The sequence below is a fragment of the Pseudomonas sp. R1-1 genome (assembly GCF_051132135.1).
GTDB lineage: Bacteria > Pseudomonadota > Gammaproteobacteria > Pseudomonadales > Pseudomonadaceae > Aquipseudomonas.
Genome location: NZ_CP071663.1, coordinates 5736029 through 5851371, shown reverse-complemented (window position 1 = coordinate 5851371; position 115343 = coordinate 5736029). Strand labels below are relative to the sequence as shown.

At 60.7% G+C, this 115343-nt stretch carries 97 protein-coding genes and 3 pseudogenes (2 of these 100 running past the window's edge); 56 read left to right on the top strand and 44 right to left on the bottom strand.

Translation table 11 applies throughout. The features are described 5' to 3' along the window. The 6 genes from J3P75_RS26115 to hisF form a co-directional block, all read left to right on the top strand. A protein-coding gene (locus J3P75_RS26115; protein ID WP_434708695.1) for an OFA family MFS transporter crosses the window boundary here: on the top strand, nt 1–986 show its 3' portion. Its footprint begins 679 nt before the window's first position; 986 of the gene's 1665 nt are visible here — the last part of the coding sequence; its start codon lies beyond the left edge, outside the window; its stop codon occupies nt 984–986. Nucleotides 987–1248: 262 nt separating this feature from the next. Next, complete coding sequence (gene hisB, locus J3P75_RS26110) at nt 1249–1842, top strand: imidazoleglycerol-phosphate dehydratase HisB (RefSeq protein ID WP_007909204.1); 594 nt, start codon at nt 1249–1251, stop codon at nt 1840–1842. Next, entirely contained in the window at nt 1842–2480 is a 639-nt protein-coding gene (gene hisH, locus J3P75_RS26105; protein ID WP_203420360.1) for an imidazole glycerol phosphate synthase subunit HisH, read from the top strand. Before hisB ends, hisH begins: the two co-directional genes overlap by 1 nt. Next, nucleotides 2481–2741, top strand: coding sequence for a DUF2164 domain-containing protein (locus J3P75_RS26100; RefSeq protein ID WP_115985281.1), 261 nt, complete (start codon nt 2481–2483; stop codon nt 2739–2741). It abuts the gene before it with no gap. 102 nt (nt 2742–2843) lie between these two features. Continuing rightward, nucleotides 2844–3581, top strand: a complete 738-nt coding sequence (gene hisA / locus J3P75_RS26095; RefSeq protein ID WP_095137961.1) for a 1-(5-phosphoribosyl)-5-[(5-phosphoribosylamino)methylideneamino]imidazole-4-carboxamide isomerase — start codon at nt 2844–2846, stop codon at nt 3579–3581. A 9-nt stretch (nt 3582–3590) separates the two neighbouring features. Next, a complete protein-coding gene (gene hisF, locus J3P75_RS26090) occupies nt 3591–4361 on the top strand; it encodes an imidazole glycerol phosphate synthase subunit HisF (protein WP_007909211.1) in 771 nt (256 codons plus the stop codon). Between the two features lie 71 nt (nt 4362–4432). Here hisF and J3P75_RS26085 read toward each other — a convergent pair whose 3' ends face one another. Continuing rightward, entirely contained in the window at nt 4433–5920 is a 1488-nt protein-coding gene (locus J3P75_RS26085; protein WP_434708694.1) for a trypsin-like serine peptidase, read from the bottom strand. 282 nt (nt 5921–6202) lie between these two features. On the opposite strand from J3P75_RS26085, the gene J3P75_RS26080 reads away from it, so the two are divergent. After that, on the top strand, nt 6203–6958 hold the full coding sequence (locus tag J3P75_RS26080; RefSeq protein ID WP_090280216.1) for a substrate-binding periplasmic protein: 756 nt from the start codon (nt 6203–6205) through the stop codon (nt 6956–6958). Nucleotides 6959–6964: 6 nt separating this feature from the next. Here the strand turns inward: J3P75_RS26080 and J3P75_RS26075 are convergent, their stop codons facing one another. From J3P75_RS26075 to gpmI, 5 genes are all read right to left on the bottom strand, one after another. Further along, nucleotides 6965–8293, bottom strand: a complete 1329-nt coding sequence (locus J3P75_RS26075; protein ID WP_434708693.1) for a Vps62-related protein — start codon at nt 8291–8293, stop codon at nt 6965–6967. A 119-nt stretch (nt 8294–8412) separates the two neighbouring features. Next, nucleotides 8413–9189 (bottom strand): divergent polysaccharide deacetylase family protein, encoded by a 777-nt coding sequence (locus tag J3P75_RS26070; RefSeq protein ID WP_434708692.1) that lies wholly within the window; start codon nt 9187–9189, stop codon nt 8413–8415. Nucleotides 9190–9191: 2 nt separating this feature from the next. Continuing rightward, nucleotides 9192–10511, bottom strand: coding sequence for a S41 family peptidase (locus J3P75_RS26065; protein WP_434708691.1), 1320 nt, complete (start codon nt 10509–10511; stop codon nt 9192–9194). A 31-nt stretch (nt 10512–10542) separates the two neighbouring features. Next, complete coding sequence (locus J3P75_RS26060; RefSeq protein ID WP_434708690.1) at nt 10543–11829, bottom strand: murein hydrolase activator EnvC family protein; 1287 nt, start codon at nt 11827–11829, stop codon at nt 10543–10545. A 231-nt stretch (nt 11830–12060) separates the two neighbouring features. Further along, nucleotides 12061–13590, bottom strand: a complete 1530-nt coding sequence (gene gpmI / locus J3P75_RS26055) for a 2,3-bisphosphoglycerate-independent phosphoglycerate mutase (protein WP_434708689.1) — start codon at nt 13588–13590, stop codon at nt 12061–12063. 153 nt (nt 13591–13743) lie between these two features. Between gpmI and J3P75_RS26050 the strand changes: the two genes are divergently transcribed. Genes J3P75_RS26050 through secB form a run of 3 tightly spaced genes read left to right on the top strand, consistent with a single transcriptional unit; the run spans nt 13744 to nt 14956 of the window. Then, nucleotides 13744–14157 carry a rhodanese-like domain-containing protein gene (locus J3P75_RS26050; protein WP_332765559.1) on the top strand — a complete coding sequence of 138 codons (414 nt, stop codon included), beginning with the start codon at nt 13744–13746 and terminating at the stop codon, nt 14155–14157. 1 nt (nt 14158) lies between these two features. Continuing rightward, on the top strand, nt 14159–14413 hold the full coding sequence (grxC, locus tag J3P75_RS26045) for a glutaredoxin 3 (protein ID WP_434708688.1): 255 nt from the start codon (nt 14159–14161) through the stop codon (nt 14411–14413). 57 nt (nt 14414–14470) lie between these two features. After that, nucleotides 14471–14956 (top strand): protein-export chaperone SecB, encoded by a 486-nt coding sequence (secB, locus tag J3P75_RS26040; RefSeq protein ID WP_064117041.1) that lies wholly within the window; start codon nt 14471–14473, stop codon nt 14954–14956. A gap of 95 nt (nt 14957–15051) precedes the next feature. On the opposite strand, the gene trmL is transcribed toward secB, so the two are convergent. Beyond that, nucleotides 15052–15507, bottom strand: a complete 456-nt coding sequence (trmL, locus tag J3P75_RS26035) for a tRNA (uridine(34)/cytosine(34)/5-carboxymethylaminomethyluridine(34)-2'-O)-methyltransferase TrmL (protein ID WP_027611265.1) — start codon at nt 15505–15507, stop codon at nt 15052–15054. Between trmL and J3P75_RS26030 the strand changes: the two genes are divergently transcribed. Both J3P75_RS26030 and J3P75_RS26025 read left to right on the top strand, forming a co-directional pair. Further along, entirely contained in the window at nt 15506–15946 is a 441-nt protein-coding gene (locus J3P75_RS26030; protein ID WP_434708686.1) for a hypothetical protein, read from the top strand. The genes trmL and J3P75_RS26030 overlap by 2 nt on opposite strands. Nucleotides 15947–16128: 182 nt before the next feature. After that, nucleotides 16129–18117 carry a leucine-rich repeat domain-containing protein gene (locus J3P75_RS26025; protein WP_434708685.1) on the top strand — a complete coding sequence of 663 codons (1989 nt, stop codon included), beginning with the start codon at nt 16129–16131 and terminating at the stop codon, nt 18115–18117. A gap of 624 nt (nt 18118–18741) precedes the next feature. On the opposite strand, the gene ntrC is transcribed toward J3P75_RS26025, so the two are convergent. From ntrC to glnA, 5 genes are all read right to left on the bottom strand, one after another. After that, nucleotides 18742–20178, bottom strand: a complete 1437-nt coding sequence (gene ntrC / locus J3P75_RS26020) for a nitrogen regulation protein NR(I) (protein WP_090280245.1) — start codon at nt 20176–20178, stop codon at nt 18742–18744. Beyond that, the gene (glnL, locus tag J3P75_RS26015; protein WP_090280248.1) at nt 20175–21260 is read right to left on the bottom strand and encodes a nitrogen regulation protein NR(II); all 1086 of its coding nucleotides are present in this window, start codon (nt 21258–21260) and stop codon (nt 20175–20177) included. The genes ntrC and glnL overlap by 4 nt, the downstream gene beginning before the upstream one ends. 230 nt (nt 21261–21490) lie before the next feature. After that, nucleotides 21491–22123 carry a DUF4124 domain-containing protein gene (locus J3P75_RS26010; RefSeq protein WP_434708684.1) on the bottom strand — a complete coding sequence of 211 codons (633 nt, stop codon included), beginning with the start codon at nt 22121–22123 and terminating at the stop codon, nt 21491–21493. Further along, on the bottom strand, nt 22120–22632 hold the full coding sequence (locus tag J3P75_RS26005) for a DUF4124 domain-containing protein (protein ID WP_434708683.1): 513 nt from the start codon (nt 22630–22632) through the stop codon (nt 22120–22122). Before J3P75_RS26005 ends, J3P75_RS26010 begins: the two co-directional genes overlap by 4 nt. 284 nt (nt 22633–22916) lie before the next feature. Next, nucleotides 22917–24323 carry a type I glutamate--ammonia ligase gene (gene glnA / locus J3P75_RS26000; protein ID WP_090280253.1) on the bottom strand — a complete coding sequence of 469 codons (1407 nt, stop codon included), beginning with the start codon at nt 24321–24323 and terminating at the stop codon, nt 22917–22919. 328 nt (nt 24324–24651) lie between these two features. Here glnA and thiI point away from each other — a divergent pair, with 328 nt between their 5' ends. Then, entirely contained in the window at nt 24652–26106 is a 1455-nt protein-coding gene (gene thiI, locus J3P75_RS25995; protein WP_090280257.1) for a tRNA uracil 4-sulfurtransferase ThiI, read from the top strand. A gap of 139 nt (nt 26107–26245) precedes the next feature. Next, nucleotides 26246–28066, top strand: coding sequence for a translational GTPase TypA (gene typA, locus J3P75_RS25990; protein WP_434708681.1), 1821 nt, complete (start codon nt 26246–26248; stop codon nt 28064–28066). Between the two features lie 214 nt (nt 28067–28280). On the opposite strand, the gene J3P75_RS25985 is transcribed toward typA, so the two are convergent. After that, the gene (locus J3P75_RS25985; protein WP_025110918.1) at nt 28281–28718 is read right to left on the bottom strand and encodes a YkgJ family cysteine cluster protein; all 438 of its coding nucleotides are present in this window, start codon (nt 28716–28718) and stop codon (nt 28281–28283) included. Between the two features lie 257 nt (nt 28719–28975). Between J3P75_RS25985 and J3P75_RS25980 the strand changes: the two genes are divergently transcribed. The 5 genes from J3P75_RS25980 (at nt 28976) to J3P75_RS25960 (ending at nt 38574) form a co-directional block, all read left to right on the top strand. Then, nucleotides 28976–31426 carry a glycogen/starch/alpha-glucan phosphorylase gene (locus J3P75_RS25980; RefSeq protein WP_090280262.1) on the top strand — a complete coding sequence of 817 codons (2451 nt, stop codon included), beginning with the start codon at nt 28976–28978 and terminating at the stop codon, nt 31424–31426. A gap of 254 nt (nt 31427–31680) precedes the next feature. Further along, a complete protein-coding gene (locus J3P75_RS25975; RefSeq protein WP_434708680.1) occupies nt 31681–35265 on the top strand; it encodes a DUF2339 domain-containing protein in 3585 nt (1194 codons plus the stop codon). Further along, nucleotides 35262–36626 carry a DUF3999 domain-containing protein gene (locus J3P75_RS25970; protein ID WP_434708679.1) on the top strand — a complete coding sequence of 455 codons (1365 nt, stop codon included), beginning with the start codon at nt 35262–35264 and terminating at the stop codon, nt 36624–36626. Before J3P75_RS25975 ends, J3P75_RS25970 begins: the two co-directional genes overlap by 4 nt. Before the next feature lie 332 nt (nt 36627–36958). After that, nucleotides 36959–37969 (top strand): class 1 fructose-bisphosphatase, encoded by a 1011-nt coding sequence (locus J3P75_RS25965; protein ID WP_039756611.1) that lies wholly within the window; start codon nt 36959–36961, stop codon nt 37967–37969. A gap of 2 nt (nt 37970–37971) precedes the next feature. Beyond that, entirely contained in the window at nt 37972–38574 is a 603-nt protein-coding gene (locus tag J3P75_RS25960; RefSeq protein ID WP_434708678.1) for a DUF924 family protein, read from the top strand. A 116-nt stretch (nt 38575–38690) separates the two neighbouring features. On the opposite strand, the gene J3P75_RS25955 is transcribed toward J3P75_RS25960, so the two are convergent. Both J3P75_RS25955 and J3P75_RS25950 read right to left on the bottom strand, forming a co-directional pair. Then, the gene (locus J3P75_RS25955; RefSeq protein WP_425516432.1) at nt 38691–39455 is read right to left on the bottom strand and encodes a methyl-accepting chemotaxis protein; all 765 of its coding nucleotides are present in this window, start codon (nt 39453–39455) and stop codon (nt 38691–38693) included. 141 nt (nt 39456–39596) lie between these two features. Next, nucleotides 39597–40448: pseudogene (locus tag J3P75_RS25950) on the bottom strand (cache domain-containing protein); the annotation flags it as partial. Between the two features lie 418 nt (nt 40449–40866). Here J3P75_RS25950 and J3P75_RS25945 point away from each other — a divergent pair. Together J3P75_RS25945 and J3P75_RS25940 are read left to right on the top strand one after the other, a co-directional pair. Beyond that, nucleotides 40867–41121: a lipoprotein gene (locus J3P75_RS25945; RefSeq protein ID WP_034152995.1), complete on the top strand. Its 255-nt coding sequence runs from the start codon at nt 40867–40869 to the stop codon at nt 41119–41121. 29 nt (nt 41122–41150) lie between these two features. Further along, complete coding sequence (locus J3P75_RS25940; protein ID WP_090280288.1) at nt 41151–41720, top strand: lipocalin family protein; 570 nt, start codon at nt 41151–41153, stop codon at nt 41718–41720. A gap of 118 nt (nt 41721–41838) precedes the next feature. On the opposite strand, the gene J3P75_RS25935 is transcribed toward J3P75_RS25940, so the two are convergent. Continuing rightward, complete coding sequence (locus J3P75_RS25935) at nt 41839–43203, bottom strand: formimidoylglutamate deiminase (protein WP_434708677.1); 1365 nt, start codon at nt 43201–43203, stop codon at nt 41839–41841. Nucleotides 43204–43348: 145 nt separating this feature from the next. On the opposite strand from J3P75_RS25935, the gene hutC reads away from it, so the two are divergent. The 15 genes from hutC (at nt 43349) to mdoH (ending at nt 63016) form a co-directional block, all read left to right on the top strand. Continuing rightward, nucleotides 43349–44059 (top strand): histidine utilization repressor, encoded by a 711-nt coding sequence (gene hutC / locus J3P75_RS25930; RefSeq protein WP_162803449.1) that lies wholly within the window; start codon nt 43349–43351, stop codon nt 44057–44059. Continuing rightward, nucleotides 44056–44628: a HutD/Ves family protein gene (locus tag J3P75_RS25925; protein WP_434708676.1), complete on the top strand. Its 573-nt coding sequence runs from the start codon at nt 44056–44058 to the stop codon at nt 44626–44628. The genes hutC and J3P75_RS25925 overlap by 4 nt, the downstream gene beginning before the upstream one ends. A gap of 472 nt (nt 44629–45100) precedes the next feature. Further along, complete coding sequence (gene hutU, locus J3P75_RS25920) at nt 45101–46783, top strand: urocanate hydratase (RefSeq protein WP_434708675.1); 1683 nt, start codon at nt 45101–45103, stop codon at nt 46781–46783. Nucleotides 46784–46929: 146 nt separating this feature from the next. Next, nucleotides 46930–48402: a purine-cytosine permease family protein gene (locus J3P75_RS25915; protein WP_434708674.1), complete on the top strand. Its 1473-nt coding sequence runs from the start codon at nt 46930–46932 to the stop codon at nt 48400–48402. Between the two features lie 71 nt (nt 48403–48473). Continuing rightward, nucleotides 48474–49442 carry an ABC transporter substrate-binding protein gene (locus tag J3P75_RS25910; protein WP_434593271.1) on the top strand — a complete coding sequence of 323 codons (969 nt, stop codon included), beginning with the start codon at nt 48474–48476 and terminating at the stop codon, nt 49440–49442. Between the two features lie 83 nt (nt 49443–49525). Continuing rightward, nucleotides 49526–50377 (top strand): ABC transporter permease, encoded by an 852-nt coding sequence (locus J3P75_RS25905; protein WP_007949591.1) that lies wholly within the window; start codon nt 49526–49528, stop codon nt 50375–50377. Beyond that, complete coding sequence (locus J3P75_RS25900) at nt 50374–51204, top strand: quaternary amine ABC transporter ATP-binding protein (protein WP_090280309.1); 831 nt, start codon at nt 50374–50376, stop codon at nt 51202–51204. The genes J3P75_RS25905 and J3P75_RS25900 overlap by 4 nt, the downstream gene beginning before the upstream one ends. Nucleotides 51205–51349: 145 nt before the next feature. After that, on the top strand, nt 51350–52873 hold the full coding sequence (gene hutH / locus J3P75_RS25895) for a histidine ammonia-lyase (protein WP_434708673.1): 1524 nt from the start codon (nt 51350–51352) through the stop codon (nt 52871–52873). Nucleotides 52874–52989: 116 nt separating this feature from the next. Continuing rightward, on the top strand, nt 52990–54522 hold the full coding sequence (gene hutH, locus J3P75_RS25890; protein WP_434708672.1) for a histidine ammonia-lyase: 1533 nt from the start codon (nt 52990–52992) through the stop codon (nt 54520–54522). A gap of 134 nt (nt 54523–54656) precedes the next feature. Next, nucleotides 54657–55862 carry an imidazolonepropionase gene (gene hutI / locus J3P75_RS25885; protein ID WP_434708671.1) on the top strand — a complete coding sequence of 402 codons (1206 nt, stop codon included), beginning with the start codon at nt 54657–54659 and terminating at the stop codon, nt 55860–55862. A gap of 11 nt (nt 55863–55873) precedes the next feature. After that, entirely contained in the window at nt 55874–56677 is an 804-nt protein-coding gene (hutG, locus tag J3P75_RS25880; RefSeq protein ID WP_434708670.1) for an N-formylglutamate deformylase, read from the top strand. Between the two features lie 234 nt (nt 56678–56911). Next, nucleotides 56912–57883, top strand: coding sequence for a prolyl aminopeptidase (gene pip, locus J3P75_RS25875; RefSeq protein WP_203420390.1), 972 nt, complete (start codon nt 56912–56914; stop codon nt 57881–57883). Next, entirely contained in the window at nt 57880–58317 is a 438-nt protein-coding gene (dtd, locus tag J3P75_RS25870; RefSeq protein ID WP_434708669.1) for a D-aminoacyl-tRNA deacylase, read from the top strand. Before pip ends, dtd begins: the two co-directional genes overlap by 4 nt. Nucleotides 58318–58668: 351 nt before the next feature. After that, nucleotides 58669–60453, top strand: coding sequence for a glucan biosynthesis protein G (locus J3P75_RS25865; RefSeq protein WP_434708668.1), 1785 nt, complete (start codon nt 58669–58671; stop codon nt 60451–60453). Then, nucleotides 60446–63016: a glucans biosynthesis glucosyltransferase MdoH gene (gene mdoH, locus J3P75_RS25860; RefSeq protein ID WP_203420393.1), complete on the top strand. Its 2571-nt coding sequence runs from the start codon at nt 60446–60448 to the stop codon at nt 63014–63016. Before J3P75_RS25865 ends, mdoH begins: the two co-directional genes overlap by 8 nt. A 388-nt stretch (nt 63017–63404) precedes the next feature. Here the strand turns inward: mdoH and J3P75_RS25855 are convergent, their stop codons facing one another. From J3P75_RS25855 to ubiE, 11 genes and pseudogenes are all read right to left on the bottom strand, one after another. Continuing rightward, a complete protein-coding gene (locus tag J3P75_RS25855) occupies nt 63405–64109 on the bottom strand; it encodes a methyl-accepting chemotaxis protein (RefSeq protein WP_434711377.1) in 705 nt (234 codons plus the stop codon). Nucleotides 64110–64307: 198 nt separating this feature from the next. After that, nucleotides 64308–65204, bottom strand: a pseudogene (locus J3P75_RS25850) (methyl-accepting chemotaxis protein); the annotation flags it as partial. Nucleotides 65205–65415: 211 nt separating this feature from the next. Beyond that, on the bottom strand, nt 65416–66123 hold the full coding sequence (locus J3P75_RS25845) for a 16S rRNA (uracil(1498)-N(3))-methyltransferase (RefSeq protein ID WP_434708667.1): 708 nt from the start codon (nt 66121–66123) through the stop codon (nt 65416–65418). After that, complete coding sequence (gene tatC / locus J3P75_RS25840) at nt 66120–66911, bottom strand: twin-arginine translocase subunit TatC (protein ID WP_203420396.1); 792 nt, start codon at nt 66909–66911, stop codon at nt 66120–66122. Before tatC ends, J3P75_RS25845 begins: the two co-directional genes overlap by 4 nt. Continuing rightward, on the bottom strand, nt 66908–67369 hold the full coding sequence (gene tatB, locus J3P75_RS25835) for a Sec-independent protein translocase protein TatB (protein WP_434708666.1): 462 nt from the start codon (nt 67367–67369) through the stop codon (nt 66908–66910). Before tatB ends, tatC begins: the two co-directional genes overlap by 4 nt. A 10-nt stretch (nt 67370–67379) precedes the next feature. Next, nucleotides 67380–67661 carry a twin-arginine translocase TatA/TatE family subunit gene (locus J3P75_RS25830; RefSeq protein WP_090280346.1) on the bottom strand — a complete coding sequence of 94 codons (282 nt, stop codon included), beginning with the start codon at nt 67659–67661 and terminating at the stop codon, nt 67380–67382. A 25-nt stretch (nt 67662–67686) separates the two neighbouring features. Further along, nucleotides 67687–68019: a phosphoribosyl-ATP diphosphatase gene (locus J3P75_RS25825; protein ID WP_007909355.1), complete on the bottom strand. Its 333-nt coding sequence runs from the start codon at nt 68017–68019 to the stop codon at nt 67687–67689. Beyond that, nucleotides 68012–68413, bottom strand: a complete 402-nt coding sequence (hisI, locus tag J3P75_RS25820) for a phosphoribosyl-AMP cyclohydrolase (protein WP_007909357.1) — start codon at nt 68411–68413, stop codon at nt 68012–68014. The genes J3P75_RS25825 and hisI overlap by 8 nt, the downstream gene beginning before the upstream one ends. A gap of 119 nt (nt 68414–68532) precedes the next feature. Then, complete coding sequence (gene ubiB / locus J3P75_RS25815) at nt 68533–70137, bottom strand: ubiquinone biosynthesis regulatory protein kinase UbiB (RefSeq protein WP_093105832.1); 1605 nt, start codon at nt 70135–70137, stop codon at nt 68533–68535. Further along, nucleotides 70134–70757 (bottom strand): ubiquinone biosynthesis accessory factor UbiJ, encoded by a 624-nt coding sequence (locus J3P75_RS25810; protein WP_434708665.1) that lies wholly within the window; start codon nt 70755–70757, stop codon nt 70134–70136. The genes ubiB and J3P75_RS25810 overlap by 4 nt, the downstream gene beginning before the upstream one ends. Then, nucleotides 70757–71527 (bottom strand): bifunctional demethylmenaquinone methyltransferase/2-methoxy-6-polyprenyl-1,4-benzoquinol methylase UbiE, encoded by a 771-nt coding sequence (gene ubiE, locus J3P75_RS25805; RefSeq protein ID WP_434708664.1) that lies wholly within the window; start codon nt 71525–71527, stop codon nt 70757–70759. Before ubiE ends, J3P75_RS25810 begins: the two co-directional genes overlap by 1 nt. 154 nt (nt 71528–71681) lie before the next feature. Here ubiE and J3P75_RS25800 point away from each other — a divergent pair, with 154 nt between their 5' ends. The 3 genes from J3P75_RS25800 (at nt 71682) to J3P75_RS25790 (ending at nt 73526) form a co-directional block, all read left to right on the top strand. After that, nucleotides 71682–71957 carry a polyhydroxyalkanoic acid system family protein gene (locus tag J3P75_RS25800; protein WP_203420398.1) on the top strand — a complete coding sequence of 92 codons (276 nt, stop codon included), beginning with the start codon at nt 71682–71684 and terminating at the stop codon, nt 71955–71957. A 242-nt stretch (nt 71958–72199) separates the two neighbouring features. Continuing rightward, nucleotides 72200–72622 carry a phasin family protein gene (locus tag J3P75_RS25795; RefSeq protein ID WP_434593224.1) on the top strand — a complete coding sequence of 141 codons (423 nt, stop codon included), beginning with the start codon at nt 72200–72202 and terminating at the stop codon, nt 72620–72622. 10 nt (nt 72623–72632) lie between these two features. Next, complete coding sequence (locus tag J3P75_RS25790; RefSeq protein ID WP_434708663.1) at nt 72633–73526, top strand: phasin family protein; 894 nt, start codon at nt 72633–72635, stop codon at nt 73524–73526. Between the two features lie 205 nt (nt 73527–73731). On the opposite strand, the gene J3P75_RS25785 is transcribed toward J3P75_RS25790, so the two are convergent. The 9 genes from J3P75_RS25785 to argS form a co-directional block, all read right to left on the bottom strand. Beyond that, nucleotides 73732–74352 carry a TetR/AcrR family transcriptional regulator gene (locus tag J3P75_RS25785; protein ID WP_434708662.1) on the bottom strand — a complete coding sequence of 207 codons (621 nt, stop codon included), beginning with the start codon at nt 74350–74352 and terminating at the stop codon, nt 73732–73734. A 30-nt stretch (nt 74353–74382) separates the two neighbouring features. Then, the gene (phaC, locus tag J3P75_RS25780; RefSeq protein WP_434708661.1) at nt 74383–76065 is read right to left on the bottom strand and encodes a class II poly(R)-hydroxyalkanoic acid synthase; all 1683 of its coding nucleotides are present in this window, start codon (nt 76063–76065) and stop codon (nt 74383–74385) included. Nucleotides 76066–76204: 139 nt separating this feature from the next. After that, entirely contained in the window at nt 76205–77059 is an 855-nt protein-coding gene (gene phaZ, locus J3P75_RS25775) for a poly(3-hydroxyalkanoate) depolymerase (protein WP_090280374.1), read from the bottom strand. 148 nt (nt 77060–77207) lie between these two features. Next, nucleotides 77208–78887 (bottom strand): class II poly(R)-hydroxyalkanoic acid synthase, encoded by a 1680-nt coding sequence (phaC, locus tag J3P75_RS25770; protein ID WP_434708659.1) that lies wholly within the window; start codon nt 78885–78887, stop codon nt 77208–77210. Nucleotides 78888–79145: 258 nt separating this feature from the next. Further along, nucleotides 79146–79523 (bottom strand): gamma-butyrobetaine hydroxylase-like domain-containing protein, encoded by a 378-nt coding sequence (locus J3P75_RS25765; protein WP_434708658.1) that lies wholly within the window; start codon nt 79521–79523, stop codon nt 79146–79148. A 153-nt stretch (nt 79524–79676) separates the two neighbouring features. Continuing rightward, nucleotides 79677–81014 (bottom strand): ATP-dependent protease ATPase subunit HslU, encoded by a 1338-nt coding sequence (hslU, locus tag J3P75_RS25760; RefSeq protein WP_090280386.1) that lies wholly within the window; start codon nt 81012–81014, stop codon nt 79677–79679. A gap of 55 nt (nt 81015–81069) precedes the next feature. Continuing rightward, a complete protein-coding gene (gene hslV, locus J3P75_RS25755) occupies nt 81070–81600 on the bottom strand; it encodes an ATP-dependent protease subunit HslV (protein ID WP_090280391.1) in 531 nt (176 codons plus the stop codon). 243 nt (nt 81601–81843) lie between these two features. After that, nucleotides 81844–82560 carry an SPOR domain-containing protein gene (locus tag J3P75_RS25750; protein WP_203420403.1) on the bottom strand — a complete coding sequence of 239 codons (717 nt, stop codon included), beginning with the start codon at nt 82558–82560 and terminating at the stop codon, nt 81844–81846. Nucleotide 82561: 1 nt separating this feature from the next. Then, a complete protein-coding gene (gene argS, locus J3P75_RS25745; RefSeq protein ID WP_434708657.1) occupies nt 82562–84298 on the bottom strand; it encodes an arginine--tRNA ligase in 1737 nt (578 codons plus the stop codon). Between argS and J3P75_RS25740 the strand changes: the two genes are divergently transcribed. Next, a complete protein-coding gene (locus J3P75_RS25740) occupies nt 84297–84419 on the top strand; it encodes a hypothetical protein (RefSeq protein WP_269458769.1) in 123 nt (40 codons plus the stop codon). The genes argS and J3P75_RS25740 overlap by 2 nt on opposite strands. Before the next feature lie 113 nt (nt 84420–84532). Here the strand turns inward: J3P75_RS25740 and J3P75_RS25735 are convergent, their stop codons facing one another. Then, nucleotides 84533–86752, bottom strand: a complete 2220-nt coding sequence (locus tag J3P75_RS25735; RefSeq protein WP_434708656.1) for a primosomal protein N' — start codon at nt 86750–86752, stop codon at nt 84533–84535. Nucleotides 86753–87037: 285 nt separating this feature from the next. Between J3P75_RS25735 and rpmE the strand changes: the two genes are divergently transcribed. The 3 genes from rpmE (at nt 87038) to J3P75_RS25720 (ending at nt 89536) form a co-directional block, all read left to right on the top strand. Next, entirely contained in the window at nt 87038–87259 is a 222-nt protein-coding gene (gene rpmE / locus J3P75_RS25730) for a 50S ribosomal protein L31 (protein WP_016772055.1), read from the top strand. Between the two features lie 41 nt (nt 87260–87300). Beyond that, the gene (locus J3P75_RS25725) at nt 87301–88083 is read left to right on the top strand and encodes a thermonuclease family protein (RefSeq protein ID WP_434711375.1); all 783 of its coding nucleotides are present in this window, start codon (nt 87301–87303) and stop codon (nt 88081–88083) included. A 184-nt stretch (nt 88084–88267) separates the two neighbouring features. Beyond that, nucleotides 88268–89536, top strand: coding sequence for a malic enzyme-like NAD(P)-binding protein (locus tag J3P75_RS25720; RefSeq protein ID WP_090280412.1), 1269 nt, complete (start codon nt 88268–88270; stop codon nt 89534–89536). A 358-nt stretch (nt 89537–89894) separates the two neighbouring features. Here the strand turns inward: J3P75_RS25720 and J3P75_RS25715 are convergent, their stop codons facing one another. Then, the gene (locus J3P75_RS25715) at nt 89895–92339 is read right to left on the bottom strand and encodes a penicillin-binding protein 1A (protein WP_434711373.1); all 2445 of its coding nucleotides are present in this window, start codon (nt 92337–92339) and stop codon (nt 89895–89897) included. Nucleotides 92340–92558: 219 nt separating this feature from the next. On the opposite strand from J3P75_RS25715, the gene J3P75_RS25710 reads away from it, so the two are divergent. From J3P75_RS25710 to hemE, 11 genes and pseudogenes are all read left to right on the top strand, one after another. Further along, nucleotides 92559–93623 carry a pilus assembly protein PilM gene (locus tag J3P75_RS25710; protein WP_434593199.1) on the top strand — a complete coding sequence of 355 codons (1065 nt, stop codon included), beginning with the start codon at nt 92559–92561 and terminating at the stop codon, nt 93621–93623. Continuing rightward, nucleotides 93623–94189, top strand: coding sequence for a PilN domain-containing protein (locus tag J3P75_RS25705; protein WP_434593196.1), 567 nt, complete (start codon nt 93623–93625; stop codon nt 94187–94189). The genes J3P75_RS25710 and J3P75_RS25705 overlap by 1 nt, the downstream gene beginning before the upstream one ends. Continuing rightward, nucleotides 94186–94809, top strand: coding sequence for a type 4a pilus biogenesis protein PilO (gene pilO / locus J3P75_RS25700; RefSeq protein WP_434593193.1), 624 nt, complete (start codon nt 94186–94188; stop codon nt 94807–94809). Before J3P75_RS25705 ends, pilO begins: the two co-directional genes overlap by 4 nt. Beyond that, nucleotides 94806–95330 carry a pilus assembly protein PilP gene (locus tag J3P75_RS25695; RefSeq protein ID WP_434708655.1) on the top strand — a complete coding sequence of 175 codons (525 nt, stop codon included), beginning with the start codon at nt 94806–94808 and terminating at the stop codon, nt 95328–95330. Before pilO ends, J3P75_RS25695 begins: the two co-directional genes overlap by 4 nt. 13 nt (nt 95331–95343) lie before the next feature. Next, complete coding sequence (pilQ, locus tag J3P75_RS25690) at nt 95344–97422, top strand: type IV pilus secretin PilQ (RefSeq protein ID WP_434708654.1); 2079 nt, start codon at nt 95344–95346, stop codon at nt 97420–97422. Between the two features lie 4 nt (nt 97423–97426). Further along, a complete protein-coding gene (gene aroK / locus J3P75_RS25685; protein ID WP_090280433.1) occupies nt 97427–97945 on the top strand; it encodes a shikimate kinase AroK in 519 nt (172 codons plus the stop codon). Nucleotides 97946–98096: 151 nt separating this feature from the next. Continuing rightward, complete coding sequence (gene aroB, locus J3P75_RS25680) at nt 98097–99197, top strand: 3-dehydroquinate synthase (protein ID WP_434708653.1); 1101 nt, start codon at nt 98097–98099, stop codon at nt 99195–99197. Nucleotides 99198–99207: 10 nt separating this feature from the next. Further along, a pseudogene (locus J3P75_RS25675) lies at nt 99208–100790 on the top strand (AAA family ATPase). A gap of 351 nt (nt 100791–101141) precedes the next feature. After that, nucleotides 101142–105587: a glutamate synthase large subunit gene (gene gltB, locus J3P75_RS25670; RefSeq protein WP_434708652.1), complete on the top strand. Its 4446-nt coding sequence runs from the start codon at nt 101142–101144 to the stop codon at nt 105585–105587. Nucleotides 105588–105620: 33 nt separating this feature from the next. Beyond that, nucleotides 105621–107039, top strand: coding sequence for an FAD-dependent oxidoreductase (locus J3P75_RS25665; protein ID WP_008077243.1), 1419 nt, complete (start codon nt 105621–105623; stop codon nt 107037–107039). Nucleotides 107040–107291: 252 nt separating this feature from the next. Further along, complete coding sequence (gene hemE, locus J3P75_RS25660; RefSeq protein ID WP_434708651.1) at nt 107292–108359, top strand: uroporphyrinogen decarboxylase; 1068 nt, start codon at nt 107292–107294, stop codon at nt 108357–108359. Nucleotides 108360–108536: 177 nt separating this feature from the next. Here the strand turns inward: hemE and J3P75_RS25655 are convergent, their stop codons facing one another. After that, nucleotides 108537–109751: an MFS transporter gene (locus J3P75_RS25655; RefSeq protein ID WP_434711371.1), complete on the bottom strand. Its 1215-nt coding sequence runs from the start codon at nt 109749–109751 to the stop codon at nt 108537–108539. Nucleotides 109752–109931: 180 nt separating this feature from the next. Here J3P75_RS25655 and J3P75_RS25650 point away from each other — a divergent pair, with 180 nt between their 5' ends. Then, on the top strand, nt 109932–110834 hold the full coding sequence (locus tag J3P75_RS25650; RefSeq protein ID WP_434708649.1) for a LysR substrate-binding domain-containing protein: 903 nt from the start codon (nt 109932–109934) through the stop codon (nt 110832–110834). Between the two features lie 104 nt (nt 110835–110938). Here the strand turns inward: J3P75_RS25650 and J3P75_RS25645 are convergent, their stop codons facing one another. Next, nucleotides 110939–111376, bottom strand: coding sequence for an excinuclease (locus tag J3P75_RS25645; RefSeq protein ID WP_434708648.1), 438 nt, complete (start codon nt 111374–111376; stop codon nt 110939–110941). A 212-nt stretch (nt 111377–111588) separates the two neighbouring features. Between J3P75_RS25645 and J3P75_RS25640 the strand changes: the two genes are divergently transcribed. Then, nucleotides 111589–111972 (top strand): type II toxin-antitoxin system PemK/MazF family toxin, encoded by a 384-nt coding sequence (locus tag J3P75_RS25640; RefSeq protein WP_434708647.1) that lies wholly within the window; start codon nt 111589–111591, stop codon nt 111970–111972. Nucleotides 111973–112185: 213 nt separating this feature from the next. Here the strand turns inward: J3P75_RS25640 and J3P75_RS25635 are convergent, their stop codons facing one another. The 4 genes in view from J3P75_RS25635 to J3P75_RS25620 are tightly spaced (at most 25 nt apart) and all read right to left on the bottom strand, a layout consistent with a single transcriptional unit that may run on beyond the window. Further along, nucleotides 112186–112989, bottom strand: a complete 804-nt coding sequence (locus J3P75_RS25635) for a hypothetical protein (RefSeq protein WP_203420418.1) — start codon at nt 112987–112989, stop codon at nt 112186–112188. Between the two features lie 25 nt (nt 112990–113014). After that, nucleotides 113015–114241, bottom strand: a complete 1227-nt coding sequence (locus J3P75_RS25630) for a beta-ketoacyl-ACP synthase (RefSeq protein ID WP_434593165.1) — start codon at nt 114239–114241, stop codon at nt 113015–113017. After that, nucleotides 114241–114969, bottom strand: coding sequence for a 3-oxoacyl-ACP reductase FabG (gene fabG / locus J3P75_RS25625; protein WP_434708646.1), 729 nt, complete (start codon nt 114967–114969; stop codon nt 114241–114243). Before fabG ends, J3P75_RS25630 begins: the two co-directional genes overlap by 1 nt. Then, a protein-coding gene (locus J3P75_RS25620; RefSeq protein ID WP_090280456.1) for a hotdog family protein crosses the window boundary here: on the bottom strand, nt 114962–115343 show its 3' portion. 83 nt of this gene lie beyond the right edge of the window; only the last 382 of its 465 coding nucleotides appear in the window; the start codon falls outside the window, past its right edge; the stop codon is at nt 114962–114964. The genes fabG and J3P75_RS25620 overlap by 8 nt, the downstream gene beginning before the upstream one ends.

Below are 115343 nucleotides of genomic sequence, written 5' to 3'. Positions count from 1 at the left end.
TCTACTTCGTGTTCATGATCGGTGGCGCACTGTCCTACCGCGTGCCGCCAACCGGCTGGAAGCCTGAAAGCTGGACCGCGCCGGCGAAGAAAGCGTCGAACGCGATGATCACCAACCGTCACGTGCACGTGAACGTAGCGTGGAAAACCCCGCAATTCCGTCTGGTGTGGCTGGTGCTGTGCCTGAACGTATCTGCCGGTATCGGCATCCTCGGCATGGCTTCGCCGCTGCTGCAGGAAGTGTTCGGCGGCAAGCTGCTGGGCGTTGACGTGCCGTTCGGCCAACTCGACGCGGGTCAGCTGGCTTCGATCGCCGCGATCGCTGCCGGTTTTACCGGTCTGCTGAGTCTGTTCAACATCGGTGGCCGCTTCTTCTGGGCTTCGTTCTCGGACTACCTGGGCCGCAAAAACACTTACTTCGTGTTCTTCGCCCTGGGTTTTGCCCTGTACGCGCTGATTCCGAACATGGGGCATCTGGGTAACGTTGCGCTGTTCGTGGCGGCTTTCTGCATCATTCTGTCGATGTACGGCGGTGGTTTCGCCACGGTACCGGCCTATCTGGCGGACCTGTTCGGTACGCAGATGGTCGGCGCGATCCACGGTCGTCTGCTGACTGCCTGGGCTGCCGCTGGTGTGCTGGGTCCGGTGCTGGTGAACTACTTGCGTGAATATCAGTTGAGCATCGGCGTTGAACGCGCTGCCGCTTACGACATCACCCTGTACATCCTCGCCGGCCTGCTGGTGCTGGGCTTCCTGTGCAACCTGATGGTGCGCCCGGTGGCCGACAAGTACTTCATGACCGACGCTGAGCTGGCGGCCGAACAGGCGCTGGGCCACGACAAGGGGGCTGATGCCAGCACCGTCCTTGAGTGGAAAGCCGCACCGGGCAGCAAGCCACTGGCAATCGCTGCGTGGCTGGTGGTCGGTATTCCGTTGGCATGGGGTGTGTGGGTGACCCTGCAGAAGACGGCGGTACTGTTTCACTAAGTAAAAACGCTGTATCCCTGTAGGAGTGAGCCTGCTCGCGATAGCGGTCTGACAGTCACAAAAATGGTGACTGGGAGGCCCTCATCGCGAGCAGGCTCACTCCTACAGTTGTTTTGTGTGTCCGTAATGGCTTGTATGGACATGTCTACCCGCGACCGCCGGGCGTTCTATCCGTCAGCCATCTCACCTCTCGTGTTTCTGTTTGCTCCCCGCGTGCCTATAATGGCTGCCTTTTTCGCCCAATGATTTTGCGGAGCTGGTGATGGCCGAACGTAAGGCGTCTGTCGAGCGCGACACTCTGGAAACCCAGATCAAAGCCTCGATCAACCTTGATGGCACCGGAAAGGCCCGATTCGATATCGGTGTTCCTTTTCTTGAGCACATGCTGGATCAGATCGCCCGTCACGGGTTGATCGACCTGGATATCGAATGCAAGGGCGATCTGCATATCGACGACCATCACACGGTGGAAGACGTCGGTATCACCCTCGGCCAGGCGTTCGCCAAAGCCATCGGCGACAAGAAAGGCATCCGTCGCTACGGCCACGCCTACGTGCCGCTCGATGAAGCGCTGTCACGCGTGGTGATCGATTTCTCCGGTCGCCCGGGTCTGCAGATGCACGTGCCGTACACCCGCGCTACCGTGGGCGGCTTCGACGTTGACCTGTTCCAGGAATTCTTCCAGGGCTTCGTCAACCATGCACTGGTCAGCCTGCACATCGACAACCTGCGCGGCACCAACACTCACCACCAGATCGAAACCGTGTTCAAGGCTTTCGGCCGCGCGCTGCGCATGGCCGTCGAGCTGGACGAGCGCATGGCCGGGCAGATGCCTTCGACCAAAGGCGTGCTGTAATGCAGACGGTCGCAGTTATCGACTACGGCATGGGCAACCTGCACTCGGTGGCCAAGGCGCTGGAACACGTCGGCGCGGGCAAGGTGCTGATCACCAGCGATGCGGAAGTGATCCGCGAAGCCGACCGCGTGGTGTTTCCCGGTGTGGGCGCGATTCGCGATTGCATGGCGGAGATCCGTCGCCTCGGTTTCGACTCGCTGGTGCGTGAAGTCAGCCAGGATCGCCCGTTTCTCGGCATCTGTGTCGGCATGCAAGCCTTGCTCGATACCAGCGAAGAGAACGATGGCGTCGACTGCATCGGCCTGTTTCCCGGTGCGGTGAAATTCTTCGGCAAAGACCTGCATGAAGACGGCGAGCACCTGAAAGTCCCGCACATGGGCTGGAACGAAGTAAAGCAGAAGGTCAGCCACCCGCTGTGGCATGACATTCCGGACATGGCGCGTTTCTACTTCGTGCACAGCTACTACATCGCCGCCGCCAACGCGCGGCAGGTGGTCGGTGGCGGTCACTACGGTGTCGATTTTGCCGCAGCGCTGGCCGATGGCTCGCGTTTCGCCGTGCAGTTCCACCCGGAGAAAAGCCATACCCATGGCCTGCAGTTGCTGCAGAACTTCGCCGCGTGGGACGGTCGCTGGTAAATGGCCGCCAAGAAGTCCAAGCCGCCGATTCTGACCCTCACTCCCGAACAGGAGAGCGAGGCCAATCGCAAGATTCAGCGGTTCATGGAAGACCGTTTCGAACTGGACCTGGGTTCGTTCGAAGCGGCGGAAATTCTTGAGCTGTTTACCCGCGAAATTGCTCCGCACTATTACAACAGGGCGATTTTCGATGTGCAGACCCAACTCAAAGAGCGGTTTGAAAGCATCGAAAGCGACCTGTGGGCGCTCGAAAAAAATTAGGAGCAGCGGCGAGCTTCAAGCTACCAGCTGCAAGAAACAGTCACACATGCGTGCTTGCAGCTTATAGCTTGCAGCTTGCAGCTCTTTGACGAAGGAAAAAGCATGCTGATTATTCCCGCTATCGATCTCAAGGACGGTGCCTGCGTACGTCTGCGCCAGGGCCGCATGGAAGATTCCACGGTGTTCTCCGATGACCCGGTGAGCATGGCTGCCAAGTGGGTGGAGGGCGGTTGCCGCCGTCTGCATCTGGTCGATCTGAACGGTGCTTTCGAAGGCCAGCCGGTCAACGGCGAAGTGGTCACCGCAATCGCCAAGCGCTACCCGAACCTGCCGATCCAGATCGGCGGCGGCATCCGTTCGCTGGAAACCATCGAGCATTACGTCAAGGCCGGCGTCAGCTACGTGATCATCGGCACCAAAGCCGTGAAAGATCCGGCCTTCGTCGCCGAAGCCTGCCGCGCGTTTCCGGGCAAGATCATCGTCGGCCTCGACGCCAAGGACGGTTTCGTCGCCACCGATGGCTGGGCAGAAATCAGCACCGTGCAGGTCATTGACCTGGCCAAGCAGTTTGAAGCCGATGGCGTCTCGTCGATCGTTTATACCGACATCGCCAAAGACGGCATGATGCAGGGCTGCAACGTACCGTTCACCGCTGCGCTGGCTGCGGCGACGAAGATCCCGGTCATTGCGTCCGGCGGCATCCACAATCTGGGTGACATCAAGTCGCTGCTCGACGCCAAGGCACCGGGCATCATCGGCGCCATCACGGGTCGCGCGATCTACGAAGGCACTCTCGACGTCGCCGAAGCGCAAGCTTTCTGCGATTCGTACCAAGGCTGAGGACTGACCATGGCGCTGGCCAAACGCATCATCCCTTGCCTGGACGTGGACAACGGCCGGGTCGTCAAAGGTGTGAAGTTCGAGAACATCCGCGACGCCGGTGACCCGGTGGAAATCGCCCGTCGCTACGACGAGCAGGGTGCCGACGAGATTACCTTTCTCGACATCACTGCCAGCGTCGATGGCCGTGATACCACGCTGCATACCGTTGAGCGCATGGCCAGCCAGGTGTTCATCCCGCTGACCGTCGGCGGTGGCGTGCGCACCGTGCAGGACATCCGCAACCTGCTCAATGCCGGCGCGGACAAGGTGTCGATCAATACCGCCGCCGTGTTCAATCCGGAATTCGTCGGTGAAGCGGCGCAGCATTTCGGCTCGCAGTGCATCGTCGTTGCCATCGACGCGAAAAAGGTTTCCGGCCCCGGCGAAACCCCGCGCTGGGAGATTTTCACCCATGGCGGGCGCAAGCCAACCGGCCTCGACGCGGTCGAGTGGGCGAAGAAAATGGAAGGCCTCGGTGCCGGTGAAATTCTCCTGACCAGCATGGATCAGGACGGCATGAAAAACGGCTTCGACCTCGGCGTGACCCGCGCAATCAGTGACGCGCTGGGTATCCCGGTGATCGCTTCCGGCGGTGTCGGCAACCTGCAGCATCTGGCCGACGGCATCCTCGAAGGTCACGCCAGCGCCGTGCTGGCGGCGAGTATTTTCCATTTCGGCGAATACACCGTGCAGGAAGCCAAGGCGTATATGGCCAAACGCGGCATCGTGATGCGCTGATCGCGCTGCGTCTGCAATTGCCGGGCGGAACCCATGCGGGTTACTCACCGCCCGGCTTGCAGCCGACGGGGTCAAGGTTTTGGCAAGATCTCCGTGCGTACGGCAGAAGTATTGAAATCGCGATCCATGGTGTAGCTGCACAGCGTCAACGGCAGGGCTTCGTTGGGTACCAGAAAGCTGTCGCCTATCTTGGTGTAGCTTCTCGATTCGATGCCGGCGCAGTCTGTTGAACCGACGGCCCCAACGTAGATCTGAGTCCAGATATTGCGCCCCGTGTTCTGACGATATTCAACCAAAAGATCTTCAGTGCCGTGCTTCATCTCAGGTGCTGGTTCAGGCAATGAAATCCCGCCTGGCTTGACCAGGCGCGCCGGCAGGATCTGTGTGTTGCGTAATTTCCCCTCGCTGAGTTGATAATCAACTGAGTCGACACCCACCAGGCACAGATAGTACAAGCCTGCTTCACTGCCGATCGGTGCATCAACAAGACCAGTGCTTATATCGATCGGGTTGCTGTAGCGTTCTGGCAAGTAACAGGCGTGTGCGTCACGCACGGTTTTGAATCTGAAAAAGTTCGTGTTCATCGAAAACCTGACATCCCAGTCTGGCCTCTTTTCATATTCGTTCTCAGGCGCTTTATAAAGCGTAACGTCTGCGTTGGTTCTGGCTCTGAAATTGAAGTCGGGTTTTAGCGAGCAGGCGGGAGCATCGATATTGAAGTGTCCGTCAGAAAAACAGGGCATCAGATAGTCGATCGGAAAACTCTGGCTGGCCTGATCAGGCAAAACGGATTGACGACCAAGGGTTGCACAGAGCCCATGCCAGAAGCACAGGTCGCTCGCTGTGATGGCGTAGGTGGTTCCTGACATGACACCGGTGACTTTCCCTGTAGCGATGTCCATGACCGGGGAGCCGGATGAACCCGGTTCGATGCCTTTGCAGTCCTGTTTCTGGTAATCGGTATGAACGGTCAGGAATTTGATCAGCGTCGTGTCGGCAGGCTCTTGGGTGCAGGACGAAAGCCTCAGACCTGGCGCGCTTGAGGGCGCGCCGATGACCCTGACCTGGATGAGTTTGTCAGGCGCTTTTGGTGCTGCCTTGAGCGGGTTGATGCCGTCGGCAATCACCGCTTGCAGCGAGCTGTTCAGTTCCATGACGGCGATATCAGTGCCAGCCAGGCTGGCCCAGTTGACCTTTTGAATGTTGTAGCGCTTGGCGTCCAGCAGGGTGTCTTGAAAGTAATTGAACTGTATCTGGCCCTGATAGACCGTGTCCGCAACTGTTCCAATCCAGATTGACGCGCAATGTCCACTGGTCAGGATATACGCGGGGGCCGTTGCATCATTGTCAGAATCGCGGCTATCGATGAGAAAAGCGGTGCAGTAACGACGGTCCCCTTTGATGATCTGTCCGATGCCGTTCAAGTGATTATTCTGCTGATGAGAATTATGCAAAATAATGGGCTCTGCAGGTTCCGGGAAAGTATATGCACAGGACGCTAGAGCGAAGGTGGTTGTCAGAAAAGCGAGAGCTGCTGCCACTTTTGATTTGCAATTCATGACCGATCCTTAGCCGAAAGTTAAAAGACAGAAGTTGGTTTCACTAACTCTAAATGGATTCTCTGCAGTGATGTTTTTTGTGCTGTGGCGAGATGTAAAACGAATGCTATTTGAAAAGCCTTTCAACTTTTTAATAAGCAAGGGTGATTAGGCTCCCTCTGAACAAACACCTGCTGCTGGCGCTTCCGACAGTGCCGAAGTGCATTGATTTCGTGCCGGCCAGTGGACACCATGGCGCACCCAAGGCACTCTTGGGCACGCCATGGAATCCGGTAGCCCGACATGATCAAACGCCTGCTTCTCGTTCTCGCCAGCGCCTCGATGTTGCTCATCCACACCGCCCGCGCCGAAAACGCTCCCGATACCGATCTGGTGCTTCTCACCGAAAACTTCCCGCCGTACAACATGGCGAAAAACGGCAAGAACTTCGCCCAGGGCGAGAACATCAGCGGCATTGCTACCGATATCGTGCGCGAAATGTTCCAGCGTGCCGGCCTCACCTACAGCCTGACGCTGCGCTTCCCTTGGGAGCGGGTGTACAAACTTGCCTTGGAAAACCCCGGTTACGGCGCCTTCGTCATGGCGCGTCTGCGTGACCGGGAGAACCTGTTCAAGTGGGTCGGTCCGATCGGGCCGGACGATTGGATTCTGTTGGCCAAGGCTGACAGCAAGATCACCCTCGATACGCTGGAAGACGCGCGCAAATACAAAATCGGTGCCTACAAGGGCGACGCCATTGCCGAGACCCTGGCCAAGCAAGGTCTGAAGCCGATCGTGGTGCTGCGCGATCAGGACAATGCGAAGAAACTGGTCAACGGGCAGATCGATCTGTGGGCCACCGGCGATCCTGCCGGGCGCTATCTGGCCCGGCAGGAGGGTGTCAGTGGCCTGAAAACCGTGCTGCGTTTCAACAGCGCAGAACTTTATCTGGCGCTGAACAAGGATGTCCCCGATGAGGTCGTCGCCAGGCTGCAGGCAGCGCTGGATCAACTGCGTAAGGAAGGCGTGGTCGACGAGATCATGGGGCGGTATCTGTAGTGGCGGTCACTCCGCTACTGCCGGCACGCCTGTGGATTCGTTACTCGTCTCGTGAACAGGCGATGCCTCAGTGGGCACGACTGTTTCACTCAGCGGCGGCGTCGAGTATTGGCTCAAGTGCAGATTTTTCCCATCGGTGTAGCTGATCTTGCTACCGACCTGCGTGCCGTCCGTGCGCAGCAGCGTGTAATCACTCTGCGTCAGATAAACCGCCATTGAGCTGTTTCGGGGCACGATGGCTGCCACCTCGATGGGTGCCGGGTTAAGCCATTCGTTGGAGTAACTTTCGCACTGGGCAAAATCATTGTTCAGCCGCGCCGAGAACACAAAGGGGCGGGGCTGATTGCTTTGCCACTGCGCACCGAGCTCAATCGAAGTGGCGTTGGCAAACGTGCGCAGGCTCTCGATTTTCTGTAGACGTGGCGCGGTCCAGCGCACGGTCTTGTTAATGTTTTCCTCGTTGTGACAATGACCCACCAGTTGATGATGGTCCGTACGCTGCAGCAGGTATTCAGGTGACTGGCGAAATTGCTGAGGAGGCGTGAGCTGTGAATCTTTTATCGTGAACCATGGCAGTCGAGCGGTGAAAGTGGGTCGCCCTGGCAGCGGCATGACCGGCGCTGCTCCATTCTCCAGTACCGGCAAGGCAGGTCGTGGATTGGACTCCATCAGGACAGGAATACGCAACGCAGGGACAACAAAATTCGCCGGTCTGGTATAGCTGTTCACCCCGATGAAAGTACCGGGCGCCAAGTGAATCTCATCAGGTCGAGCCGCGGGCGTAATCGCGCTCCACAGGCTGATGCTTTGCCGAGCGCCGCTGCCCCTGTCAGACCATGCCGCTTCACTCAGGCCGGACGCGGTCAAAAGGTCGGCGCGCACGCAACGAACAGCGTTGAAAGAAGGTTTTTCGTGGCCGTCGGAGCAAACCCAACCCAGTGCCACGTACCCTTGCGGGGGAACAGGCTTCCAGATCGCGCCGTCCTTCTTCGACCGTGAGCCGGAGTCTCGCCAGACCAGCTCGTAGTTGTCCGGGCGCTGCAATGCTGTGCCTTTGGTGGGATCGATACCGAGCGTTTCAGCCTCGCGAACCACGGCCACCACATGTTTTCCGTTGATGTTCTGATTGCCGTCTATCACCACATCGCCCAACGGAAAATAACCCGGCAGCACATCGGCTGCCGGCACGGGGCGCCAGAAAGCGGCCGGTTTTGCCCGAGAACCGGAGGTGTCCCAGATACGCAGAAATTCAGTTGTAAAGCTGATCAGCAAGTTGTCGTTTCGGATGGGTTGCGGGTGCGCGGGGGGCAAAACGCTATTGTCATGAGTAGTCATTTGCAATTCCTGATAGTTGAAAAGCGACGCAAGGGCGTCGCGACCTGTTGCAGGTCGCACTATCGGAAACGGGGACGGTTATCGGGTGGTAACTATGTATGTGCCAACGTCACAGGGTTTTACCGGTAAACGCCGTCCTTGCCATGGCTGGCCATGGCGCGGTTGCTGCGTACGCTGATCATTTGCCGGATATCGATCCAGTCGATGCCCTGCGCCTTCAACTTCGGCAATTCGCGCTCGAGCACCGCGAGGGTCTGTGGATACGGATGACCGATCATTACCGCTGAGCCCTGTCGATGCGCCAGAGCGATCGCGGTTTGCAACTGCGTGGCGATCGCAGCTTCTGTGCGCTCGTCATCAAGGAATACGTCTCGCGAGACACTCGCCAGATCGATTTTCTGCGCTTGCTGCGCAGCGACCGTTTGCGCGCTGGTGCGGCTGTCGACGAAAAACTTGTGCCGCCGCTGCAATTCAGCCATCAACCACGCCATCGCCGCGGGTTGTGCGGTCATGCGGCTGCCCATGTGGTTGTTGATGCCGGCGGTGAACGGGACTTTTTCGAAAGCGGCGTTGAGGCGTTTTTCGAGTTCTTCGATCGGCAGTTCCGGGTGCCAGGCATAACGCCCGGTGGCCGGGTCCATTGGCATGTGCAGGATGACGATCTTGCCGGCGCGATGGGCCTCGCGGGCAAACTCGGTGGCGTGTGGGGTGTCCGGCATGATCGCCGCGGTCACTGGGCCGGGCAGGGCGAGTACACGACGATCCCGGGGCAGGTTTTGCCCCAGGTCATCGATGATCAGCGTCAGGTAGGCTTTGTGCGGTTTCGGGCTGGCGGGCTCTGCGTGAACAGCACCCGCCAGGCAGCACAACAGAACGAACAGAAAACGCAGTGACATCCTCAACGGCCGGACGTGATGCTCAGCCCTTTGAGCAGGCTCAGGGCCTGGGCCAACTGGTAATCGTCATCCTGTGGCATGGCTTTGGCCTTGCCGCCGGAGCCGGTCGGTTTGTCGGCGCCGCCGTTGCCGTTGCCCAGGTGGCCCTGCAGATCGGCTTCCTTGAAATATTCGCTGTCGGCTTCGTTGGTGATCTTCGCGCGGCGCACTTCGATGTCCGGGACGATGCCCTGCGCCTGGATCGAACGGCCATTGGGCGTAAAGTACAACGCCGTAGTGATTTTCAGTGCGCGGTCGTTGTTCAGCGGCAGCACGGTTTGCACCGAGCCTTTGCCGAAACTGGTGGTGCCCATGACCACAGCGCGTTTCTGATCCTGCAGGGCGCCGGCGACGATTTCCGACGCCGAAGCGCTGCCGCCGTTGATCAGCACGACCATCGGCACTGCTTCGCTTTCGTCCTTGCCGGTCGCCGAGAAGCGCAGTTCGGAGTTGGCGATGCGGCCCTTGGTGTAAACGATCAGGCCTTTGGTGATGAAGTGGTCGACCACTTCCACCGCCGATTGCAGCACGCCGCCCGGGTTGTTGCGCAGGTCGAGAATGATGCCGTTGAGCTTCTTGCCGTTGTCCTTGCGCATCTTGGCCAGCGCCTTGGAGACTTCGTCACCGGTCTTGACCTGGAACTGGGTAATGCGGATGTAGCCATAACCCGATTCGAGCAGCTGTGCCTTGACGCTCTTGACCTGAATCACCGCCCGCGCCAGGGTCACGTCGAACGGCGTACCGCCATCGCGGACCAGGGTGAGGGTGATTTTCTGACCGATCTTGCCGCGCATCTTGTCGACGGCTTCGGTCATGGTCTGGCCGCGTGTCGGCTGGCCGTTGATCTTGACGATGAAGTCGCCAGCCTGAATGCCGGCCTTCGACGCCGGAGTGTCATCGATCGGCGAGACGACCTTGATGAAGCCATCCTCGGCGCCGACTTCGATGCCCAGGCCGCCGAATTCACCGCTGGTGCTTTCCTGCAATTCGGTGAAATCTTCCGGGCCCAGGTAAGCCGAATGCGGATCAAGGTTGCTGAGCATGCCCTTGATCGCGTTTTCCAGCAGGGTCTTGTCGTCCACGGGTTCGACGTACGCGGCTTTGATCCGGTCCATGACCTCGGCGAAGGTGCGCAGCTCTTCCAGCGGCAGCGGTGCCTTGGCGGTCGCGGCAGTGCCTGCCGGAGCGACGGCCGGGGCCGGTTGCGCGGCGAACGCCAGAGGCGCGCCGATCACCAGGGCGATCGTCAGGGCCAGCGAGGTAAGGCGGGACAAATGCAGCATGTCGAACGAACTCCTGAATTAGATGCGGCGCTTATCCTTGCGCACGACACCATTGCGCCGGATCACTCGGGTGACCCTGCTGACGAATTGCGAAATACAGCGCTGGCGTGTCCTGACCGCCACTGTTACCGACAGTGGAGATCGACTCACCCGCTTTGACCACATCACCCGCCGACTTGAGCAGCGTCTGGTTGTGGCCGTACAGACTCAAAAAACCGTTGCCGTGATCGAGGATCACCAGCAGCCCGGCACCGCGCAGCCAGTCGGCGAACACCACGCGACCGCCGTGGACGGCATGCACCTGACTGCCAGCGGAGGCGCTGATCATCACGCCGTCCCACTTGGTTCGGGCATCGTCGCCGCGGCTTTCACCGAAGCGTGCGAGTAATCGACCATCAACCGGCCATGGAAGTTTTCCCCGGGTTGCAGCAAAAGGCCCGCCAAACGTCTCGCCGCTGCTGGACACCAGTGCGCCGGGGGTTGATCGGACGGGTTTTCGTGGGGCGTCGGTGTTGTCAGCCTGCGCCTCACGCAAGCGCTTTTTTTCCGCTTCCTGCTGGGCGATCAGCGCTTTCTGCCGCGCTTCTTCTGCCTCACGAGCCTGGCGGGCCAGGGTTTCTTCAATGGTTTTAAGGACTTTAGACAGGTCTGCCTGATCCTGCTCGCGGGCGGCGAGTTTCTGATCGCGTGCTTTTACGTCGTCATTAAGCTTGGCGAGAACCTGCTGGCGCTCCTTGCGGACTTTCTCGAGTGCTTCGCGCTGAGTGTCGAGGTCGCTTTTCTGTACCAGCAACTGCGCCTGCTGCAAGCCGATGTCCTGTTCGACATTGGCCAGTTGGCGCAGGGTTTCGTTGAAATTCTTCAGCTGTTCCAGGCGGGCCTGGCTCAGGTAGTCGTAATAGGTCAGGGTGCGGGCGAATTTCTCGGGGTTCTGCTGGTTGAGCAGCAGCTTGAGGTATTCCTGACGGCCGTTCTGATAGGCCGCTCGGGCCTGAATGGCGATCAGTCGCTGCTGTTCAGTGCGCGCGCTCTGGAGTTTTTTTTTCTCTGCATCGAGCCGCTGCAGCTCGGATTCGCTTTTCTGCAATTCTTTCTGCAGGGCGTCGACCTGCTTCTGCAGCTTGCCCATCTCGGTTTCGGTGCCCTTGAGCTCCTTCTGCACGCCGGACTTTTCTTCCTGCAGCTTGCCCAGGAGCTTTTTCAGCTCGGCGATATCCTGACGCGTGGCGTCCAACTGCTGTTGGGTTTGCGCGCGCTCGTCGGCGAAGGCCGGCTGGAGCAGACAGGTCAGAGCAAGGGCGATCAGGACGCGAAGCATAGGGGCGGGCGGCACCAGGGTAAGGGACGGCCTAGTATGCCCGCCCGAGGCTGCAAAAAAAACGCCCAATTGGGGCTGTGTGATAACTGGCCTGAAAAACACCACAAACCCGTGTAGGAGTGAGCCTGCTCGCGATGGCGTAGTCACATCCGACAGAGTAGTTGACTGTCGGATTGCTATCGCGAGCAGGCTCACTCCTACAAAGGTTTTGCAGTGTTCGTTGGATTCGGATCAGACCAGGATTGAGGTACCGGTCATCTCCGCCGGTTTTTCCAGGCCCAGCAGCATCAGCATGGTCGGCGCTACATCCGCCAGTACGCCACCCTCACGCACCTTGAGGTCGCGCTTGCCGACATAAATGAACGGCACCGGCTCGGTGGTGTGCGCGGTGTGCGCCTGGCCGGTGGATTCGTCGGCCATCTGCTCGACGTTGCCGTGGTCGGCGGTGATCAGCGCTTCGCCGCCGACTTTTTCCAGTGCTTCAACGATGCGCCCGACGCAGGTGTCCAGGCATTCGACCGCTTTGACCGCTGCGTCGAACACGCCGCTGTGGCCGACCATGTCGCCGTTGGCGTAGTTGACCACGATCACGTCGTAACGCTGGTTTTCGATGGCGTCGACGATGCGGTCGGTCACCTCGGGTGCGCTCATTTCCGGCTGTAAGTCGTAGGTGGCGACTTTCGGCGACGGAATCAGGATGCGCTCTTCGCCGGGGAACGGTTCTTCACGACCGCCGGAGAAAAAGAAGGTCACATGGGCGTATTTCTCGGTTTCAGCGATGCGCAGCTGGGTTTTGCCCTTTTTCGCCAGATAGTCGCCCAGCACGTTTTCCAGGCTGCCAGCGGCGAATGCCGACGGTGCCGGGATGCTCGCCGCGTATTGGGTGAGCATGACGAAACCGGCCAGTTTCGGCTGACGGGCGCGTTCGAATTCCTTGAAATCGTCCTCGACGAACACGCGGGTCAGCTCGCGGGCGCGGTCGGCACGGAAGTTCATGAACACCACGGCATCGCCGTCTTCGACTTTGACCGGTTCACCGATGGTCGTGGCTTTGACGAATTCATCGCTCTCGCCGCGCGCGTAGGCGGCTTCAAGACCTTCCTGAGCGGTGGCGGCGTGGAACTCGCTGTTACCGTCGACGATCAGGTTGTAGGCCTGGGCGACACGATCCCAGCGGTTGTCACGGTCCATGGCGAAATAACGGCCGATGATGCTGGCGATGCGGCCCTTGCCGAGTGCCTGGAAAGTCGCGTCGAGCAGTTCGATCGACGAGGCAGCACTTTTCGGCGGCGTATCGCGGCCATCGAGAAAAGCGTGCAGATAGATTTTTTCCGCGCCGCGCTTGAATGCCAGTTCAGCCATGGCGATCAGGTGATCCTGGTGGCTGTGCACGCCGCCATCCGACAGCAGGCCCATGAAGTGCACGGCCTTGCCGGCGTTAACCGCTTTGTCCACTGCGGCGCAGATGGTCGGGTTGTCGAAGAACTCGCCGTCGCGGATCGCTTTGGTCACGCGAGTGAAGTCCTGATACACCACACGCCCGGCGCCGAGGTTCATGTGGCCGACTTCGGAGTTGCCCATCTGCCCGTCCGGCAGGCCGACGTCCATGCCGCTGCCCGAGATCAAGCCGTTCGGCACCGTGGCCCAGAGGCGATCGAGAACCGGTTTTTTCGCCGCGAACACGGCGTTCGATTCGGGGCTGTCGCTGTGACCGAAGCCGTCGAGAATCATCAGGACCAAAGGTTTAGGCGTAGTCGTCATGGAATCCACTCGTGGCTAATAAAGAAGAGGGCGATGCAAAACGGAGTTGGAGTTTAAAGCGAAGTTCCAACCGCGTCACCGCCGGACGGGGTTTGGCCGACCATAGTGGCTGTGTATACTGGCCGACATTTTAACGCCCTGGAACCTCCTTCGATGGTTGCTCACCTGATTGAATTTGCCACTAACCACTACATTCTTGTCGGTATCTTCGTCGTACTGCTGGCTCTGTTGCTGGCGCACACGATGCAGGGCGGCGGTAAAAGCCTGAGCACCGGCGAACTGACCGCACTGGTCAACAAAGACGCAGGCGTAGTGGTAGACATCCGTCCGGCCAAGGATTACGCCGCTGGCCACATCGTCGGTGCGGTGAACATTCCGCAGGACAAACTGGCTGCCCGTACCGGCGAGCTGGAAAAACACAAGTCCAAGACCATCATTCTGGTCGACGCCCTCGGTCAGACTGCTGGTACTCATGCCCGCGAGCTGATGAAATCCGGCTTCACCGCCGCCAAGCTGTCCGGCGGGATTTCCAGCTGGAAAGGCGACAACCTGCCATTGGTGAAGTGATATGAGCCACGTCGTCGTCTACTCCAGCGATTACTGCCCTTACTGTTCGCGCGCCAAGCACCTGCTCGCCAGCAAAGGCGTGGCCTTCGAAGAGATCAAGGTCGATGGCAAGCCGCAGCTGCGCGCCGACATGACCAGCAAGGCCGGACGCACGTCCGTGCCTCAGATCTGGATCGGCGAAAAGCATATCGGCGGTTGTGATGATTTATATGCTCTGGAGCGCGCCGGCAAACTCGACGCGCTGCTCAAGGGCTGAACGGCTGCACCCACGTACAGCACTCCCTAAAAGACCCAAGATCGATAAGGATCTGAGATGACTGACCAACAGAACACTGCAGCCAGCGAAGAAGAAACCGCACCGCAATTCTCCTTGCAGCGCATCTACGTACGCGACCTGTCCTTCGAAGCCCCGAAAAGCCCGGCGATCTTCCGCCAACAGTGGGACCCGGCGGTCGCGCTGGATCTGAACACCCGCCAGAAAGCGCTGGAAGGTGACTTCTTTGAAGTCGTGCTGACCCTGTCCGTGACCGTGAAAAATGGTGAGGAAGTCGCCTTCATCGCTGAAGTGCAGCAGGCCGGTATCTTCCTGATCAAGAACCTCGACGCCGCTTCGATGAGCCACACCCTGGGTGCGTTCTGCCCGAACATTCTGTTCCCGTACGCGCGCGAAACCCTCGACAGCCTGGTCACCCGTGGTTCGTTCCCGGCACTGATGCTGGCTCCGGTGAACTTCGACGCCCTGTACGCGCAAGAACTGCAGCGCATGCAGGAAAGCGGCGAGACGCCAACCGTTCAATAACGGCGCGGATACGCATCGCGGGCAAGCCCGCTCCCACAGGTTTTGCACATCCTGTGGGAGCGGGCTTGCCCGCGATTGTTTTGGTCAGGCGAATACTATTTGAAGTCGTTCTGGCGCCAGGCTTCGTACACGGCGACCGCGACGGTGTTGGACAGGTTCAGGCTGCGGCAGCCTTCTCGCATCGGCAGGCGCAGGCGCTGTTCTGCGGGAAGCGCATCGAGCACCTCGGCGGGCAAGCCGCGGCTTTCCGGGCCGAAGATAAACGCATCACCCGGCACGAACGCCGCGTCGTGAAACGGCCGAGAGCCCTTGGTGGTAAAAGCGAACAAGCGCGGATTGCCGAGACTTTCCAGGCAACTGGCGAGGTCCGCATGGCGTTGCAGCGTGGCATATTCGTGGTAGTCGAGACCGGCGCGGCGCAGGCGCTTGTCGTCCATCTCGAAACCCAGCGGTTCGATCAAATGCAGGTGGCAGCCGCTGTTGGCGCACAGCCTGATAACGTTGCCGGTATTCGGCGGAATTTCTGGTTGAAAAAGGATGACGTGAAACATGCACGGCTCCGAAGGTAAAGATGAGCGGCATTCTACGCCGCCTGTGGACAACCGTTCGAAACTATTCCCGCGGGTGATCGGTTCACTGGCGATTGTCGGCCTGATGGTCGGCCTGATGATCGGTCGCCTGACCACGCCGGACCCCAGCGAGTTGCAGCAGGTCGAGGTGACCGATGGCGGTCTGGTGGTGTGGTTCAACAACGAACCGAAGCTGCATGGCGAGATCATCGACGGCAGCGTGGCGCTGCTGTTTCAGGCTGAAGGGCGCGCGCAAAAAGGTCAGCTGAAACTCAATGGCCGGGACGTCAACTGGCGCACACGCAAGAGCGATGGTGGCTTGCTGCTGACGGTGCTGGCGGCACGGCCGCTGAAAGGCGAGTGGGTCGGCAGCGAGGTTGACGACCGCTGGCGCCTGGAGATCCGCTTGAGCGAGCCCTAGCGGATAACCTTTTCTCGCTGTTCACTCCGACGCCTTATGGCGTCATTTCCCACTGCAAGCGTCTCTCTTTCCCGTCTCCAACGAACACCGGCTCACGCTATCGTTTCTCTCCTTCAAACGGCAGGATGCCGAAACCCTCGCCTCTCGCATGAACGCAGAGCGACTTTTCAAGGAAGAAAGATATGCCAGTCAAACCACCTCGTCGCGGCGGTAACCACGTTGACGTCCCCGCCAGCGCGAATCGGTCGGCGGACGCGGATCAGTCGCTGTCCGGTCAGTCGGGTCGCAGAAGCGCCGACTCAAGTAGCGCTCAGGATAATTTGCAGCCGCGGGCCGGATCATCCAGTGAGTCAGGCCGCGATGCAGTTGGCCCAGTCGCGGTCGTGGAGGTTCACGCCTCACCCACTGCAGTTCATCGTCCTCCGCCCCTGTTATCGCTGGACGATTACGCCACCAATGCCCGGGCGATCCTTCCACAGATCAATGAAGACGGTCTGCGGGTGATCAGCCGCCGCACGTATGCTGACCTGGCCAATGGCGATCTGGTTCTTGTCGCTGCGGACCCCGTCACCGGTTTATATCGCGCCCGGCGCCCAAACGAGTTGCTGCCATCGGGCCCGGTATTGCTACGCGACGTCGCCAGCGGTCATTGGTATCCGCGCCAGTTGGTTGAGCGACCCACGCGCGCACAGATCAAAAAGTATCTTTCGCAAGCAAGCGATCTCGATGCGGACGCTTTTATCGCCCGGTTCGATGACAAGGATGTGGCGGATGCCGAACTCCAGCGTATCCAGCGTGGTTCGCCTCAGCTGGACATCGAACACGTCAGCATCCCGTTCCACGAGCCTCGTATGACCTATGACGGGGAGATGCAGCAGGCGTTGGATATGTGGGGCAAGCTGCGGCACGTGTACGAGTGGCACGGCCAGCCTGATCAGCGAGTCTATAGCGATGGGCGACTGTCAGGTTACAAGCTGGATATCAATCTCACGTTATGGCCGGTCGACAAGCTGCTGTCGTTGAGATTCAGCGCAGTCGTTTCTCTCGCTTTGAAGGGACATGCTCCGCTGGATGCAGCGGTTTTTTTCAGGCAGTTTCCCAACATTGAAAGTCTGACGATATCAAGCCAGGCGATTACCAGAAGAAATGCCGCGAGCGGGTTGTTCATGTTCCAGGCAGCTCAATCAAGATTCAGTATGGATTCAAGCTTTGCAGGGCAGTTGACAGGGCTTACCCGGTTACGGGAGCTGAATCTGCAGAATTGCGACTTGCCGGCAGGTTTTTCGTTGAGGGGCCTGAGTAGGCTGCAGGTGTTGAGGTTGATTGATACACGGGTCAAAGTGTTGACCGAGCATGCCGGTCCGTGGCGCCCAGGGGAGCCTGTGCAACACGTGGCTGATTATTCGCCAGTTGAACCGGATTTGACCGGCATGACCGAGTTACGTGTGTTGGATCTGACGCGGACTGGAATAAGCCGTCTTCCTTCCGGGCTTGATGCTGGCAATGGTCCGTCGAAGCTGGAAGTTTTAAAACTGGGTGACAATCCGATATTTGCCGCACCCTCAGTCAAAGCTATGACAGCGCTGCAGGAACTGGATCTTTCCCACATGGGGCTAGACGGATTTCCCGAGGGCATTACCTCGATGATTCCAGAAAAAGTATTGAATCTGGCGAATAATCGAATCACAGCGATCCCGGCATCCGTTGAACTCAGAGCCGGTTTCAATCTCATCGGCAATCCAATCACTGATCCGGTCTCCCTCCGTCGGCTGCTATATGCACGTAACCAGACAGGTAACGACATTTGGCTCGGAAGCGAAAGTTTTGATTTGTCGGCCAATCTTTGGCTGCAACATGTCCCGGCAGAGCAATTGGCTCGAAAGCTACAACTCTGGGGCAGCGTTAGCCATCTTGCCAGAGGTCTGAAGAAGCTGAGCCGTACGCCGGAGTTTTACGTTGAGCGGCCGCTATTGCAGCGGCGCGTCTGGTCGTTTCTCGAGATATACGACAAGGCTGATGTAGACGAGCAGTTGCGACTGAATCAGATTTTGGCTGAAGAACCGAGCCCAGTAGGAATGCTGGAAAAGCTGGAAGAAGAAATACGCACATACGACAGTACACGGCAGAATCAGCCCCTGCATCATCTGCCCAAGCGCCCGAAGCTCGATTGAGCCTCGAACCGGGGGGAGGAGTAAAAGCGGGAATCCCTGACCTGCCTGTATCAGGGTTCCCAAAAGGGGCGGACTTCGCTGTGAGCGTCGGTCCGGTGTAAAGAGGGAACCCCCGGCCTGCCTGTACCAAGGATCCCAAAAGGGTGAGCTCGTCGCGTTGCGACATGGCCCGATGTAAAGAGGGGAATCCCCGGCCTGCCTGTACCAAGGTCCCCGAAACGGGTGGTGAAACGAATCACCTGTAAGAGATGTTGCAGGGGGCGTGCCAGGTTTTAATCTGCTGTAACAAAAAGCCTGTTCAGAAATACGAAAGCCCCGGATTTCGGGGCTTTCGCGTGTGCGGCTTGGGAGGATTTAGGCTTTTTAGATGGTAAGTGTGGCGATGTCGCTGTGCGCGATCACGGGTCATTGTGCATTGATGCGGTGCACGGCGGCCCTCACCCTAACCCTCTCCCGAGGGAGAGGGGACTGACCGTGGCGTTTTTTCGGATTACGCCGACCTGAGGTACCGAGCCGAACTCAAGCTTTGAAAGCGCTCGGGATCTGCTCCCTCTCCCATTGGGAGAGGGCTGGGGTGAGGGGATTGGATCTCGAATACACCGACGATCTCAAGCGAACGAAGCGTTAACCCTCATCCCCCTCGTCATCATCGCCACCATCAACCTTCATCCCCAATTCCTTGATCTTGCGCGTCAGGGTATTACGCCCCCAACCCAGTAACACCGCAGCGTCACGACGGCGACCGGCGGTGTGCTTGAGGGCCGTCTCGATCATGATCCGCTCAAACGCCGGTACCGCGCTGTCGAGCAGACTTGACTGACCACGCGCCAAGGCCTGATCGGCCCACTGACGCAGCGCCTGTTCCCAGTTGGTCACCGGCGCCGAATCCTGCGGCAGGTTCAGCAGTTCTGGCGGCAAGTCGCTGATGTGCACTTCGCGCCCGGAAGCCATCACCGTGATCCAGCGGCAGGTGTTCTCCAGCTGACGCACGTTGCCCGGCCATGGCAGGTTTTTCAGGTATTCCTCGGTCTCGCTTTTCAGCAGCTTGGGCTCGACCGCGAGTTCCTGGGCGGCGCGGCTGAGGAAGTGTTTGGCCAGGGTCGGGATGTCTTCGCGACGATCGGACAGGCGCGGGATGTGAATGCGGATCACGTTGAGGCGGTGGAACAAGTCCTCACGGAATTTGCCGGCATGCACCAGGGTTTCCAGGTTCTGGTGCGTTGCGGCGATGATGCGCACGTCGACCTTGACCGGCACATGCCCGCCCACCCGATAGAACTCACCGTCAGCCAGCACGCGCAACAGACGCGTCTGGGTGTCGGCCGGCATGTCGCCGATTTCATCGAGGAACAGTGTGCCGCCATCCGCCTGTTCAAAACGGCCGCGACGCAAGTTGGCCGCGCCGGTGAACGCGCCTTTCTCATGGCCGAACAGTTCCGACTCCATCAGATCCTTGGGGATCGCTGCCATGTTCAACGCAATGAACGGCGACGCCGCGCGTGGGCTGTGACGGTGCAGGGCGTGGGCGACCAGTTCTTTACCGGTACCCGACTCACCGTTGATCAGCACGGTGATGTTGGAATGGCTCAAGCGGCCGATGGCGCGAAACACTTCCTGCATCGCCGGCGCTTCGCCGATGATTTCCGGAGTGCGGGTCAATGCCGGTACGACTTCCAGTCCTTGCTGTTCCTGAGCGTGCTGATTGGCACGCTTGACCAGCGAAACGGCCTCGTCGACGTCGAACGGCTTCGGCAAGTATTCAAACGCGCCGCCCTGATACGAGGCGACCGCGCTGTCCAGATCGGAGTGAGCGGTCATGATGATGACCGGCAACCGCGGGTGCTGTTCGCGAATCCGCGCCAACAGGTCCAGACCGCTGGCGCCGGGCATGCGGATGTCGGAAATGATCACGTCCGGCTGCTGCCGCGCCAGACGACTCATCACGCCATCGGCGCTGTCGAAGCTCTGCGTGGTCATGCCTTCCTGTTGCAAGGCCTTTTCCAGAACCCAACGGATAGAACGGTCGTCATCGACGATCCACACGGTTTCACTACGGCTCATGTCGATGTGGCTCCTTGTTCCAGTGGCAGGAAGATCGAGAACGTGGTGTGGCCTGGATGGCTCTCACACTCGATCAGGCCCTGATGCTGACTGATGATGTTCTGGGTAATGGCCAGGCCCAGCCCGGTACCGTCCGGGCGCCCGCTGACCATCGGAAAGAAAATGGTTTCCTGCAGTTCCGCAGGGATGCCCGGGCCGTTGTCGATGATTTCGATCTTGGTCACCAGGCGATGACGGATATGGCCGATGGTGAACTGGCGCATGGCACGGGTGCGCAGGCTGATGCGGCCCAGACGCAGCTCGTTCTGGCTGCTGATCGCCTGCATCGCATTGCGCACGATGTTCAATACCGCCTGAATCATCTGCTCACGGTCGATCAATACGTCCGGAATGCTCGGGTCATAGTCGCGCACCAAGGTGATGCAGCCCTGGCTTTCGGCTTCGACCAGTTGGCAGACGCGTTCGAGCACTTCGTGGACGTTGCACATCGCCAGCGACGGCAGCTTGTTGGAACCGAGCATGCGGTCGACCAGATTGCGCAGGCGGTCGGCCTCTTCAATGATCACGTTGGTGTAATCGCGCAGGCTGTCTTCCGGCAGTTCGCGGGCCAGCAATTGCGCGGCGCCACGAATCCCGCCGAGCGGGTTCTTGATCTCGTGGGCGAGGCCGCGTACCAGCATCTTGCTGGTTTCCTGCTTGGACAACTGCGCCTCTTCCTTGGTGATCCGCAGCAAGCGGTCACGCGGGTGGACTTCAAGCAAAAGCAGGGTTTCGCCATTGCTGAGGATCGGCGTTACCGCGTAGTCCACGGTCAACGTCTGGCCGGTGAGCGCGGTGAGCATCGCTTCGCGCTTGGTAAACGGATGCGCTTGCTCGACCGCCTGGCGCAGGGAGTTGAGCGCCTCGGGGGATTCGGTGAACAGCTCGCTGATGAACTGGCCATGGCTGCGCTGACCGCTGACGGCCAGCAGCATTTCCGCCGCCGGGTTCATGTACTCGAGGCGTAATTGCGCGTCGAGCAGGATGGTCGCGGTGGTCAGGTTGTCGAGCAGCAAACGATGGATTGCGTCGCTTATGGTCATCTGGACCCCTTTTGGAGCAAGGCGTGCGCGAGAACTAAGCGCTGATACCGGGAAAATGCAAAAACCAAACCAAGGCTCCGAAAAGAAGCGTTTAACCCGTGAAACAGGCGTTTGACGCGCGTTTGTATGGCACGAAGCCAGCTCAAACGGGAAGTTTCGAACCAAAATGGGTTGGAATTTGAGTAGGGTGCAGCTTAGCGCACCAATATAGTGCGCATCGCTTGGTAGCGTCAGAAGAAGCGCAGGAAGGGGTTTTTCGGTTCTTCAGGTTTGTCTTTCAGCGGGCATTCCGGCCGCACGCCGTAATCGTCTTTGGTGCAAGGTTTGACCTGACGTCTCTGCGCCAGCGAAATGCGCAGCATGTGGAAGGGCTGGTTGGCGGTGCGTTCGACGGTGCGGCCCTCGGCATCGAGAATTTCTGCCGACAGGTTGTGGCTGCCGCGATCTATATTGCTCAGCGGGAAGACCGGGCTCAGGCCGGGTTCGCCGGTTGGCTTTCCGTCCAGCAACAAGCGATAGCGGTGCCCTTGCTGCAAGCCGGGCTCGCTGGTGATGCTGACAATCAGTTCTCCGGCACTGCTGCGGATGGTCGCATCGGGCTCGGGCACCAGAACCCGCAGCATGTCGTAATGAAACGGTGGCTGTGGTGAGGCGTTCCTGGTTTGGCTACTCGGGGCGGCGGCGGCGGCGGCGGCGGCGGTCGGGCTGGCAGACATGCGATTGCTGGTGGCGATCGGTACACGCTTGGCATTGCCGCGCGGCTGGTCGGTGTAGACGCGATTGCCCTGAGCATCGATATAGGTGAACACCTCGGCTGAGGCGGGCAGGGCGAGCAGGCACAGGATCAGGCAGGCAACTTTCATGGTCGATGCACCCGCTGCACGGTGAAGACTGCGGGTGGGCTTTGCTGAATCACGGTCTGGCCGTCGATCACCTGCACCGCAAGCCGATGTTCGCCGCGGTCGACGTTGACCAGTTGCAGGCTCGGCACGTTGCTTGGCTGGCCGTAGGGTTCGTCGTCGAGTACCAGTCTTAATTGATGCGGCGGCTGCAGGCGCGGCTTGATCAGCACGTTGACGGTGAAAGTGCCGTTGTTGGCGCGCAGGGCTTCTTCCGTGGGCAGGCCGGCCAGTTCAAGGATTTCGTAGGCATTGCTCGGCGGCTGGCGCGCTTCGGTCTCAGGTGCGGACGGCGAAACTGGCGCTTGCGGCTCGACACGGTTCAACGGCGGCAGCTCAACCGGCTGCGCCTTCACACCGTCCGGCGAATGATCGCTGTAGACCGTGTTGCCATTGGCGTCGGTGTACTTGTAGATCTGCGCAGCGGCGGGCAGGGCGATCAGCAGCAACATAAAAAGAAAGGAGCGACCCATGAACTCGACCGGTATGGAAAGCGATGGGTGCAGCATAGGACAGGTGGGGCGGTTGGCCCAACTTGCGACACATCCAAAGATCATTCAAACACCACAAATCCCTGTAGGAGTGAGCCTGCTCGCGATCGCGGTGGATCATCAAGAAAATTGGCGACTGACACGCCGCCATCGCGAGCAGGCTCACTCCTACAGGGGACTTGGTTGGCCGCAAAATCGAGGCAATAAAAAAAGGCCTCCCGAAGGAGGCCTCTTTTTGTCACGCCGCGTTACGCAGCGCTACCGGATCAGCAGCTGTAGTACAGCTCATATTCCAGTGGGTGTACGAAGGTGCGAACCTTGATTTCTTCTTCCGATTTCAGCGCGATGTAAGCGTCGATGAAGTCGTCGGAGAATACGCCGCCCTTGGTCAGGAACGCGCGGCCCTTGTCCAGCTCTTCCAGGGCTTCTTTCAGGCTACCGCAAACCTGTGGGATCTCTTTCGCCTCTTCAGGCGGCAGGTCGTACAGATTTTTGTCAGCGGCATCGCCTGGGTGGATCTTGTTCTGGATACCGTCCAGACCGGCCATCAGCAGTGCGGCGAAGGCCAGGTACGGGTTGGCAGCCGGATCCGGGAAGCGTGCCTCGATACGGCGGGCTTTCGGGCTCGACACGTAAGGAATGCGGATCGACGCGGAGCGGTTGCGAGCCGAGTAGGCCAGCATTACCGGCGCTTCGAAGCCTGGCACCAGACGCTTGTACGAGTTGGTGGCCGGGTTGGTGAAGCCGTTCAGGGCCTTACCGTGCTTGATGATGCCGCCGATGAAGTACAGAGCGGTATCGGAGAGGCCGGCATAGCCTTCACCGGCGAAGGTGTTCTTGCCGTCTTTCCAGATCGACATGTGTACGTGCATGCCCGAACCGTTGTCGCCGTACAGTGGCTTCGGCATGAAGGTCGCGGTGCGGCCGTATGCATCAGCAACGTTGTGGACGACGTACTTCAGGGTCTGGGTTTCGTCGGCTTTCTTCACCAGGGTGTTGAACTTGACGCCGATTTCGTTCTGGCCGGCAGTCGCCACTTCGTGGTGGTGAACTTCAACGGTCAGACCCATTTCTTCCAGTGCGTTGCACATGGAGGTACGGATTTCGTGGTCGTGGTCGAACGGCGGAACCGGGAAGTAGCCACCCTTGACGCCTGGACGGTGACCCTTGTTGCCACCTTCGACGTCCTGGTCGGACATCCACGAACCTTGCTCGGAGTAGATCTTGAACATCGAGCCGGAGATGTCCGACTTGAATTTCACCGAGTCAAAGATGAAGAACTCAGGCTCTGGACCGGCGAACACAGTGTCACCGATACCGGTGGCTTTCAGGTGCTCTTCGGCGCGCTTGGCGATCGCACGTGGGTCGCGGTCGTAGCCTTGCATGCTCGAAGGTTCGATGATGTCGCACACCAGGATCAGGGTAGCGTCTTCGGTGAACGGGTCGAGAACGGCAGTTTCGTCAACCGGCATCAGGATCATGTCGGAGGCTTCGATGCCTTTCCAGCCAGCGATGGAGGAACCGTCGAACATCTTGCCGACTTCGAAGAAGTCGTCATCCAGCGCATCGCGAGCCGGCATGGTCACGTGGTGCTGAGTGCCTTTGGTGTCCGTGAAGCGCAGATCAATCCATTTGACGTCATGATCTTTGATGAGTTGAACCGTCTTCGACATACTGTCCTCCGGGTGGCTTAGGGCTAGTAGTGGATGCCCTTAAAGTTGGGTGATGCCGGCGCGAATACTCTGCCAAGGCAACCTGCCTCACAAGGGAGCAAATTGCATGCCAGTGCCCCAGCATGGGTTTTTTGCCCCAATTTCATGCTTATAAAGGCTTCAAGCGGCCTGATTGCGAAAATATCGCCCTTTAATGTGGCGGAGCAAATCGAAAACGACCCGTTTTGGTGCGCGCAAAACGTTCTGCATATTAACTGGTTAAACCTTGAGCAATTTCCGCTATAATCCGCGCCCCCCTTTTTCGGCTGGCCGTGCGCGCGCTGTTTTCATGAAACTAATCGTAAAAGTCTTCCCCGAGATCACCATCAAAAGCCGACCTGTCCGGACGAAGTTCATCCGCCAGTTGGCCAAGAACATCCGCACCGTGCTCCGCGACTTGGACCCGGCAGTGGTGGTGAACGGCGTGTGGGACAATCTCGAGCTGGAAACCCGCGTTACCGACCCCAAAGCCTTGAAAGAGATGGGCGAGCGCCTGACCTGCATGCCAGGTATCGCACACTTTCTGCAGATCGACGAGTACCCGCTAGGCGACTTCGACGACATCACCGAGAAGTGCAAACAGCATTACGGTGCTGCGCTGGCCGGGAAGATTTTTTCGGTGCGCTGCAAGCGCGCCGGCAAGCACACGTTCAGTTCGATGGACGTCGAAAAATACGTCGGCAGCAAGCTGCGTCGCGAGTGCGGTGCGGCCGGAATCGACCTGAAATCGCCGGAAATCGAAGTCCGCATCGAAGTTCGCGACAAACGGTTGTTCGTCATCCACAGCCAGCACAACGGCATCGGCGGCTACCCGCTCGGTGCGCTGGAGCAGACGCTGGTATTGATGTCCGGCGGCTTCGACTCGACCGTGGCGGCCTACCAGATCCTGCGCCGTGGCCTGATGACGCACTTCTGCTTCTTCAATCTGGGCGGGCGTGCCCACGAATTGGGCGTGATGGAAGTCGCGCATTTCATCTGGAAGAAGTACGGCAGCTCGCAACGCGTGCTATTTGTCAGTGTTCCGTTCGAAGAAGTGCTGGGCGAAATTCTCGGCAAAGTCGATAACAGTCATATGGGCGTCGTATTGAAGCGTATGATGTTGCGCGCGGCGTCGAACATCGCCGAGCGCCTGCACATCGACGCGCTGGTTACCGGCGAAGCGATCTCCCAGGTCTCGAGCCAGACCCTGCCGAACCTGTCGGTGATCGACTGCGTGACCGACAAGCTGGTCCTGCGCCCACTGATCGTTGCGCACAAACAGGACATCATCGACACCGCGAACGAGATCGGCACTGCCGATTTCGCCCGGCACATGCCGGAATACTGCGGGGTCATTTCGGTCAACCCGAAAACCGCCGCCAAACGCGGTCGGGTTGAGCACGAAGAGCAGCAATTCGACATGGCGGTGCTCGAGCGTGCGCTCGCCAACGCCAAGCTGGTGCCAATCGATCGGGTGATCGACGAATTGGGCCAGGACGTACAGATTGAAGAAGTCAGCGAAGCACTGGCCGGCCAGATCGTGATCGACATCCGTCACCCGGATGCCGCCGAGGATGAGCCGCTGGAACTCGCTGGCGTAGAAGTACAGACGATGCCGTTCTATGCAGTGAACGCTCGTTTCAAGGAGCTGGATCCGACTCGCCAGTACCTGCTGTATTGCGACAAAGGCGTGATGAGTCGCCTGCATGCTCACCATTTGCTCAGTGAGGGGCATGCCAATGTGCGCGTTTATCGACCGAGCTAAGTGCCCGGGGCTGTTTGCCTGTGGCCTGCGTCACCGGCCCCCCGACACCGCCGTCAAGCTGTAACGGCCATGCCGGACACTACTGCTAATCGCTGCCAAGACTTGTCAGCAAACCGAATCCTCTGATCGAGATACACAAGTGATCGAAAATCTACGCAACATCGCCATCATCGCCCACGTTGACCATGGTAAGACCACCCTGGTAGACAAACTCCTGCGTCAATCCGGCACTCTGGAGCGCAACGAGCTCAACGACGAGCGCGTGATGGACTCCAACGACCAGGAAAAAGAGCGCGGTATTACCATTCTGGCGAAGAACACCGCCATCAACTGGAACGGCTACCACATCAACATCGTGGACACCCCGGGCCACGCCGACTTCGGCGGCGAAGTTGAACGCGTAATGTCGATGGTCGACTCCGTTCTGCTGCTGGTTGACGCTCAAGATGGCCCTATGCCGCAAACCCGTTTCGTGACCAAGAAGGCTTTCGAAGCCGGCCTGCGTCCAATCGTGGTGATCAACAAGGTTGACCGTCCAGGCGCGCGTCCGGACTGGGTTCTGGACCAGATCTTCGACCTGTTCGACAACCTCGGTGCGACCGAAGAACAACTGGACTTCCAGGTTGTTTACGCTTCGGCCCTGAACGGCATTGCCGGTCTGGATCACACCGCCATGGCTGAAGACATGACCCCGCTGTACCAGGCAGTAGTCGACCACGTTCCGCCTCCGGCCGTTGACCGTGATGGCGCGTTCCAGATGCAGATTTCCGCTCTGGACTACAACAGCTTCCTGGGTGTTATCGGTGTTGGCCGTATCGCTCGCGGTCGCGTCAAGCCGAACACCCCGGTTGTGGCGATCGGTGCTGATGGCAAGCGTCGCAACGGCCGTATTCTGAAACTGATGGGTCACCACGGTCTGCACCGCGTTGACGTTGAAGAAGCTGCAGCAGGCGATATCGTTTGCATCAGCGGTATGGATTCGCTGTTCATCTCCGACACCCTGTGCCACCCGGACACCGTCGAGGCGATGAAGCCGCTGACCGTTGACGAGCCAACCGTTTCGATGACCTTCCAGGTAAACGACTCGCCATTCTGCGGTAAAGAAGGCAAGTTCGTGACGTCCCGTAACATCAAGGACCGTCTGGACAAAGAGCTGCTGTACAACGTTGCACTGCGCGTTGAAGAAGGCGACTCGGCTGACAAGTTCAAGGTTTCCGGCCGTGGTGAGCTGCACCTCTCGGTACTGATCGAAACCATGCGTCGCGAAGGCTTCGAACTGGCCCTGGGCCGTCCTGAAGTGATCATCCGTGAAGTTGACGGCGTGAAGCAGGAACCGTTCGAAAACGTCACCATCGACATCCCTGAGGAAGCTCAGGGCAAGGTGATGGAAGAGATGGGTCTGCGTAAAGGCGACCTGAGCAACATGGTGCCGGATGGCAAGGGCCGTGTTCGTCTGGAATACAACATCCCTGCTCGTGGTCTGATCGGTTTCCGTAACCAGTTCCTGACCCTGACCAACGGTGCTGGCATCCTGACCTCGATCTTCGATCGCTACGACACCGTCAAGTCGGGCCACATGTCCGGCCGTCAGAACGGCGTTCTGGTTTCGGTTGAAACCGGCAAGGCACTGACCTACTCGCTGGAAACCCTGCAGGCTCGCGGCAAGCTGTTCGTAGAACACGGCCAGGAGATCTACAACGGTCAGATCGTTGGTCAGAACAGCCGCGACAACGACCTGGGTGTAAACCCAACCAAAGGCAAGAAGCTCGACAACATGCGTGCTTCGGGTAAAGACGAAACCATCGCTCTGGTCCCACCTGTTCGCTTCACTCTGGAACAGGCTCTGGAATACATCCAGGAAGACGAGCTGTGCGAAGTCACGCCTAAGTCGATCCGTCTTCGCAAGAAGATCCTCGACGAAAGCGAGCGTACCCGCGCTGCCAAGAAAGCCAAGGCGTAATCTAGCCTCGGTATGAAGAACGCCCCCGGTCGCGAGACCGGGGGCGTTTTTGTTTGTCTGGGGTTTAAACGATATTTTTGCTGGCCCCATCGCTGGCAAGCCAGCTCCCACAGGGTTTTGGGTCGTATATAAAATATGTGCTCGACCACAATCATTGTGGGAGCTGGCTTGCCAGCGATGGCGGCCGGTCAGCCGCTGAAAATCTCAAGACCGATCAGAACTTCTCGATCGCGCGGAAATTCTGCACGCGCTCGACTTCCTTCGGCTTGTACGCGCAATAGCCCGGCCGCGGGCCGATTTTCGGGTGGTTGCGGCAGGTGTCCGGGCGCTTGTCATAAATGGTGCACAGGCGGCTCTTACGATCCAGGTAATAGCAATCGTTGTTGCTCATGCGCTGGAGGGTGAAGATTCCCGACTTCTGATTGAAACGCTCGACCAGGCCTTCCTTTTGCAAACGCTTGGCGATGTTCTTCGGCGGATCGCCCAGTTCGAACTCGTCGACCACACCGATGCGCACCAGATCCTTGATCTTCACCTCGACCGGCAACGTGCAGCAGCTGGACATGCACGAGCCGCACATCGGCGCCGAATATTTGGCCCACGTATCGAGACGATCAATCTCGGCGGCGGCGATCAGGTTGGGTTTCATCATCGGGAGTTACCAGAGGTGTGCATCAGGGCGCGCGATCATACCGGGACTGGTGGATTTTTGAACAACCTTTCGCCAGATTTTTCTCGATGCCGGCACTTTGCCGGGCAACTCGGCACGGCCCCTGCATTCATTGGTTCATCCGCCAAGGTTATGCCGGACTACCTCACAGTCTCCGGAAATACAGCCGAACCAGAGCCGTTACCGTCGGTCAGACCGTCTAGGCTCAGACAATTCCCCGCTCGCTCGAGGTCCTATTGATGACTCAAGAACCACTAGTTCGCGAAGCAGAGGTGGCCGCATTCCGCGACGCCGTCCTGACCAAACTCACCTATGCAGTGGGCAAGGATCCCGATCACGCCTTTGACCATGACTGGTTCGAAGCCATCGCCCTGGCGGCGCGTGATCACATGGTCGAACACTGGATGGACCACACCCGGCAGATCTACCGCAAAGGCCAGAAGCGGGTGTATTACCTCTCGCTGGAATTTCTGATCGGCCGCTTGCTCTACGACAGCCTGAGCAACCTTGGCTTGCTCGACGTCGCACGTGAGGCGTTGACCGAACTGGGCGTCGATCTGGAGCGCATCCGTTTGCTGGAGCCCGACGCAGCGCTCGGCAACGGCGGCCTCGGACGTCTGGCAGCGTGCTTCATGGAAAGCATGTCGACCCTCGGCATTGCCGGTCATGGCTATGGCATTCGTTATGAGCACGGCTTGTTCCGTCAGGCGATTGTCGATGGCTGGCAGCAAGAGCAAACCGAACATTGGCTGGATTTCGGCAACCCGTGGGAATTCGAGCGGCCGGAAGTGGTGTACCCGATCGGCTTCGGCGGCAGCGTTGAAACCGTCACCGACGCCAATGGCAAAACCCGTCAGGTCTGGTCGCCGGCGGAAACCGTGCGCGCGATTGCCTATGACACCCCGGTGGTCGGCTGGCGCGGCGCCAGCGTCAACACCTTGCGCCTGTGGCGTGCGCGTGCGATGGAAGAGCTGCATCTGGAGCGTTTCAACGCTGGCGACCACCTTGGCGCGGTCGCCGAAGTGGCCCGCGCCGAAAGCATCTCGCGCGTGCTCTACCCGGCAGACAGCACCGAAGCCGGTCAGGAACTACGCCTGCGACAGGAATACTTCTTCGTCGCCGCGTCGCTGCAGGATCTGCTGCGCCGTCATCGCAACATGCACACCTCGGTACTGACCCTCGGTGATCATGCGGCAATCCAGCTCAATGACACCCACCCCTCGATTGCCGTCGCTGAACTGATGCGTCAATTGGTCGACGTCTATGACGTGGCGTGGGATGCGGCTTGGCAGGTAACGGTCGACACGCTGTCGTACACCAACCACACCTTGCTGCCCGAGGCGCTGGAAACCTGGCCGGTCGGCCTGATGGAACGCATGCTGCCGCGGCACATGCAGATCATTTATCTGATCAACGCCCAGCACATCGACTCGCTGCGGGCCAAGGGCATTCATGATTTCGACGTGCTGCGCGCGGTGTCGCTGATCGAAGAAGACAACGGCCGCCGGGTGCGCATGGGCAACCTCGCGTTCCTTGGTTCGCACAGCGTCAACGGCGTGTCCGGGCTGCATACGCAACTGATGCGCAAAACCGTTTTCGCCGAATTGCACAAACTCTACCCGGAGCGGATCAACAACAAGACCAACGGCATTACGTTCCGCCGTTGGCTGTTCCAGGCCAACGCCGAGCTGACCTCGATGCTGGTCGATGCTGTGGGCCCGGAGATCCTCGATCATCCTGAAGAGCGTCTGCTCGAACTGGAGCCGTTCGCCGAGAAAACCGCGTTCCGCAAAGCGTTTGCCGAACAACGCCTGCACAGCAAAAAAGCCTTGGCCTACCTGATTCACGAGCGCCTCGGTATTGCCGTCAACCCGGCGGCGATGTTCGACGTGCAGGTCAAACGCATCCATGAGTACAAGCGTCAATTGCTTAACCTGCTGCACACCGTCGCGCTGTATCAAGCGATTCGTGCCGAGCCGGAAGTCGACTGGGTGCCACGGGTGAAAATCTTCGCCGGCAAGGCCGCGGCGAGTTATCACCAGGCCAAACTGATCATCAAACTGACCAACGACATCGCCCGGGTGGTCAACAACGACCCGACGGTGCGCGGCTTGCTCAAGGTGGTGTTCCTGCCCAATTACAACGTCAGCCTGGCGGAGAGCATCATTCCGGCGGCGGACTTGTCCGAGCAGATTTCCACCGCCGGTTTCGAGGCGTCGGGCACCAGCAACATGAAGTTCGGTCTCAACGGCGCGCTGACCATCGGCACCCTCGATGGCGCCAACGTGGAGATGGCCGAGCGCATCGGTGCCGAACACATGTTCATCTTCGGCCTCAGTGCGCAGCAGGTTGAAGCGCGCAAGCAGAACCACGAGTTCAGCGCCTTGCCGGACATCGCCGCGTCGCATCGTCTGAACGATGTGCTGCAAGCGATCCGCAGCGGTGTGTTCTCGCCCGACGACACCTCGCGTTACACCGGGCTGATCGATTCGTTGATCGACTACGACCGTTTCCTGGTCTGCGCCGATTTCGATTCGTACTGGGAAGCGCAGAAGCGCGTGGAAGCGCACTGGCACGATTCCAATAACTGGTGGCGTTCGGCAGTGCTGAACACGGCGCGCATGGGCTGGTTCTCGTCTGACCGGACCATTCGCGAGTACGCCACCGATATCTGGAAAGCGCTGGAGTAACTTTCCGCAACAAATCTGCGCAAGGCCCAACGTTTGTTGGGCCGGATCGATATACTGAGCGCCGGTTACCGGATGCATCAGTCACTACTCATGCCCTGTGGGGGCGAGCCTGCTCGCGATAGCGTTGTCACATTAAACAGAAATGTTGACTGACAAAGCGCTTTCGCGAGCGAGCTCGCTCCCACGGGGTTTGTGCCTAGACTGAAGCCATCGCCGGACTCGCCCCGCCCCGGGGCTGCTTAGGGATATCGACCATGCAATGGATGTTCATGTTGATCGGGCTGGTGCTCGGTGGACTGCTCGACGAGTCGTTCAGCGCTGCGCTGTTGGGCGCGCTGCTCGGGCTGGCGATTGTGCAGACGATGCGCATCGCGCGGCTCGGCAAACTGACGGCTGCGCAACAGCAGCAGCTCGAACAAGCCAAAGTCGCCTTGCAAGGCGTCGAGCAGCGGCTGTTTCTGCTCGAAGGCGCGCCGCTTCATGCGGCGTCACCGCCGCCTCCTGCGCCCGTCGCCGAGCCGGTAGCCGAGTCTGTCGAAGTCTTCGAACAATCCGCGGCGCCTGAACTGATCTGGGAACTGCCGCCCGAACTCGAGCCGATCACCGCCGCCACCCGTGAAACCAGCCAGCCGCTGCCGGACGATGTCTGGCGCGCCGAACCGGCCCCTCGCGAACCGCAAAAACCTGCCGAACCCCGTGGGCCGAACCTGATCGAGCGTGGCATCAGTGCGGCACGCAACTGGCTGTTCGGTGGTAACACGGTGCTGCGCGTGGGTGTAGTGCTGTTGTTTTTCGGTCTGGCGTTTTTGCTGCGTTACGCCACCGAAGGCATGGTGGTGCCGATCGAACTGCGTTACGCCGGGGTTGCGGCTGCCGCGTTGGGCCTGCTTGCGCTGGGTTGGTGGTTACGCCGGCGCAACACAAATTATGCGTTGATGCTGCAGGGCACCGGGATCGCGGTGCTGTACCTGACGGTGTTCGCGGCGATGCGCTTGCATCCGCTGCTCGATCCTTCGGCCGCACTGGGCCTGCTGGTGGCTGTGACGGTGTTCTCGGCCATTCTGGCAATCACCCAGGATGCCTTGGGGCTGGCCGCTGCGGCTGCCTTGGGCGGTTTTGCCGCGCCGATCCTGACTTCTACGGGGGAAGGCAATCACGTCGCGCTGTTCAGTTATTTCGCCCTGCTCAACGCCGGCATTCTGGCGATTGCCTGGTTCAAAGCCTGGCGCCTGCTCAATCTGATCGGCTTCGTTGGCACCTTTGGCATCGGTTTCGCTTGGGGGCTACGTTCCTATGTTCCGGAGCTGTTGTGGAGCACCGAGCTGTTCCTGATTCTGTTTTTCCTGATGTACTTGGCCATCGGCTTGCTGTTTGCCCGACGCAAGCTGCTCGATCTGGCCGATGCCCCGGGGGACGCTGATCGCGAGGCGCTGTTGCACTGGTCGGTGCGCAAGGGCGATTACGTCGATGGCACCCTGCTGTTCGGCCCGCCGATCATTGGTTTCGGTTTGCAGTTTGCCATCGTCCAGCACCTGGAATTCGCGGCGGCGTTCAGTGCCTTGGCGCTGGGCATGCTCTATATGGCGCTGGCCCGGGTGTTGATGAGTGGGCGCGCAGTATTGCTGGGCGAAACCTGTCTGGCGCTCGGGGTGATTTTTGCCAGTCTGGCGATTCCGTTGGGGCTCGATGCGCGCTGGACGTCAGCGGCATGGGCGGTGGAAGGGGCGGGGATTTTCTGGCTCGGCTTGCGTCAGCATCGACCGTTTGCGCGGGCTTTTGCGCTGTTGCTGCAATTGGGCTCGGCGTTGGCCTTCCTCAGTGAATTGCGAGTCGGCGAAAGCAGTTTGCTCGACGGTGCGCCACTGGGTGCGTTGATGCTCGGCGGTGCGCTGCTGTTCAGCTTCTATCAATTGCGCAAAGCGGCAGTGGAGCAGACCGCGCCGTGGGAGCGCCAGGCGTTGCCCGTGCTGGCGAGTCTGGGCCTGACTTTTCTCTACCTGCTGGCACCACTGTTCTTTTTCATCCAGGGCACGGCGATCAGTTGGGCGCTGGCCGGGCTGGCGACGTTGTGGGTCGGGCTGCGCATTCAATCGCGCACCTTCCTGTTCAGCGCGTTTGCGGTGCAATTGCTCGGCGGCGCGTTGTTCCTGTTGCGCCTGCAAGGCGCGGGCGAGGATTCGTCAGCAGTGTTCAGCGCCGGCTGGAGCGGATTACTCAGCGCATCGCTGATCGGTCTGGCACTGATCGCCGGCATGTTGCTGGCGGCGCGCAATGACATGGTGCGCGGCGATGTGCGCTTGCTGCGCGGTCTGTCGGTGGTGCTGTTGGCCGGCCTGGTGCTGATCAATCTGGCAGTGCTGTTTGTCCTGCCGTGGCAGACCGCGAGTGCGGTGTGGGCGGCCAGTGGTTTGCTGATCATCTGGCTGAGCCTGTATTTGCAACAGCGCGTCAGCTTCGTGTTCGGTCTGCTGTTGCAAGTGATTGGTGGCGCCGCGTTTTTGCTGGCCGGCCCGGAGTTGCTCGGGCCGTTGTCCAGCGAAGGTTTGAAACCGCTGGCCCATGGCGGATTCTGGACGCCGCTGGTGCTGGGGCTGGCGGCGATGATCGGCGCGTGGCGCTTGCAACAGGGTAACCATGCTTCGGCGTTTGATGCGTTGAGTTTGCAGCGTTTGTCCGAAGTGTTGCTGGTGTGGGGCGCCGCTTGGTGGTCGCTGGCGTGGATCAGTGAGGTGCTGCGCTTTGCACCGGTCAATCTGCAAGCCACTTTGCTGCTGTTGGCCGCGGCGCTCAGTGTGGCGCTGTGGACGCTGGCGTCACTGCGGCTGAAATGGCCGGCGCTGGGTTTGCTCTGCACCTTGCTGATCCCGGCGGCTGCGCTGGTATTGCTCGGTGCATGGCAGTCGCGTTATCACCCGGCAGCCGACTTCGGCTGGCCGGCCTGGACGCTCGTATTTGCCGCGCATTTCTTCAGCCTGCGCCGCCTCGCGTCGATGTTGCCGGCCCGCGCTTTGAGTACCGCCCATGTGCTCGGCTGCTGGCTGCTGATCGGCGTGCTGGCGTTGCAGTTGCGTTACGGTCTGCTGCTGTTGTCCGAGCAGTACAACGCGTGGCGCTGGCTGGGCTGGGCGATTCTGCCGAGCGTCTATTTGCTGCTGGCAGCGACGCCGCGCACGTGGCCGTGGCCGGTATCGGCGTTTGCCCGCGAGTACCGTTTTTACGCCGCTGCGCCGCTGGCCGTGTTGATGCTGGCGTGGTTCTGGCTGGCCAACGCTGTCAGCGATGGCAACGCCGAACCGCTGCCGTATGTGCCGCTGCTCAACCCTCTGGAGTTGGGGCTGCTGTTTGCCCTGTTCGGCGTTTATGTGTGGTCGCGCAGTGCGCTGGCGCAACTGTCCATCCGCCGGGACTACGCCGGTTACGCCACGCAACTGGTCGCCGGGGTTTCGCTGTTTGCCTTCTGCACGGCGCTGGTGACCCGCGCTGCGCATCATTGGGCCGGCATCCCCTTCGAACTGGACACGCTGCTCGCCTCGATGCTGGTGCAGGCCGGGTTGTCGATCGTCTGGACGCTGATGGCGCTGGGGCTGATGATCGGCGGTCATCTGCGCCATCGCCGCGAAGTGTGGCTGATCGGCGCGGCGCTGATTGCGCTGGTGGTGGCGAAACTGATTTTTGTCGAACTGAGCAACCGTGGCGGCCTCGCCCGGATCGTCTCGTTTATCGGCGTCGGCGTGTTGCTGCTGGTGGTGGGCTATTTTGCCCCGTTGCCGCCCAAGCGCGTCGAAGCCGAACCGGCGGCGGGCAAACCCGCCACGGAAACCGAAGGAGTTGTCTCTTGAGTCGCATGCTGAATCTGGGTTGGTTGGCGTTGGGCGTGGTGATGGCTGCCGGCGCCCAGGAAAAACCCGCGGACTTCGCCACGCAGGTGCCACTGTCGGTCAGCGGCAACGGCCCATGGTATCGCCTCGAATTGCCGCTAAGCGTGCAACTACAAGCACGCCAGACTGATCTCGGCGACTTGCGCGTGTTCAACGCCGCCGGTGAACCGCAGGCCTACGCGCTGGCCCGCGAATCCGCGCAGACCCGCGACGACGGTCAGTTGCACGACGTCAAATGGTTCCCGTTGTACAACGCCGCCGATGCCAGCGAGCGCGCGCCCAACGTGCGCGTGCAATCGACCACTAACGGCACGCTGGTCGAAGTGCAGCCGTCCAGTCAGCTGGAAGCCGGGGAAGAAGTGCTGCGTGGCTGGCTGCTCGATGCCAGCGCGATCAAGGCACCGTTGCAGCAATTGGTCCTCGACTGGACCAGCGAGCGCGACGGCTTCCAGCGTTTCAGCATCGAAGCCAGCGACGATCTGCAACATTGGCAGGCGTGGGGCGATGGCCAGGTCGCACGGCTGACCTTCTCCGATGAGCGCATCGAGCAGCACGAAGTGACTTTACCGGGGCAGACCGCGCGGTATGTGCGCCTGCTCTGGGAGTCGCCGGGTTCAGCGCCAATCCTTACTTCGGCGCAACTGAAAAGCAGCGACCCGCGTCATCTACCGCTGCCGTTGGTCTGGTCGCAAACCGTGGCCGGCAGCAGCATCAAGGCCGGGGAATACACCTGGCAGCTGCCGATGGGGCTGAATGTCGAGCGCGTGCAGGTTGAATTGAAACAGCCGAACAGTCTGGCGCCGGTCACGTTGGCCGGCCGCCGCGAGAGCAGTTTGCCGTGGCAGACGTTGAGCAGCGGCTTGTTGTACCGCCTGACCCAGAACAATCAGGACGTAGTGCAGAACGAAATACCCCTCGCCGGGCAGACCGTGCAGCAATTGAAGCTGACCGTGGACGAACGCGGTGGTGGGCTGGGTGAGCAGGCGCCGGATCTGAAATACGCGGTGCGCGCCACACAGGTGATTTTCCTCGCACGGGGCGATGGGCCGTACAGCCTCGCGCTGGGCAATGCCACGGTGAAAACGGCTAACCTGCCGTTGACCACGCTGATTCCTGATTTCAAACCGCAGATGCTGGCGACGCTGGGCAAGGCTTCTGTGCAGAGCGAAGCCGTGGTGACGCAGACCTCGACGGCGACCACCGCGGCGGTGGCCGGGACCAATTGGAAAAAGATCGGCTTGTGGGCGGTGTTGTTGCTCAGCGTGGTATTTCTGGGGTCGATGGCGTTCAGCCTGTTGCGCAAGCCGCCCGCCAACACCTGAGAAGGCTGGCGCTGTGCGCCAATCGCGAGCAGGCTCGCTCCCACAAGTGACCGCGTTTCTTCATGTGGAATGCTGTCCTTGTAGGAGTGAGCCTGCTTGCGATAGCGGTCTACCCGCCTACAAAAATCTTCAAACTGCCGCATCAGCCAGGCACCAATAGTCTCGAACCGGTCTACGCTAAATCCGTCACCTGAACTCTCCACCGACAATCACGTCTGATGCAGGCAAATACGCCCCGACGCACGTTAGCGGGCGTCTTCGCTCGCTAGGTTTTCAGACTCCCTGTAAACTGCGCGGGTTTTTAGCCCCCCCCCATTCCACCGGAGCCGTCCATGTCCCGCGTTACCTTGAGTCGCTATTTGATTGAGCAGACCCGCAGCAACAACACTCCTGCCGATCTGCGCTTCCTGATCGAAGTGGTGGCGCGTGCCTGCAAGGAAATCAGCCACGCCGTGTCCAAAGGCGCCCTCGGCGGTGTTCTGGGCAGCATGGGCACTGAAAACGTCCAGGGCGAAGTGCAGAAGAAACTCGACGTGCTGTCGAACGAAATCCTGCTCGAAGCCAACGAATGGGGCGGTCACCTGGCCGGCATGGCGTCCGAAGAAATGGACAATGCCTACCAGATCCCGGGCAAATACCCGAAAGGCGCCTACCTGCTGGTATTCGACCCACTGGACGGTTCGTCGAACATCGACATCAACGCGCCGGTCGGCACCATTTTCTCGGTACTGCGTTGCCCGAACGAATACCTCAGCCAGAACGAGCCGCTGAACGAAAAGGCCTTCCTGCAACCAGGCACGCAACAAGTGGCCGCCGGTTACGCGATCTATGGTCCGCAGACCATGCTGGTGCTGACCCTGGGCGACGGCGTCAAAGGCTTCACCCTCGACCGCGAAATGGGCAGCTTCGTGCTGACCCACGAAGACATCACCATTCCTGAAACCACGCAGGAATTTGCCATCAACATGTCCAACCAGCGTCACTGGGAAGCCCCGGTACAGCGCTACGTCGGAGAGTTACTGGCCGGTGAAGAAGGTCCGCTGAAAAAGAACTACAACATGCGTTGGGTTGCAGCGATGGTTGCCGACGTGCATCGCATCCTGACGCGTGGCGGTCTGTTCATGTACCCGCGCGACAGCCGTGAGCCGTCAAAGCCGGGCAAACTGCGCCTGATGTACGAAGCCAACCCGATGTCGTTCCTCGTCGAACAAGCGGGTGGCGCCTCCACTGACGGCCACCAGCGCATCCTCGACATTCAGCCTGAAGGCCTGCACCAGCGTGTAGCGGTGTTCCTCGGCTCGAAAGAAGAAGTCGCGCGCGCCACGGCATACCACAAGGAATAACCGTGACTGCGCCCTGGCAGCCGTTGCTCGACTGGTGGTTCGGACAAGCCGAATCCCCCGACGCAGTAGCGGCTGAAAAGGGCAAGTTGTGGTTCGGCAAGCGAGCCAGCCAAGACCTCGAAGCGCAGACGCGCTTCGGGGTCTTTGTCGATCAGGCCCTGGCCGGCGAATTGACCGAGTGGACGCAATGTCCCGAAGGTTGGCTGGCGCTTGTGCTTTTGCTCGATCAGCTGCCGCGCATGATCCATCGCAACACCCCCAAAGCCTACTCCGGTGATTTACGCGCGCAGAAGCTCGTCGCCCAAGGCATCGCGGCGGATTTTGATCGGCAGTTGAAACCGATCCAGCGTGTGTTCATTTATCTGGTGTTCGAACACTGCGAAAACCTCGCGGTGCAGAACGAAGCGGTGTCGCGCTTCATCGAACTGGTGGCGGAACAGCCTGAGGATGAGCGGGCAGTGTTCGCCGACAATCTGGATTACGCCGAGCGGCATCGCAAGGCGATTGCCCGGTTTGGCCGGTTTCCGCATCGAAATGCGGTGTTGGGGCGGGAGTCTACGGCGGAGGAATTGGAGTTTCTTTCGGGGCCTGGTTCACGGTTTTAAATCTTCTGTTCGGCTGAGGCCCAATCGCCAGCAGGCTGGCTCCCACAATGCATTTGTGAACGACACAGATCAAATGTGGGAGCCAGCCTGCTGGCGATGGGGCCAATAGCAGCGCTTTAAATTCTGAAACTACCGACCAACTGCTTCAATCGCGCCGCCTGCTGCTCCAGATCCGAGCACGCGCGCAATGTCGCCTGCAGATTTTCCACGCCTTCCTGATTCAGCGTGTTGATCTCGCTGATATCCACGTTGATCGACTCGACCACGGCGGTCTGCTCTTCAGTCGCGGTGGCGACCGACTGGTTCATGCCGTCGATCTCGCCGATACGCTGGGTCACGCTGCCCAGGCGTTCGCCGGCCTGGTTGGCGATGCCGACGCTGCTTTCGCTTTCGCGCTGGCTCTCGGTCATGATGCTCACCGCCTGACGTGCACCGACTTGCAGTTCCTCGATCATCTTCTGCACTTGCTGCGCCGAATCCTGGGTGCGGTGGGCGAGGTTGCGCACTTCATCGGCGACCACGGCGAAACCGCGACCGGCCTCACCGGCGCGCGCCGCTTCGATCGCGGCGTTGAGCGCGAGCAGGTTGGTTTGCTGGGAAATGCTGGTGATCACTTCGAGAATCTGGCCGATGTTCACCGTGTTGCTGTTGAGGGTTTCGATGTTGCCGCAGGAATCGCTGATCTTCGCCGACAGCTGTTGCATGGCTTGGATGGTTTTATCCACCACCTGCTGACCTTCGACGGCGAGGCCTCGCGCATCGCTGGAGTGCTGCGAGGCGAGGGCGGCGTTCTGGGCGATTTCCTGGGCGGCGGCGCCGAGCTGGTTGATCGCCGCGGCGACGCTGTTGGTGCGGCTGGCTTGCTGGTCGGAGTTGTACATCGACGAGTTCGACGCGGCGACCACACGCAGGGCGACTTCGTTGACTTGGCCGGTGGCCGAAGACACTTCGCGGATGGAGGTGTGAATACGCTCGACGAAGCGGTTGAACGAAGTGCCCAGCGCGCCGAACTCATCGTTGCCGTGAATCACCAGGCGCTTGGTCAGATCGCCTTCACCTTCGGCGATGTCGTGCATGGCGCGGCCCATGGTCAGCAGCGGTTGCATCAGCACACGAATCAGCATGCCCAGCAGGGCCAGAATGATCATCACGGCAATGGCCATGGCGATCAACGCTGAGGTGCGGAATTCGCTGAGCATGGCGAACGCGGTGTCTTTGTCGAGCACCAGCGCCACGTACCAGTCAGCCGACGGCACGCCGTTGACGCGGGTGAAGGAGATCAACTGAGTCTTGCCGTCGAATTCGACTTCTTTCAGGCCCGGGCTGACTTTCGGCGCGCCGTTCGGATAAGCCTCGGCGAGGGTCTTGAGCACCAGTTTGCTGTCCGGGTGGATAAGGATTTTGCCTTCGGCACTGACAATGAACGCGTGACCGTGACCGCCGAAGTTCAGCGAGTTGATGATTGCGCTGACGCTGGTCAGATCGATATCTGCGCCGGCGACGCCGAGCATCTGGCCCTGGCGCTGCACCGGCGTGGCGACGGTAATCACCAGTTTGCCTGACGAGGCGGCGATGTACGGTTCGGTGACGATGGTCTGTTGCGCGGAGTTGGCCGCTTTGTACCAGCCGCGGGCGCGCGGGTCGTAATCCGGCGCGCGATTGCCGGCCGGTACCGAGAACATCACGCCGTCCGCGCCGCCGAAATAGCTGAGCTGAAAATTGCCGGTGTAGGCGGGCAGGTCGATGATGCGCTTGAGGCTGGCCGGCGCGTTGCCGTCGACCGCTACTTGCTGGGATAACGACTGCAGCAGCTGGATGCGGCTTTCCAGCCAGGTCTGAATGTTGCTGGTGGTCAGACTGCCCAGTTCCTGCATGGTCGCTTCGGTGCTGCTGCTCAGGGCCTGACGTTGTCGATAGTCGTTGAACAGAATGAAACAGGCGAACGCAACGGCCACCACGAGGGCGGCAGCCAACAAGATCTTGTGGCTGAATTTCAGGTTTCTGGTCATCGAATGAACTACCGAGCAAGGGCTGGTCAGGAAAGGACGGCAATTTGCCATATTCCCTGGCGTTGCGCTGCTCTTATTTCGACCGGCGCGCGCCAAAGATTAGGCGTGCTGGCGGAAATTCGACGAAATGCTCAATAGCCCTACAAAGTGTCTGATTTAACCGATAAATGCCGGACGGGCGGATGAACAAATAGCCATCTTGTCAGGGAACCAGAGGAGGGTTTTCTCTTCTAAGCTTCTGGTTGGCACCATGCCAGCCCCCTTCCGCTCCAGGAGTTACACCATGTCGCTGCGATCTCTCGCCCTTCTGTCCTTTTGCGTGCTGCTGGCCGCATGCAGCAAGGTCAATCAGGAAAACTACTCGAAGCTCTCGGCCGGCATGGCCAAGGCCGAAGTCGAAACCCTGCTGGGCAAACCGACCGATTGCTCGGGTGCGCTCGGTATGTCCAGTTGCACCTGGGGCGACAAGAACAGCTTTATCAGCGTGCAGTACGCCGGTGACAAAGTGCTGATGTTTTCCGGCCAAGGCCTGAAGTAAACCGGGGCGTTGCGCCCACGGAGAAAAAAATGAAGCGGTTATTGTTAGTTCTTTTTGCCGGCCTGGTTTTGGCTGGCTGCGCCACTTCCGGCGTCGACTCGTTGGCACCGAAGACCGTCAACAGCGTCAACCTCAAGCGTTATCAAGGCACCTGGTACGAGTTGGCGCGTCTGCCGATGTACTTCCAGCGCAACTGCGCGCAATCCGAAGCGCATTACACCCTCAAGCCTGACGGCAACGTGGCGGTGCTCAACCGCTGCCTGACGCCGGACTGGCAATGGGAAGAGGCCAAGGGCACGGCTTATCCGCAAGTGCCGGGCAAGACCGACAAGCTGTGGGTCGAGTTCGACAACTGGTTCTCGCGCCTGCTGCCGGGCGTGGCCAAAGGTGAATACTGGGTGTTGTACGTCAGCGACGACTACAAGACCGCCATCGTCGGCGACCCGAGTCGCAAGTACATGTGGCTGCTGTCGCGTACACCGACCGTCAACGGAGTGGTGCGCGAGGACTTGCTGAGCAAGGCGCGTCAGCAAGGGTATGACACCACGCGGCTGATCTGGCGGGCGACGGATCGGCAGATGGCCAAGACTTCGAACTGAAGAACACTGCAAAACTTTGTAGGAGTGAGCCTGCTCGCGATAGCGGTATGTCAGAACATGAATATGTAACTGACACACCGCTATCGCGAGCAGGCTCACTCCTACATGGGGTTTTGTCTCAGCCAAGAAGATCGCGCAGGACTTGAGTGAAGGCTCGGGCGCTGTCTTCTTCCCCGGCATGCCTGCCGCCTCGCACCACCCATTGGCCATTCACCATCACATCTCGCACCTGCCGATCGCCACCGGCGAACAACCAGCGATTCAAAATCCCGTCCCCACTGGCCGTCGCCAGGTAGGGATCGTTGCCATCGAGCACAATCCAGTCGGCCCGCTTGCCGATTTCCAGCGCACCAATCGGCTGCCCCAGTGCCTGCGCTCCGCCGTCCAGCGCGGCGTCGTACAACGTGCGCCCGACCATCGGCTGATCCGCGCCATACAAGCGATTGCGGCGCTGGTCACGCAGACGCTGGCCGTATTCCAGCCAGCGCAATTCCTCCACCACGCTGAGCGACACATGGCTGTCCGAGCCGATGCCCATGCGCCCGCCCTGAGCGAGGAAATCCACCGCCGGGAAAATCCCGTCGCCCAGATTTGCTTCGGTGGTCAGGCAAAGCCCGGCGATGGCGCGACTGTTGGCCATCAGCGTGACTTCTTCCCGGTTGGCGTGGGTCGCGTGGACCAGGCACCAGCGTTGATCGACTTCGACATTTTCATACAGCCATTGCAGCGGCCGACGCCCGCTCCAGTTCAGGCAGTCGTCGACTTCCTTCTGCTGTTCGGCGATGTGGATGTGCACCGGGCACTGTTTGTCGCTGGCGGCGAGAACTTCGCTGATCTGTTGCGGCGTCACCGCGCGCAACGAGTGAAAGCACAACCCCAGCGATTGCGCCTTTTGCTGCGCCAGTAATGGCTGCAGGCGCGATTGCAGATTGAGGTAATTTTCCGTGCTGTTGATAAACCGTCGTTGGCCGTCATTGGGCGTCTGGCCGCCGAAACCGGCGTGACTGTAGAGCACCGGCAGCAGGGTCAGGCCGATGCCGCTGTCGCTGGCGGCCTGGCTGATGCGCAAGGCCAGTTCGGCCGGGTCGGCGTACGGCTGACCGCTGCTGTCGTGGTGTACGTAGTGGAATTCGGCGACCGATGTGTAACCGGCCTTGAGCATTTCGATGTACAGCTGACGGGCGATGACGCCGAGCTGATCCGGGCTGATCTTGCCGACGAGCCGGTACATCAGATCGCGCCAGGTCCAAAAACTGTCGTTCGGGTTGCCGGCCACTTCAGCCAGCCCGGCCATTGCGCGCTGGAAGGCGTGTGAATGCAGATTCGGCATGCCCGGCAGCAATGGGCCGCTCAACCGTTCGGCGCCGTCTGCGCTGGCATCGGCCCGAATTTGGGTCAGCATGCCATCGGCGCTGACCTCAAGACGTACATTATTGGCCCATCCATTAGGCAGCAGTGCGCGTTCGGCAAAGAAGGCGGACATGGTTCTACACCCCATCGTGTGTTATTTGTATATACATATACAGACGTTTGCCTGCCCGGTAAACTCCGGCAAGCTAGCCACTTTCATCCAAGAACAGGGATCCACCGTGCCGACTCCGCCTCCAGTCTCCCCGTTGGCCGCGAACATGGGCGACAGTCCGGCGCCCTTGTACGCCCGCGTCAAACAGATGATCACCCAGCAGATCGACAGCGGTAACTGGCCGCCGCATTACCGCGTGCCGTCCGAGAGCGAACTGGTCAGCCAACTGGGTTTCAGCCGCATGACCATCAACCGCGCCCTGCGCGAGATGACCGCCGACGGCCTGCTGGTGCGCATGCAGGGTGTCGGCACGTTCGTCGCCGAGCCGAAGAGCCAGTCCGCGCTATTTGAAGTGCACAACATCGCCGATGAAATCGCTTCCCGTGGCCACCGCCACACCTGCCAGGTCATCACCCTCGAAGAAGAGGCCGCCGGTTCCGAGCGCGCGCTGGCGCTGGACATGCGCGAAGGGCAGAAGGTGTTCCACTCGCTGATCGTGCATTACGAAAATGACATTCCAGTGCAAATCGAAGACCGCTTCGTCAATGCGCTGGTCGCCCCGGAATACCTCAAGCAGGACTTCACCCTGCAAACCCCCTACGCCTATCTCAACCAGGTCGCACCGCTGACCGAGGGCGAGCACGTGGTCGAGGCGATTCTCGCTGAGCCGTCCGAGTGCAAATTGCTGCAGATCGAAAAGGGCGAGCCGTGCCTGCTGATTCGGCGCCGGACGTGGTCGGGGCGACAGCCGGTGACCGCCGCGCGCTTGATCCATCCGGGTTCCCGTCATCGTCTGGAAGGGCGGTTCCATAAATGAAATACGAACTGAAGGTTCTGCGCGCCGCAGGCTACCCGCGCATGCCATGGAAGAACGGCGGCGGCAGCACCGAAGAAATCACCCGCGACGCCGGCGCCGGTCTCGACGGTTTCGGCTGGCGCCTGTCGATTGCCGATATCGCCGAATCCGGCGGTTTTTCGACGTTCGCCGGTTATCAGCGGGTCATCACCGTGTTGCAGGGTGACGGCATGACCCTGTGCGTCGATGGCGAAGATACCCGGCCGCTGTTACCGCTCGACCCGTTTGCCTTTCATGGCGAAAGTCAGGTGTCGTGCACGCTGCTCGGCGGCGCGATTCGCGATTTCAACCTGATCTACGCACCGCAGCGTTACAGCGCGCGGTTGCAGTGGCTGGAAGGCGAACAACGCTTTTTCAGTTCGGCGTCGACGCTGCTGGTATTCAGCGTCAGTGACGCGCTGCAAGTGCAGATCGGTGACGACGCTTCGCAGTTGGGGCGACATGATTGCCTGCAACTGGACGGTAATGCTGGCCTGATCGAAGTCTCGATAAATGCAGCGTGTTGCGTGATCGAACTGACTGCTCACTAATTCCTTCAATGTTGATCGTTCCCACGCTCTGCGTGGGAATGCATCTCGTGACGCTCTGCGTCACCAGCGAACGCGGAGCGTCCGTGACGGCGTTACCACGCAGAGCGTGGGAACGATCCCGAAACCTGTTTCCTGCACGCACCAACTTGTTACCGAACGCCCCAGCGTGGCGCAAAGCCTCGCTTTCGTGACAATCCCCAACCCTCTCAATCAATGCCCTCGAAATATTTCATGCACGCCAGAACCCTTGATTCAGGAGCTCTCTAGCCGTATCCGTGATTTTTCTTGAACAGCCCTCCAACAAGTTGGCCGCTTGATTGCATATGCTTGTATGTACAAGTAAAGACGTATGCGTATGAGTCGCTCAAGACTCTCCGCAGCGTCCACTGATTCGCTTGTCGCGCATCGAAGCGCGCAGGCTGCTTGCCCATTGCCAGGGTTGGTTTGAATTGATCGCTGAGGAGTCTTTTTCGTGACTGACAATAAGCCTACTAAGGTTCGTAACGTCGAAATCCGTGCATCGCGCGGCAACAAGCTGACCGCCAAGAGCTGGCTGACCGAAGCGCCGCTGCGCATGCTGATGAACAACCTCGACCCGGAAGTCGCCGAGAACCCGAAAGAGCTGGTGGTCTACGGTGGTATCGGTCGCGCGGCGCGCAACTGGGAGTGCTACGACAAGATCGTCGAAAGCCTGACCAACCTGAGTGACGACGAGACCCTGCTGGTGCAATCGGGCAAGCCGGTCGGCGTGTTCAAGACCCACAGCAACGCTCCGCGCGTGCTGATCGCCAACTCCAACCTGGTGCCGCACTGGGCGAGCTGGGAACACTTCAACGAACTCGACGCCAAAGGCTTGGCCATGTACGGCCAGATGACCGCCGGCAGCTGGATCTACATCGGCAGCCAGGGCATTGTTCAGGGCACCTACGAAACTTTCGTCGAAGCCGGTCGCCAGCACTACAACGACAACCTCACCGGCAAGTGGGTGCTGACCGCAGGCCTCGGTGGCATGGGCGGCGCGCAGCCGTTGGCCGCGACACTGGCCGGTGCTTGCTCGCTGAACATCGAATGCCAGCAGGTCAGCATCGATTTCCGCCTGAAAAGCCGTTACGTCGACGAGCAGGCCAAAGACCTCGACGACGCGCTGGCGCGTATCGACAAATACACCAAAGAAGGCAAAGCGATCTCCATCGCTCTGCTGGGTAACGCCGCAGAAATACTCCCGGAGCTGGTCAAGCGCGGCGTGCGCCCGGACATGGTCACCGACCAGACCAGCGCCCACGACCCGCTCAACGGTTACCTGCCGGCCGGCTGGAGCTGGGACGAGTACCGCGCCCGCGCCAAGACCGAACCGGCCGCGGTGATCAAAGCCGCCAAGCAGTCGATGGCCGTGCACGTCAAAGCCATGCTGGAATTCCAGAAACAAGGCATTCCGACCTTCGACTACGGCAACAACATCCGTCAGATGGCCCAGGAAGAAGGCGTCGACAACGCCTTTGATTTCCCGGGCTTCGTGCCGGCCTATATCCGTCCACTGTTCTGCCGTGGCATCGGCCCGTTCCGCTGGGCGGCCTTGTCGGGTGATCCACAGGACATCTACAAAACCGACGCCAAGGTCAAAGAGCTGATCCCCGACGACGCGCACCTGCACAACTGGCTGGACATGGCCCGCGAGCGCATCAGCTTCCAGGGTCTGCCGGCACGTATTTGCTGGGTCGGCCTGGGTCTGCGCGCCAAGCTCGGTCTGGCGTTCAACGAAATGGTCCGCAGCGGCGAGCTGTCGGCGCCAATCGTGATCGGTCGCGACCACCTCGACTCCGGCTCGGTGGCCAGCCCGAACCGCGAAACCGAATCGATGCAGGACGGTTCCGACGCCGTGTCCGACTGGCCACTGCTCAACGCCCTGCTCAATACCGCCAGCGGCGCGACCTGGGTTTCCCTGCACCACGGTGGCGGCGTCGGCATGGGCTTCTCGCAGCACTCGGGCATGGTGATTGTCTGCGACGGCACGGACGAAGCGGCCGAACGCATCGCTCGCGTTCTGCACAACGACCCGGCAACCGGCGTCATGCGTCACGCCGATGCCGGTTACCAGATCGCTATCGATTGCGCCAAAGAGCAGGGCCTGAACCTGCCGATGATCACCGGAAAGTAATGTTGTCCCCTGTAGGAGTGAGCCTGCTCGCGATGAGGCCAGCACATTCAACAAATGTGCTGAATGACACACCGCAATCGCGAGCAGGCTCACTCCTACAGAAGCGAAACAAATAACCACCCAGAACAATCCACAGAGGTTGAATCATGGCTGTCAACACCGATCGTGCAGGCAACAAACCGTTGATCGAGAGGCGTTCGATCGACTACATCCCGGAAGCGGAAAGACACGGTCGTCTGTTCAGCCAGTTCACCCTGTGGATGGGCGCCAATCTGCAGATCACCGCGATCGTCACCGGGGCCCTGGCCGTGGTGCTGGGCGGTGATGTGTTCTGGTCGTTGATCGGCTTGCTGATCGGCCAATTGCTCGGCGGTGGCGTGATGGCGCTGCATGCCGCGCAAGGGCCGAAACTGGGCCTGCCGCAGATGATTTCCAGCCGCGTGCAGTTCGGCGTTTACGGCGCGGCGATTCCGATCGTGCTGGTGTGTCTGATGTACCTGGGTTTCACCGCGACCGGCACCGTGCTCTCCGGGCAAGCGCTGGGGCAGCTGTTTGGCGTCAGCGACAGCGCCGGCATTCTGCTGTTTGCCAGCGTTATCGTGCTGGTGACGGTGCTCGGCTATCGAGTGATTCACTTCATCGGCCGGGTCGCCAGCCTCATCGGCGTGATTGCTTTCGTCTTTCTGTTCTGGCGGCTCATGAGCCAGACCGACGTCGGTGCGCTCCTGCAAATCCGTCACTTCAGCTGGAGCAGTTTCCTGCTCGCGGTGTCGCTGGCCGCGTCCTGGCAGATTGCGTTCGGCCCGTATGTCGCGGATTACTCGCGTTACTTGCCGAGCAACACCTCGGCGGTGAAAACCTTTTTCGCCGCCGGTGCCGGTTCGGTGATTGGCGCGCAGGTGGCGATGATCCTCGGCGTGTTCGCCGCCGCTTCGGCCAACGGCCAGTTCGCCGGGCATGAAGTGGCTTACATCGTCGGTCTCGGCGGCACCGGTGCCACCGCGGCGTTGCTGTATTTCAGCATCGCCTTTGGCAAGGTGACCATCTCCACGCTCAACTCCTACGGCAGCTTCATGTGTATCGCGACGATCATCAGTGGTTTCAAAGGCCACCTGACCGTTACGCGCATGCAGCGCCTGGTGTTTGTGCTGGTGATTGTCGGCGCGGCCACGCTGATCGCGCTGCTCGGTCAGCACTCGTTCCTCGGTGCGTTCAAGTCTTTCATCCTGTTCCTGCTCGCGTTCTTCACACCGTGGAGCGCGATCAATCTGGTCGACTACTACTGCATCACCCGTGAGCGTTACGACGTGCCGGCACTCGCCGATCCGAAGGGACGCTACGGGCGCTGGAACCTGTTGGGGATCAGCGTCTACGTGTTCGGTGTGCTGGTGCAACTGCCGTTCATTTCGACCAAGTTCTATACCGGTCCGCTGGTGGCTGCCCTCGGTGACGTGGATATCTCCTGGATCATCGGTCTGGTGCTGCCTGCCGCCGTCTACTACGTGTGCGCAAAAAAATGGCACAGCGCAGTGCCCGATCAACTGATTCTGCCAGTCGCGCAGAGCAGCCAAGTACAACCCGAAACAAGCGGGGCCGGTCGCGCTGCGGCGCAGGCCTGATCTGGACGTGGACAGGGCTGGATGCCTCTTGAACTGCCGTAAGCCCATTCATGATTAGGAGCGTCATTACAATGAAATCGAACAAGACCCTGCTGACCACATTGCTGTCCATGGGCCTGTTGGCCAGTGCCGGCGCCACCCAGGCTGCCGGCTGGTGCGAATCGGGCAAACCGGTGAAATTCGCCGGCCTGAACTGGGAAAGCGGCATGTTGCTGACCGACGTGCTGCAAGTGGTGCTGGAGAAAGGCTACGACTGCAAGACCGACAGCCTGCCGGGCAATTCCATCACCATGGAAAACGCCTTGAGCAGCAATGACATTCAAGTGTTCGCCGAAGAATGGGTCGGCCGCAGCGAGGTCTGGAACAAGGCCGAGAAGGCCGGCAAGGTGGTCGGCGTCGGCGCGCCGATTGTCGGAGCGATCGAAGGCTGGTACGTGCCGCGCTACGTCATCGAAGGCGACGCCAAGCGCAAACTCGAGCCGAAAGCCCCAGACCTGAAAAACATCGCTGACCTGGGCAAATACGCCGCGGTGTTCAAGGACGCCGAAGAGCCGTCCAAGGGCCGTTTCTACAACTGCCCGGCCGGCTGGACCTGCGAGCTCGATAACAGCGAAATGCTGAAAAGCTACGGCCTGGAAAACAGCTACACCAACTTCCGTCCGGGTACCGGCCCTGCGCTGGATGCGGCGGTGCTGTCGAGCTACAAGCGGGGCGAGCCGATCCTGTTCTACTACTGGTCGCCAACCCCGCTGATGGGCCAGATCGACGCGGTCAAACTCGAAGAGAGAGCCGGCGTCGACAAGAGCGTGAGCATCAAGGTCGGCCTGTCGAAAACCTTCCACGACGAGGCCCCGGAACTGGTCGCCGTGCTGGAAAAGGTCAACCTGCCGATCGACCTGCTGAACCAGAATCTGGGGCGCATGGCCAAGGAACGTATCGAGTCGCCGAAACTGGCGAAAATCTTCCTCAAGGAACATCCTGAAGTCTGGCATGCGTGGGTCAGTGCAGACGCAGCCAGGAAAATCGACGCGGCGCTGTAGGTCGATACCTCCCGGTCAACCGTGAGGCTGGCCGGGAGATATGCCGTAAACGCTTGATTGAGATTGCTGACTGAGAGCCGCTTATGTTTCCCGAGAGCTTTACCTTTTCCATCGCCGACTGGGTTAACGGTTGGGTCGATTCGCTGGTCACCAACTACGGTGATGTGTTCCGCCATATCTCCGACACGCTGTTGTGGGCCATCGTCAACCTCGAAGGCCTGCTGCGCGCAGCGCCATGGTGGCTGATGCTGGCGATCGTTGGCGTGGTCGCCTGGCACGCCACGCGCAAAGTCGTGACCACTGCGGTCATCGTCGGTCTGCTGTTCCTCGTGGGCGCTGTCGGCCTGTGGGACAAGCTCATGCAGACGCTGGCGCTGATGATGGTCGCGACGATCATTTCGGTGCTGATTGGTATCCCGCTGGGGATTCTCTCGGCGCGCAGCAATCGCCTGCGCTCGGTGCTGATGCCGCTGCTCGACATCATGCAGACCATGCCCAGTTTCGTGTACCTGATTCCGGTGCTGATGCTGTTCGGTCTGGGCAAGGTGCCGGCGATTTTCGCCACGGTGATCTACGCCGCGCCGCCGCTGATTCGTCTGACCGATCTGGGCATTCGCCAGGTCGACGGCGAAGTGATGGAAGCGATCAACGCGTTCGGCGCCAACCGCTGGCAGCAACTGTTCGGCGTGCAACTGCCGCTGGCCCTGCCGAGCATCATGGCCGGGATCAACCAGACCACCATGATGGCCCTGTCGATGGTGGTGATCGCCTCGATGATTGGCGCCCGTGGCCTGGGTGAAGATGTGCTGGTAGGGATTCAGACCCTCAACGTCGGACGTGGCCTGGAAGCCGGTCTGGCGATCGTGATTCTCGCAGTGGTCATCGACCGCATTACTCAGGCGTATGGTCGGCCACGGCATGAGGTGAGCAAATGAGCAACGCAACCGTGAGCAAGATCGAAGTCAAAAACGTCTTCAAGATTTTCGGCAACCGCGCCAAGGACGCCCTGGCGATGGTCGGCCAAGGCAAGACCAAGGATCAGGTACTTAACGAAACCGGTTGCGTGGTCGGGGTCAACGACCTGTCGCTGAGCATCGGCACCGGCGAGATCTTCGTGATCATGGGCCTGTCCGGCTCGGGCAAATCCACCCTGGTGCGCCACTTCAACCGCCTGATCGACCCTACCAGCGGGGCGATCCTCGTCGACGGCGTGGACATCCTGCAATACGACATGGACGCGCTGCGCGAATTTCGCCGACACAAGATCAGCATGGTGTTCCAAAGCTTCGGCCTGTTGCCGCACAAAAGCGTGCTCGACAACGTCGCCTACGGCTTGAAAGTGCGCGGCGAGAGCAAGCAGATGTGCACCGAGCGCGCGCTGCACTGGATCAACACCGTGGGCCTCAAAGGCTACGAAAACAAGTACCCGCACCAGCTCTCCGGCGGCATGCGCCAGCGTGTCGGCCTGGCCCGCGCTTTGGCGGCGGACACCGACATCATTCTGATGGACGAAGCCTTCAGTGCACTCGACCCGCTGATCCGCGCCGAAATGCAGGACCAGTTGCTGGAGCTGCAAAAGACCCTGCACAAGACCATCGTCTTCATCACCCACGACCTCGACGAGGCCGTGCGCATCGGCAACCGCATTGCGATTCTCAAGGATGGGAAATTGATTCAGGTCGGTACGCCGAGAGAGATCCTGCATTCGCCGGCGGATGAGTATGTCGACCGGTTCGTGCAGCGGCGGGCGGCAGTAGTCTGATCTGAACAAAGCGTTGCACTGACTGGCCCCATCGCTGGCAAGCCAGCTCCCACAGGGATTGGCTGAACACTGATGACTCTGTGGGAGCTGGCTTGCCAGCGAAGGGGCCGCTGAAGCTGCATCAATATCAAGGTTGAGGTTTTAGATGTCCCAGGCTGAAAAAATCATCATCACCGGCGACCACCTGCGTTGGCAGGACGTGGTCGCCGTGGCCCGTCATGGCGCACAACTGGAGCTGTCGGAGGGCACCTGGGCGCGTATCGACAACGCGCAGGGCATCGTTCAGCGCATCGTCGAAAGCGGCGAGCGGGCCTATGGCGTCAACACCGGTCTGGGCGGACTGTCCAACGTCTCGCTCAAGGACGAACAGCTCAGCCAGCTATCGCGCAACACCTTGCTCAGCCATGCCTGCGGCGTCGGTCCGGTGCTCAGCGACGAACAGACTCGGGCGATCATCTGCGCGGCAATCCATAACTACAGTCACGGCAAATCCGGCATCCACCGCCAAGTGGTCGAAGCGCTGCTGGCGCTACTCAATCGCGGCATCACCCCGCAGGTGCCGTCGCAAGGTTCAGTGGGTTATCTGACGCACATGGCGCACATCGGCATCGCCTTGCTCGGTGTGGGCAATGTCAGCTATCGCGGGCAGATTGTTCCGGCACAACAGGCACTGGCCGCAGAAGGCCTGCAACCGGTGCAGCTCGGCGCCAAGGACGGCTTGTGCCTGGTCAACGGCACGCCGTGCATGACCGGCCTCAGTTGCCTGGCGCTCGCCGACGCAACACGCCTGCTGCAATGGGCCGATGTCATCGGCGCAATGAGTTTCGAAGCCCAGCGTGGCCAGATCGACGCGTTCGACGCCGAGATCATCGCGCTGAAAGCGCACCCGGGCATGCAGCAGGTCGGCAGCAATCTGCGCGCGCTGCTCGCTGGCAGCGAAGTGATCGCCATCAGCAAAGGCATCCGCACCCAGGATGCCTTGAGCATCCGCTCGATTCCGCAGGTGCATGGCGCCGCGCGTGATCAACTGGAGCATGCGATCAGACAGGTCGAGATCGAACTCAACGCCTGCACCGACAACCCGTTGCTGCTCGGCACGCCGGACAACTTCCGGGTCATGTCGCAAGCCAACCCGCACGGGCAATCGGTGGCGATGGCCGCCGACCTGCTGGCGATCGCCATGGCCGAGATCGGCTCGATCGCCGAGCGCCGTCTCGATCGCCTGATCAACCCGCACGTCAGCGGCCTGCCGGCGTTTCTGGTGGCCAATCCGGGCGTCAATTCCGGGATGATGATCGTGCAATACGTCGCCGCCTCGCTGTGCGCGGAAAATCGCCAATTGGCGCAACCGGCAGTGCTCGATAACTACATCACCTCAGGCCTGCAGGAAGACCATCTGAGCATGGGCACCCATGCAGCGCTGAAACTGCATCGCGCCGTGGAAAACTGCACGCAGATCCTCGCCATCGAATACTTGCTGGCGGCCCAGGCGTTTGAATTTCTCAAGGAGCAACGCTTCGGCGCCGGCACCGATATCGCCTGGCGCGTGCTGCGCGAAACGGTCCCGGCCTACGATCAGGACCGCTGGCTGGCGCCAGACATCGCCGCCGCAGCGAGCGTGCTGAAAGACCCGAATCTGCCACACAACGTTTTACCGAATCTGCACTGACACGACCCCTGCCAGCGTGCCAAGGCGCGGCTCTCCAAAAGACGAGCGGCGACGGACAACGGACATTTCCGGAGCGACTGGTCAGTTAATAAGAAACTCTCAAAAGGAGCACAAACATGACTGCGCTGAACCTGATTCCCGGCCAACTGAGCCTGGCCCAACTGCGTGACGTCTACCAGCATTCGGTCAAGCTGAGCCTCGACAACAGCGCCGCCGCGCAGATCGAGGCCAGCGTGGCCTGCGTCGAGCAGATCCTCGCCGAGAATCGCACGGCCTACGGCATCAACACCGGGTTCGGCCTGCTGGCGTCGACGCGCATCGCCAGCGAAGACCTGGAAAACCTGCAACGCTCGCTGGTGCTGTCCCACGCCGCCGGTGTCGGCGAGCCGATCAGCGATGCGCTGGTGCGGCTGGTCATGGTGCTCAAGGTCAACAGCCTGAGCCGCGGTTTTTCGGGCATCCGCCGGGTGGTGATCGATGCGCTGATCGCGCTGATCAATGCCGAGGTCTTTCCGCACATTCCGCTGAAGGGGTCGGTCGGTGCCTCGGGCGATCTGGCGCCGCTGGCGCACATGTCGCTGGTGCTGCTGGGAGAGGGCAAGGCGCGCTACAAGGGTGAGTGGATGCAAGCCACCGAGGCGCTGAAAATCGCCGGTCTGACCCCGCTGACCCTGGCGGCAAAAGAAGGTCTGGCGCTGCTCAACGGCACTCAGGTGTCCACCGCGTTCGCGCTGCGTGGTCTGTTTGAAGGTGAAGACCTGTTCGCCGGTGCACTGGCGCTCGGCGGTCTCAGCGTTGAAGCCGTGCTGGGCTCGCGCTCGCCGTTCGACGCACGCATTCACGCGGCTCGCGGCCAGAAAGGCCAGATTGATGCCGCGGCTGCTTATCGCGATCTGCTCGGTGAGCGCAGCGAAGTCTCCGATTCGCACCAGAACTGCGAGAAGGTCCAGGATCCGTACTCGCTGCGCTGCCAGCCACAGGTCATGGGCGCCTGCCTGACCCAGTTCCGTCAGGCCGCCGAAGTGCTGGCCGTCGAAGCCAATGCGGTGTCGGATAACCCGCTGGTGTTCGCCGCTGAAGGCGATGTGATTTCCGGCGGCAACTTCCACGCCGAACCGGTGGCCATGGCCGCTGACAACATGGCCCTGGCCATCGCTGAAATCGGCTCGCTGAGTGAGCGGCGTATCTCGCTGATGATGGACAAGCACATGTCGCAACTGCCGCCGTTCCTGGTTGCCAATGGCGGCGTGAACTCCGGTTTCATGATCGCGCAGGTGACGGCGGCGGCACTGGCCAGCGAGAACAAGGCGCTGGCCCATCCGCATTCGGTCGATAGCCTGCCGACCTCGGCCAACCAGGAAGACCACGTCTCGATGGCCCCTGCGGCCGGCAAGCGTCTGTGGGAAATGGCCGAGAACACCCGCGGCATCCTTGCGGTGGAATGGCTGGCGGCGGCGCAGGGGCTGGACTTGCGCAACGGCCTGAAGACCTCGCCGAAGCTGGAACAGGCGCGGGCGATTTTGCGTAAGGAAGTGCCGTTTTATGAGAAGGACCGCTTCTTTGCGCCGGACATTAATGCGGCCACTGAATTGCTGGCTTCGCGGTGTCTGACCGAGCTGGTTCCACCGAAGTTGCTGCCTAGCCTTTAACCCCACCACTGATCGTTCCCACGCTCTGCGTGGGAATGCAGCCCGTGACGCTCCGCGTCACTGGACGCAGAGCGTCCCTTGAGGCATTCCCACGCAGAGCGTGGGAACGATCACAATCCAAACGGAGGCCAACAGTGAAAACCCTCTGGCAACACTGCCACGTCGCAACCATGGCCCACGGCGTTTACTCGATCATCGAGGACGCCGCCATCGTCACCTCCGGTGCGCTCATCGAGTGGATCGGCCCGCGTAATCAGTTGCCGTCCGGTGAATACCCGGCGGTCAATGACCTTCAAGGCGCCTGGGTTACGCCCGGGCTGATCGACTGCCACACCCACACCGTGTTCGGCGGCAACCGCAGCGGTGAATTCGAAAAACGTCTGCAAGGTGTCAGCTATGCCGAGATCGCCGCGCAGGGTGGTGGTATCGCCAGCACCGTGCGTGCGACTCGCGATGCTACTGAAGACGAATTGTTTGTCAGCGCCGCCAAGCGCCTGAAAAGCCTGATGCGCGACGGCGTGACCACGGTCGAAATGAAATCCGGCTACGGCCTCGATCTGGCCAACGAACGCAAGATCCTGCGAGTCATCCGTCGTTTGCAGCAAGAACTGCCGATCAGCGTTCGCAGCACCTGCCTGGCCGCGCACGCCTTGCCGCCGGAATACAAGGATCGCGCCGACGATTACATCGATCTGGTCTGCGACGAGATGCTCCCGGCGCTGGCCGCCGAGGGCCTGGTCGATGCGGTCGATGCCTTCTGCGAATACCTGGCGTTCTCGCCGGAGCAGGTCGAGCGCGTGTTCGTCGCCGCGCAAAAACTCGGTTTGCCGGTCAAGCTTCACGCCGAGCAACTGTCATCGCTGCACGGCTCCAGCCTCGCCGCGCGCTATAAAGCGCTGTCTGCCGATCATCTGGAATTCATGGACGAAGCCGACGCCATCGCCATGGCCGAAGCCGACACCGTGGCCGTGTTGCTGCCGGGCGCGTTCTATTTCCTGCGCGAAACCCAGCTGCCGCCGATGGACGCCCTGCGCAAGCACAACGTAAAAATTGCGATTGCCAGCGACCTCAACCCCGGCACCTCACCGGCGCTGTCGTTGCGTCTGATGTTGAACATGGCCTGCACTTGTTTCCGCATGACCCCGGAAGAAGCCCTGGCCGGCGCGACGATCCACGCGGCGCAAGCGCTGGGCATGGCTGCCACCCACGGTTCGCTGGAGGTCGGCAAGGTTGCCGATTTTGTCGCCTGGCAGATCGATCGTCCGGCAGATCTGGCGTATTGGCTCGGCGGCGATCTGGACAAACGCGTCGTGCGTCACGGCGTTGAATCAAATCTGTAGGAGAAGCGGTTGTGGATAAGGTTCTGCATTTCAAACAAGGTCGCGTGCCGCTGCTGATCAGCATGCCGCATGCCGGGGTACGCCTGACGCCTGCGGTCGAGACGGGGCTGATCCCGGCGGCGAGAAGCCTGCCGGACACCGATTGGCACATCCCGCAGCTTTACGATTTCGCTGAAGCGCTGGGTGCCAGTACCCTGGCCGCCGAGTATTCGCGATTCGTCATCGATCTGAATCGTCCATCCGACGACAAGCCAATGTACGCCGGGGCAACCACCGGCCTGTATCCGGCGACGCTGTTCGATGGCATTCCGTTGTTCCAGGAAGGTCTGGAACCATCGAAAGAAGAACGCGCGAGCTATCTGGAGCAGATCTGGACGCCGTATCACCGCAAGCTGCACGAGGAGCTGGCGCGGCTCAAGGCTGAATTCGGCTACGCGCTGCTGTTCGATGCGCACTCGATCCGCTCGATCATCCCGCACCTGTTCGACGGCAAGCTGCCGGACTTCAACCTCGGCACGTTCAATGGCGCGAGCTGCGATGCGCAACTGGCCGCGCAGCTGGAAGCGATCTGCGCGCAACACAGCAACTTCAGCCATGTGCTCAACGGTCGTTTCAAGGGCGGACACATCACCCGCCACTACGGCAACCCGGCCGAACACATCCACGCGGTGCAACTCGAACTGTGCCAGTCCACCTACATGGAAGAGTTCGAACCGTTCCGCTACCGCGCCGACCTGGCCGAGCCGACGCGGGTGGTGCTCAAGGAATTGCTCGAGGGGCTGCTGGCCTGGGGCCAAAGCCATTACGCGAAATAAAGCCTGGCGCCTACCCCTGTAGGAGTGAGCCTGCTCGCGATAGCGTCGGTTCAGTCGCCATTTCAGTGACGGGCACACCGTTATCGCGAGCAGGCTCGCTCCTGCAGGGGACGCGGCTGAAAAATTGCGAGTAACCCGGAGCATGCTCATTGACGTAAATCGGGTTTATGATGCCCAACGGCAGAATAATAGAAGTCCCCTCAGGGATGACCTCGACCCCTTACGGAGCGCGCAATGCAGACTTTGTTTCCGCAGATCAAACCCCACGCCCGGCACGATCTGGCTGTCGATGACACCCATACGCTGTACGTCGATGAAAGCGGCTCGCCGGAAGGTCTGCCGGTGGTGTTCATCCACGGTGGCCCCGGCGCCGGGTGCGACGCGCAGAGCCGCCGCTACTTCGATCCGAACCTGTATCGCATTGTCACCTTCGACCAGCGCGGCTGCGGACGCTCGACGCCCCACGCCAGCCTGGAAAACAACACCACCTGGGATCTGGTCGAAGACCTTGAGCGCATCCGCAAACATTTGGGCATCGACAAATGGGTGCTGTTCGGCGGCTCATGGGGCTCGACCCTGGCGCTGGCGTACGCGCAAACCCACCCGGAGCGTGTCCACGGCTTGATCCTGCGCGGGATCTTTCTCTGCCGTCCGCAGGAAATCGAGTGGTTCTATCAGGCCGGTGCCAGCCGTCTGTTTCCGGATTACTGGCAGGACTACATCGCACCGATCCCGCTGGACGAGCGCGACGATCTGCTCAACGCTTTCCACAAACGCCTGACCGGCAACGACCAGATCGCGCAGATGCACGCGGCCAAGGCGTGGTCGACCTGGGAAGGGCGCACCGCAACGCTGCGGCCCAATCCGCTGGTAGTTGATCGCTTCTCCGAACCGCAGCGCGCGCTGTCGATTGCGCGGATCGAATGCCACTACTTCACCAATAACGCCTTCCTGGAGCCGAACCAGTTGATTCGCGACATGGCCAGGATTGCGCATCTGCCGGGCGTGATCATTCACGGTCGCTACGACGTGATCTGCCCGCTCGACAATGCCTGGGAGCTGCATCAGGCCTGGCCGAACAGCGAACTGCAGGTGATTCGTGATGCCGGCCACGCGGCGTCCGAACCGGGCATCACCGATGCGCTGGTGCGCGCGGCGAGCAAAATGGCTCAGCGTCTGCTCGATCTGCCGCCTGAAGAAGCATGAAGGGGCTGTTGCAGCGCGTGCGCGGCGCGCGGGTCGAGGTCGACGGGGAAGTTGTCGGTGCGATCGATCAAGGCTTGCTGGTGCTGGTCGCGGTAGAACCCGACGACACGCGTGCCAGCGCCGACAAACTTCTGCATAAGCTGCTTAACTATCGGGTATTCAGTGACGCCGAGGGCAAGATGAACCTGTCCCTTGCCGATGTCGGCGGTGGGTTGCTGCTGGTCTCTCAGTTCACCCTCGCGGCGGATACCAAAAGCGGCCTGCGCCCGAGTTTTTCGAGCGCGGCGCCGCCGGCCCTTGGCGAGGAGTTGTTCGACTATCTATTGAGCAAAGCGAAACAGGTGCATGGCACTGTGGCATCAGGTAGATTCGGCGCCGATATGCAGGTGCATCTGGTCAACGATGGCCCGGTGACCTTTTTGTTACAGACCTGAAAATGCTTGAAACACCTTCTTTAGGAAATTTCGGCTGTTTTTCGGGTGTTTTCGCGATAAATACTTTGTTACCCCTGATGCGTTGTCATGCGGGCTACTAGATAATCGCGCGCTACGGGGATCAGCGTTCGTTGGTCCGTTTTGACTTAGGTAGAGACTTGTCCGGATCCGATTGGGGAATCATTTTGCCCCAGCGGAGTCGGAACAATGCTCGCCAACTTGGCAAGGGTGCGCTGGAAGGTCGGTTTTTTATCGCCGAAATCCCCACAGGCACTTCATCTGGCCGTTGGTTTATTGATCTGTTTTCGGCGAGGGTTGCTCGTGATTGTTAGTCCCTGTAATGCAGCAAAAATGTCTGCCAAACGCATGCGAAGTGCCCTGGTAGCGGGTTCGGCGCTCCTGTGCCTGCTCAGCGCCGGTCAGCTTTGGGCGTTCAATCTTGACGATGTATCGGCCAAGGCCAAAGAGCTGGCCGGGCAGAAGTTCGAAGCCCCGCGCAGCAACCTGCCGAACGAATTCCGCGATATGAAGTTCGCGGACTATCAGAAAATCCGCTTCCTCACCGAAAAGGCTGAGTGGGCCGATCAGAAGACGCCGTTCAAGCTGTCCTTCTATCACCAAGGTATGCACTTCGATACACCGGTGAAAATCAATGAAATCACAGCGAACACCGTCGAAGAGATCAAATACGATCCGACGCGCTTCGATTTCGGCGACCTGAAATTCGATCCGAAGGCCACCGAACAACTGGGTTATGCCGGTTTCCGTGTGCTGTACCCGATCAACAAGGCCGACAAGCAAGACGAAATCATGACCATGCTCGGCGCGAGTTACTTCCGCGTTGTCGGCAAGGGTCACACCTACGGTCTGTCGGCCCGTGGTCTGGCGATCGACACTGCGCTGCCGTCGGGTGAAGAATTCCCGCGTTTCCGCGAGTTCTGGATTCAACAGCCGAAGCCGGGCGACAAGCACCTGGTGATCTTCGCGCTGCTCGATTCGCCGCGCGCCACCGGTGCCTACCGGCTGATCCTGCGTCCGGGCAGCGACACTATCGTCGACGTCAAGGCGCAGATGTTCCTGCGTGACAAGGTCGGCAAACTGGGCATCGCGCCGCTGACCAGCATGTTCCTGTTCGGTGCCAACCAGCCGTCGAAAGTCCTTAACTACCGTCGTGAACTGCACGATTCCAGCGGTCTGTCGATCCACGCCGGCAATGGCGAGTGGATCTGGCGTCCACTGAACAACCCGAAACACCTGGCCGTGAGCAACTTCAGCGTCGAAAACCCGCGTGGTTTCGGTCTGCTGCAACGTGGCCGCGACTTCAGCCACTACGAAGATCTCGACGACCGCTACGACAAGCGTCCAAGCGCCTGGATCGAGCCGAAGGGCGAGTGGGGCAAGGGCACCGTCGATCTGGTGGAAATTCCGACCGCCGATGAAACCAACGACAACATCGTTGCGTTCTGGAGCCCGGAAAAAATGCCGGAGCCAGGTCAGCCGCTGGACTTCGCCTACCGCCTGCACTGGACCATGGATGAAGCCGCGCTGCACGCACCTGACAGTGCCTGGGTTGCACAAACCCTGCGTTCGACCGGTGACGTCAAGCAATCGAACCTGATCCGTCAGCCGGATGGCAGCGTCGCTTATCTGGTCGACTTCGAAGGTCCATCGCTGGCCGCTCTGGCCCCAGACGCCGATGTGCGCAGTCAGGTCAGTGTCGGCGACAACGCCGAACTGGTCGAAAACAGCGTGCGCTACAACCCGGAAACCAAGGGCTGGCGCTTGACCCTGCGGATGAAGATCAAGGATCCGAGCAAGTCCACCGAAATGCGTGCCGCTCTGGTGCAGCCAGTGGTGACCGCCGATCTGGCCAAGTCGGCAGTGCCGGCGTCCAACTCGTCCGTGGCCAAGGCCGACAAGGTTGCCGCCAAGCAACAAGAGAAAGCCGACAAGGAAGCCAAGGCCGCCGAGGCCAGACAGGCTGAAGCCAAGCCAGTAGCAGAGGCCAAGGACAAGGCCAACAAAGACGCCAAGCAGCCAGCCGCTGCCGACGCGGCCCCAGCCACACCGGAATCGGCACCGACTGAAGAAGTCCTGACCGAGACCTGGAGCTATCAGTTGCCTGCCGATGAGTAACTCTCAAGTACAGCCAGAGACTCTGTCCGAGTATCTGGCGCATCTGCCGATGACCGACGAGCAGCGCGCGGAACTCGCGGGCTGCCAGTCGTTCAGCGAGCTGCATCAACGCCTGTCGTCCTCGACGTTCGACGCCCCTGCCGAAGCCGCCCAGGCTTCGGTGGGCAAGCGCCTGACCCTGAGCACCGCCGAAGAGCTGGAAGAAGCGGAAATGCTGGTGCTCGACGCCAGCGGCCGGATCAGCATGAAAGCCACTCCGCCGATCCGCCGCACCAAGGTCGTGCCGGAGCCATGGCGCACCAATATCCTGGTGCGTGGCTGGCGCCGTCTGACCGGGCGTACCAACCCGCCGCAGCCGCCGAAGGACGAGAATGTCCTGCCGGCTGCGCGCTGGCGCACCGTCGGTTCGATCCGTCGCTACATTCTGCTGCTGCTGATGCTCGGCCAGACCATCGTCGCCGGCTGGTACATGAAAGGCATCATGCCGTACCAGGGCTGGTCGTTTGTCGATCTCGAAGAAGTCCTGCACCAACCGCTGCTGCAAACCGCCACGCAAGTGCTGCCGTATGCGCTGCAAACCAGCATCCTGATTCTGTTCGGGATTCTGTTCTGCTGGGTCTCGGCCGGTTTCTGGACCGCGCTGATGGGCTTCCTCGAGTTGCTCACCGGTCACGATAAGTACCGTATCTCCGGCAAAAGCGCCGGCAACGAGCCGATTGCCAAAGATGCGCGTACCGCACTGGTCATGCCGATCTGCAACGAAGACGTACCGCGCGTATTCGCCGGTCTACGCGCGACGTTCGAATCGGTCGCCGCCACCGGTGATCTGGATCGCTTCGACTTCTTCGTCCTCAGCGACAGTAACGACACCGACATCTGCGTCGCCGAGCAACAGGCCTGGCTGGACGTCTGCCGCGAAGCCAAAGGCTTCGGCAAGATCTTCTACCGTCGCCGTCGCCGCCGTGTGAAACGCAAGAGCGGTAACCTCGACGACTTCTGCCGTCGTTGGGGCGGTGACTACAAGTACATGGTCGTGCTCGACGCCGATTCGGTGATGAGCGGCGAGTGCCTGACCAGTCTGGTGCGCCTGATGGAAGCCACGCCGGACGCCGGGATCATCCAGACCGCGCCACGTGCCTCGGGCATGGACACCCTGTATGCGCGCATGCAGCAGTTCGCCACCCGCGTGTACGGCCCGCTGTTTACCGCCGGTCTGCACTTCTGGCAGTTGGGTGAATCGCACTACTGGGGTCACAACGCGATCATCCGCATGAAGCCGTTCATCGACCACTGCGCTTTGGCGCCGTTGCCGGGTAAGGGTGCGTTCTCCGGTGCGATTCTCTCTCACGACTTCGTTGAAGCCGCACTGATGCGCCGTGCCGGTTGGGGCGTGTGGATTGCCTACGATCTGCCGGGCAGTTACGAAGAACTGCCGCCGAACCTGCTCGACGAGCTCAAGCGCGACCGTCGCTGGTGCCACGGCAACCTGATGAACTTCCGCCTGTTCCTGGTCAAGGGCATGCACCCGGTGCACCGTGCGGTGTTCCTCACCGGCGTGATGTCGTACCTGTCGGCGCCGTTGTGGTTCTTCTTCCTGGTGCTGTCGACCGCGCTGCTGGCGGTGAATACGCTGATGGAGCCGCAGTACTTCCTTGAGCCGCGCCAGCTCTATCCGCTGTGGCCACAATGGCATCCGGACAAAGCCATCGCGCTGTTCTCGACCACGATCGTGCTGTTGTTCCTGCCGAAACTGCTGAGCATCATCCTGATCTGGGCCAAGGGCGCGAAAGAGTTCGGCGGCAAGTTCAAGGTGACCCTGTCGATGCTCCTGGAGATGCTGTTCTCCATGCTGCTGGCGCCGGTGCGGATGATTTTCCATACCCGTTTCGTCCTTGCCGCGTTCCTCGGCTGGGCCGCGACCTGGAATTCGCCACAGCGTGACGACGACTCGACGCCATGGAGCGAAGCGGTCAAGCGTCACGGCCCGCAGACCCTGCTGGGCTTCTGCTGGGCGCTGCTGGTGATCTGGCTGAACCCGAGCTTCCTCTGGTGGCTGGTGCCGATCGTCGGTTCGCTGATGCTGTCGATCCCGGTGTCGGTGATTTCCAGCCGCGTTGGCCTGGGCTTGAAGACCCGTGACGCGAGCCTGTTCCTCATCCCCGAGGAATACAATCCGCCACAGGCGCTGCTGGCAACCGACCAGTACACCCACGAGAACCGCTACCACGCCCTGAACGACGGCTTCGTCCGCGCGGTGGTCGATCCGCAGCAGAACGCCCTGGCGTGCTCGTTGGCGACCTCTCGCCACGGTCAGGCCGAGCCGATAGAGTGGTTGCGTCAGGAGCGCGTGCGGCACGCGGTCAAGGTCGGCCCAGCGGAGCTGAGCAACCATGATCGCCTGCAACTACTGAGCGATCCGGTGGCACTGGCGCGTCTGCACGAGCAGGTCTGGGCTGAAGGCCTGACCGAGTGGCTGGACGCGTGGCGGGCCTCGGTGAAAGCCGACCCGCATGCACCGCTGCTGCCGTTGCGACCGGCGACGATGCAGGCGCAACTGGCCTGATGAAAAAACCCCGCTGAGTCAGCGGGGTTTTTTTATGCGTGATTCAAAAGCCCCTCACCCTAACCCTCTCCCAGAGGGAGAGGGGACTGACCACGGCATGCTTGAGCGATGCGACGGTATCTGAGCCTGATGCATAGCGTAAAGACAGCTCGGTCGGCTCCCTCTCCCTCGGGAGAGGGCTGGGGTGAGGGGGGGCGGGTCTGCAGGCCAATCAGCCGTTGCTGGCGATCGTTCTTCAGTCATCACACCGCCAATCGCTAGCCGGGCTAGCTCCCACAGGGGTTTTGTGGAGTGGCCAAGATCGAGCCGCACCACCGAACCCTGTGGGAGCTGGCCTGCCAGCGATAGCCTCACCTCGGTCGCAAGCGAACCCAGGCGATCAATCACCTCAAACCTTGAACCGGCCCACCAGCGTCTGCAAATGCGTCCCCAACCGCGCCAGCTCAACGCTCGACGCTGCTGTCTCTTCGCTCGCCGCCGAAGTCTGATCAGACACATCGCGAACATTCAGCACGCTGCGGTTGATCTCTTCGGCCACGGCGCTCTGCTGTTCTGCCGCTGCCGCAATCTGCTGGTTCATCGCCTGAATCGCCGAGACGGTGCGGGTGATGCTTTCCAGTGAACCGCCGGCGCGGCGGGTCAATTCGACGCTGCTGTCGGTCAGGGTGCGGCTGTTGTCCATGATCGTTGCCACTTGCTGGGTGCCGTTTTGCAGGCCGACGATCAGTTCTTCAATCTCTTCAGTGGACTTCTGCGTGCGCTGGGCGAGGCTGCGCACCTCGTCAGCCACCACGGCGAAACCACGACCGGCCTCGCCGGCACGGGCCGCTTCGATAGCCGCGTTGAGCGCCAGCAGGTTGGTTTGCTGGGCCACGGATTTGATCACGTCGAGGACGCTGCCAATCTTGTCGCTTTCGCGCTTGAGTTCGCCCATGGCCTCGGTGGAGTGGCTGACTTCAGCGGCCAGACGCTCAATCTGCGCGATGGCTTCACCGACCACCTTGTCGCCTTCGCGGGCCTGCTGATCGGCCGCAACTGCCGCTTCCGAGGCTTCCTCGGCATTGCGCGCGACTTCCTGCACGGTGGCGGCCATTTCGTTCATGGCGGTGGCGACCTGATCGGTCTCGACCTTTTGATTGTTAACCCCGGCGCTGGTCTGCTCGGTCACCGCCGACAGCTCTTCGGCGGCGCTGGCGATCTGCGTGACGCCATCGCTGATGCCGCCGATCAACTCGCGCAGGCCTTGGGTCATGCTTTGCATCGAGCGCTGCAGCTGGCCGAGTTCGTCGCGGCGCAGGGAGACCAGGTTTTGAGTGAGATCGCCGGCAGCGACGCGCTCGGCGACTTGCAGGGTCTGGTTCAGCGGAATGATGATTTGCCGGGTGATCGCCAGGGCGGCAATCAAACCGAAGATCAGGGCCAGCGCGGTGGCGACCAGCAACATGTTCTTGGCGTGTGCGGCATCGTTATCACGCACCACGGTTTGCGATTCGGTGAGCTTCTTGCTGACGGCGATGAGAATGTCGCCCTGCGCTGACATGGCCGTCAGCGCGGCGGCGTTTTTCACTTGGGAGTCGCGGAACTGGCTGACGGCGGCGCGGTAGGCCTTGAGCGAGTCAGTGGCCTGCTGCAGGTTGGCGATATGCTGTTCCGGTACGCGGCTCGGCAGGCTTTCGAGGTTTTTCAGAGCGTTTTCAATCGCGGTCAGCGCCGGTTGCTCGGCATCGGCCTTGCCGCTATAGGTGTAGCCGCGCACCTGATAACGCGCTTGCTGGAGCAGTTTGCTCAGCTCGATCACCGCGTTGTATTGCGCCACGCTGTCACCTTGCAACAGCGCCTTTTCGACTTCGCCGACCTTGGCCACGGCGTTGTCGGCATTCGCGCCCAGCTTGCTGCGGGCATCTTCACGCTGCACGGTGGCCTGGGTCATTTCGCCGAAGGCGCGCTTGTACTCGGCCACGGCGGCCAGTTGCTGGTCGACCATCGCCGCATCGGCGGGCTGTTCGATCATCCCGCGCGCTTCTCGCAGACCGCTGTCCAGCTTGGCCAGCAATTCATTGACCGCGCCCGGCCCCTGATCGCCGCGGCGCATGTCGTAGTCCGTGCGCGCCAGGCGCAGGTCCTTGGTCAGCTCATTGAGGCTGGAAATGAAACCGAGTTTATCGCCGCGGCTGATGATGCCGCTCATACCGGTCCAGCCGGTGAACGTGATCAACAGCGTCAGTAACAGCACCAGGCCGAAGCCGATGCCCAGCTTGCGTTTGACGCTGACGTTCCCAAGACTCTCGGCTAACCAACGGTACATGCGACCACTCCCTTCGGACCACTAAATTGGACTTATGGGCACTGTATCGGCTGCATGATGGCAATCTGTAACACCATCTGTCTGGGGGCGAGAATCAGAACAAGCGGGCGAGCAGGGCGGTGACGGCGGTTTCGACGCGCAGGATCCGCTCGCCGAGCTGCACCGGTTGCAGACCGGATTTGGCCAGCAGATCGATCTCGTAAGGGATCCAGCCGCCTTCCGGACCGATCGCCAGGGTCACCGGTTCACTCAGCGCGCGGGGGCAGGGCGGGTAATGGCCCGGGTGGCCGACCAGACCGAGGGTGCCGTCGCTGATCGCCGGCAGCCGATCCTCGACGAAAGGCTTGAAGCGTTTCTCGATGATGATCTCTGGCAGCACCGTGTCGCGGGCCTGTTCGAGGCCGAGGATCAGTTGTTCTCGAATCGCCTCGGGCTCGAGAAACGGCGTCTGCCAGAAGCTTTTCTCGACCCGGTAGCTATTGACCAGAATCACCTTCGAAACGCCCATGGTCGCGACAGTCTGAAACACCCGGCGGAGCATTTTCGGCCGTGGCAGCGCCAGCACCAGAGTCAGCGGCAGTTTCGCCGGCGGTGGCTGATCGAGGCTGACACGCAGCTCGGCTTCGCCAGCTTCGAGGCGTAGCAGTTCGGCCGAGCCCATCAGTCCGTTGATGCGCCCGACGCGCAGGCTGTCGCCGACTTCCGAGCGATGGACTTCCTGCATATGAGTCAAGCGCCGATCACGCAGGATCACGCGGTCAGCCGCGATGAAGTCGGCTTCTTCGAGCAGCAGCAGGTTCATGCCTGGGTCGCTGGCGGCTGGTCGTTGTGATCGTCGGCCGGGTTGTCTTCCGGGCGTTCGCGTTTGCTGATCAGGCCGCCGAACAGAATGCCGATCTCGAACAGCATCCACATCGGCACGGCCAGCAGGGTCTGCGAGAAGATGTCTGGCGGCGTGAGGATCATGCCGACCACGAAGCAGCCGATGATCACGTACGGGCGGATCTTCTTCAGGTAGGCGACATCGACCACGCCGATCCACACCAGCAGGACCACGGCCACCGGGATCTCGAACGCGACGCCGAAGGCGAAGAACAACGTCATGACGAAATCGAGGTAACTGGCGATGTCGGTCATCATTTCCACACCGGCCGGGGTGGCAGCGGCGAAGAATTTGAAGATCAGCGGAAAGACGAAGTAATAGGCGAACGCCATGCCGGTGTAGAACAGCAGAATGCTCGACACCAGCAACGGCACCGCGATGCGCTTCTCGTGCTTGTACAGGCCCGGCGCGATGAAGCCCCAGATCTGATGCAGGATCACCGGAATCGCCAGAAACAGCGAGACCATCATCGTCAGCTTCAGCGGCGTCAGGAACGGCGACGACACGTCGGTGGCGATCATCGTCGCGCCGACCGGCAGGTACTGGCGCAACGGCGTCGAGACGAAGGTGTAGATCTGCTGGGTGAAGGCGAACAGCCCGGCAAAAATGATGAAGATCGCCGCCACGCAACGCAGCAGACGGGTGCGCAACTCGGTGAGGTGCGAAACCAGCGGCATGTGCTGGTCGTTTTCGGGGAGGTCGCTCATGGTGCTCGCGGCGGCAGAGTGGAGTCGTGAGGCGCTGGTGTGATCGGCGCGGCGGTTGGAGCTACGTGTTCAACCGACGTTGGCGCGACAGCAGGTACGGGTTCGGTTGTCGCTACGGCAGGTGCAGGTGCAGGTGCAGGCGTCGGAGCCGGTGCAGCAGGCGCATGAATCGTCTGCTCGCCCACGTGCTCAACCGGCGTCGGCTCTTGCTGAACCGGGCTGAAAATCTTCCGCGCCTCCTGCTCCAGCGAGAGGATGTGCTCGTTGTGCAGTTGCCGACGGATTTCGTCGGCACCGATTTCACGTTCAACTTCCTGTTTGATCGCGTTGAAGCTGCGCTTCAGCCGACCGACCCACAGGCCGGCGGTGCGCGCAGCGCCCGGCAGACGCTCGGGGCCCAGCACCAGCAGGGCGACGAGGCCGACGAGCAGCAGTTCAGAGAAGCTGATACCAAACATTAGTCAGTGCTCACACGTCTTTGCGGATCGGCTCTTCGACTTTCTGCGCCTGCACGTCGATGGTGTGCGGCGGGTTGGCCTGCGCGGTGGTCTGTGGCTGTACCGGCGGCACTGGCTGCGCCGGCGGGGTCACGCTCGGTTCGGCCGGTTTTTCGTCGTCGTTCATGGCCTTGCGGAAGCCCTTGATCGACTCGCCAACGTCGGTGCCGAGGTTTTTCAGTTTCTTGGTGCCGAACACCAGCACCACGACAACCAGGATGACGATCCAGTGTTTCCAGTCAAAAATGCCCATGTTGCTGTTCCTCTCGAATAGTTGTTCAGGCGGACGGACGCGAGGCTTTCTCGACGTGTCCGGACAGGCCGAAGCGGCGATCCAGTTCATCCAGCACGGCCTGCGGATGCTGCCCCAGTTGGGCAAGCATGACCATGCTGTGGAACCACAGGTCGGCGGTCTCGTAGATGACATCGCTGCAGTCGCCGCTGATGGCGGCATCCTTGGCGGCGATAATGGTTTCGACCGACTCTTCGCCGACCTTCTCCAGAATCTTGTTCAGCCCCTTGTGGTACAGGCTGGCGACATACGAGCTGTCGGCGGCTGCGCCTTTGCGCTCTTCGAGCACTTCGGCCAGACGGGTGAGTGTGTCACTCATGCTTGTGTCCTGCGGAGTAAATGGCGTGCGGGTCTTTCAGTACCGGGTCGACCGTTTTCCAGTCGCCGTTTTCGAAGACGCGGTAAAAGCAGCTTTGACGGCCGGTATGGCAAGCGATGTCGCCGATCTGTTCAACCATCAGGATGATCACGTCGGCATCACAGTCCAGACGCATCTCATGCAGGGTCTGCACATGGCCGGACTCTTCGCCCTTGCGCCACAGCTTGCCACGGGAACGTGACCAGTAGATTGCACGATTCTCCGCGGCGGTCAGTTCGAGCGCTTCGCGGTTCATCCAGGCCATCATCAGCACGCGTCCGGTCTTGTGATCCTGGGCAATTGCCGGCACCAGGCCGTCAGCGTCCCACTTGATCTCGTCCAGCCAGTTTTTCATCTCTAATTCCTGAAAGCAGCTTCGAGTTGCAAGCTTCAAGCTGCAAGTAAAAGCCGGTTGCGGTGTACCTGTGTCATCAAGCTTGAGGCTTGCAGCTTATAACTTGCCGCTGATTCGTGCTATCGACGAACGACCAGATACAAACCGACCGCCACCATGATTCCGGCCGGCCAGTGCGCCCAATCGGTCAATGGACCGCCGGCGGCGAGGATCGCTCCGCCGGCCAGATGCGCGCAACCGAGCAGGCGCAGGAACCAGTCATCCTTGCGTCGGTGCCATGGCGGCGGCGGGTCGTTGGCGTGCGGCTGCGACATGCGCTCGAGCAGGTCGCGGGCCATGTTGGCCAGGTGCGGAATCTGCTCGAACTGGCTCTGCACGTTGCCCAGCAAGGCTTTCGGGCTGACGCGCTCGCGCATCCAGCGTTCGAGGAACGGCTGCGCGGTGTTCCACAGATCCAGATCCGGATATAGCTGACGCCCGAGGCCTTCGATGTTCAGCAGGGTCTTTTGCAGCAGTACCAACTGCGGCTGCACTTCCATGTTGAAGCGGCGCGCCGTCTGGAACAGGCGCATCAGCACCTGACCGAATGAAATATCTTTTAACGGTTTTTCGAAGATCGGTTCGCAGACCGTGCGGATCGCCGCTTCGAATTCGTTGAGCTTGGTTTCCGCCGGCACCCAGCCCGAATCGATGTGCAACTGCGCGACGCGACGGTAATCACGCTTGAAGAAGGCGAACAGGTTGCGCGCCAGATAATCCTGGTCTTCCGGGGTCAGGCTGCCGACGATGCCGCAGTCGATTGCGATGTACTGCGGGCTCCACGGGTTGACGGTGCTGACGAAGATATTGCCCGGGTGCATGTCGGCGTGGAAAAAGCTGTCGCGAAACACTTGTGTGAAGAAGATCTCCACACCACGTTCGGCGAGCATTTTCATGTCGGTGCGCTGATCGGCGAGGGTTGCCAGATCGGTGACCTGGATGCCGTAGATGCGCTCCATCACCAGCACTTTTGGCCGGCACCAGTCCCAGTAGACTTGCGGCACGTAAAGCAGTGACGAACCCTCGAAATTGCGCCGCAGCTGGCTGGCGTTGGCCGCCTCACGCAGCAGATCGAGTTCGTCGTAAATGGTTTTTTCGTAATCCAGCACCACGTCGACCGGATGCAGCAGACGTGCATCGGCCGAGAGTTTTTCAGCGGCGCGGGCGAGGATGAACAGCCACGCCAGATCCTGCGCGATGATCGGTTTCAGCCCCGGACGGATTACCTTCACCACGACTTCTTCACCGGACTTCAGCTGCGCGGCATGCACCTGCGCCACCGAAGCCGAGGCCAGTGGCTCGACGTCGAAACGGCTGAACACCTCGCTGATTTTCTTGCCGAGCTGCTCTTCGATGAGCTTGACCGACAGCTGCGAATCGAACGGCGGTACCCGGTCCTGCAGCAGCATCAGTTCGTCGGCGATGTCTTCGGGCAGCAGGTCGCGGCGGGTCGATAGGATCTGCCCGAACTTGATGAAGATCGGCCCCAGATCCTGCAACGCCAGACGCAGGCACGCGCCGCGGCTCAGCTCCAGGCGTTTGCGCGGCAACCAGCGCCACGGCAGCACAAAGCGCAACGCCAGAAGAAACCAGGGCAGCGGCAGGGCGAACAGCAGGTCATCGAGGCGGTAGCGGATCACGACGCGCTGGATGCGCAACAGACGGCGGACGGCAAGCAGCTTCATGCGTTATCGCTTGGGTCGAGGGATCGGGAAAGGCGCTCGAAACGCGCCTCGAGTCGTTCCAGATCAAGTTTGATCCGGTCCAGTTCGCTGAACCGCGCTTCGGCTTCGCGCTGCCCGACGAGGGTGCGTGATTCTTCGGCGAGGTATTCGGCGAGGTTCTGGTTGAGGCTGGCAAATCCTTGCTGATACCAGCGCGCGCGGCTGCGCAGGTGGCCGCCGAGCAATTGCGTGGCAACCGGGCCGAGCCAGCGCGAGAGTTCGTACTCCCAGTCCAGTTCGAGATCCTGCAGCACACCGGCCAGCTCCAGCAGCACGCCGCTGTCGCCATCGAGCTCGACTTCCGGGGCGTGCAGCACGGTGGTCTTGTCTTTGCTCAGGGCCAGTTTGACCAGGCTTGAAGCCGGCGCACGCAGGGTGCAGTCGACGTCGGCTGCCCACTGCGAAGCGAGCATCAAGCCTTCGTCACTGGGCAGGATGAACAATTGCAATGCCGGGCTGCGGCAGTCGACGGCAATCACCTTGCCGGTCAGATGCGCCAGCCGCGGCAACGCCGTGCTGTCGAGACGCAGCACCCGGTTGAGGCCGAGTTCAACGCTGGCGAGCAGCCCGGTGAGCAACATCAGGGCTTGATGCCGCGGTGCAGGGCGACGATGCCTGCGGTCATGTTGTGATAGGTCACGCGGTCGAAACCGGCGTCGACCATCATCGACTTCAGGGTTTCCTGATTCGGGTGCATGCGGATCGATTCGGCCAGATAGCGATAGCTTTCCGAGTCATTGGTGATCAGCTTGCCCATCAGCGGCATGAAGGCGAACGAATAGGCGTCGTAGGCTTTCGACATCAGCGCATTGGTCGGCTTGGAGAACTCCAGCACCAGCAGGCGGCCGCCGGGCTTGAGCACGCGCAGCATCGAGCGCAGGGCGTCTTCCTTCTGCGTCACGTTGCGCAGGCCGAAGGCGATGGTCACACAGTCGAAATGGTTGTCCGGGAACGGCAGTTTTTCCGCGTCCGCCTGGACGAACTCGACGTTGCCGGCGACACCCAGATCCAGCAGGCGGTCACGACCGACCTTGAGCATGGATTCGTTGATGTCGGCCAGCACCACCTGACCGGTCGGGCCGACCAGGTGCGAGAATTTGCGGGTCAGGTCACCGGTGCCGCCGGCGATGTCGAGCACGCGATTACCGCTGCGCACGCCGGACAGTTCGATCGCGAAGCGCTTCCACAGACGGTGCATGCCGCCCGACAGAAGGTCGTTCATCAGGTCGTATTTGGCGGCTACCGAATGGAAAACCTCAGCGACTTTTTCCGCTTTCTGGCTTTCCGGAACGTTTTTGAAGCCGAAGTGAGTGGTGGGTTCGGCATCGCTGCCTTTGCGCTGATCAGTCATATCGCTGTCACCAAAAGAGAATGCGCGACATTCTAATCCCCAAGCCATGCTTTGTCTTCGAATGGCTAAAGGTAAGATGGGCCACCGTCGGGACGATTTGCCGCAGCGGCGGTCAAGATCTACCGACACACCTTCATCTATCAGGAGTCATTCGATGGCCAAAATCAGTGTTGAGCGTGCCCACACCCTGGGCAAGGAAGCCGCCCGCGAGAAGGCCGACAAACTGGCCAAAAAACTCAATGAACAATACGGCCTGGAACCGCAGTGGTCCGGCGACACCCTGAACCTCAAGCGCTCGGGCGTGAAAGGCGCGGTGCACGTGGCGGACGATTCGATCAAGGTCGACGTCGAACTGGGCCTGATGATGTCGGCCATGAGCGGCATGATCAAAGCCGAAATCGAAAAGGCCCTCGACAAAGCGCTGGCCTGATTCCTTGTCGAACCCTATCCCCCTGTGGGAGCCAGCCTGCTGGCGATAGCGTCTGGTCAGTCAGCCTTTATGTGACTGACATACCGCAATCGCCAGCAGGCTGGCTCCCACATTTGTATGCGGTGTGGGCAAGGATTGATGTCAGTTGTTAGGGTGCCCTTTCTAATTTTTCTACCTACTTTGTGCCTGAGCCCGACACCCGTCCGGGCAGTTCCTCAAACCTTCTGCGCGTGAGGTGCACCATGGCCAAAGTTATTTTGAAGAAAAAAATCGACGCTCCGACTTCGACGCTGAGCGACGTCAGGTCCTATGCCCGCAAGATCTGGCTGGCTGGTCTGGGTGCCTACGCCAAGGTCGGGCAAGAGGGCAGCGAGTACTTTCAGGAGTTGATCGAAGCCGGTCAAACTGTTGAAAAGAAAGGTAAAAAGGCCGTCACCGAAAAACTGCTCGCGGCCAACGTCGAGATCGACGAGGCCGCCACCCAGGTCAGCTCCTTCAAAGGTCGTGTCGAAGTTCAGCTGGACAAGGTCGAGAAGGCCTTCGACAGCCGCGTAGCAAGCGCCTTGAATCGCATCGGCATTCCGTCTAAACATGACGTTGAGACACTCTCTGCTAAGCTCGATGAGCTGACGGCATTGCTCGAACGCGTCGCGCGTAAATCTTAAGGAGAACGGGATGGCTGGTAAAAAGAACACCGATAAAGAAAGCAGCTCGTGGGTCGGGAAGGTCGAGTCGTACTCCCGCAAAATCTGGCTGGCTGGTTTAGGCGTGTACTCGAAGATCGACACTGACGGCAGCAAGCTCTTCGACACATTGGTCAAAGACGGCGAGAAAGCCGAGAAGCTCACCAAGTCTGCGGTTGGCAAAAAAGTCGAGGACTCGACCTCTTCGGCGAAGTCGCGCATCAGCGGCGTGAAAGACCGCGCCATGGGCAAGTGGGACGAGCTGGAAGGGGCTTTCGACAAGCGCCTGAACAGCGCGATTTCGCGTTTGGGTGTGCCGAGCCGCAATGAGGTCAAGGCGCTTAACGCCAAGGTCGACACGCTGACCAGACAGATCGAAAAACTCACCGGTCTGAAAGCCCAGCCTGTAGCGGCGAAAACCGCTGCGGCGAAACCGGCGGCCAAGGCTGCAGCGGCCAAGCCTGCGGCGAAAACCGCGGCCAAGCCACTGGCGAAAGCGGCGGCCAAACCGGCAGCGAAAGCCGCCGCCAAACCGGCAGCGAAAACGGCCGCCGCCAAGCCCGCGGCCAAAGCTGCCGCCAAACCTGCGGCCGCTAAAGCCGCGGCGAAACCCGCAGCCAAACCGGCGGCTAAAGCGGCAGCGAAACCAACGGCCAAGCCAGCCGCGAAAACCGCTGCCGCCAAGCCAGCCGCCAAGCCAGCTGCGGCGAAAAAGCCTGCGGTGAAAAAACCGGCTGCACCGAAAGCCGCTGCGCCAAAACCGGCCGCTGCTGCATCGACTGCTCCAACCGCTCCGGCCAACGCGGCGAACTCCGCTGCGGCACCCACGGCAGCAGCCACCCCGACTGCAGCATCGACTGCGTCGACGCCATCCAGTCAGTCCTGATTCATCAGGGCAAAACAAAACGCCCGGCCTGTGAAGGTCGGGCGTTTTTGTTTGTGCATTCCTTCTACAAACACCGCAGTACCCTTGTGGGAGCTAGCCTGCTAGCGATAGCGGTGGGTCAGTCAGCACTTGTTTTGAATGTGCCGGCTTAATCGCTAGCAGGCTAGCTCCCACAGGGGGATGGAGTCGCTCAGTGAATTTCGGTTCAGTCGTGATCCTCAAGGTATTGCAGCGCCATCCGCTCAGTCGCGACCTTCACTGGCGGCAACAAATGCGGCGCCACCAGCATCATGATCTGGTAAACCACCAACCGCACCTCACCCTCACGATCGAGAATCCGCTGGTAATCCAGGGAAAACAGCAATGTCAGGGTGATCTGCTCCACCAGTTGCCCCAGCGCCTGCGTATCGCTGACCAGTTGCCCGGCGGCCTTCAACCGCGCCAGCAATGACGCCAGCGTGCGCTTCAAGGCGTTGAGCAGATGACGTATGCCCTTGGCCAGTTTCGGCAGGCGTCCGGCGAGGTTCGACAGGTCCTGGAACAGGAACCGGTATTGCGCCAGGCGCTCGACGATCAGGTGCAGAAACAGCCAGTAATCCTCCGGGGCCAGCTCAACGTCCGATGGCGGATCGAGCAGTGGTGCCAGTTCCTGCTGGAAGCGTTCGAACAAGCCGAGGATCAGCGGTTCCTTGCCGTGGAAGTGGTAGTAGAGGTTGCCGGGGCTGATCCCCATTTCATTGGCGACCTCCATGGTCGAGACGTTCGGTTCGCCCTTATCGTTGAACAGGTGCAGCGCACATTCGAGAATCCGGTCGCGGGTTTTCATCCAGTCTTCTTAGAAAAATGTCGTTGAACGTCAGCGCACTCGCACGTAAGTACCAGGTGCTGCCTCCATCGGCGGATAGTTGGGGTTGCCGAGGGCCATCCGGGTTTCGTGCTGCGCGCCCGAGCGCTGTTGAATCCATTCCAGCCACTGCGGCCACCAGCTGCCGTCGACACGTTTGGCGTCGTAGTACCAGGCGCGCGGGTCGCTGCTCATCCTCGCGTTTTCGACGTAGTTGGCTTTCGCGTTGCTCGGCGGGTTGAGGATGCTTTGTACGTGGCCGCTGTTGGACAGCACGAAGCGCTTGTCGCCGCCCAGCAGCAGGGTCGAGCGATACACCGCGTCCCACGGCGTGATGTGGTCGTTCATGCCGGCCACGCTAAAACTGTCGACGGTGACTTTCTGCAAATCGATCGGCGTGCCGCAGACTTCCAGCCCGCCAGGATGGGTCAGCGGGTTGTGCTTGAAGAAATCCAGCAGATCGCCGTGCAATGCCGCCGGCAGGCGCGTGTTGTCGTTGTTCCAGTAGAGAATGTCGAAGGCGGGCGGCTCCTTGCCCAGCAGGTAGTTGTTGACGAAGTAACTCCAGATCAAATCGTTGGGGCGCATCCAGGCGAAGACTTTGGCCATGTCGCGACCGTCGAGCACGCCCTGCTGATACGAACGCCGCTTGGCCGCTTCGAGGGTCTGTTCATCGACGAACAGCGTCGCCGGGGTTTCGATCTGACTGTCGAGCAGGCTGACCAGATAGGTTGCGCTGGCGATACGCCGCAGCTGCCGCTTGGCCTGCAGATGCCCTTGCAGCGCCGCGATGGTCAGGCCGCCGGCGCAGGCGCCCATCAGGTTGACCTCGCGGGCGCCGGTGATCGCCCGGCAGATGTTCATCGCTTCTTCCACGGCCTCGACGTAGCTCGACAGGCCCCATTCGCGATGCCGTACATCCGGGTTGCGCCAGCTGATCATGAAGGTCTGCAAGCCGTTTTTCAGCGCGTACTGGACGAAGCTGTTGTGCGGGCTCAGGTCGAAAATGTAGTACTTGTTGATTTGCGGCGGTACCACCAGCAGTGGCTTGGCGTATTGCTTTTCGCTCATCGGCCGGTACTGGATCAGTTCGAGCATTTCGTTGCGAAACACCACCGAGCCGGTGGTGGTGGCGACGGTCTTGCCGACCTCGAATGCCTGTCGGGTCACCTGACGTGGCAGGCCATCATTGTGCAGCAGATCGTCGAACAAATGGCTGAGGCCGCGCACCAGACTGTGGCCGCCAGAATTGAATAGCTCCTTGACCGCCAGCGGATTGAGCAGCGTGTTGGACGGTGCCACGGCATCGTTGAGCAGGGTGAAGAGGAATTGCGCGCGGGCGCGGTCTTCCGGGCTCATGTCGCTGTCGTCGATCCAGCTCTTGACCTGCTTCTGCCAGGCCAGATACGCCTGCAGGCTGCGCCGATAGAACGGGTTGAGGCTCCAGGCTGGATCGGCAAAACGGCTGTCGTTGGGATGGGTCGGGTGCACGGTTTCGCCGAGCAGCACGCGGCCCAATTGGCCGCCCAGTTTCAACGCATGCTTTGCCGTGTGCACCGGATTGCGCAAGCCATGGGCGGCGACGCTGCGCAAGGTCGAGAGCAGGTCGCGGCCGCGCAGGCCGGTGATCGCATTTTGTGCGTTGATAAACACGGCGGGGCTGGGCACCACGCCCGTCGCTGGTTTGTCGCGCATGACTCAACACTCCTTCGTCTTCAGGGCAAAAACAAACTCACCGAACCAGAACACCATAGACGCTGTTACGGGTTGCTGCCTGCGCGGCGTCCTGCCGCGCACTCATGGGTAAAGCCCTGCATAAAGCCTGCCGCTGGGTTCAGCCGCCGAGCGGCGTCGGATGTGGGTGCATCACCGCGCGCTGACGTTCCTCCTGAAGGAATTTCATGATGATCGGCGCCACGGCTTCGGCGCGGGTGATCAGGAACAGATGACCGTCATCGATGATGTGCAGCTGCGCATTGGGAATGCGCCAGGCGAGCACGCGCATGTTGATCAGCGGGATCAGCGGGTCGTCATCCCCGGCCAGCACCAGCGTCGGCTGATGGATCTTGTGCAGCCAGTGAATACTGGTCCAGCCGAGGCCGGCGAACAGTTGCCAGTAGTAACCGAGCTTGCCCGCCGAACGCACTTTCGCCGCGTGGCTGGCCGCCAGCGTCGGGTCGCGCCGGAATGAGCCACCGTAGATCATCGGCGCGATGCGAATCACGTGGGACGGCTGAATGTAGCGCCGCGGACTGGCCATCATCCACAGCACTTTCGGTTTGCCCGGCACCATCACCGCACCGGCAGCGGTGGCCGCCAATACCAGTTTCTTGCAGCGCTCGGGATAGTCGTAGGCGAACTGCTGCGCCAGCGCACCGCCCCACGACACGCCGATGACGTTGACCTGACCGTAGTCGAGGTAGTCGAGCATCCGCGCCGTGAGCTTGGCCAGCCCGGGAAAGCGATACGGCCGGTTCGGTGTCGAGGAACCGCCGACCCCGGGAACGTCGAACGCGATCACCTCCAGATCCGGGTCCAGCGCCGCGACGAACGGAAACACCAGCTCCAGGTTGGCGCCGATGCCGTTGAAAATCAGCAACGGCGTCAAGTGCGGCTTGCCGGGACGCACCGCCGTGCGGAGGGTCTGGCCATCCAGGTCGACGGTGCGGAATATGAACGGTTGCGGCATGCGTGAGGCCCTGTGGATTTCAAGTTCACCCGTACCCTGTAGGAGTGAGCCTGCTCGCGATAGCGTACATCCAGTCAACGAATAGGTTGAATCTGATGCCCTCATCGCGAGCAGGCTCGCTCCTACAGTGGAGTTCTGGTGGTGTCAGTTACCGTTCGTGAACGTAGGTGCCCGGCGCAGCCTCGCCCGCCGGATACGCCTTGTTGCCCAGTTTTACTGGGGCCTTTTTCAGGTTGCCCGAGCGCTCGGCCAGCCACGCCTGCCAATGCAGCCACCAGGAATCGGTGTGCTTGGTCGAGTTCTCTTGCCAGTCATCGGCATTGGCGGCCATTTCTTCACTGGTCATGTAACGCGATTTCGGGTTGCCCGGCGGGTTCAGGATGCTCTGGATATGGCCACTGCTCGACAGCACGAATTCAACTTTTCCGCCGAACAGCTGCGCCGACTTGTAGCAGGACTTCCACGGGGTGATGTGGTCGTTGGTGCCGGCCAGCGAGAAGATGTCGGCGGTGACCTGCTTGAGATCGATCGGCGTGCCGCACACTTCCAGTGCGTTGGGGCGGATCAGTGGATTGTTTTTGAACATCTCGATCAGGTCACCGTGGAACGCCGCGGGCAAGCGCGTGGTGTCGTTGTTCCAGAACAGAATGTCGAACACCGGCGGTTCGTTGCCGAGCAGGTAGTTGTTGACCCAGTAGTTCCAGATCAGATCATTCGGGCGCATCCAGGCGAAGACCTTGGCCATGTCCTTGCCTTCGAGGACACCGGCCTGATACGAGTGACGCTTGGCAGTCTCAAGGGTCTGCTCGTCGACGAACAGGGCGACGTCGCTGTCCAGTGTGGTATCCAGCACGCTGACCAGCAGGGTCAGCGAGTTGACCTTGTTCTCGCCGATCGCCGCGTAATGGCCGAGCAGGGCGGTGCAGGTGATGCCGCCGGAGCAGGCGCCGAGCATGTTCACGTCTGTACTGCCGGTGATGGTGGTGACCACGTCGACCGCTTCTTTCAGCGCATCGATATAAGTCGACAGGCCCCACTCACGCTGAGCCTTGGTCGGGTTGCGCCAGCTGATAATGAAGGTCGGCACGTTATTGCGCAGGCAGAAACGCGCTAGGCTCTTGTCCGGGCTTAAATCGAATACGTAGAACTTGTTGATCTGCGGCGGCACCACCAGCAAAGGCCGTTCGTGGACCTGCTCGGTGATTGGCCGGTACTGGATCAGCTCCAGCACATCGTTGCGAAACACCACCGCGCCTTCGGTCACGCCGAGGCTCTTGCCGACCTCGAACGCACCCATGTTGACCTGGCTCGGCATGCCGCCGTTGTGCACCAGATCCTTGGCCAGATGCGAGAGGCCATCGAGCAGGCTTTTGCCGCCGGTTTCGAAGAAACGCTTGACCGCCGCCGGGTTGGCCGCGGTGTTGGTCGGCGCCATGGCTTCGGTCATCAGGTTAATGACGAAGTGGCCACGGGCGATATCTTTGGGGGTCAGGCTGCTGTCGTCGATCCAGGCATGGAGTTCCTTGCGCCAGGCCAGATAGGTTTGCAGATAACGTTTGTAGAGCGGGTTCTGGCTCCACGCGGGATCGGCAAAGCGACGGTCGTCACCGGCCGGTTGCAGTTCGGATTTGCCGAACAGCACGTTCTTCAGCTCGAGGCCGAAATGGGTCACGTGTTTAACACTATGGATCGGTTGTTTGATGGCCTGTTTCAGCACCATCCGAGCAGAGGCCAGCAGATCCTTTCCGCGCAGCCCAACGACGGGATTAAGCCCCAGGGTGTTTTCCGAGGCTTGATACTTCAGGTCATCGTTATTCTTGTTACTCATCTACGACGCTCCATTGTCCTGAGACGAGTACCCGGTTTGCGGCTGTGCAGTTCCACAGCCAATGCCAGGTACTACTGCTCGGGTGACCGTTGATTCTGCATAGCTGCTTTACAGTCGTAGAGCATTGCAGGGAACTTGCCAGCTCCATTGGTTACCCGAGTTTAATTTTTTTCGCAAGCAGGCCGATCCTCGGCCATACAGCGGAGCATTCAAACAGATGAAGTTAGAAAATGCCTTCTAATGAGCGCAAGGCTCGGGCTAGAGCATCAGCTTGACGAACGACTCGTTCGGATCGCGGGTTTTTCCGGCGGCACGCAACTCGGCGAGATAATCGTCCCAGAGTTCTTTCTGGCGTTTGCCGAGTTCGTAGAGGTAATCCCACGTGAACAAGCCGCTGTCATGACCGTCGTCAAAGGTCAGTTTCAGTGCGTAGTTGCCGGCCGGTTCCAGCTTGCTCAAGCCAACGTTGAGCTTGCCGAATTGCAGGATCGGTTTGCCGTGGCCCTGGACCTCGGCGGAGGGCGAATGCACGCGCAGGAATTCTGCGGGCAGGGTGAATTCTTCACCGGACGCGTAGGTCAGCGTCAGGGTTTTCGAGGCTTTGTGCAGTTTGATTTTGGCGGGGATTCGATTCATGGGTTGGCCTCCGATATATGGGCGACCCTGGAGCAAGTGTGGGAGCGAGCCTGCTCGCGAAAGCGCTGTGTCAGACAACATTGATGTCCGCTGACACGGCTTCTTCGCGAGCAGGCTCGCTCCCACAGGGTCCGCTACCGCTGTAAGTATGGCTTACAGGATATAACGGGACAGGTCTTCGTTCTGCGCCAATTCGCCGAGGTGGCTGTTGACGTATTCGGCGTCGATCAGGATCGGCTTGTCGTCATGGGCGCTGGCCAGATCGCCGGCACTGAACGACACCTCTTCGAGCAGACGCTCGAGCAGCGTGTGCAGGCGACGGGCACCGATGTTCTCGGTCTTCTCGTTGACCTGCCAGGCGATTTCCGCCAGACGCTTGATGCCTTCCGGCTGGAACTGGATGTGCAGGCCTTCGGTTTTCAGCAGCGCGCAGTATTGCTCGGTGAGCGAGGCGTGCGGTTCGCTGAGGATGCGCTCGAAGTCTTCCGGGCTCAGCGCCTTGAGTTCGACGCGGATCGGCAGACGGCCTTGCAGTTCCGGCACCAGATCGCTCGGCTTGCTCAAGTGGAACGCACCGGAGGCGATGAACAGGATGTGGTCGGTCTTGACCATGCCCAGCTTGGTGTTGACGGTGCAGCCTTCGATCAGCGGCAGCAGGTCGCGCTGCACGCCTTCACGGGAGACATCGGCGCCGCCGACGTTACCGCGCTTGGCGACCTTGTCGATCTCGTCGATGAACACGATGCCGTGCTGCTCGACCGCTTCCAGCGCCTTGGCCTTCAGTTCTTCTTCGTTGACCAGACGCCCGGCTTCTTCGTCGCGCACCAGTTTCAGCGCTTCCTTGACCTTGAGCTTGCGCGACTTCTTCTTGCCCTTGCCCATGTTGGCAAACAAGGACTGCAGCTGGTTGGTCATCTCTTCCATGCCCGGCGGCGTGGCGATCTCGATGCCGGACACTTCGGCGACTTCGATCTCGATTTCCTTGTCGTCCAGCTGACCTTCACGCAGACGCTTGCGGAACAACTGACGGGTATTGGAATCGCTGGCCGGTGCTTCTTCATTGCTGAAGCCCATGCGTGCCGGCGGCAGCAGCGCGTCGAGGATACGGTCCTCAGCGGCGTCTTCGGCACGGTGGCGTACGCGGGTCATTTCCTGCTCGCGGAGCATCTTGATCGCCGCATCAGCCAGATCACGGATGATCGACTCGACGTCACGGCCGACGTAGCCGACCTCGGTGAATTTGGTCGCTTCGACCTTGATGAACGGCGCGTTGGCCAGTTTTGCCAAGCGACGGGCGATCTCGGTTTTACCGACACCGGTCGGGCCGATCATCAGGATGTTCTTCGGCGTCACTTCAACGCGCAGCTCTTCAGGCAGCTGCATGCGGCGCCAGCGGTTGCGCAGGGCAATCGCGACGGCGCGCTTGGCATCGTCCTGGCCGATGATATGGCGATTGAGTTCGTGGACGATTTCGCGGGGAGTCATGGACATAATAATTGACGGTCCTCAAGCACAAACAAGCCGTGGCACACAGGCCGCGACAGGCTTATTCGGCGAGATCCTGCTCCTCAATGGTCTGGGTGTGGTTGGTGAATACACAGATGTCGCCAGCGATGCCGAGAGCGGTCTCGACGATCTCGCGAGCCGACAGGTCGGTCTTTTTCAGCAGGGCGCTGGCCGCGGCCTGGGCGAAAGCACCGCCGGAACCCATGGCGATCAGGCCATCTTCGGGTTCGACCACGTCACCGTTGCCGGTGATGATCAGCGAGGCGTCCTTGTTGGCGACCGCAAGCATCGCTTCGAGGCGGCTCAGGGAACGGTCGGTGCGCCACTCTTTGGCGAGTTCGACGGCGGCGCGGATCAAGTGGCCCTGATGTTTTTCCAGCTGGCCTTCGAAACGTTCGAAGAGCGTAAAGGCGTCGGCAGTGGCACCGGCAAAACCGGCGATGACCTGGCCGTGGTACAGGCGACGGACTTTTTTCGCGTTGCCTTTCATCACGGTATTGCCGAGTGAAACCTGGCCGTCGCCGCCCATGACGACTTTGCCGTGACGGCGGACTGAAACGATGGTGGTCAAGGGAAGAGTCTCCACACAGCGGGGCGAAAGTGCCTTATGCCCATTCATATGGGGGTGCTGGAGAGGATTTCAACCGTGGTGCGGGAGAGGGGACGAGCGGTGTCTGTCACTGATCGTTCACTGATCGTTCCCACGCTCTGCGTGGGAATGCAGCCCGGGACGCTCCGCGTCCCTTCACTGCCGGGGACGCAGAGCGTCCCTTGAGGCGTTCCCACGCAGAGCGTGGGAACGATCAGCGGCGAGTCAGCGGCTCTGGCGTTGTTGTAACAGCAGGTTGCTGAAGCCGGCGCCGGCCAGTTGTTTCTGCGCGGTGGTCAGTTGTTCACGATTGCTGAACGGGCCGACCAGAACGCGGTACCACGTTTCGTCCTTCACCGTGCCGGACTCAACCGCCACGGCCTGGCCGAGCAGAATGATCTGCGCGCGGACTTTGTCAGCATCGGTTTCCTTGCGGAACGAGCCGGCCTGCAGGAAGAACTTGGTCACCGGCGCCGCTTTGCTCACCGGTGGCGCGGGTGGCGGAGTAATCCCGGCCAGCGCGGCCTGAGCGCGCGCGGTGTCGATCTTCGCGGCTTCCGCCGGGGTGACCGGCGTGGTCGGGATGGCCGGCACTTGTGGCGTCGGCAGGGTCTTCTCCGGCACGGCATCCGGCGGCACGATCACTTCCGATTCCGGCAGCAGCGTGTAGAAGTCGTACTTCGGCTTGACCGGTTGCGTCGGGCTCGGCGGGGTCTTGTTGGCTTCGGCGATTTTTGTCGCTTTCTGCTGTTGCGCCTGCTCGACCTTTTCACGCTTGACCGTGTCGCTGCCCTTGCCCGGCTCCAGCTTCATCAAAAACACGATGAATGCGCCGACCGTCAGGCCGATGGCCATCCACAGCCAGCCGGGAATCGGTTGCTTGGCCGGTGCCTGATAGCGGCTGGCGCCGCGCTTGGGTGCAGGTTTTTTCTTGGCAGCCAACTTACATACGCTCCAGAGTTTCCAGACCCAACAGCTCCAGGCCTTGCTTGAGGGTGCGACCGGTCAGCGCGGCCAGACGCAGACGGCTCTGCATCTGGGCCGGGGTCTCGGCGGCGAGGATCGGGCAGTTCTCGTAGAAGCTGGAGAACAGGCCGGCGACGTCGTACAGGTAAGTGCAGAGAATGTGCGGCGTGCCTTTGTCGGACACGTTGTTGAGCACTTCACCGAACTGCGCCAGTTTCGCCGCCAGTTCCTGTTCATGCGCCGCTTCGAGGACGATCTGGCCGTCGACTTCGCTGAAATCCTTGCCGAGCTTGCGGAACACACCGGCGACGCGGGTGTAGGCATACAGCAGGTACGGCGCGGTGTTGCCTTCGAAGTTCAGCATCAGGTCGAAGTTGAAGCTGTAGTCGCTAGTGCGATGCTTGGACAGGTCAGCGTATTTCACCGCGCCGATGCCGACGACCTTGGCGATGTTGCGCAATTCGTCTTCGGCAAGCTCCGGGTTTTTCTCTTTGACCAGGTTGTAGGCACGTTCCTGCGCTTCGGTGAGCAGGTCGATCAGCTTCACGGTGCCACCGTCACGGGTCTTGAACGGACGGCCATCGGCGCCGTTCATGGTGCCGAAACCCATGTGTTCCATTTCCATCGGATGGGTGACGAAACCGGCTTTGCGCGCCACGGCGAAGACTTGCTGGAAGTGCAGGGCCTGACGCTGATCGACGAAGTACAGCGCACGATCGGCTTTCAGCTTGCCACTGCGGTAGCGCACGGCAGCGAGGTCAGTGGTGGCGTACAGGTAACCGCCATCCGCCTTGACGATGATCACTGGCAGCGGGTCGCCATCGGCATTCTTGAACTCGTCGAGGAACACGCACTGGGCGCCGTTGCTCTCGACCAGCAGGCCCGCGGCTTTCAAGTCGTTGACCACATTGATCAGGTCGTCGTTGTAAGCGCTTTCGCCCATCACGTCGGCCATGGTCAGTTTGACGTTGAGCAGTTCGTAGATCTTCTGGCAGTGCGACAGCGAGATGTCCTTGAACCGGGTCCACAGTGCCAGGCACTCGGCATCGCCGGCCTGCAACTTGACCACCAGACCGCGGGCGCGGTCGGCAAATTCTGCGGACTCGTCGAAACGCTGTTTGGCGGCGCGGTAGAAGTTTTCCAGATCGGACAGTTCGTCGCTGGTGATCGGGTTTTCCTGCAGATAGGCCATGAGCATGCCGAACTGCGTGCCCCAGTCGCCGACGTGGTTCTGGCGGATCACTTCGTCGCCAAGGAATTCGAGGACGCGGGCCACACCGTCGCCGATGATGGTCGAACGCAAGTGGCCGACGTGCATCTCTTTGGCCAGGTTCGGCGCCGACAGGTCAACCACCGTGCGCTGCGCCGGGCCAGCCTTGCGCACGCCGATATGGGCGTCAGCCAGCGCGGCATCGAGACGGTTGGCCAAGGCCTGGGTGTTCTGGAAGAAGTTGATGAAGCCCGGGCCGGCGATTTCCGCCTTGGTGACGTTTTCGTCAGCCGGTAGCGCGGCGATGATTTTTTCCGCCAGATCGCGCGGCTTCATCCCGGCCGGCTTGGCCAGCATCATCGCGATGTTGCTGGCGAAGTCGCCGTGAGTCTTGTCGCGGGCGTTTTCCACTTGAATCGCCGGCGACAGGCCTTCAGGCAACACACCTTCGTTGACGAGTTGGGTGAGGGCTTGTTGGATCAGCTGGCGAATGGTGTCTTTCATGGTCTTCTCTTTCGACCGCAAGCGCGGCGGGCGCATCGGTGCGCGGGTGGAAAAACTGGGCATTATCCGTGGCGAAGCCGGGCTTGCCAACCTTAGCAGGCTGGTTGTGGATATGTGGTGACAAAAACTCTGCTTTCGCGAGCAGGCTCGCTCCCACAGGGGTTCGTGCAGGACGCAAAAGTGCAGCGCTGATCCATTGTGGGAGCGAGCCTGCTCGCGAAAGCGATCTTCAGCTCAATACAAATCTACCGGGTCGACATCCAGCGACCAGCGCACCGCCCGCCCGCTCGGCATCTGCTCCAGCGCGAGCAACCAACTGGCCAGCAACCGATGCAGCGGTGCCCGCGCGGTCGCCTGCAACAACAATTGCGCTCGATAACGCCCGGCGCGACGTTCCATCGGCGCCGGCACCGGCCCGAGCAGTTCGATGCCGCTCAGATTCAGTTCGCTGAGCAAGCGCTCGGCCTCGCTGCAGGCTTCATCGAGGAAGCCTTCCGCCTGCCCCGGTTTGTGCGCTTCGGCGCGCAACAGCGCCAGATGGGCAAACGGCGGCAACCCGGCGGCGCGGCGTTCGCTCAGCGCCTGCTCGGCAAAGGCGAAATAACCCTGCTCGGTCAGCTGCACCAATAAAGGATGATCGGCCAGGTGCGTCTGAATAATCACTTTGCCCGGCTCTTCCGCCCGTCCCGCACGACCTGCGACTTGAACGATCAACTGCGCCATGCGCTCGCTGGCACGGAAGTCGCCGGAAAACAGGCCACCGTCAGCGTCGAGAATCGACACCAGCGTCACCCGCGGAAAATGGTGACCCTTGGCCAACATCTGCGTGCCGACGAGGATGCAAGGCTGGCCCTTCTGAATCGTTGCGAATAACTGATTCATCGCGTCCTTGCGCGAAGTGCTGTCGCGATCGACGCGCAGCACCGGATAGTCCGGGAACAGAATCGCCAGGCGTTCTTCGGCGCGTTCGGTACCGGCACCCACCGGGCGCAAGTCGACCTTGTTGCACTTCGGGCACTGGCGCGGGGTGCGTTCGACGTTGCCGCAATGGTGGCAACGCAACTCACCGTAGCGCTGGTGCACGGTCATTCGCGCATCGCAACGCGAACACTCGGACATCCAGCCGCAATCGTGGCAGAGCAAGGTCGGGGCAAAACCGCGGCGGTTGAGGAACACCAGCACCTGCTGGCCGTTGGCGAGGGTCTGGCCGATGGCTTGTTGCATTGGCCCGGAAATGCCGCTGTCCAGCGGACGGCTTTTCACATCCAGGCGCAGAAAGCGCGGCTGTTTGGCGCCGCCGGCGCGCTCGTTCAGGCGCAACAGACCGTAACGCCCGGTGTAGGCGTTGTGCAGGCTTTCCAGCGACGGCGTGGCCGAGCCGAGCACGATCGGAATGTTTTCCTGACGTGCACGTACCAGCGCCAGATCACGGGCGTGGTAGCGCAAGCCTTCCTGCTGTTTATAAGAGCCGTCGTGCTCTTCATCGATGATGATCAGCCCCGGATTTTTCATCGGCGTGAACAGCGCCGAGCGGGTGCCGATAATAATGTCAGCTTCGCCATCGCGGGCGGCGAGCCAGGCGTCGAGGCGTTCGCGATCGTTGACCGCCGAGTGCAGCAGGGCGATGCGCGCATTGAAACGCTGCTCGAAGCGCGCCAGGGTCTGCGGGCCGAGGTTGATCTCCGGGATCAGCACCAGCGCCTGTTTGCCGGCTTCCAGGGTTTCGCGGATCAGCTGCAAATACACTTCGGTCTTGCCGCTGCCGGTAACCCCGGCCAGCAGAAACGCGTGATAACTGTCGAAACCGGCGCGGATCGCTTCATAGGCCGCGCGTTGTTCGCTGTTGAGCGGCAGTTCCGGTTGCGCCAGCCAATGTTCATGGCGCGCGCCCGGGAGGTGGCGGCGGATTTCCACTTGCACCAGACCCTTGGCCAGCAGCAGGTCGAGGCTGTCCTTGCTCAGCATCAGTTTGCTCAGCAATTGATGGGCGACGCCGTGGGGATGCTGGGCGAGGGTCGCCAGGGCCTCACGCTGGCGCGGGGCGCGGGCGATGCGCGGATCATCGAGGCTGGCACCGGGCGCCACTGACCAGAAACGCTCCTGACGTGCCTCGGCCAGCTCGCCCTGACGCAGCAGCACCGGCAGCGCCCAGCTCAAGGTGTCGCCGAGGCTGTGCTGGTAATACTGCGACGTCCACAGGCACAGCTTGAACAGCGCTGGCGGCAATGGTGCGGTGGTATCGAGCAGCGCCAGCGCCGGCTTGAGTTTTTCCACCGGCACTTCGCTGGTGTCGGCGACCTCGACCAGAATCCCGATCATCTCGCGCCGCCCGAACGGCACCCGCAGGCGCATGCCCGGCTGCAATTGCTCACGCCGCACCCCGGCCGGCGCCCGGTAATCGAACAGGCGGCGCAGGGGCGAAGGCAAGGCAAGGCGCAGAATGGCGTCGGGCACGCGGGGGGATCTCGATCAGGGCGGTAGGACTCAGCGCATTACCCTGTAGGAGTGAGCCTGCTCGCGATAGCGGTGTGGCATTCAGCAATTGTTTCGTCTGACACACCGCTATCGCGAGCAGGCTCACTCCTACAGGGGGTTGCGTATTGGGCCGGGAGCCTAGCAGACGGTCGGTCTCGGTGACAGCTTGCGCGTTTGAAAAGGTCTGGTAGAATCCGCGGCCTAATTACGTGCGGTATTCAACAATAGTGTTGGGTGGCGGCACGCTAGCCTGAGGAAGACACCATGAAAGCCGAAATCCATCCGAACTACCCGGAAATCGCTGTTACCTGCAGCTGCGGTAACAAGTTCGAAACTCGTTCGACCTACGGCAAAGCCCTGGCGATCGACGTTTGCAACGAATGCCACCCGTTCTACACCGGTAAGCAGAAGACTCTGGACACCGGCGGCCGCGTGCAGAAGTTCGCAGACCGTTTCGCTACTTTCGGCGTCGGCAAAAAAGCCTGAGGCTGATCATTTTGGAAAGTCGTATCGACTTCTCCAGACTGATGAAAAAGGCGTCCCTTGCGGGCGCCTTTTTTGTGTCTGCGATTTGGCTCTCGGGTGCGCAGGCCTTCTGTCCGGCGCCCGCCGGACTGACCAGCGTCACTGTGCAGCGGGTAGTCGATGGCGACACGCTGCGTCTGAGCGACGGCCGCAGCGTGCGGATGATCGGCCTCAATACGCCGGAGCTGGGCAAGCAGGGTCGCAGCGACGAACCGTTCGCCGTGGCCGCGCGCAAACGCCTCGAAGCGCTGGTGGCGGACAGTGGCGGGCGTGTCGGCTTGCGTCCCGGCAAGCAAGGCAAGGACCATTACGGCCGCACGCTCGCGCATGTCTACAGCGCCAGCGGTGCCAATCTCGAAGCGCAAATGCTTGCCGATGGCCTCGGTTTTCAGGTTGCCGTTGCGCCGAACGTCGATCTGGTTGCCTGTCAGCAGGCCGCCGAAACCTCGGCGCGGCAGGCCGGGCGGGGCATCTGGCGGCAATCACCGGTGCTCAAAGTGCAGCAGATTCAGCGTTCGGGCTTTGCTGTGGTCAGCGGCCGGGTGAGCAAGGTGCAGCGCAATCGCGGTGGAATCTGGATCGAGTTGCAGGACGCGCTTGTACTGCGCATTGCACCCAATCTGGTCGGACAATTCGACAATGCCCGTTTGCAGACGCTGAAGGGCAAGCAGATCGAGGCACGCGGCTGGATTGTCGATCGCTCGCGGCGCGGCGGCTTGCAGGCGGGGCAGGCGCGCTGGTTGTTACCGTTGACCGATCCTTCGATGTTGCAGGGTTCGCGCTGAAGAAAAAATTGTAGACATTTTTCAAATCGATTGTGAACAGTCCAGCCCTTGTGCGCCGTGGCTCTTGGCCCAAAGTCGTAGGGCAGGGCGCTTGACAGCGGTGACCGCTCAGTCTTGTGGGGACTTTGCGAGGCGCGTATCCTCGCTGACCAGTCTGTCCAACAGTAAAAAGCGGAATGCCAAAATGTCTGATCTGAAAACTGCCGCTCTCGAATATCACGCCAATCCTCGTCCGGGGAAGCTGAGTGTCGAGCTCACCAAGGCCACTGCTACCGCTCGCGACCTGTCGCTGGCGTACAGCCCCGGCGTAGCTGAACCAGTGCGCGAGATCGCCCGCGATCCCGAACTGGCCTACAAGTACACCGGCAAGGGCAACCTGGTTGCAGTGATTTCCGATGGCACCGCGATTCTCGGCCTGGGCAACCTCGGCCCATTGGCCTCCAAGCCAGTGATGGAAGGCAAGGGCGTGCTGTTCAAGCGCTTCGCCGGTATCGACGTGTTCGACATCGAAGTCGACTCGGAAAGCCCGCAGGCCTTCATCGACACGGTCAAGCGCATCTCCATCACCTTCGGCGGCATCAACCTCGAAGACATCAAGGCGCCAGAGTGCTTTGAGATCGAGCGTGCGCTGATCGAACAGTGCGACATTCCGGTATTCCACGACGACCAGCACGGTACCGCGATCGTTACTGCGGCCGGCATGATCAACGCTTTGGAAATCGCTGGCAAAACCCTGCCAGAAGCGAAGATCGTCTGCCTGGGCGCCGGCGCTGCCGCCATCTCCTGCATGAAACTGCTGGTGAGCATGGGCGCACGCATCGAAAACATCTTCATGGTTGACCGTACCGGCGTGATCCACTCCGGCCGTGACGACCTCAACCAGTACAAAGCCGTGTTTGCTCACGCCACCGAGAAGCGCAGCCTGGCTGACGCTCTGGCGGGCGCTGACGTGTTCGTCGGTCTGTCCGGCCCGAACCTGCTGAGCGCTGAAGGCCTGCTGTCGATGGCAGCGAACCCGATCGTGTTCGCCTGCTCCAACCCGGATCCGGAAATCTCCCCGGAACTGGCCCACGCCACCCGTAGCGACGTGATCATGGCCACCGGCCGTTCGGACTACCCGAACCAGGTCAACAACGTACTGGGCTTCCCGTTCATCTTCCGCGGTGCCCTGGACGTTCGCGCCAAGCGCATCAACGAAGAAATGAAAGTCGCGGCCGCCAACGCCCTGCGCGAACTGGCCAAGCTGCCGGTGCCACAGGACGTCTGCGATGCCTACGGTGGTGCTCCACTGGAATTCGGCCGTGAGTACATCATTCCGAAGCCAATGGACAAGCGCCTGATCACCCTGATCTCCGACGCTGTGGCCAAAGCGGCGATCGAGACCGGTGTGGCCACCCTGCCGTATCCGAAGAACTACCCGCTGAAAAGCGTGGATGACGTGTTCAACGGTTAAGCCGTTGTAGCGCTTCAAACGAAAGCCCCGACTTGTGAGAGTCGGGGCTTTTTTGTTTTCGGGAGTTCTCAGGGACGCATTTCATATCAACAAGGGCCCTCACCCTAGCCCTGCCGAAACGTCGGACCGCCCGTAGGGAGAGGGGACTGACCGAGGTGTTCGGCGCCCTGCATCGACCAGAGAGAGTGGTGTCGATTATGGATTCGGCGCAATACTTTCAGGTCGGTGTAGCTCCCAAACATCCCACGGTCAGTCCCCTCTCCCTCTGGGAGAGGGTTAGGGTGAGGGGCTCTTGATCTTCAGGCAATAAAAAGCCCCGCACTTCTCACGAAGGCGGGGCTTTTCAATGGCTGCCGGATCAGAACAGATCGATCGGCGCCTGTTCATCCGCCGGCAGCGGGCTGCCCGGTACGACGCCGTTGCCCAGCTCATTCACCGACGGCGGGGTGTCTTCAGCCTTGAACAGCTCGAAGTACGCGCCCGGTGTGCTCGGCGACGCTGCACGGCCACTGACCGGGTCGACGCGCAGGCTGAGGATGCCTTCCGGCTCTGGCTGCACGTGCGGCGGCTTGTCCTTCAGCGCGGCCGACATGTAATTCATCCAGATCGGCAGCGCCACAGTGCCGCCGAACTCGCGGCGGCCGAGGCTTTCCGGCTGGTCGAAACCGGTCCACACCGTGGTCACGTAATCGGCGTTGTAACCGGAAAACCACGCATCTTTCGATTCGTTGGTGGTACCGGTCTTGCCAGCGATGTCGCTACGGCCCATGGCGAGGGCGCGGCGGCCGGTGCCGAGCTTGATCACGTCCTGCAGCATGCTGTTGAGGATGTAGGTAGTACGACCATCAACAATCCGCTCGGCCACGGCTGGCGCTTGAGGCACTGCCTGATTGCCTGGCGCTTCGCCGGGAGCCGGTGCGGCATTTACTGTGAACGACTCGGTGTCCGGCGCGGCGATACCGTCCGTCGCCGAGGCACCTTGCGGAACAGTCGGCGGGTTGGCCACGAACAGCGTGTCGCCGTTACGGCTTTCGATCTTGTCGATGATGTACGGGGTGATCTTGTAACCGCCGTTGGCGAAGGTGCTCCAGCCGGTGGCGATCTCCATCGGCGTCAGGGTCGCGGTGCCCAATGCCAGCGACAGGTTCGGCGGCAGGTCCTGCTTGTTGAAGCCGAAGCGGGTGATGTAGTCGATGGTTTTACCCACGCCCATCGCCTGCAGCAGGCGGATCGACACCAGGTTGCGCGACTTGTACAGCGCCTCGCGCAGACGGATCGGACCGAGGAAGGTGTTGGTGTCGTTCTTCGGACGCCAGACTTTGTCCAGGTACTCGTCGACGAATACGATCGGCGCATCGTTGACCAGGGTCGCAGCGGTGTAGCCACTGTCCAGTGCGGCGCTGTAGACGAACGGTTTGAAGCTCGAACCCGGCTGACGCTTTGCCTGCATGGCGCGGTTGTAGTTGCTCTGCTCGAACGCGAAACCACCGACCAGCGAACGGATCGCGCCATTCTGCGGATCCAGCGACACCAACGCGCCCTGCGCCTGCGGGATCTGGCTGAACTTCAGCGAATTGTCTTTCTGGCGCTGCACGCGGACCAGATCGCCGACCTGCGCGACATCCGCTGGCTGGCGCGGAGTGGCGCCCATGCTGTTGGTATTGAGGAATGGCCGCGCCCACTTCATGGTGTCCCAGCCAACATGTTCTTCGCCGGTACGGGTCAGCACTTGCAGGCCGTTCTTGTCGACCTGGGTAACGATCGCCGGCTCCAGACTGCTGATGGTGCGTTGCTTGGTCAGTTCGCTGGCCCAGGCTTCGCGGGTCTTGCCCGGCAGGCGCGACTCGGGGCCACGGTAGCCGTGGCGCTGGTCGTAGGTCATCAAGCCTTCGTGCAGCGCGGTGTTGGCCATTTCCTGCAGATTGCTCGGCACCGTGGTGGTGACGCGGAAGCCCTCGGTGTAGGCGTCGCTGCCATAGCGGCCGACCATTTCGGCGCGGGCCATTTCAGCGATGTACGGCGCGTTCACTTCCGGCGTCGGTACGTGGTAGCTGGCGTTCAGCGGCTCGTTGATAGCCGCGGTGTAATCGGCCTCGGTGATCTTGCCGAGCTTGTACATGCGCCCGAGGATCCAGTCGCGGCGCTCTTTGCTGCGCGCCGGGTTGGCCAGCGGGTTGAAGCGCGACGGGGCTTTCGGCAGGCCGGCGATCATCGCCATCTGCGCCAGGCTGACGTCGCGAATCGACTTGCCGTAATACACCTGCGCCGCCGCCTCGATGCCATAGGCGCGGTTACCCAGATAGATCTTGTTGACGTACAGCTCGAGAATCTCGTCCTTGGTCAGTTGCCGTTCGATCTGCAGGGCCAGAAGAATTTCCGTGGTTTTACGCGAGAAGCTGCGTTCGCTGGTGAGGAAAAAGTTCTTCGCCACCTGCATGGTGATGGTGCTGCCACCGGACTGGATGTGTCCGCTTTTGACCAGTTGCGTCGCGGCGCGCATCAGGCTGCTCGGATCGACGCCGTAGTGGTTGGCGAAATTGTCGTCTTCAGCACTTAGTAACGCATTAATGAAATTGGGCGGAATGTCGGCGAAACGGATCGGTGTGCGGCGCATTTCGCCAAACTCTGCGATCAACTTGTCATCGCTGCTGTAGACCCGCAGGGGAATCTGCAACTGAATGCTTCGCAGAGCCTCCACAGACGGCAAACCCGGACTAAGGTAAAGAAACGCGCCGCTGAGACCTAATAGCAGTCCGCAGAAAACGGCGACGATGGACCAACCGAAAAATTTCAGCAGACGAATCAAGGCTTTTGGACATCCAGAGCAAAGAATGAATTTGGCGACGGGGTTCCGGTAACACACAGAACGGTCCGCGCGGGCAGTAAAAAGCGGAAAAAAACGCTGGGCATTATAAGCACTTTTCCGCAGGGGGCGTCATTTGCGCTTCTGTCAAGACGGGGTGAAGGAACGCAATGCGTATTACAGAGTCCGTAACTCACGGAAAGTCATAGGGAATTGGTAGTGCTGGGACTCTTCAATAAAAAAGCCAATACATTACTGGGGATCGACATCAGCTCCACATCAGTGAAGCTGCTGGAATTGAGCCGTCAGGGCGAGCGCTACCGGGTCGAGGCCTACGCCGTCGAACCCTTGCCGGTCAACGCGGTGGTCGAAAAGAACATCGCCGAACTCGAAGGCGTCGGCCAGGCCCTCAGTCGCGTGCTGAGCAAGGCGCGCACCGGGCTCAAGGGCGTGGCGGTGGCGGTGGCCGGCTCGGCGGTGATCACCAAGGTCATCGAAATGGACGCCGGTCTTTCCGACGACGAGCTGGAAAACCAGCTGAAGATCGAGGCCGACCAATATATTCCCTACCCGCTGGACGAAGTCGCCATCGACTTCGAAGTCCAGGGCGTGTCGCCGCGCAATCCCGAACGAGTCAATGTCCTGCTGGCGGCCTGTCGCAAGGAAAACGTCGAAGTGCGCGAGGCAGCGTTGGCCCTGGCCGGGCTGACGGCGCGCGTGGTGGACGTCGAAGCTTACGCGCTGGAACGCTCATACGCTTTGCTGGCGACGCAACTGGCGGCATCCCAGGAGCGCCTGACCGTGGCCGTGGTCGACATCGGCGCGACGATGACCACCCTCAGCGTCCTGCACAACGGCAAAATCATCTACACCCGCGAGCAATTGTTCGGCGGTCGGCAATTGACCGAGGAAATCCAGCGGCGTTACGGCCTGACCGTCGAGCAGGCCGGGCTGGCGAAAAAACAGGGCGGCCTGCCCGATGATTACGTCAGTGAAGTCCTGCAGCCGTTTCGCGAGGCGCTGGTGCAGCAGGTGTCACGCTCGTTGCAGTTCTTCTTCGCGTCCGGGCAATACAACGCCGTCGATCACATTCTGCTGGCGGGTGGCACGGCCTCGGTGCCGGGGCTGGATCGCTTGATCGAACAACGCCTGAACACGCCAACGCAAGTGGCCAACCCGTTCGCCGACATGGCGCTGAGCAGCAAGGTCAACGCCGGCGCGCTGGCCAGCGATGCGCCGGCATTGATGATCGCCTGCGGGCTCGCGCTCAGGAGTTTCGACTGATGGCGCGGATCAACCTCTTACCCTGGCGCGAAGAGCGTCGCGAGGAGCGGCGCAAACGCTTTCTGCTGGTATTGACCGGCGTGCTCGTCGGTTCGGTCGGTGCGGTGCTGATTGCCGATCAGATCATCAGTGCCGCCATCGACCGGCAAGTGGCGCGCAATGACTACATCAGCAAGCAGATCGCCGTGGTCGACGAGCGGATCAAACAGATTAGTGAACTCAAGGCACGCCGCCAGCAGCTGGTCGAGCGCATGCGCATCATCCAGGACTTGCAGGGCAACCGGCAGATCAGCGGGCGAATCTTCGATCAACTGGCGCGCACGCTGCCGGACGGCGTGTATTTCACCGAAGTGAAAATGACCGGCAAAGCCCTGTCGATCAGCGGCGCTGCGGAATCCAACAATCGCGTTTCCGACCTGATGCGCAACCTGGAAGCATCGGACTGGTTCGATGCGCCGAGCCTCAACGAAGTCAAAGCCACTACTGCCGGACAAGTCGATCAGGCCAACACCTTTGAGCTGACCGTGCGCCAGACCCGGCCCAAGACTGCCGAGGACGACCAATGAAGCCGTCCGAATGGCTGGAAAGCCTGCGCAGCGTCGATTTCAACGACCTCGATACCAGCAACATCGGTTCCTGGCCGGCGGCGGTGAAGTTCATTGCTGGCGCGCTATTGATGGTGCTGGTATTGGCGCTTGGCTATAACTTTTTTCTCAGTGACCTGGAGAATCAACACGACCTCAAGCGCGAGGAAGAGCTGACGCTCAAGGAACAGTTCGCCAGCAAGGCGCGGCTGTCGGCCAATCTCGAGCTGTACACCCAGCAGATGAAGGAGATGGAAAATACCTTCGGTGAGTTGCTGCGGCAGTTGCCCAGCGACACCGAAGTGCCGGGCCTGCTCGAAGACATCACCCGCACCGGCCTGGGCAGCGGCCTGGAATTTGAAGAGATCAAGTTGCTGCCGGAAGTCACCCAGCCTTTTTACATCGAGCTGCCGATCCAGATCACCGTCACCGGCGCTTACCACGATCTCGCCACGTTCGTCAGCGGCGTCGCCGGATTGCCGCGCATCGTTACCCTGCATGATTTCGAACTGGCACCCGCCAACAAGGAAGGCGGGCCGAAGCTGCGCATGAGCATCCTCGCCAAGACTTATCGCTATAACGACAAGGGGCTGCAGAAATGACCCCGATTCGTTACATGGCCGCGATGACGCTGCTCGCATTGAGCGGGTGTGGCGGGGGGGATGACTTCGGTGATCTCGACGCCTACATGAATGAAGTGCGCCTGCGTCCGGCCGGCAAGATTGAACCAACGCCGACATTCCGGTCTTACCCGACATTCACTTACAGCGCGGCCAACCTGCGCAGTCCGTTTTCACCGCAGGTGCGGGTCGATCTGGCCGGGCGCAAACACGGCTCGCGCAACGTTAAGCCGGATCCCAACCGGGTCAAGCAATATCTGGAAGGTTTCAACATCGAGCAGTTCGAGATGGTCGGGACGATTGCCAATGCCTCGGGCTCGTTCGCGCTGCTGCGCGGGGCGGGCGGGGTGCATCGGTTGAAAGTCGGCGATTACCTGGGGCGCAACGACGGGCGCATCGTCGCCATCAGCGCGACACAGGTCGACGTGGTCGAAATCGTGCCCGACGGGCAGGGCGCCTGGCTCGAACGGCCGCGCACCATTCCTTTGAAAGAGCACTCATAGTGGAAGTCGAACAATGAACAGGATTTTCTCCACCCTCGGTTTTTCGCTATGGATAGCGCTGATGTCGCCGATGGTAAATGCGGCCAACCTGAAAGCGCTGGATGTAGCGGCGTTGCCGGGTGACCGCGTCGAACTGAAGCTGTCGTTCGACAGTCCGCCACCGGCGCCCAAGGGCTACACCACCGAATCGCCGGCGCGCATCGCTGTCGATCTGCCCGGTGTCGCCAGTCAGTTGAGCAACAAGAATCTCGATCTGGGCAGCGGCAATGCGCGTACCGCCACGGTGGTCGAGGCCAAGGACCGCACGCGGCTGATCGTCAGCCTCACCCAGCTTGCGCCTTACACCACACGCATCGACGGCAACACTCTGTTTGTGGTGGTCGGCCAGGGTGCACCGGCGCCTGCGTCGCGCCCCGCCGCGGTTGCGCCGCGTGTGAGCACGGCGGCTGCGCCAGCGGCCAAGCCATTCGTACCGAAAAACCGCGGCATTCGTGGCGTCGATTTTCAGCGCGGCACCGAGGGCGAGGGCAACGTTGTCATTGATCTGTCCGACCCGACCATTGCCCCGGATATCCAGGAACACGACGGCAAAATCATTCTCAGCTTCGCCCGCACACAGCTGCCGGAAAAGCTGCGCGTGCGCCTCGATGTCAAGGATTTCGCCACCCCGGTGCAGTTCGTCAACGCCGCGATGAGTGGTGATCGCACGGTGATCACCGTCGAGCCCAGCGGCACCTACGACTATTCGACCTTCCAGACCGACAACAAGCTGACCGTCAGCATCCGCCCAATGAGCGTCGACGACCTGCAAAAACGCAACGCCGACCGTCAGGCCTACATCGGCGAAAAGCTCTCGCTGAACTTTCAGGACATCGATGTGCGCTCGGTGCTGCAACTGATCGCCGACTTCACCAATCTCAATCTGGTTGCCAGCGATACGGTGCAGGGCGGCATCACCTTGCGCCTGCAAAACGTGCCGTGGGATCAGGCGCTGGATCTGGTGCTGAAAACCAAGGGGCTGGATAAGCGCAAGATCGGCAACGTGCTGCTGGTCGCGCCGGCCGATGAGATCGCTGCCCGCGAACGCCAGGAACTCGAGTCGCAGAAGCAGATTGCCGAGCTGGCGCCGCTGCGTCGTGAACTGTTGCAGGTGAATTATGCGAAGGCGGCGGACATTGCCAAGCTGTTTCAGTCGGTGACCAGCGCCGAAGCGAAAATCGATGAGCGTGGTTCGATCACCGTGGATGAGCGGACCAACAATATCATTGCCTACCAGACCCAGGATCGTCTCGACGAGCTGCGGCGAATCGTGGCACAACTGGATATTCCGGTGCGTCAGGTGATGATCGAGGCGCGCATCGTCGAGGCCAACGTCGATTACGACAAGAGTCTGGGCGTGCGCTGGGGCGGTTCAGTGCAGAACAAGGGCAACTGGAATGCGTCCGGGGTCAACGGTTCGTCGAGCACCATCGGTACGCCGGGCAGCACCAGCACCAACTCGCCGTTCGTCGACATGGGCACTGTCAACAATACTTCCGGAATTGGCATCGCCTTCATCACCGATAACGTTCTGCTCGATCTTGAGCTGACGGCGATGGAAAAGACCGGCAACGGCGAAATCGTCTCGCAACCGAAAGTGGTCACCTCCGACAAGGAAACCGCGAAAATCCTCAAGGGCACCGAGATTCCCTATCAGGAAGCCAGTTCCAGTGGCGCGACTTCGGTGTCGTTCAAGGAGGCCTCGCTGTCGCTGGAGGTCACGCCGCAGATCACGCCGGACAACCGCATCATCATGGAGGTCAAGGTCACCAAGGACGAACCGGATTACCTGAACAAAGTGCAGGATGTGCCGCCGATCAAGAAAAACGAGGTCAACGCCAAGGTGCTGGTCAATGATGGCGAAACCATCGTAATTGGCGGTGTTTTTTCAAATACTCAGAGCAAGGTTGTAGATAAGGTGCCATTTCTTGGCGATGTGCCGTATCTTGGCCGCCTTTTCCGGCGTGATGTGGTTTCGGAGAAAAAATCCGAGCTGCTGGTATTTCTCACTCCGCGTATCATGAATAACCAGGCGATTGCTGTGAGTCGTTGATTCTGTGCGAAATTTGATACTTGTAGGACCGATGGGTGCTGGTAAAAGCACCATCGGCCGATTGCTGGCCAAAGAGCTGCGCCTGCCGTTCAAGGATTCCGACAAGGAAATTGAGCTGCGCACGGGTGCCAATATCCCATGGATCTTCGACAAGGAAGGCGAGCCCGGCTTTCGCGACCGTGAGCAGGCGATGATCGCCGAGCTGTGCGCGTTCGACGGCGTGGTGCTGGCGACTGGCGGTGGCGCGGTGATGCGCGACGCCAATCGCAAGGCCCTGTTCGAGGGCGGGCGGGTGGTGTACCTGCACGCGTCCGTCGAACAGCAGGTCGGCCGCACCTCGCGCGACCGCAACCGGCCGTTGCTGCGCACCGCCGATCCGGCGAAAACCCTGCGTGACCTCTTGGCGATCCGCGATCCGCTTTATCGGGAAATTGCCGATCTGGTGGTGGAAACCGACGAGCGGCCGCCGCGCATGGTGGTGCTCGATATTCTCGACCGTCTGGCCCAGCTTCCGCCCCGTTAAAGCCGCGCGCGAAATGCGCTATCCTCGGCGTCCTGTCACAGCCTGCCGAGGTGTGGCGGATGACCGGCAAGCGGCGTCACACCCGCTACAGGCCGCAGATAACCAATAATTCAGGGCAGGACGCCTGCTTCCATCTTCACTGTGGGGACACATGCAGACACTCAAGGTCGACCTGGGCGAGCGCAGCTACCCGATTCATATTGGCGAAGGTCTGCTGGACCAGCCCGAACTGCTGGCGCCGCACATCCACGGGCGGCAAGTGGCAATCATCTCCAATGAGACCGTTGCGCCGCTCTATCTCGAACGTCTGACCCGCAGCCTGGCGCAATACTCGGTGATTTCCGTGGTGCTGCCGGACGGCGAAGCGTTCAAGAACTGGGAAACCCTGCAGTTGATCTTCGACGGTCTGCTGACCGCTCGGCATGATCGCCGTACCACTGTAATCGCTCTGGGCGGCGGTGTGATCGGCGACATGGCCGGTTTCGCCGCTGCCTGCTATCAGCGCGGCGTCGATTTCATTCAGATTCCGACCACGCTATTGTCCCAGGTCGATTCGTCGGTGGGCGGCAAGACCGGCATCAACCATCCGCTGGGCAAGAACATGGTCGGCGCGTTCTATCAGCCGAACGTGGTGCTGATCGATACCGCGTCGCTGAAAACCCTGCCGGCGCGCGAACTCTCCGCCGGTCTGGCCGAAGTCATCAAATACGGTCTGATCTGCGATGAGCCGTTCCTGACCTGGCTCGAAGCCAACGTCGACGCCCTGCGCGCGCTGGATCAGACAGCCCTGACGTATGCGATCGAGCGTTCCTGTGCGGCCAAGGCTGCGGTGGTCGGCGCCGATGAAAAGGAAACCGGCGTGCGCGCCACGCTCAACCTCGGCCATACCTTCGGGCACGCCATCGAGACCCATATGGGCTATGGTGTCTGGCTACATGGTGAAGCGGTCGCGGCTGGCACGGTGATGGCGCTGGAGATGTCCGCGCGTCTTGGCTGGATCAGCGAGCAGGAGCGCGATCGCGGCATTCGTCTGTTCCAGCGCGCCGGTCTGCCGGTGATTCCGCCTGAAGAAATGCGCGAAGCCGATTTTCTGCAACACATGGCAATCGACAAAAAAGTGATCGACGGTCGTCTGCGCCTGGTGCTGCTGCGCCGGATGGGCGAAGCGGTCGTGACCGACGATTATCCGAAAGAGGTTCTACAGGCCACGCTGGGAGCGGATTACCGCGCCCTGGCTCAGCTTAAAGGTTAATAAGATTCCGATGACTAGTTTGCATGCCGACGAGGCGTTTCTCGGCCATTTCCAGTTAAGTCACGACCCGTTCGCGCCGCGGGTGCCAGGCTTCAAATTTTTTCCGGCCCAGCGCAAACCGGTGCTCGGTCAACTGCATCATCTGGCGCGCTACAGCCAGTTGCTGCTGGTGGTCACCGGCCCGCAGGGCAGCGGCAAGACCTTGCTGCGTCAGGCGCTGGTCGCCAGCACCAACAAGCAGTCGGTGCAGAGCGTGGTGGTTTCCGCCCGTGGCGCCCGCTGGTGCTGCGCCAGGTCGCGCAGGCGCTGGATGTCGCCCAGGCTGAGGTCGGTGCGATTCTCGAACAGGTCGTCCAGCTCGCCCTGACCGGTCAGGAAGTCTATCTGCTGGTGGACGACGCCGAGCAGCTCGACGAATCCGCTCTCGAAGCTCTGATGGCGCTAGGCGCTGGTACGCCGGAAGGGCGTCCGCATGTGTTCCTGTTCGGCGAGTCGTCGCTGATCGCTCAACTTGAGGCGTTGCAGCTTGAAGAAGAGCGTTTCCACGTCATCGAACTGCAGCCGTACACCGAAGAAGAAACTCGCGAATATCTCGACCAGCGGCTCGAAGGCGCCGGCCGGGGTGTCGAACTTTTCACCGCGGATCAGATCTCTGATATTCACGAAAGCTCCGAGGGTTGGCCGGGCAACATCAACCAGGTCGCTCGCGATGCTCTGATCGAAGTCATGATTGCCAGCCGCTCCGCGGTGAAGCGTCCAAGTATGGGGTTCAACATGCCGAAGAAACACGTATTGGCGATTTCCGCCGTCGTGGTGGTCGCGGTCGCCGCCGCCTGGCTGATGCCGGGTCGCAACAAGGCGCCAACTACCGGCGCGCCAGCCAATGAACAGGCGCAGTTGCCTCTGGGTCAGGCGCCCGCCAATGGCGCGGCACCCAACGTCGAATTCGCCGGCAACACCCAGCCGATGCCGCTGCCGTTGGTCGGCAACTCACAACCGGTCATGCGTGGGCCGTTGGCCGAAGAGGCCGGTGGCATCACTGAAGGTGACGATGGCGTGCCGCTGGAAGGCTCCAGTGATACCCCGCCGACCGTGACCACCTCCGCGCCGCCAGCCGGCGTGCCGGCCGGTCCTGCGCCGACTCCGGTGCCGTTGCCAGCCGCCAAGCCGACGCCAGCCCCGACGCAAGTCGCCACCGCCAAGCCTGCTCCGGCCGCACCAGCCGCCAAACCGGCGCCGGCACCGGCGAAACCGGTCGCTGCGGCGAAACCGGCCGAGAAGCCTGTGACCGTCGCCAAGGCTGCCGGTGGCAGCTGGTACGCCGGTCAGCCGACCGGCAACTACGTGGTGCAGATCCTCGGCACCAGCTCGGAAACCGCCGCGCAGAACTTCGTCAAGGAGCAGGGCGGCGAGTACCGTTATTTCAAGAAAGTCCTCAACGGCAAGCCGCTGTATGTGATCACCTATGGCAATTTTGCCAATCGTGATGCGGCCGTTTCTGCCATCAAGGCCTTGCCAGCGAAGGTTCAGGCTGGTAAACCTTGGCCTCGCACTGTCGCCAGCGTCCAACAGGAACTGGCAACAACTCGCTGAAGATTCGGCGGCCTTACCCAGGCCGCCTCTCCCGGCACCTCAAAATCTCCACAAGTGCGCGCTTTCTGAAAAGGATGCGTGCCTTTTGGTGTCTGCGTCACAGTAGTTTTTGAGTCGTTGCGGTCAGAATTTAAAAAAGTTTTGACTAGCACAGCAGATCGCTTTAAACCTTTCACAAATGCGACATGAATTTGCGACAGTTCGTCGTCAAATTTGTGAGCCTCTGTGTCGCTGTGTACAATGACCACCCTTTTGCCCCCGCGAAGCCGGCGTACGTTCGGCGCGGAACGCAAGTGGTTGAATTGAAAAGAAATTTGCCTCGAATAGAGGCAGCCTGGTGAGAAAGTGTCTATGAAAGCAGGTCTGTACCAACCAGATGAATTCAAGGATAACTGCGGTTTCGGCCTGATAGCTCATATGCAGGGCGAGCCCAGTCATACCCTTTTGCAAACGGCCATCGAGGCCCTGACCTGCATGACCCACCGCGGTGGGATTAATGCCGACGGCAAGACCGGTGACGGTTGCGGTCTGCTGATTCAAAAGCCTGATGCGTTCCTGCGAGCCATCGCCCAGGGAACCTTCAGCGTCGAGTTGCCCAAGCAATATGCTGTGGGCATGGTCTTCTTCAACCAGGATCCGGCCAAGGCCGAAGCCGCTCGCGAGAACATGAACCGCGAGATCCTTGCTGAAGGCCTGCAACTGATCGGCTGGCGCAAAGTGCCAATCGACACCAGCGTCCTCGGCCGTCTGGCCCTTGAGCGCCTGCCGCAGATCGAGCAGGTCTACATCGGCGGCGAAGGCCTGAGCGATCAGGACATGGCGGTCAAGCTGTTCAGCGCCCGTCGCCGTTCGTCGGTGGCCAACGCCGTCGACAGCGACCACTACATCTGCAGCTTTTCGCACAAGACCATCATCTATAAAGGCCTGATGATGCCGGCCGATCTGGCCGCATTCTATCCAGACCTGAGTGACGAGCGCCTGCAAACCGCGATCTGCGTGTTCCACCAGCGCTTCTCCACCAACACCCTGCCGAAATGGCCGCTGGCGCAGCCCTTCCGCTTCCTCGCGCACAACGGCGAGATCAACACCATCACCGGTAACCGCAACTGGGCACAGGCCCGTCGGACCAAGTTCAGCAACGATCTGATGGATCTGGAAGAGCTCGGCCCGCTGGTCAACCGTGTCGGTTCCGACTCCTCGAGCATGGACAACATGCTCGAACTGATGGTCACCGGTGGCATCGACCTGTTCCGTGGCGTGCGGATGATCATTCCGCCAGCGTGGCAGAACGTCGAAACCATGGACCCGGATCTGCGTGCGTTCTACGAGTACAACTCGATGCACATGGAGCCGTGGGACGGCCCGGCCGGCGTGGTCATGACCGACGGTCGCTACGCGGTGTGCCTGCTCGACCGTAACGGTCTGCGTCCGGCGCGCTGGGTCACCACCAAAAACGGTTTCATTACTCTCGCGTCGGAAATCGGCGTGTGGAACTACCAGCCCGAAGATGTGCTCGCCAAGGGCCGCGTCGGCCCGGGTCAGATCTTTGCCGTGGACACTGAAACCGGGCAGATCCTCGACACCGATGCGATCGACAACCGTCTGAAATCCCGTCATCCGTACAAGCAATGGCTGCGCAAGAATGCTTTGCGCATTCAGGCGACCATGGAAGACAACGATCACGGTTCGGCGTTCTACGACGTCGATCAGCTCAAGCAGTACATGAAGATGTATCAGGTCACGTTCGAGGAGCGCGACCAGGTACTGCGTCCGCTCGGCGAGCAAGGCTACGAAGCCGTTGGTTCGATGGGCGACGACACGCCAATGGCTGTACTGTCGCAGCGTGTGCGTACGCCGTACGACTATTTCCGCCAGCAGTTCGCCCAGGTGACCAACCCGCCGATCGACCCGCTGCGTGAGGCGATCGTGATGTCGCTGGAAATCTGCCTCGGTGCCGAGCGCAACATTTTCCAGGAGTCGCCGGAACACGCCTCGCGCGTGATCCTCAGCTCGCCGGTCATTTCCCCGGCCAAGTGGCGTTCGTTGATGAACCTCGACCGTCCGGGTTTCGAACGGGCGATCATCGACCTCAACTACGACGAAAGCGTCGGCCTCGAAGCGGCGATCCGCAACGTTGCCGATCAGGCTGAAGAAGCCGTGCGCGCCGGACGTACCCAGATTGTCCTGAGCGACCGTCATATCGCCCCTGGCAAACTGCCGATCCACGCCTCGCTGGCGACCGGTGCGGTACACCACCGCTTGACCGAAAAAGGCCTGCGTTGCGATTCCAACATCCTGGTTGAAACTGCCACTGCGCGCGACCCACACCACTTCGCCGTACTGATCGGTTTCGGCGCCTCGGCGGTGTATCCGTTCCTGGCTTACGAAGTGCTGGGCGACCTGATCCGTACCGGTGAAGTGCTGGGCGACCTCTACGAGGTGTTCAAGAACTACCGCAAAGGCATCACCAAAGGCCTGCTGAAGATCCTCTCGAAGATGGGCATTTCGACCATCGCTTCGTACCGCGGTGCGCAGCTGTTCGAAGCCATTGGCCTGTCCGAAGAAGTCTGCGAGCTGAGCTTCCGCGGCGTGCCGAGCCGCATCAAGGGTGCGCGTTTCGTCGACATCGAAGCCGAGCAGAAAGCGCTGGCCGTCGAAGCCTGGAGCCCGCGCAAGCCGATCCAGCAGGGCGGTCTGCTGAAGTTCGTCCACGGTGGCGAATATCACGCCTACAATCCGGACGTGGTCAACACCCTGCAAGCCGCCGTGCAGCAGGGCGACTACGCCAAGTTCAAGGAATACACCTCGCTGGTCGACAACCGCCCGGTGTCGATGATCCGTGACCTGTTCAAGGTCAAGACCCTCGATACGCCGCTGGACATTAGTGAAATCGAGCCGCTGGAATCGGTGCTCAAGCGCTTCGACTCCGCCGGTATCTCGCTGGGCGCCTTGTCGCCGGAAGCGCACGAAGCCCTGGCCGAAGCCATGAACCGCCTCGGGGCGCGTTCCAACTCCGGCGAAGGCGGTGAAGACCCGGCGCGTTACGGCACCATCAAGAGCTCGAAAATCAAGCAGGTCGCCACTGGCCGTTTCGGCGTGACCCCGGAATACCTGGTCAACGCCGAAGTGCTGCAGATCAAGGTGGCCCAGGGCGCCAAGCCGGGCGAGGGCGGGCAACTGCCGGGCGGCAAGGTCAACGGGCTGATCGCCAAGCTGCGTTATGCAGTGCCGGGCGTGACCCTGATTTCGCCGCCGCCGCACCACGACATCTATTCGATCGAGGACTTGTCGCAGCTGATTTTCGACCTCAAGCAGGTCAACCCGCAGGCGCTGGTTTCGGTGAAACTCGTGGCAGAAGCGGGCGTCGGCACCATCGCTGCCGGTGTGGCCAAGGCCTATGCGGACTTGATCACCATCTCCGGCTACGACGGTGGCACCGGTGCTTCGCCGCTGACCTCGATCAAATACGCCGGCGCCCCGTGGGAACTCGGCCTCGCCGAAACCCACCAGACCCTGCGCGGCAACGACCTGCGCGGCAAGGTCCGGGTGCAGACCGACGGCGGTCTGAAAACCGGCCTCGACGTGATCAAGGCAGCCATTCTCGGCGCTGAAAGCTTCGGCTTCGGCACCGCGCCAATGATCGCGCTGGGCTGCAAATACCTGCGTATCTGCCACCTGAACAACTGCGCCACCGGCGTCGCCACTCAGAACGAGAAGCTGCGCAAGGACCACTACATCGGTACCGTCGACATGGTGGTGAATTTCTTCACCTACGTCGCCGAAGAAACCCGCGAGTGGCTGGCCAAACTCGGCGTGCGTTCGCTGGAAGAGCTGATCGGTCGTACCGATCTGCTGGAAATCCTTGAAGGCCAGACCGCCAAGCAACATCACCTGGACCTGACGCCGCTGTTGGGCAGCGATCACATCCCGGCCGACAAGCCGCAGTTCTGTGGGGTTGAGCGCAACCCGCCGTTCGACCAGGGCCTGCTGGCCGAGAAAATGGTCGAGATGGCATCGTCGGCGATCAACGACATGAGCGGTGCTGAATTCGATCTGGATATCTGCAACTGCGATCGCTCGATCGGCGCGCGGATATCCGGCGAGATTGCCCGCAAGCACGGCAACCAGGGCATGGCGAAAGCGCCGATCACCTTCCGCTTCAAAGGCACGGCTGGCCAGAGCTTCGGCGTGTGGAACGCTGGCGGTCTGAACATGTACCTGGAAGGCGATGCCAACGACTACGTCGGCAAAGGCATGACCGGTGGCAAACTGACCATCGTGCCGCCCAAGGGCAGCGTCTACAAGACTCAGGAAAGCGCCATCATCGGCAACACCTGCCTGTATGGCGCGACCGGTGGCAAGCTGTTCGCCGCTGGCACCGCAGGCGAGCGTTTTGCCGTGCGTAACTCCGGTGCCCACGCAGTTGTGGAAGGCACCGGCGATCACTGCTGCGAGTACATGACCGGTGGTTTCGTCTGCGTGCTGGGCAAGACCGGTTACAACTTCGGCTCAGGCATGACCGGTGGTTTCGCCTACGTGCTCGATCAGGACAACACCTTCGTTGACCGGGTCAACCACGAACTGGTCGAAATCCAGCGGATCAGCGGCGAGGCGATGGAAGCCTATCGCAGCCACCTGCAAAACGTGCTGAACGAGTACGTCGCGGAAACCGACAGCGAGTGGGGTCGTGAACTCGCCGAGAACCTCGATGATTACTTGCGTCGTTTCTGGCTGGTCAAGCCCAAGGCTGCCAACCTGAAATCGTTGCTTTCCAGCACTCGTGCCAACCCGCAGTGATATGCGCCTGAAGAGTTTGATGAGGTTTTAACAATGGCTGAACGTCTGAATAACGACTTCCAGTTCATCGATGTCGGGCGCAAGGATCCGAAGAAGAAACTGTTGCGTCAACGCAAGAAAGAGTTCGTCGAAATCTACGAACCGTTCAAACCCCAGCAGTCGGCCGATCAGGCCCACCGCTGCCTGGGTTGTGGCAACCCGTATTGCGAATGGAAGTGCCCGGTGCACAACTTCATTCCCAACTGGCTGAAACTGGTGGCTGAGGGCAACATCCTCCAGGCTGCCGAGCTGTCGCACCAGACCAACACCTTGCCGGAAGTCTGCGGCCGGGTGTGCCCGCAGGATCGTCTGTGCGAGGGTGCGTGTACCCTCAACGACGGTTTCGGCGCGGTGACCATCGGTTCGGTCGAGAAGTACATCACCGACACCGCGTTCGCCATGGGCTGGCGCCCGGACATGTCCAAGGTCAAACCGACCGGCAAACGTGTCGCGATCATCGGCGCGGGCCCGGCGGGTCTGGGCTGTGCCGACGTGCTGGTGCGGGGTGGCGTGACCCCGGTGGTGTTCGACAAGAACCCGGAAATCGGTGGTCTGCTGACCTTCGGCATCCCCGAGTTCAAGCTTGAAAAGACCGTGCTGAGCAATCGCCGCGAAGTCTTCACCGGCATGGGCATCGAGTTCCGTCTCAATACCGAAGTCGGCAAAGACGTGACCATGGAGCAACTGCTCGGCGAATACGATGCGGTGTTCATGGGCATGGGCACCTACACCTACATGAAGGGCGGTTTTGCCGGTGAGGATCTGCCGGGCGTGTATGACGCGCTGGACTTCCTGATTGCCAACGTCAACCGCAACCTGGGCTTTGAAAAGTCGCCGGAAGACTTCGTCGACATGAAAGGCAAGAAGGTCGTGGTACTCGGCGGCGGCGACACGGCAATGGACTGCAACCGCACCTCGATCCGCCAGGGCGCCAAGTCGGTGACCTGCGCTTATCGTCGTGACGAAGCGAACATGCCCGGCTCGCGCAAAGAGGTGAAGAACGCCAAGGAAGAAGGCGTGAAATTCCTCTACAACCGCCAGCCGATCGCCATCGTTGGTGAAGACAAGGTTGAAGGCGTGAAGGTGGTGGAGACCCGTCTCGGCGAACCGGATGCCCGTGGCCGTCGCAGCCCCGAGCCGATCCCGGGTTCCGAAGAGATCATCCCGGCCGACGCCGTGGTCATCGCTTTCGGCTTCCGCCCGAGCCCGGCGCCGTGGTTCGAACAGTTCGAAATCCAGACCGACAGCCAGGGCCGCGTCGTCGCGCCTGAGCAAGGTCAGTACAAGCACCAGACCAGCAATCCGAAAATCTTTGCCGGTGGCGACATGGTGCGCGGTTCCGACCTGGTGGTGACGGCGATCTTCGAAGGGCGCAATGCGGCCGAAGGGATCCTCGATTACCTGGGCGTCTAAACCTGCGCCTGAGCCAAACGCAATACCCCTGTGGGAGCGAGCCTGCTCGCGAAAGCGGTCTGTCAGCCAACTTCAATGTTGGATGTGTCGGCCTTTTCGCGAGCAGGCTCGCTCCCACAGTTGTTTTAGGGCGTTGCGGAAAATCGTGTTCCAACGTGACAAATTGACCCGATAGACAAAAGGCTGACCCACATCCGTGCCTTTTGCCTCGCGCTCTGAGAAAATGCCCGCACTTTTTTTCCGGATGCCGACATGACTGCCCTGAAGAACGACCGCTTCCTCCGCGCCCTGCTCAAGCAACCCGTTGACGTCACCCCTGTGTGGATGATGCGCCAGGCCGGTCGCTATCTGCCGGAGTACCGCGCCAGCCGTGCCCACGCCGGCGACTTCATGAGCCTGTGCATGAATCCGCAATTCGCCTGCGAAGTCACGATGCAACCGCTCGACCGCTATCCACAACTGGACGCGGCGATCCTGTTTTCCGACATCCTCACCATCCCCGACGCCATGGGCCAGGGCCTGTACTTCGAGACTGGCGAAGGTCCACGCTTCAAGAAAGTCGTCAGCACGATGGCCGACATCGAAGCCCTGCCGATCCCCGATCCGCACAAGGATCTTGGTTATGTGATGGACGCGGTCAGCACCATCCGCCGCGAGCTTAATGGCCGCGTACCGCTGATCGGCTTCTCCGGCAGCCCGTGGACTTTGGCGACCTACATGGTCGAAGGCGGCTCGTCGAAGGACTTCCGCAAGACCAAAGCGATGCTCTACGACAACCCGCAAGCCATGCACCTGCTGCTGGACAAACTGGCGCAGTCGGTGACCTCTTATCTCAACGGCCAGATCATGGCCGGTGCACAAGCGGTGCAGATTTTCGATACCTGGGGCGGCAATCTGTCAGCCGCGGCGTATCAGGAATTCTCGCTGGCCTACATGAAGAAAATCGTCAGCGGCCTGATCCGCGAGAACGATGGCCGCAAAGTGCCGGTGATCCTCTTCACCAAGAACGGCGGCCTGTGGCTGGAAAGCATCGCCGAGGCCGGCGCCGATGCTCTGGGCCTGGACTGGACCTGCGACATCGGCAACGCCCGCGCCCGCGTCGGCGAAAAGGTCGCGCTGCAAGGCAACATGGACCCGACCGTGCTCTACGCCAAACCGGAAGCAATCCGCACCGAAGTCGGACGCATTCTGGCCAGCTACGGCAAGGGCAGCGGACATGTGTTCAACCTCGGTCATGGCATCACGCCAGAGGTTGATCCGGAACATGCCGGCGCATTTTTGCGCGCGGTGCATGAGCTGTCGGCGCAGTATCACGACTGATCGCCGCCCAATAGAAAACGCCCGGCTTATGCCGGGCGTTTTTGTTTCCACGATCGCATGTCGAACGCCGACCAAATGTAGGAGTGAGCCTGCTCGCGATAGCGGTGGGTCAGCCAGCACTTTCAACAACTGACTCACCGCTATCGCGAGCAGGCTCACTCCTACAAGGGTTTTGTATCAGGCTTTGACACCCTGCAACGGCGGCAACTTCGCCAGCTTCAACGCCACTCCAAGTGCAATCAGCAGCAGCACCCCAATAAACAACCCGATCCCGTTCCACCCGCCCAAATGCCAGAACACCCCGCCCGCCGTGCCGGCAATGCTCGACCCGGCGTAATAGCTGAACAGGTACAACGACGATGCCTGGCCCTTGGCCTTGGTCGCGCGGCGGCCGATCCAGCTGCTGGCTACCGAGTGCGCGCCGAAGAAGCCGAAGGTGAAGATCAGCATGCCGACGATGATCAACAGCAGCGGTGCGAACATCGTCAGCGCGAGGCCGACGAACATCAGCGCGATGGTCGCCCAAAGCACTTTGCGTCGCCCCAGTTTGTCGGCCAGTGAACCGATCTTCGCCGAGCTGTAGATTCCTGACAGATACACCACCGAGAGCAAACCGACGTACACCTGATCAAGGTGGTACGGCGCCGCCAGCAGGCGATAGCCGATGTAGTTGAACAGCGTGACGAACGCGCCCATCAACACGAACGCTTCAAGAAACAGCAGCGGCAGGCCGGCATCGCGAAAGTGCATGGTGAAACCGTCGAGCAGGCTGCGCGGGTGCAGTGAGCGTGAGCGGAAGTTGCGCGACTCGGGAAGGATTTTCCAGAACACCGCCGCCGCAATCAGCGCCAGACCGCCGATCACCAGCATCGCCGTGTGCCAACTGACGAAGTCGATCAGTACCCCGGTAATCAAACGTCCGCTCATCCCGCCAATCGCGTTTCCGGCGATGTACAAACCCATCGCCAGACCGATGTGTTGTGGATGAATTTCTTCACTCAAGTAAGTCATCGCCACCGCCGCCAGGCCACTGAGCGACAGGCCGATCAGGGCGCGCATGATCAATACGCCGTGCCAGCTCGGCATCATCGCGCTGGCCATGGTGCACAGCGCAGCGGCGAACAAGGCGGCGACCATCACCGGTTTGCGCCCGACCCGATCGGAAATCGGCCCGGTGATCAACAGACCGAAGGCGAGCATGCCGGTGGCCACTGAAAGGATCAGGCTGCTCTGCGCCGCGTTGATCCCGTATTCGTGGGACAGCAGCGGCATCATCGGCTGCACGCAATAGAGCAAGGCGAAGGTTGCGAAACCGCCGCAGAACAGCGCCAATACCGTGCGCATGAACGCCGGTGTGCCTTTTTCGATAAAGATGTCCTGCAGCTCGGCGATGGCATCTTCCGCTGCAGCAGGCGGGACTTCATGGGCTAATGGCGCAACGGCAGTTTTCACTTCAGACCTCGGGGGGAGCACAGCCAGGCAGGCGATGAAAAAATCATATAGCTGGCTAATGTTTCTATCCAATATATTGTTCGACCTGTTTGATAGCTTTCACGACCTAATGAGAAATCCATGGAACTGCGCCATCTACGCTACTTCATCGCCGTCGCCGAAGAACTGCATTTCGGCCGCGCGGCACAGGCACTGGGCATTTCCCAGCCGCCGCTGAGCCAGCAGATTCAGGCGCTGGAGCAAGAGGTGGGCGCGCGCCTGTTTGAGCGGACCAATCGTCGGGTCGAACTCAGCGAAGCCGGGCGGCTGTTTCTACAGGAGGCGCGGCTGGCGCTGGCGCAGGTCGATAAGGCCGCCGATGTCGCGCGCCGGGCGCAGCTGGGTGAACTGGGCGAATTGAAGATCGGCTTCACCTCGTCGGCGCCGTTCAACTCGACGATTCCCCAGGCGATCTTTGCCTTTCGCCAGCGTTTCCCGGCGGTGCATCTGAACCTGCGCGAGATGAGCAGCACCATGGTCGCCGACGCATTGGTCGACGAGTCGATCGAGGTCGGCATCATGCGTCCGCTGGGGTTGCCGGATTCATTGAGCGTGGTCGAATTGATGCGCGAGCCGTTGGTCGCGGTGCTCAGTTCCACGCATCCATTGGCGCAAGGCTCGGAGGAGGGCTTGTTTCTCTCGGCGCTGGCGCTGGAGCCGTTTGTGTTCTTTCCGCGCAGCTACGGCAGCGGGCTGTATGCGCAATTGCTGAGCCTGGCGCGCGATGCCGGGTTCAGCCCGCACTTCGCCCAAGAGGCGGGGGAGGCGATGACCATTATCGGCCTGGTCGCTGCGGGGCTGGGGGTTTCGGTGCTGCCGGCGTCCTATCAGCGGATGCGCATCGACGGCGTGGTCTACCGACCGTTGCTCGATCCGCAAGCGGTGTCTGCGGTGTGGCTGGTGCAGCGCAAGGATCAGAAATCGCCGATGGCCAAGGCGTTTGTCGAATTGCTGACGCGCAAAGTCGAACCTTCAAAGGCGTGATTGCTGCGCAATCAAATCGCGAGCAGGCTCGCTCCCACAGGGGAACGCATTCCAAGGTGGGAGCGAGCCTGCTCGCGACGACGTCGGCCTAAACATCAAAGGTTTCAGGGCAACCGCACCAAATCCCCCTTCAGCGCCACCCGCGTGACAAAAATCCCCGCCCGACACTCATAGGTATTCAAATCCTTGCGCACATGCTGGTCGTAGTAACTGACGATATTGACCACCGCATTCGCCCCGACCCGCTTGGCATCGGCCTGCAATTTGATCAGATTCGACTGCAACACCCACTCGCAGGAATGGTGATCGCTCTTGTTGAAACCGTTGGTCTTCAGATCACTGACCACGCCGCGCCGCAACAACTGCTGAGTGCCCTGCGGCCCGTTGCCGATCAGGTAGAACTTCACACTGCCATCCAGCCGCCCGGCGCGAATCGCGTCCGACAGCACGGTTTCGAAGGGCATGTACATCAGGTTGGTCGCGTGGCTGGTGCCGGGCAGCAGCGCGAAAAGCGCAGCGGCGAGCAGGGCTTTCGCTTGCATGGTCATCTCCTTGACGGTGGAAGAGAACGGCGAGTGCTTGACGAGGCCCTCTGTCTCGGCAGGCTTGAGTCGAGGCCTGTATGAGCGAGTGTAGATGCTGTTTAGAAGCGATCAGGCCTATGAGGCGTTTTACCTACATTTGCGGTTACGAAGTGTTTTAGTGAGTATTTGTTTTCCTGCGCAAAATCGTTTCTTTTCAGAGAGTGCGATGGATGCCGCTTCGATACCAGCCCAAGGAGGGCAGCGTTCTGATTTGCGATTTCAGAGGTTATGAAGTGCCTGAGATGATCAAGTTCCGACCTGTAGTTGTGATACGCAAACACCGGACAAACAGTATGCTGGTGACGGTCGTGCCACTCAGTACAACTGCGCCGGATTGTTTACTTGATCACCATTTCGAACTCCCCAGCCATCTACAAGGCGCTCGTCCGAGATGTTGGGCAAAATGCGATATGGTCGCTACCGTTAGCCTCTCCCGGCTGGACCGGATCAAAAGCAAAGACCGGACAGGAAAACGTGTCTACCTCATTTCACAACTTGCAACAGAAGAGTTCTGCGCGGTTAAAGCTGCGGTCAGACGGGCGCTTGGGCTGTAGTGGCTTTGAGAGTGGCACTGCAAGGCCAAACGCCAGCCGTTGCCCGGGGGCGGCGATTCGAGCAATACTGAGGCCGTTCCCGCAAGGGGCTTGTGAGACTCTGAGGATCCTGGATACCAGCCATCGCAGAGCCAGACAGGTGACCGGCAATGACAAGCCAACCTGTTTGTGAAAGGGCGCCGAAAGGCGCCCTTCGTCGTTTCTACAATCCCATCAATCCACGTGCGCCAGATCCCCGCGCAACGCTACGCTCGACACCAACGTCCCGGCACGGCACTGGAATTTCTCGGTGTCTTTGTACAGGTCACGCTGGTCGACGCTGGCGATGTTGATCACCGCATTGGCGTCGGCGTTTTTCGCAGCGTTTTGCAGGGTCGCGAGGGCCGATTGCAGGGCCCAGAAGCAGGCGTCTTCGTCGGATTTGTTTGAGCCGTTGGTCTTGCGGCTGCTGCTCACCGGGTCGAGTTTGTGCACTTGCTTGGGCAGGGCTTCGCCGGCCAGGTAGAACTTCACGCTGCCGTCGAGCAGGCCGGCGTCGGTGGCGCGTTTGACGCCTTCGCGAAAGCTCAGGTAGGTCGGCTCGTCAGCACCCTGTTTGATGATGCCGAGGTTGTTGACGGCTTCGATGTCCGGGTTGATCGACAGTTCTTTCAGCACGTTGTCGCGCAGGCGGTTGACCCAGCGGTTGTAGTTGCCGTGGATCTTGCCGTCCTTGGCATTGAGGCCGTAGCTGCTGCGGTAGTCGATCTCGAACGAGGTCGGGCTGAACGGAATGTCGACTTCGGCGTGATGGCGACCGCGCACGGTGATTGCTGCTTTGATCATGCCCGGGCGCACCGATTGCACCACCCATTGCCGATCATTGAGCGCGGTGACGATCGCGCGGCTCATCTGTTGCTGGGTGAAGCCCAGGTTCGGCGAAAACTCTTCCTTGGCGTTGTACACCGGTTTGCTGGTGCAACCGCCGAGCACCAGGATCAGTGCCAGCAAAGCGGCGATGCGGTGAAACTGAGTCATTCCCTTCACTCCAAACGTCTTATGGTCAGTGCCAGCGGCGGAAAATCAACGAGGTGTTGACGCCACCAAAAGCGAAATTGTTGTTCATCACGTAGTCGTGATGCATCTGGCGGAATTCGCCGCGCAGGTAATCGAGCTTGCCGCAGTGCGGGTCGACCTCGTCGAGGTTGAACGTGTGCACGTACAGGTCGCGGTTGAGCATTTCGATGCTGAACCACGACTCCAGCGCACCACAGGCACCAAGGGTGTGGCCGAGAAAACTCTTTTGCGAGCTGATCGGCATGCGTTCGCCGAACAAACTGCTGGTTGCCAGTGTTTCGGCAATGTCGCCCTGTTCTGTAGCGGTGCCGTGACCATTTACATAGCCGATCGCATCCGGTGTCAGCCCGGCGTCTTCCAGCGCCAGCTCCATCGCACGGCGCATGGTCACTTGCTCGGGGCGGGTGGTGTGCTGGCCGTCGGCGTTGCTGCCGAAACCGACGATCTCGGCGTGAATGCGTGCGCCACGGGCGAGGGCATGTTCCAGTTCTTCGAGGACCAGCATGCCGCCGCCTTCACCGATGACCAGTCCGTCGCGGCCCTTATCGTATGGGCGCGGGCTGGTCTGCGGTGCATCGTTTTTCAGGCTGGTGGCGTAGAGCGCATCGAAGACCATGGCTTCAGTCGGGCACAGCTCTTCGGCGCCGCCGGCGAGCATCAGCGGCAGGCGACCGAACTTGATCGCTTCATACGCATAGCCGATGCCCTGGCTGCCGCTGGTGCAGGCGCTGGAGGTCGGGATCAAGCGGCCGGTGAGACCGAAGAAGATGCTGATGTTGGCCGCCGTGGTGTGCGGCATCATCCGCACGTAGGAGTTGGCGTTGAGCCCCTCGGCCACCGAGTTGAGCAACATGTTGCCGAACGCCTTGATCTCATCGGTGCTGCCGGTGGACGAGCCACACGCCACGCCCATGCGGCCGTCCTTGATCGATTCGTTGCCAAGCAGCCCGGCATCGGCCAAGGCTCTTTCCGAGGCACCGACCGCCAGTCGCGAAACCCGGCCCATGCTGCGCAATTGCTTGCGCGTCCAGTGCGCGGGCACTACGAAGTCGTCGATAGGGCCGGCCAGGCGCGTGTTGAGTTCGCTGAAGCGGTCCCACTCGTGCATGCGACGGATGCCGCTGCGGTTGGCGGCGAAATTGCCAGCAATGGTGTCCCAGTCGCTGCCCAGCGAGGTGATGCCGGCCATGCCGGTGACGACGACGCGCTTCATCAGCACAAGCCTCCGTTGACCGCCAGTACCTGACGGGTGATGTACGAGGCTTCCGCCGACATCAGGAAGTTCACTGCAGCGGCTACCTCTTCCGGGGTGCCCATGCGTTGCGCGGGGATCATTTTCATCAGTTCTTCCACCGGCACGTTTTCATCCAGCATCGCCGTGTCGATCAGGCCCGGGGCGACACAGTTAACGGTGATTTTGCGCTTGCCCAGCTCGATCGCCAATGCCTTTGCCGCGCCGATCACGCCCGCCTTGGAGGCGCTGTAATTGACCTGGCCACGGTTGCCGATCAGCCCGGAAACCGACGTGATGCAGACAATCCGCCCAGCGGCGCGGCGGCGAATCATCGGCATCATCACCGGGTGCAGCACGTTGTAGAAGCCATCGAGGTTGGTGCGCAGCACCACGTCCCAATCGTCATCGCTCAGCGCAGGAAACGCGCCGTCGCGGGTGAGGCCGGCATTGAGCACCACGCCGTAATAGGCGCCATGGGATTCGACGTCGGCTTCGAGAATGGCTTTGCAGGTTTCGCGCTCCGCCACGTCGAATTGCAGGATGCGTGCGTTGCGCCCCAGCGCCTGGATTTCAGTTTGAACCGCTTGCGCTTGCGCCAGGCCGCTACGGCAATGCAGGACGATATCGTGCCCGGCCTGTGCCAGACGCAGGGCAATGGCGCGGCCAATGCCACGGCTGGAGCCGGTGACCAGTACGGATTCAGTCATCGTTCGACTCCTTGGTTTGTTGCAGATATTGAGTGGCCTGCGGCGGACGAAACACATTCAGCCGCGCACTGGCATGGATGCCGTCTCCGTGAATATGGCACTCGAACACGCCCATGCCGTTGTCGTCTTCCAGCGAGCGCAGGCCGTGGACGGTCAGTTGGCTGCCGGCAGGAAAAGCCTCAACGTTGCACTCGAACTTGCGCGTGCCGAGCAGGAAACCCAGCTCGACCGGATTGCCTTTTTGCCGCGCGTGACAGCCGGCGAACGCGGCGACGCTTTGCGCCATCAGCTCGATACCGACCCATGCCGGCAGGCTGCCGTCGGCGAGGCTGAACAGGCCGTCCGGCTGGACCGTGAGGCGGGTGAAAATCTGC

Excerpts from the sequence above, each read along its gene's own strand:
- hisB (WP_007909204.1), top strand. The coding sequence starts at position 1,249 with ATGGCCGAACGTAAGGCGTCTGTCGAGCGCGACACTCTGGAAACCCAG.
- hisH (WP_203420360.1), top strand. The coding sequence starts at position 1,842 with ATGCAGACGGTCGCAGTTATCGACTACGGCATGGGCAACCTGCACTCG.
- J3P75_RS26100 (WP_115985281.1), top strand. The coding sequence starts at position 2,481 with ATGGCCGCCAAGAAGTCCAAGCCGCCGATTCTGACCCTCACTCCCGAA.
- hisA (WP_095137961.1), top strand. The coding sequence starts at position 2,844 with ATGCTGATTATTCCCGCTATCGATCTCAAGGACGGTGCCTGCGTACGT.
- hisF (WP_007909211.1), top strand. The coding sequence starts at position 3,591 with ATGGCGCTGGCCAAACGCATCATCCCTTGCCTGGACGTGGACAACGGC.
- J3P75_RS26085 (WP_434708694.1), bottom strand. The coding sequence starts at position 5,920 with ATGAATTGCAAATCAAAAGTGGCAGCAGCTCTCGCTTTTCTGACAACC.
- J3P75_RS26080 (WP_090280216.1), top strand. The coding sequence starts at position 6,203 with ATGATCAAACGCCTGCTTCTCGTTCTCGCCAGCGCCTCGATGTTGCTC.
- J3P75_RS26075 (WP_434708693.1), bottom strand. The coding sequence starts at position 8,293 with ATGACTACTCATGACAATAGCGTTTTGCCCCCCGCGCACCCGCAACCC.
- J3P75_RS26070 (WP_434708692.1), bottom strand. The coding sequence starts at position 9,189 with ATGTCACTGCGTTTTCTGTTCGTTCTGTTGTGCTGCCTGGCGGGTGCT.
- J3P75_RS26065 (WP_434708691.1), bottom strand. The coding sequence starts at position 10,511 with ATGCTGCATTTGTCCCGCCTTACCTCGCTGGCCCTGACGATCGCCCTG.
- J3P75_RS26060 (WP_434708690.1), bottom strand. The coding sequence starts at position 11,829 with ATGCTTCGCGTCCTGATCGCCCTTGCTCTGACCTGTCTGCTCCAGCCG.
- gpmI (WP_434708689.1), bottom strand. The coding sequence starts at position 13,590 with ATGACGACTACGCCTAAACCTTTGGTCCTGATGATTCTCGACGGCTTC.
- J3P75_RS26050 (WP_332765559.1), top strand. The coding sequence starts at position 13,744 with ATGGTTGCTCACCTGATTGAATTTGCCACTAACCACTACATTCTTGTC.
- grxC (WP_434708688.1), top strand. The coding sequence starts at position 14,159 with ATGAGCCACGTCGTCGTCTACTCCAGCGATTACTGCCCTTACTGTTCG.
- secB (WP_064117041.1), top strand. The coding sequence starts at position 14,471 with ATGACTGACCAACAGAACACTGCAGCCAGCGAAGAAGAAACCGCACCG.
- J3P75_RS26030 (WP_434708686.1), top strand. The coding sequence starts at position 15,506 with ATGCACGGCTCCGAAGGTAAAGATGAGCGGCATTCTACGCCGCCTGTG.
- trmL (WP_027611265.1), bottom strand. The coding sequence starts at position 15,507 with ATGTTTCACGTCATCCTTTTTCAACCAGAAATTCCGCCGAATACCGGC.
- J3P75_RS26025 (WP_434708685.1), top strand. The coding sequence starts at position 16,129 with ATGCCAGTCAAACCACCTCGTCGCGGCGGTAACCACGTTGACGTCCCC.
- ntrC (WP_090280245.1), bottom strand. The coding sequence starts at position 20,178 with ATGAGCCGTAGTGAAACCGTGTGGATCGTCGATGACGACCGTTCTATC.
- glnL (WP_090280248.1), bottom strand. The coding sequence starts at position 21,260 with ATGACCATAAGCGACGCAATCCATCGTTTGCTGCTCGACAACCTGACC.
- J3P75_RS26010 (WP_434708684.1), bottom strand. The coding sequence starts at position 22,123 with ATGAAAGTTGCCTGCCTGATCCTGTGCCTGCTCGCCCTGCCCGCCTCA.
- J3P75_RS26005 (WP_434708683.1), bottom strand. The coding sequence starts at position 22,632 with ATGGGTCGCTCCTTTCTTTTTATGTTGCTGCTGATCGCCCTGCCCGCC.
- glnA (WP_090280253.1), bottom strand. The coding sequence starts at position 24,323 with ATGTCGAAGACGGTTCAACTCATCAAAGATCATGACGTCAAATGGATT.
- thiI (WP_090280257.1), top strand. The coding sequence starts at position 24,652 with ATGAAACTAATCGTAAAAGTCTTCCCCGAGATCACCATCAAAAGCCGA.
- J3P75_RS25985 (WP_025110918.1), bottom strand. The coding sequence starts at position 28,718 with ATGATGAAACCCAACCTGATCGCCGCCGCCGAGATTGATCGTCTCGAT.
- J3P75_RS25980 (WP_090280262.1), top strand. The coding sequence starts at position 28,976 with ATGACTCAAGAACCACTAGTTCGCGAAGCAGAGGTGGCCGCATTCCGC.
- J3P75_RS25975 (WP_434708680.1), top strand. The coding sequence starts at position 31,681 with ATGCAATGGATGTTCATGTTGATCGGGCTGGTGCTCGGTGGACTGCTC.
- J3P75_RS25965 (WP_039756611.1), top strand. The coding sequence starts at position 36,959 with ATGTCCCGCGTTACCTTGAGTCGCTATTTGATTGAGCAGACCCGCAGC.
- J3P75_RS25955 (WP_425516432.1), bottom strand. The coding sequence starts at position 39,455 with ATGTACAACTCCGACCAGCAAGCCAGCCGCACCAACAGCGTCGCCGCG.
- J3P75_RS25945 (WP_034152995.1), top strand. The coding sequence starts at position 40,867 with ATGTCGCTGCGATCTCTCGCCCTTCTGTCCTTTTGCGTGCTGCTGGCC.
- J3P75_RS25940 (WP_090280288.1), top strand. The coding sequence starts at position 41,151 with ATGAAGCGGTTATTGTTAGTTCTTTTTGCCGGCCTGGTTTTGGCTGGC.
- J3P75_RS25935 (WP_434708677.1), bottom strand. The coding sequence starts at position 43,203 with ATGTCCGCCTTCTTTGCCGAACGCGCACTGCTGCCTAATGGATGGGCC.
- hutC (WP_162803449.1), top strand. The coding sequence starts at position 43,349 with ATGGGCGACAGTCCGGCGCCCTTGTACGCCCGCGTCAAACAGATGATC.
- J3P75_RS25925 (WP_434708676.1), top strand. The coding sequence starts at position 44,056 with ATGAAATACGAACTGAAGGTTCTGCGCGCCGCAGGCTACCCGCGCATG.
- J3P75_RS25915 (WP_434708674.1), top strand. The coding sequence starts at position 46,930 with ATGGCTGTCAACACCGATCGTGCAGGCAACAAACCGTTGATCGAGAGG.
- J3P75_RS25910 (WP_434593271.1), top strand. The coding sequence starts at position 48,474 with ATGAAATCGAACAAGACCCTGCTGACCACATTGCTGTCCATGGGCCTG.
- J3P75_RS25905 (WP_007949591.1), top strand. The coding sequence starts at position 49,526 with ATGTTTCCCGAGAGCTTTACCTTTTCCATCGCCGACTGGGTTAACGGT.
- J3P75_RS25900 (WP_090280309.1), top strand. The coding sequence starts at position 50,374 with ATGAGCAACGCAACCGTGAGCAAGATCGAAGTCAAAAACGTCTTCAAG.
- hutH (WP_434708673.1), top strand. The coding sequence starts at position 51,350 with ATGTCCCAGGCTGAAAAAATCATCATCACCGGCGACCACCTGCGTTGG.
- hutH (WP_434708672.1), top strand. The coding sequence starts at position 52,990 with ATGACTGCGCTGAACCTGATTCCCGGCCAACTGAGCCTGGCCCAACTG.
- pip (WP_203420390.1), top strand. The coding sequence starts at position 56,912 with ATGCAGACTTTGTTTCCGCAGATCAAACCCCACGCCCGGCACGATCTG.
- dtd (WP_434708669.1), top strand. The coding sequence starts at position 57,880 with ATGAAGGGGCTGTTGCAGCGCGTGCGCGGCGCGCGGGTCGAGGTCGAC.
- J3P75_RS25865 (WP_434708668.1), top strand. The coding sequence starts at position 58,669 with ATGTCTGCCAAACGCATGCGAAGTGCCCTGGTAGCGGGTTCGGCGCTC.
- mdoH (WP_203420393.1), top strand. The coding sequence starts at position 60,446 with ATGAGTAACTCTCAAGTACAGCCAGAGACTCTGTCCGAGTATCTGGCG.
- J3P75_RS25855 (WP_434711377.1), bottom strand. The coding sequence starts at position 64,109 with ATGGCCGCCACCGTGCAGGAAGTCGCGCGCAATGCCGAGGAAGCCTCG.
- J3P75_RS25845 (WP_434708667.1), bottom strand. The coding sequence starts at position 66,123 with ATGAACCTGCTGCTGCTCGAAGAAGCCGACTTCATCGCGGCTGACCGC.
- tatC (WP_203420396.1), bottom strand. The coding sequence starts at position 66,911 with ATGAGCGACCTCCCCGAAAACGACCAGCACATGCCGCTGGTTTCGCAC.
- tatB (WP_434708666.1), bottom strand. The coding sequence starts at position 67,369 with ATGTTTGGTATCAGCTTCTCTGAACTGCTGCTCGTCGGCCTCGTCGCC.
- J3P75_RS25830 (WP_090280346.1), bottom strand. The coding sequence starts at position 67,661 with ATGGGCATTTTTGACTGGAAACACTGGATCGTCATCCTGGTTGTCGTG.
- J3P75_RS25825 (WP_007909355.1), bottom strand. The coding sequence starts at position 68,019 with ATGAGTGACACACTCACCCGTCTGGCCGAAGTGCTCGAAGAGCGCAAA.
- hisI (WP_007909357.1), bottom strand. The coding sequence starts at position 68,413 with ATGAAAAACTGGCTGGACGAGATCAAGTGGGACGCTGACGGCCTGGTG.
- ubiB (WP_093105832.1), bottom strand. The coding sequence starts at position 70,137 with ATGAAGCTGCTTGCCGTCCGCCGTCTGTTGCGCATCCAGCGCGTCGTG.
- J3P75_RS25810 (WP_434708665.1), bottom strand. The coding sequence starts at position 70,757 with ATGTTGCTCACCGGGCTGCTCGCCAGCGTTGAACTCGGCCTCAACCGG.
- ubiE (WP_434708664.1), bottom strand. The coding sequence starts at position 71,527 with ATGACTGATCAGCGCAAAGGCAGCGATGCCGAACCCACCACTCACTTC.
- J3P75_RS25800 (WP_203420398.1), top strand. The coding sequence starts at position 71,682 with ATGGCCAAAATCAGTGTTGAGCGTGCCCACACCCTGGGCAAGGAAGCC.
- J3P75_RS25795 (WP_434593224.1), top strand. The coding sequence starts at position 72,200 with ATGGCCAAAGTTATTTTGAAGAAAAAAATCGACGCTCCGACTTCGACG.
- J3P75_RS25790 (WP_434708663.1), top strand. The coding sequence starts at position 72,633 with ATGGCTGGTAAAAAGAACACCGATAAAGAAAGCAGCTCGTGGGTCGGG.
- J3P75_RS25785 (WP_434708662.1), bottom strand. The coding sequence starts at position 74,352 with ATGAAAACCCGCGACCGGATTCTCGAATGTGCGCTGCACCTGTTCAAC.
- phaC (WP_434708661.1), bottom strand. The coding sequence starts at position 76,065 with ATGCGCGACAAACCAGCGACGGGCGTGGTGCCCAGCCCCGCCGTGTTT.
- phaZ (WP_090280374.1), bottom strand. The coding sequence starts at position 77,059 with ATGCCGCAACCGTTCATATTCCGCACCGTCGACCTGGATGGCCAGACC.
- phaC (WP_434708659.1), bottom strand. The coding sequence starts at position 78,887 with ATGAGTAACAAGAATAACGATGACCTGAAGTATCAAGCCTCGGAAAAC.
- J3P75_RS25765 (WP_434708658.1), bottom strand. The coding sequence starts at position 79,523 with ATGAATCGAATCCCCGCCAAAATCAAACTGCACAAAGCCTCGAAAACC.
- hslU (WP_090280386.1), bottom strand. The coding sequence starts at position 81,014 with ATGTCCATGACTCCCCGCGAAATCGTCCACGAACTCAATCGCCATATC.
- J3P75_RS25740 (WP_269458769.1), top strand. The coding sequence starts at position 84,297 with ATGGTCTTCTCTTTCGACCGCAAGCGCGGCGGGCGCATCGGTGCGCGG.
- argS (WP_434708657.1), bottom strand. The coding sequence starts at position 84,298 with ATGAAAGACACCATTCGCCAGCTGATCCAACAAGCCCTCACCCAACTC.
- rpmE (WP_016772055.1), top strand. The coding sequence starts at position 87,038 with ATGAAAGCCGAAATCCATCCGAACTACCCGGAAATCGCTGTTACCTGC.
- J3P75_RS25725 (WP_434711375.1), top strand. The coding sequence starts at position 87,301 with ATGAAAAAGGCGTCCCTTGCGGGCGCCTTTTTTGTGTCTGCGATTTGG.
- J3P75_RS25720 (WP_090280412.1), top strand. The coding sequence starts at position 88,268 with ATGTCTGATCTGAAAACTGCCGCTCTCGAATATCACGCCAATCCTCGT.
- J3P75_RS25705 (WP_434593196.1), top strand. The coding sequence starts at position 93,623 with ATGGCGCGGATCAACCTCTTACCCTGGCGCGAAGAGCGTCGCGAGGAG.
- pilO (WP_434593193.1), top strand. The coding sequence starts at position 94,186 with ATGAAGCCGTCCGAATGGCTGGAAAGCCTGCGCAGCGTCGATTTCAAC.
- J3P75_RS25695 (WP_434708655.1), top strand. The coding sequence starts at position 94,806 with ATGACCCCGATTCGTTACATGGCCGCGATGACGCTGCTCGCATTGAGC.
- pilQ (WP_434708654.1), top strand. The coding sequence starts at position 95,344 with ATGAACAGGATTTTCTCCACCCTCGGTTTTTCGCTATGGATAGCGCTG.
- aroB (WP_434708653.1), top strand. The coding sequence starts at position 98,097 with ATGCAGACACTCAAGGTCGACCTGGGCGAGCGCAGCTACCCGATTCAT.
- gltB (WP_434708652.1), top strand. The coding sequence starts at position 101,142 with ATGAAAGCAGGTCTGTACCAACCAGATGAATTCAAGGATAACTGCGGT.
- J3P75_RS25665 (WP_008077243.1), top strand. The coding sequence starts at position 105,621 with ATGGCTGAACGTCTGAATAACGACTTCCAGTTCATCGATGTCGGGCGC.
- hemE (WP_434708651.1), top strand. The coding sequence starts at position 107,292 with ATGACTGCCCTGAAGAACGACCGCTTCCTCCGCGCCCTGCTCAAGCAA.
- J3P75_RS25650 (WP_434708649.1), top strand. The coding sequence starts at position 109,932 with ATGGAACTGCGCCATCTACGCTACTTCATCGCCGTCGCCGAAGAACTG.
- J3P75_RS25645 (WP_434708648.1), bottom strand. The coding sequence starts at position 111,376 with ATGCAAGCGAAAGCCCTGCTCGCCGCTGCGCTTTTCGCGCTGCTGCCC.
- J3P75_RS25640 (WP_434708647.1), top strand. The coding sequence starts at position 111,589 with ATGCCGCTTCGATACCAGCCCAAGGAGGGCAGCGTTCTGATTTGCGAT.
- J3P75_RS25635 (WP_203420418.1), bottom strand. The coding sequence starts at position 112,989 with ATGACTCAGTTTCACCGCATCGCCGCTTTGCTGGCACTGATCCTGGTG.
- J3P75_RS25630 (WP_434593165.1), bottom strand. The coding sequence starts at position 114,241 with ATGAAGCGCGTCGTCGTCACCGGCATGGCCGGCATCACCTCGCTGGGC.
- fabG (WP_434708646.1), bottom strand. The coding sequence starts at position 114,969 with ATGACTGAATCCGTACTGGTCACCGGCTCCAGCCGTGGCATTGGCCGC.